The 114,239-nt window shown below is 71.9% G+C and carries 96 protein-coding genes, 2 pseudogenes and 1 riboswitch (1 of these 99 only partly in view); of the genes and pseudogenes, 52 read left to right on the top strand and 46 right to left on the bottom strand.

The genetic code is table 11. The annotated features are described in order from the left end of the window. Nucleotides 1-24 precede the first annotated feature (24 nt). Both ACFV2X_RS16485 and polX read right to left on the bottom strand, forming a co-directional pair. A complete protein-coding gene (locus ACFV2X_RS16485) occupies nt 25-822 on the bottom strand; it encodes a uracil-DNA glycosylase (RefSeq protein WP_385616744.1) in 798 nt (265 codons plus the stop codon). Next, on the bottom strand, nt 819-2,561 hold the full coding sequence (gene polX / locus ACFV2X_RS16480) for a DNA polymerase/3'-5' exonuclease PolX (RefSeq protein WP_385616703.1): 1,743 nt from the start codon (nt 2,559-2,561) through the stop codon (nt 819-821). The genes ACFV2X_RS16485 and polX overlap by 4 nt, the downstream gene beginning before the upstream one ends. 161 nt (nt 2,562-2,722) lie before the next feature. Here polX and ACFV2X_RS16475 point away from each other — a divergent pair, with 161 nt between their 5' ends. The 3 genes from ACFV2X_RS16475 (at nt 2,723) to ACFV2X_RS16465 (ending at nt 7,201) form a co-directional block, all read left to right on the top strand. Beyond that, nucleotides 2,723-3,877 (top strand): hypothetical protein, encoded by a 1,155-nt coding sequence (locus ACFV2X_RS16475; protein WP_385616701.1) that lies wholly within the window; start codon nt 2,723-2,725, stop codon nt 3,875-3,877. Between the two features lie 236 nt (nt 3,878-4,113). After that, a complete protein-coding gene (locus tag ACFV2X_RS16470; protein ID WP_385616699.1) occupies nt 4,114-6,882 on the top strand; it encodes an exo-beta-D-glucosaminidase in 2,769 nt (922 codons plus the stop codon). Nucleotides 6,883-7,042: 160 nt separating this feature from the next. After that, on the top strand, nt 7,043-7,201 hold the full coding sequence (locus ACFV2X_RS16465) for a hypothetical protein (RefSeq protein WP_014173534.1): 159 nt from the start codon (nt 7,043-7,045) through the stop codon (nt 7,199-7,201). A 59-nt stretch (nt 7,202-7,260) separates the two neighbouring features. Here ACFV2X_RS16465 and ACFV2X_RS16460 read toward each other — a convergent pair whose 3' ends face one another. Beyond that, nucleotides 7,261-8,607 carry an alpha-L-fucosidase gene (locus ACFV2X_RS16460; protein WP_385616697.1) on the bottom strand — a complete coding sequence of 449 codons (1,347 nt, stop codon included), beginning with the start codon at nt 8,605-8,607 and terminating at the stop codon, nt 7,261-7,263. A gap of 160 nt (nt 8,608-8,767) precedes the next feature. Beyond that, a complete protein-coding gene (locus tag ACFV2X_RS16455) occupies nt 8,768-9,577 on the bottom strand; it encodes a SigB/SigF/SigG family RNA polymerase sigma factor (protein WP_385616695.1) in 810 nt (269 codons plus the stop codon). A gap of 228 nt (nt 9,578-9,805) precedes the next feature. On the opposite strand from ACFV2X_RS16455, the gene ACFV2X_RS16450 reads away from it, so the two are divergent. Further along, nucleotides 9,806-11,419 carry an FGGY-family carbohydrate kinase gene (locus ACFV2X_RS16450; protein ID WP_385616693.1) on the top strand — a complete coding sequence of 538 codons (1,614 nt, stop codon included), beginning with the start codon at nt 9,806-9,808 and terminating at the stop codon, nt 11,417-11,419. Between the two features lie 27 nt (nt 11,420-11,446). On the opposite strand, the gene ACFV2X_RS16445 is transcribed toward ACFV2X_RS16450, so the two are convergent. The 6 genes from ACFV2X_RS16445 to ACFV2X_RS16420 all read right to left on the bottom strand — a co-directional run bounded on the left by ACFV2X_RS16445 (nt 11,447) and on the right by ACFV2X_RS16420 (nt 16,916). After that, nucleotides 11,447-12,127 carry a GntR family transcriptional regulator gene (locus tag ACFV2X_RS16445; protein WP_385616691.1) on the bottom strand — a complete coding sequence of 227 codons (681 nt, stop codon included), beginning with the start codon at nt 12,125-12,127 and terminating at the stop codon, nt 11,447-11,449. A gap of 84 nt (nt 12,128-12,211) precedes the next feature. After that, a complete protein-coding gene (locus ACFV2X_RS16440) occupies nt 12,212-13,699 on the bottom strand; it encodes an aldehyde dehydrogenase (protein ID WP_385616689.1) in 1,488 nt (495 codons plus the stop codon). Beyond that, nucleotides 13,696-14,475: an alpha/beta fold hydrolase gene (locus ACFV2X_RS16435; protein WP_385616687.1), complete on the bottom strand. Its 780-nt coding sequence runs from the start codon at nt 14,473-14,475 to the stop codon at nt 13,696-13,698. Before ACFV2X_RS16435 ends, ACFV2X_RS16440 begins: the two co-directional genes overlap by 4 nt. Before the next feature lie 11 nt (nt 14,476-14,486). Then, nucleotides 14,487-15,038 (bottom strand): amino acid synthesis family protein, encoded by a 552-nt coding sequence (locus ACFV2X_RS16430; protein ID WP_385616685.1) that lies wholly within the window; start codon nt 15,036-15,038, stop codon nt 14,487-14,489. Next, nucleotides 15,035-15,646 (bottom strand): amino acid synthesis family protein, encoded by a 612-nt coding sequence (locus ACFV2X_RS16425; RefSeq protein WP_385616683.1) that lies wholly within the window; start codon nt 15,644-15,646, stop codon nt 15,035-15,037. The genes ACFV2X_RS16430 and ACFV2X_RS16425 overlap by 4 nt, the downstream gene beginning before the upstream one ends. 115 nt (nt 15,647-15,761) lie before the next feature. Further along, a complete protein-coding gene (locus tag ACFV2X_RS16420) occupies nt 15,762-16,916 on the bottom strand; it encodes an LLM class flavin-dependent oxidoreductase (protein WP_385616681.1) in 1,155 nt (384 codons plus the stop codon). A gap of 179 nt (nt 16,917-17,095) precedes the next feature. On the opposite strand from ACFV2X_RS16420, the gene ACFV2X_RS16415 reads away from it, so the two are divergent. Together ACFV2X_RS16415 and ACFV2X_RS16410 are read left to right on the top strand one after the other, a co-directional pair. Beyond that, complete coding sequence (locus tag ACFV2X_RS16415; RefSeq protein WP_385616679.1) at nt 17,096-18,013, top strand: flavin reductase; 918 nt, start codon at nt 17,096-17,098, stop codon at nt 18,011-18,013. Nucleotides 18,014-18,095: 82 nt separating this feature from the next. Then, entirely contained in the window at nt 18,096-19,523 is a 1,428-nt protein-coding gene (locus tag ACFV2X_RS16410) for a purine-cytosine permease family protein (RefSeq protein WP_385616677.1), read from the top strand. 117 nt (nt 19,524-19,640) lie between these two features. On the opposite strand, the gene ACFV2X_RS16405 is transcribed toward ACFV2X_RS16410, so the two are convergent. After that, the gene (locus tag ACFV2X_RS16405; RefSeq protein WP_385616675.1) at nt 19,641-19,862 is read right to left on the bottom strand and encodes a hypothetical protein; all 222 of its coding nucleotides are present in this window, start codon (nt 19,860-19,862) and stop codon (nt 19,641-19,643) included. Between the two features lie 260 nt (nt 19,863-20,122). On the opposite strand from ACFV2X_RS16405, the pseudogene ACFV2X_RS16400 reads away from it, so the two are divergent. Continuing rightward, nucleotides 20,123-21,148 (top strand): annotated as a pseudogene (locus ACFV2X_RS16400) (PHP domain-containing protein); the annotation flags it as partial. A gap of 21 nt (nt 21,149-21,169) precedes the next feature. On the opposite strand, the gene ACFV2X_RS16395 reads toward ACFV2X_RS16400, so the two are convergent. The 4 genes from ACFV2X_RS16395 to ACFV2X_RS16380 form a co-directional block, all read right to left on the bottom strand. Continuing rightward, the gene (locus ACFV2X_RS16395) at nt 21,170-22,006 is read right to left on the bottom strand and encodes a carbohydrate ABC transporter permease (RefSeq protein ID WP_385616673.1); all 837 of its coding nucleotides are present in this window, start codon (nt 22,004-22,006) and stop codon (nt 21,170-21,172) included. Beyond that, nucleotides 22,003-22,983: a carbohydrate ABC transporter permease gene (locus tag ACFV2X_RS16390; RefSeq protein WP_385616671.1), complete on the bottom strand. Its 981-nt coding sequence runs from the start codon at nt 22,981-22,983 to the stop codon at nt 22,003-22,005. Before ACFV2X_RS16390 ends, ACFV2X_RS16395 begins: the two co-directional genes overlap by 4 nt. Further along, nucleotides 22,980-24,284, bottom strand: coding sequence for an ABC transporter substrate-binding protein (locus tag ACFV2X_RS16385; RefSeq protein WP_385616669.1), 1,305 nt, complete (start codon nt 24,282-24,284; stop codon nt 22,980-22,982). The genes ACFV2X_RS16390 and ACFV2X_RS16385 overlap by 4 nt, the downstream gene beginning before the upstream one ends. A 116-nt stretch (nt 24,285-24,400) precedes the next feature. Continuing rightward, complete coding sequence (locus tag ACFV2X_RS16380) at nt 24,401-25,633, bottom strand: aminotransferase class V-fold PLP-dependent enzyme (protein WP_385616667.1); 1,233 nt, start codon at nt 25,631-25,633, stop codon at nt 24,401-24,403. A gap of 274 nt (nt 25,634-25,907) precedes the next feature. Between ACFV2X_RS16380 and ACFV2X_RS16375 the strand changes: the two genes are divergently transcribed. The 6 genes from ACFV2X_RS16375 to ACFV2X_RS16350 all read left to right on the top strand — a co-directional run bounded on the left by ACFV2X_RS16375 (nt 25,908) and on the right by ACFV2X_RS16350 (nt 32,925). Further along, complete coding sequence (locus tag ACFV2X_RS16375) at nt 25,908-26,621, top strand: FadR/GntR family transcriptional regulator (RefSeq protein WP_385616665.1); 714 nt, start codon at nt 25,908-25,910, stop codon at nt 26,619-26,621. Between the two features lie 158 nt (nt 26,622-26,779). Further along, nucleotides 26,780-27,403, top strand: a complete 624-nt coding sequence (locus ACFV2X_RS16370) for an extensin (protein WP_385616663.1) — start codon at nt 26,780-26,782, stop codon at nt 27,401-27,403. A 133-nt stretch (nt 27,404-27,536) separates the two neighbouring features. Continuing rightward, entirely contained in the window at nt 27,537-28,217 is a 681-nt protein-coding gene (locus ACFV2X_RS16365; protein ID WP_385616661.1) for a class I SAM-dependent DNA methyltransferase, read from the top strand. A gap of 60 nt (nt 28,218-28,277) precedes the next feature. Beyond that, nucleotides 28,278-30,197 (top strand): SpoIIE family protein phosphatase, encoded by a 1,920-nt coding sequence (locus ACFV2X_RS16360; protein ID WP_385616659.1) that lies wholly within the window; start codon nt 28,278-28,280, stop codon nt 30,195-30,197. A 71-nt stretch (nt 30,198-30,268) separates the two neighbouring features. After that, nucleotides 30,269-32,164 carry a molecular chaperone DnaK gene (dnaK, locus tag ACFV2X_RS16355; protein WP_385616657.1) on the top strand — a complete coding sequence of 632 codons (1,896 nt, stop codon included), beginning with the start codon at nt 30,269-30,271 and terminating at the stop codon, nt 32,162-32,164. Further along, nucleotides 32,161-32,925 (top strand): YoaK family protein, encoded by a 765-nt coding sequence (locus tag ACFV2X_RS16350; RefSeq protein ID WP_385616655.1) that lies wholly within the window; start codon nt 32,161-32,163, stop codon nt 32,923-32,925. Before dnaK ends, ACFV2X_RS16350 begins: the two co-directional genes overlap by 4 nt. On the opposite strand, the gene ACFV2X_RS16345 is transcribed toward ACFV2X_RS16350, so the two are convergent. After that, entirely contained in the window at nt 32,916-34,106 is a 1,191-nt protein-coding gene (locus ACFV2X_RS16345) for a CdaR family transcriptional regulator (protein WP_385616653.1), read from the bottom strand. The two genes, ACFV2X_RS16350 and ACFV2X_RS16345, sit on opposite strands and share 10 nt — an antisense overlap. A 183-nt stretch (nt 34,107-34,289) precedes the next feature. On the opposite strand from ACFV2X_RS16345, the gene ACFV2X_RS16340 reads away from it, so the two are divergent. Both ACFV2X_RS16340 and ACFV2X_RS16335 read left to right on the top strand, forming a co-directional pair. Next, a complete protein-coding gene (locus ACFV2X_RS16340) occupies nt 34,290-35,561 on the top strand; it encodes a VWA domain-containing protein (RefSeq protein ID WP_385616651.1) in 1,272 nt (423 codons plus the stop codon). Then, nucleotides 35,561-36,409 (top strand): hypothetical protein, encoded by an 849-nt coding sequence (locus tag ACFV2X_RS16335; protein ID WP_385616649.1) that lies wholly within the window; start codon nt 35,561-35,563, stop codon nt 36,407-36,409. Before ACFV2X_RS16340 ends, ACFV2X_RS16335 begins: the two co-directional genes overlap by 1 nt. A 142-nt stretch (nt 36,410-36,551) precedes the next feature. On the opposite strand, the gene ACFV2X_RS16330 is transcribed toward ACFV2X_RS16335, so the two are convergent. Beyond that, on the bottom strand, nt 36,552-37,097 hold the full coding sequence (locus ACFV2X_RS16330; protein WP_385616647.1) for a DoxX family protein: 546 nt from the start codon (nt 37,095-37,097) through the stop codon (nt 36,552-36,554). A gap of 168 nt (nt 37,098-37,265) precedes the next feature. Further along, nucleotides 37,266-37,745, bottom strand: coding sequence for a macro domain-containing protein (locus tag ACFV2X_RS16325; RefSeq protein ID WP_385616645.1), 480 nt, complete (start codon nt 37,743-37,745; stop codon nt 37,266-37,268). 51 nt (nt 37,746-37,796) lie between these two features. On the opposite strand from ACFV2X_RS16325, the gene ACFV2X_RS16320 reads away from it, so the two are divergent. After that, nucleotides 37,797-38,225, top strand: coding sequence for a cytidine deaminase (locus ACFV2X_RS16320; RefSeq protein ID WP_385616643.1), 429 nt, complete (start codon nt 37,797-37,799; stop codon nt 38,223-38,225). 99 nt (nt 38,226-38,324) lie between these two features. Here the strand turns inward: ACFV2X_RS16320 and ACFV2X_RS16315 are convergent, their stop codons facing one another. The 5 genes from ACFV2X_RS16315 to ACFV2X_RS16295 all read right to left on the bottom strand — a co-directional run bounded on the left by ACFV2X_RS16315 (nt 38,325) and on the right by ACFV2X_RS16295 (nt 44,895). Then, nucleotides 38,325-39,512, bottom strand: a complete 1,188-nt coding sequence (locus tag ACFV2X_RS16315; protein WP_385616641.1) for an anhydro-N-acetylmuramic acid kinase — start codon at nt 39,510-39,512, stop codon at nt 38,325-38,327. Continuing rightward, nucleotides 39,503-40,900, bottom strand: a complete 1,398-nt coding sequence (locus ACFV2X_RS16310) for an MFS transporter (protein WP_385616639.1) — start codon at nt 40,898-40,900, stop codon at nt 39,503-39,505. Before ACFV2X_RS16310 ends, ACFV2X_RS16315 begins: the two co-directional genes overlap by 10 nt. A 119-nt stretch (nt 40,901-41,019) precedes the next feature. Next, nucleotides 41,020-42,477 carry an NADP-dependent phosphogluconate dehydrogenase gene (gndA, locus tag ACFV2X_RS16305; RefSeq protein WP_385616637.1) on the bottom strand — a complete coding sequence of 486 codons (1,458 nt, stop codon included), beginning with the start codon at nt 42,475-42,477 and terminating at the stop codon, nt 41,020-41,022. Nucleotides 42,478-42,640: 163 nt separating this feature from the next. Continuing rightward, nucleotides 42,641-43,561 (bottom strand): AEC family transporter, encoded by a 921-nt coding sequence (locus ACFV2X_RS16300; RefSeq protein ID WP_385616635.1) that lies wholly within the window; start codon nt 43,559-43,561, stop codon nt 42,641-42,643. Between the two features lie 119 nt (nt 43,562-43,680). After that, nucleotides 43,681-44,895, bottom strand: a complete 1,215-nt coding sequence (locus tag ACFV2X_RS16295; protein ID WP_385616633.1) for a pyridoxal phosphate-dependent aminotransferase — start codon at nt 44,893-44,895, stop codon at nt 43,681-43,683. A gap of 87 nt (nt 44,896-44,982) precedes the next feature. On the opposite strand from ACFV2X_RS16295, the gene ACFV2X_RS16290 reads away from it, so the two are divergent. The 4 genes from ACFV2X_RS16290 to ACFV2X_RS16275 all read left to right on the top strand — a co-directional run bounded on the left by ACFV2X_RS16290 (nt 44,983) and on the right by ACFV2X_RS16275 (nt 48,892). Beyond that, nucleotides 44,983-45,639 (top strand): winged helix-turn-helix transcriptional regulator, encoded by a 657-nt coding sequence (locus ACFV2X_RS16290; RefSeq protein ID WP_385616631.1) that lies wholly within the window; start codon nt 44,983-44,985, stop codon nt 45,637-45,639. A gap of 113 nt (nt 45,640-45,752) precedes the next feature. Beyond that, nucleotides 45,753-47,270 (top strand): PepSY-associated TM helix domain-containing protein, encoded by a 1,518-nt coding sequence (locus tag ACFV2X_RS16285; protein ID WP_385616629.1) that lies wholly within the window; start codon nt 45,753-45,755, stop codon nt 47,268-47,270. A gap of 106 nt (nt 47,271-47,376) precedes the next feature. Then, a complete protein-coding gene (locus tag ACFV2X_RS16280; RefSeq protein ID WP_385616627.1) occupies nt 47,377-47,847 on the top strand; it encodes a VOC family protein in 471 nt (156 codons plus the stop codon). Nucleotides 47,848-48,172: 325 nt separating this feature from the next. Then, nucleotides 48,173-48,892, top strand: coding sequence for a prephenate dehydrogenase (locus tag ACFV2X_RS16275; protein ID WP_385616625.1), 720 nt, complete (start codon nt 48,173-48,175; stop codon nt 48,890-48,892). Nucleotides 48,893-49,015: 123 nt separating this feature from the next. On the opposite strand, the gene ACFV2X_RS16270 is transcribed toward ACFV2X_RS16275, so the two are convergent. Further along, nucleotides 49,016-50,134: a galactosyldiacylglycerol synthase gene (locus tag ACFV2X_RS16270; protein ID WP_385616624.1), complete on the bottom strand. Its 1,119-nt coding sequence runs from the start codon at nt 50,132-50,134 to the stop codon at nt 49,016-49,018. A 248-nt stretch (nt 50,135-50,382) separates the two neighbouring features. On the opposite strand from ACFV2X_RS16270, the gene ACFV2X_RS16265 reads away from it, so the two are divergent. The 3 genes from ACFV2X_RS16265 to ACFV2X_RS16255 are packed head-to-tail and all read left to right on the top strand — an operon-like array spanning nt 50,383 to nt 52,896. Continuing rightward, nucleotides 50,383-51,201: an SDR family NAD(P)-dependent oxidoreductase gene (locus tag ACFV2X_RS16265; RefSeq protein WP_385616622.1), complete on the top strand. Its 819-nt coding sequence runs from the start codon at nt 50,383-50,385 to the stop codon at nt 51,199-51,201. 4 nt (nt 51,202-51,205) lie between these two features. After that, the gene (locus ACFV2X_RS16260; protein ID WP_385616620.1) at nt 51,206-52,186 is read left to right on the top strand and encodes a DMT family transporter; all 981 of its coding nucleotides are present in this window, start codon (nt 51,206-51,208) and stop codon (nt 52,184-52,186) included. Then, nucleotides 52,183-52,896 (top strand): polysaccharide deacetylase family protein, encoded by a 714-nt coding sequence (locus tag ACFV2X_RS16255; protein ID WP_385616618.1) that lies wholly within the window; start codon nt 52,183-52,185, stop codon nt 52,894-52,896. The genes ACFV2X_RS16260 and ACFV2X_RS16255 overlap by 4 nt, the downstream gene beginning before the upstream one ends. A gap of 36 nt (nt 52,897-52,932) precedes the next feature. Here ACFV2X_RS16255 and ACFV2X_RS16250 read toward each other — a convergent pair whose 3' ends face one another. Further along, nucleotides 52,933-53,793, bottom strand: a complete 861-nt coding sequence (locus ACFV2X_RS16250; RefSeq protein ID WP_385616616.1) for an SMI1/KNR4 family protein — start codon at nt 53,791-53,793, stop codon at nt 52,933-52,935. A gap of 52 nt (nt 53,794-53,845) precedes the next feature. On the opposite strand from ACFV2X_RS16250, the gene ACFV2X_RS16245 reads away from it, so the two are divergent. From ACFV2X_RS16245 to ACFV2X_RS16220, 6 genes are all read left to right on the top strand, one after another. Beyond that, nucleotides 53,846-56,053, top strand: coding sequence for a PQQ-binding-like beta-propeller repeat protein (locus tag ACFV2X_RS16245; protein WP_385616742.1), 2,208 nt, complete (start codon nt 53,846-53,848; stop codon nt 56,051-56,053). Between the two features lie 150 nt (nt 56,054-56,203). Then, nucleotides 56,204-58,624, top strand: a complete 2,421-nt coding sequence (locus ACFV2X_RS16240; protein WP_385616614.1) for a PQQ-binding-like beta-propeller repeat protein — start codon at nt 56,204-56,206, stop codon at nt 58,622-58,624. A gap of 4 nt (nt 58,625-58,628) precedes the next feature. Beyond that, nucleotides 58,629-60,962: a PQQ-binding-like beta-propeller repeat protein gene (locus tag ACFV2X_RS16235; RefSeq protein WP_385616612.1), complete on the top strand. Its 2,334-nt coding sequence runs from the start codon at nt 58,629-58,631 to the stop codon at nt 60,960-60,962. A 119-nt stretch (nt 60,963-61,081) separates the two neighbouring features. Beyond that, the gene (locus tag ACFV2X_RS16230) at nt 61,082-62,542 is read left to right on the top strand and encodes a DHA2 family efflux MFS transporter permease subunit (protein ID WP_385616610.1); all 1,461 of its coding nucleotides are present in this window, start codon (nt 61,082-61,084) and stop codon (nt 62,540-62,542) included. A gap of 134 nt (nt 62,543-62,676) precedes the next feature. Then, a complete protein-coding gene (locus tag ACFV2X_RS16225; protein ID WP_385616608.1) occupies nt 62,677-63,624 on the top strand; it encodes a TIGR03564 family F420-dependent LLM class oxidoreductase in 948 nt (315 codons plus the stop codon). Nucleotides 63,625-63,697: 73 nt separating this feature from the next. Further along, the gene (locus ACFV2X_RS16220) at nt 63,698-64,186 is read left to right on the top strand and encodes a GNAT family N-acetyltransferase (protein ID WP_385616606.1); all 489 of its coding nucleotides are present in this window, start codon (nt 63,698-63,700) and stop codon (nt 64,184-64,186) included. Between the two features lie 30 nt (nt 64,187-64,216). On the opposite strand, the gene ACFV2X_RS16215 is transcribed toward ACFV2X_RS16220, so the two are convergent. Continuing rightward, complete coding sequence (locus tag ACFV2X_RS16215) at nt 64,217-64,924, bottom strand: FadR/GntR family transcriptional regulator (protein WP_385616604.1); 708 nt, start codon at nt 64,922-64,924, stop codon at nt 64,217-64,219. Between the two features lie 303 nt (nt 64,925-65,227). Between ACFV2X_RS16215 and ACFV2X_RS16210 the strand changes: the two genes are divergently transcribed. The 7 genes from ACFV2X_RS16210 (at nt 65,228) to ACFV2X_RS16180 (ending at nt 73,128) form a co-directional block, all read left to right on the top strand. Next, the gene (locus tag ACFV2X_RS16210; protein WP_385616602.1) at nt 65,228-66,844 is read left to right on the top strand and encodes an ABC transporter substrate-binding protein; all 1,617 of its coding nucleotides are present in this window, start codon (nt 65,228-65,230) and stop codon (nt 66,842-66,844) included. Nucleotides 66,845-66,855: 11 nt separating this feature from the next. Continuing rightward, the gene (locus tag ACFV2X_RS16205; RefSeq protein ID WP_385616740.1) at nt 66,856-67,809 is read left to right on the top strand and encodes an ABC transporter permease; all 954 of its coding nucleotides are present in this window, start codon (nt 66,856-66,858) and stop codon (nt 67,807-67,809) included. Further along, nucleotides 67,806-68,708, top strand: coding sequence for an ABC transporter permease (locus tag ACFV2X_RS16200; RefSeq protein ID WP_385616600.1), 903 nt, complete (start codon nt 67,806-67,808; stop codon nt 68,706-68,708). Before ACFV2X_RS16205 ends, ACFV2X_RS16200 begins: the two co-directional genes overlap by 4 nt. Next, a complete protein-coding gene (locus ACFV2X_RS16195; protein ID WP_385616598.1) occupies nt 68,705-69,727 on the top strand; it encodes an ABC transporter ATP-binding protein in 1,023 nt (340 codons plus the stop codon). The genes ACFV2X_RS16200 and ACFV2X_RS16195 overlap by 4 nt, the downstream gene beginning before the upstream one ends. After that, a complete protein-coding gene (locus ACFV2X_RS16190; RefSeq protein ID WP_385616596.1) occupies nt 69,727-70,746 on the top strand; it encodes an ABC transporter ATP-binding protein in 1,020 nt (339 codons plus the stop codon). The genes ACFV2X_RS16195 and ACFV2X_RS16190 overlap by 1 nt, the downstream gene beginning before the upstream one ends. An 87-nt stretch (nt 70,747-70,833) precedes the next feature. Then, nucleotides 70,834-72,642 (top strand): gamma-glutamyltransferase family protein, encoded by a 1,809-nt coding sequence (locus tag ACFV2X_RS16185; RefSeq protein ID WP_385616594.1) that lies wholly within the window; start codon nt 70,834-70,836, stop codon nt 72,640-72,642. A 135-nt stretch (nt 72,643-72,777) separates the two neighbouring features. Further along, the gene (locus ACFV2X_RS16180) at nt 72,778-73,128 is read left to right on the top strand and encodes an MmcQ/YjbR family DNA-binding protein (protein ID WP_385616592.1); all 351 of its coding nucleotides are present in this window, start codon (nt 72,778-72,780) and stop codon (nt 73,126-73,128) included. An 18-nt stretch (nt 73,129-73,146) separates the two neighbouring features. On the opposite strand, the gene ACFV2X_RS16175 is transcribed toward ACFV2X_RS16180, so the two are convergent. The 6 genes from ACFV2X_RS16175 to ACFV2X_RS16150 form a co-directional block, all read right to left on the bottom strand. Beyond that, nucleotides 73,147-74,847: a phytoene desaturase family protein gene (locus tag ACFV2X_RS16175; protein ID WP_385616590.1), complete on the bottom strand. Its 1,701-nt coding sequence runs from the start codon at nt 74,845-74,847 to the stop codon at nt 73,147-73,149. A gap of 253 nt (nt 74,848-75,100) precedes the next feature. Then, on the bottom strand, nt 75,101-76,075 hold the full coding sequence (locus ACFV2X_RS16170) for a threonine/serine dehydratase (RefSeq protein ID WP_385616588.1): 975 nt from the start codon (nt 76,073-76,075) through the stop codon (nt 75,101-75,103). Nucleotides 76,076-76,134: 59 nt separating this feature from the next. Then, nucleotides 76,135-76,809, bottom strand: a complete 675-nt coding sequence (locus ACFV2X_RS16165) for an alpha-ketoglutarate-dependent dioxygenase AlkB family protein (protein WP_385616586.1) — start codon at nt 76,807-76,809, stop codon at nt 76,135-76,137. A gap of 100 nt (nt 76,810-76,909) precedes the next feature. Further along, on the bottom strand, nt 76,910-77,404 hold the full coding sequence (locus tag ACFV2X_RS16160; RefSeq protein ID WP_385616584.1) for a methylated-DNA--[protein]-cysteine S-methyltransferase: 495 nt from the start codon (nt 77,402-77,404) through the stop codon (nt 76,910-76,912). After that, a complete protein-coding gene (locus ACFV2X_RS16155) occupies nt 77,401-78,954 on the bottom strand; it encodes an AlkA N-terminal domain-containing protein (protein WP_385616738.1) in 1,554 nt (517 codons plus the stop codon). Before ACFV2X_RS16155 ends, ACFV2X_RS16160 begins: the two co-directional genes overlap by 4 nt. A gap of 109 nt (nt 78,955-79,063) precedes the next feature. Beyond that, a complete protein-coding gene (locus tag ACFV2X_RS16150; protein WP_385616582.1) occupies nt 79,064-80,059 on the bottom strand; it encodes a TauD/TfdA family dioxygenase in 996 nt (331 codons plus the stop codon). Nucleotides 80,060-80,292: 233 nt separating this feature from the next. Here ACFV2X_RS16150 and ACFV2X_RS16145 point away from each other — a divergent pair, with 233 nt between their 5' ends. From ACFV2X_RS16145 to ACFV2X_RS16120, 6 genes are all read left to right on the top strand, one after another. Then, entirely contained in the window at nt 80,293-83,658 is a 3,366-nt protein-coding gene (locus tag ACFV2X_RS16145) for a BTAD domain-containing putative transcriptional regulator (protein ID WP_385616580.1), read from the top strand. A 185-nt stretch (nt 83,659-83,843) separates the two neighbouring features. Further along, complete coding sequence (locus ACFV2X_RS16140) at nt 83,844-84,839, top strand: 3-oxoacyl-ACP synthase III family protein (protein ID WP_385616578.1); 996 nt, start codon at nt 83,844-83,846, stop codon at nt 84,837-84,839. A 9-nt stretch (nt 84,840-84,848) separates the two neighbouring features. After that, nucleotides 84,849-85,787, top strand: a complete 939-nt coding sequence (locus ACFV2X_RS16135) for an alpha/beta fold hydrolase (RefSeq protein WP_385616576.1) — start codon at nt 84,849-84,851, stop codon at nt 85,785-85,787. A 16-nt stretch (nt 85,788-85,803) separates the two neighbouring features. Continuing rightward, nucleotides 85,804-87,024 (top strand): cytochrome P450, encoded by a 1,221-nt coding sequence (locus tag ACFV2X_RS16130; protein WP_385616574.1) that lies wholly within the window; start codon nt 85,804-85,806, stop codon nt 87,022-87,024. Nucleotides 87,025-87,187: 163 nt separating this feature from the next. Then, a complete protein-coding gene (locus ACFV2X_RS16125; protein WP_385616572.1) occupies nt 87,188-88,516 on the top strand; it encodes an enolase C-terminal domain-like protein in 1,329 nt (442 codons plus the stop codon). Between the two features lie 110 nt (nt 88,517-88,626). Continuing rightward, the gene (locus tag ACFV2X_RS16120; RefSeq protein ID WP_385616570.1) at nt 88,627-88,938 is read left to right on the top strand and encodes a GNAT family N-acetyltransferase; all 312 of its coding nucleotides are present in this window, start codon (nt 88,627-88,629) and stop codon (nt 88,936-88,938) included. A 44-nt stretch (nt 88,939-88,982) separates the two neighbouring features. On the opposite strand, the gene gnd is transcribed toward ACFV2X_RS16120, so the two are convergent. The 5 genes from gnd to tal are packed head-to-tail and all read right to left on the bottom strand — an operon-like array spanning nt 88,983 to nt 95,166. Beyond that, complete coding sequence (gene gnd / locus ACFV2X_RS16115) at nt 88,983-89,864, bottom strand: phosphogluconate dehydrogenase (NAD(+)-dependent, decarboxylating) (RefSeq protein ID WP_385616568.1); 882 nt, start codon at nt 89,862-89,864, stop codon at nt 88,983-88,985. 1 nt (nt 89,865) lies between these two features. Then, nucleotides 89,866-91,533: a glucose-6-phosphate isomerase gene (pgi, locus tag ACFV2X_RS16110; RefSeq protein WP_385616566.1), complete on the bottom strand. Its 1,668-nt coding sequence runs from the start codon at nt 91,531-91,533 to the stop codon at nt 89,866-89,868. Further along, nucleotides 91,526-92,503, bottom strand: coding sequence for a glucose-6-phosphate dehydrogenase assembly protein OpcA (opcA, locus tag ACFV2X_RS16105; RefSeq protein ID WP_385616564.1), 978 nt, complete (start codon nt 92,501-92,503; stop codon nt 91,526-91,528). The genes pgi and opcA overlap by 8 nt, the downstream gene beginning before the upstream one ends. Then, nucleotides 92,500-94,041 (bottom strand): glucose-6-phosphate dehydrogenase, encoded by a 1,542-nt coding sequence (zwf, locus tag ACFV2X_RS16100; protein WP_385616562.1) that lies wholly within the window; start codon nt 94,039-94,041, stop codon nt 92,500-92,502. Before zwf ends, opcA begins: the two co-directional genes overlap by 4 nt. 6 nt (nt 94,042-94,047) lie before the next feature. Continuing rightward, nucleotides 94,048-95,166 carry a transaldolase gene (gene tal, locus ACFV2X_RS16095; RefSeq protein ID WP_385616560.1) on the bottom strand — a complete coding sequence of 373 codons (1,119 nt, stop codon included), beginning with the start codon at nt 95,164-95,166 and terminating at the stop codon, nt 94,048-94,050. 201 nt (nt 95,167-95,367) lie between these two features. Between tal and ACFV2X_RS16090 the strand changes: the two genes are divergently transcribed. Continuing rightward, nucleotides 95,368-96,588: a serpin family protein gene (locus tag ACFV2X_RS16090; RefSeq protein WP_385616558.1), complete on the top strand. Its 1,221-nt coding sequence runs from the start codon at nt 95,368-95,370 to the stop codon at nt 96,586-96,588. A gap of 58 nt (nt 96,589-96,646) precedes the next feature. Then, on the top strand, nt 96,647-97,345 hold the full coding sequence (locus tag ACFV2X_RS16085) for a ribonuclease H (protein ID WP_385616556.1): 699 nt from the start codon (nt 96,647-96,649) through the stop codon (nt 97,343-97,345). Between the two features lie 59 nt (nt 97,346-97,404). Here ACFV2X_RS16085 and ACFV2X_RS16080 read toward each other — a convergent pair whose 3' ends face one another. Next, nucleotides 97,405-97,845, bottom strand: coding sequence for an Lrp/AsnC family transcriptional regulator (locus tag ACFV2X_RS16080; RefSeq protein WP_385616554.1), 441 nt, complete (start codon nt 97,843-97,845; stop codon nt 97,405-97,407). A gap of 182 nt (nt 97,846-98,027) precedes the next feature. On the opposite strand from ACFV2X_RS16080, the gene ACFV2X_RS16075 reads away from it, so the two are divergent. The 3 genes from ACFV2X_RS16075 (at nt 98,028) to ACFV2X_RS16065 (ending at nt 102,243) form a co-directional block, all read left to right on the top strand. Beyond that, on the top strand, nt 98,028-99,167 hold the full coding sequence (locus ACFV2X_RS16075; RefSeq protein WP_385616552.1) for an acyl-CoA dehydrogenase family protein: 1,140 nt from the start codon (nt 98,028-98,030) through the stop codon (nt 99,165-99,167). A 70-nt stretch (nt 99,168-99,237) separates the two neighbouring features. Beyond that, complete coding sequence (locus ACFV2X_RS16070) at nt 99,238-100,296, top strand: NAD(+)/NADH kinase (protein WP_385616550.1); 1,059 nt, start codon at nt 99,238-99,240, stop codon at nt 100,294-100,296. 93 nt (nt 100,297-100,389) lie between these two features. Continuing rightward, the gene (locus ACFV2X_RS16065) at nt 100,390-102,243 is read left to right on the top strand and encodes a glycoside hydrolase family 15 protein (RefSeq protein ID WP_385616548.1); all 1,854 of its coding nucleotides are present in this window, start codon (nt 100,390-100,392) and stop codon (nt 102,241-102,243) included. A gap of 19 nt (nt 102,244-102,262) precedes the next feature. On the opposite strand, the gene ACFV2X_RS16060 is transcribed toward ACFV2X_RS16065, so the two are convergent. The 4 genes from ACFV2X_RS16060 to ACFV2X_RS16045 form a co-directional block, all read right to left on the bottom strand. Beyond that, complete coding sequence (locus tag ACFV2X_RS16060; RefSeq protein ID WP_385616546.1) at nt 102,263-102,556, bottom strand: hypothetical protein; 294 nt, start codon at nt 102,554-102,556, stop codon at nt 102,263-102,265. Beyond that, nucleotides 102,553-102,837 carry a hypothetical protein gene (locus ACFV2X_RS16055; protein ID WP_385616544.1) on the bottom strand — a complete coding sequence of 95 codons (285 nt, stop codon included), beginning with the start codon at nt 102,835-102,837 and terminating at the stop codon, nt 102,553-102,555. The genes ACFV2X_RS16060 and ACFV2X_RS16055 overlap by 4 nt, the downstream gene beginning before the upstream one ends. 113 nt (nt 102,838-102,950) lie before the next feature. Next, the gene (locus ACFV2X_RS16050) at nt 102,951-103,799 is read right to left on the bottom strand and encodes a S1 family peptidase (RefSeq protein WP_385616735.1); all 849 of its coding nucleotides are present in this window, start codon (nt 103,797-103,799) and stop codon (nt 102,951-102,953) included. 151 nt (nt 103,800-103,950) lie between these two features. After that, the gene (locus ACFV2X_RS16045; RefSeq protein ID WP_385616542.1) at nt 103,951-106,158 is read right to left on the bottom strand and encodes an NUDIX domain-containing protein; all 2,208 of its coding nucleotides are present in this window, start codon (nt 106,156-106,158) and stop codon (nt 103,951-103,953) included. Between the two features lie 211 nt (nt 106,159-106,369). On the opposite strand from ACFV2X_RS16045, the gene ACFV2X_RS16040 reads away from it, so the two are divergent. Next, nucleotides 106,370-106,906, top strand: coding sequence for a kinase (locus tag ACFV2X_RS16040; protein WP_385616540.1), 537 nt, complete (start codon nt 106,370-106,372; stop codon nt 106,904-106,906). Between the two features lie 28 nt (nt 106,907-106,934). Here ACFV2X_RS16040 and ACFV2X_RS16035 read toward each other — a convergent pair whose 3' ends face one another. Then, the gene (locus ACFV2X_RS16035) at nt 106,935-107,249 is read right to left on the bottom strand and encodes a DMT family transporter (RefSeq protein ID WP_385616538.1); all 315 of its coding nucleotides are present in this window, start codon (nt 107,247-107,249) and stop codon (nt 106,935-106,937) included. An 11-nt stretch (nt 107,250-107,260) separates the two neighbouring features. Beyond that, nucleotides 107,261-107,331: riboswitch (guanidine-III (ykkC-III) riboswitch) on the bottom strand. A gap of 155 nt (nt 107,332-107,486) precedes the next feature. On the opposite strand from ACFV2X_RS16035, the gene ACFV2X_RS16030 reads away from it, so the two are divergent. Together ACFV2X_RS16030 and ACFV2X_RS16025 are read left to right on the top strand one after the other, a co-directional pair. Then, nucleotides 107,487-108,461: an alpha/beta fold hydrolase gene (locus tag ACFV2X_RS16030; protein ID WP_385616536.1), complete on the top strand. Its 975-nt coding sequence runs from the start codon at nt 107,487-107,489 to the stop codon at nt 108,459-108,461. A 202-nt stretch (nt 108,462-108,663) separates the two neighbouring features. Further along, a pseudogene (locus ACFV2X_RS16025) lies at nt 108,664-109,788 on the top strand (SAV_915 family protein); the annotation flags it as partial. A 49-nt stretch (nt 109,789-109,837) separates the two neighbouring features. On the opposite strand, the gene ACFV2X_RS16020 reads toward ACFV2X_RS16025, so the two are convergent. The 3 genes from ACFV2X_RS16020 to ACFV2X_RS16010 all read right to left on the bottom strand — a co-directional run bounded on the left by ACFV2X_RS16020 (nt 109,838) and on the right by ACFV2X_RS16010 (nt 112,805). Further along, nucleotides 109,838-110,494, bottom strand: a complete 657-nt coding sequence (locus ACFV2X_RS16020; protein ID WP_385616534.1) for a maleylpyruvate isomerase N-terminal domain-containing protein — start codon at nt 110,492-110,494, stop codon at nt 109,838-109,840. A 42-nt stretch (nt 110,495-110,536) separates the two neighbouring features. After that, the gene (locus tag ACFV2X_RS16015) at nt 110,537-111,652 is read right to left on the bottom strand and encodes an SGNH/GDSL hydrolase family protein (protein ID WP_385616532.1); all 1,116 of its coding nucleotides are present in this window, start codon (nt 111,650-111,652) and stop codon (nt 110,537-110,539) included. Between the two features lie 103 nt (nt 111,653-111,755). After that, nucleotides 111,756-112,805, bottom strand: coding sequence for a LacI family DNA-binding transcriptional regulator (locus ACFV2X_RS16010; RefSeq protein ID WP_385616530.1), 1,050 nt, complete (start codon nt 112,803-112,805; stop codon nt 111,756-111,758). A 109-nt stretch (nt 112,806-112,914) separates the two neighbouring features. Here ACFV2X_RS16010 and ACFV2X_RS16005 point away from each other — a divergent pair, with 109 nt between their 5' ends. Both ACFV2X_RS16005 and ACFV2X_RS16000 read left to right on the top strand, forming a co-directional pair. Further along, complete coding sequence (locus tag ACFV2X_RS16005) at nt 112,915-114,093, top strand: phytanoyl-CoA dioxygenase family protein (protein ID WP_385616528.1); 1,179 nt, start codon at nt 112,915-112,917, stop codon at nt 114,091-114,093. Between the two features lie 36 nt (nt 114,094-114,129). Further along, nucleotides 114,130-114,239: the 5' portion of an SDR family oxidoreductase gene (locus ACFV2X_RS16000; RefSeq protein ID WP_385616526.1), read on the top strand. It continues 652 nt past the right edge of the window; only the first 110 of its 762 coding nucleotides appear in the window; it begins with the start codon at nt 114,130-114,132; its stop codon lies off the right edge, out of view.

The following is a 114,239-nucleotide window of genomic DNA, read 5'->3' as shown; positions in this document are numbered from 1 at the left end:
ACCCCCCACCGGGCCGCCGACGACTCAACGCGTCGGCGGTCCGTCTCCGTCGGCACGGAGGGGCCGCAACCCAGCCGCCTCCGCCGCCGATCGGAGCACGTCTTGCAGCATCGCCGGGGTGAGCCGCCCGGTGAAGGTGTTCTGCTGGCTGACGTGGTAGCAGCCGAACACCTGCAGCGGCGCCCCCGCCCCCTCCGCCCCCAGCGTGGTCCGCGCGCCGTGTGCGAACGACGGGCGCGGGCGGGGCACCTCCCAGCCGGCGGCGGCGAGTGCGGGCAGCGCCGCCTGCCAGCCGAACCCGCCCAGCACCACCACCGAGCGCAACGTCGGGCGCAGCAGCCGCAGTTCCTGGACCAGCCAGGGACGGCAGGTGTCGCGCTCGCCGATCGTGGGCCGGTTGGCCGGCGGGGCGCAGTGCACGGGCGCGGTGATCCTGACCCCGCGCAGTTCCAGGCCGTCGCCCCGATGGGTCGCATCGGGCTGGTTGGCCAGGCCGATCGCGTACAGCGCCGCGTACAGGAAGTCCCCGGCACGATCGCCGGTGAACATCCGGCCGGTGCGGTTGCCGCCGTGCGCGGCCGGGGCCAGACCGATGATGGCCAGCGCCGCGCCCTCCGGTCCGAACCCCGGCACCGGGCGGGCCCAGTAGTCCCACTCCCGATAGGCCGCGCGCTTGATACGGGCGGCCTCCTCCCGCCACCGCACCAGCCGCGGGCAGGCACGGCAGCCGCTCACCCGCTCGTCCAGCTCGCGCAGCGTGTCCGCGCCCGGCGCCTGATGCGCGGGGTGTGCGGGATGCTCGGGATCTTCTGTGGTGTTCAGCCGTGCCCGTCCCTGTGATCCTTGCGCAGAAAACGCCGCAGCCGGGTCAGCGGCCAGGTGTTGATCACATCGTCGGGGGTCAGCCAGCCGCGCTGCGCCGTCCCGACACCGTAGCGCAGGGCGTCGATGTCGAGGGTGGAGTGCGCGTCGCTGTCCACCGCGAACTTCGCGCCGTGTTCCCTGGCCCGCAGGATGTTCTCGTCCGACAGGTCCAGCCGGTCCGGGTGCGCGTTGATCTCCAGCGCGGTACCGGTGCGGGCACACGCCGCGAACACCTCGTCCAGATCGGCGTCGATGCCCGGCCGCTTCCCGATCAGCCGGGTCGTCGGATGGCCGATGATGTTGACGTTCGGGTTCTCGCAGGCCCGCAGCAGCCGCCGGGTCATCTCGTCCCGCGCCAGGCCGAACTGCGTGTGCACCGAGGCCACGCACAGGTCGAAGCCCTCGAGGAAGTCGTCGGGCCAGTCCACGTCCCCCTGGACGTCGATGTTCAGCTCCACGCCGTGCAGCAGCCGCATCCCGCCGCGCCCCCGCCCCCGGTCCAGATCCCGGATCCGCTCGCGCTGGGCCAGGATCTTCTCGTCGGTCATCTGCTGCATATACAGCTTCGGGGCGTGGTCGGTGACGGCGTAGTACGCGTAACCGCGCCGCCGGGCCGCCGCGATCATCTCCTCCAGCGGTTCGAGGCCGTCGGTGAGGTTCGTATGGGTGTGCAGATCGCCGCGCAGATCCGACTCCGTCAACAGTGGAGGCAGCCGCCCGTTCAAGGCCGCCTCGACCTCGCCGCGGTCCTCCCGCAGCGTCGGCGGGATCCAGTCCATGGCGAGCCTGGCGTACACGTCCTCCTCGCTGCGCGAGGCGATCCGCTCCCCGCTCTTGGCGTCGAAGAGCCCGTACTCGGAGAGCTTGAGGCCGTGGCGCATCGCGATCGCGCGGACGCGGATGTTGTGGGCCTTGGACCCGGTGAAGTACAGCAACCCCGCGCCCCAGGAGTCCAGGGGCAGCACCCGCAGGTCCACCTGGAGCCCCTTGGTGGTGCGGATCGAGGTCTTCTTCTCCCCGTGCGCGATGACCTCGGCGGTGTACGGCAGCCGGGTGAACGCATCCATGAACGGGATCGATTCGTCCGCCGCGACCAGGATGTCGATATCGCCGACGGTCTCCTTCATCCGCCGCAGGGACCCGGCGTACTCGCAGGCCTGGCAGCCGGTCACCCGGGACAGCTCGGCCACGATGTCATCGGCCACGCTCATGGCCGCATTCAGCGGGACCCGGTCCCCGGCGGCCTGCATGAGGGCGATGCCGTGGAGGATGTTCTCCTCCGTCTTGGGGCCGAAGCCCTTCAGATCGCGCAGCTTGTGGTCGTGGATCGCGTCGGAGAGCTGGTCGATGGACGCGATGTGCAGCTCCTCGTACAGCATCATGGCCTTCTTCGGCCCGAGGGCCGGGATGGCGGTCAGCTGTCGCACCCCGGCCGGGATCGCTGCGCGCACCTCGTCGACGGCGGGCACACTGCCGGTGCGCAGGTACTCCACGACCTTGTCGGCGATCGACTTGCCCACCCCGGGGATCTCCCGCAACCCCTTCGCGTCGAGCTCGGACACATCGCGTGGACAGCCGCCGATCGCGCGAGCGGCCTTCTCGTAGGCACGCGCCTTGAACGCGTCCCCGCCGGTGATCAGAAGGAGGTCCGCGTACTCCCGAAGCAGCGCCTCGACCTCCTCGTTGGAGCGAGTCACACCGTCAATTCTAGGCGGGACAGCTCGTCGATGGCGCGCCCGGACGTGCCTGGCGCTCGGGGACCGGTGGAGGGATCCTGGGGTTCAGGAACGGGGCGGGGGCTCCGGATTCCTCCGGGTGCGCCCCGGCTCTCGTGCGTTTCCCCGGGATGGGGGAGGTCATGGATGTTGGATTCCTGAAGCCGCTGTTCGACCGCCCGGGTCCCTGGGCCTGCGTCTATCTGGACACCTCGCGCGCGACCGAGGACGCGCCCACCCGGCGCAGGCTGCGTGAGCGGTTCGTCTGCGACCAGCTCACCCGGCGGGGCGCCGACGCCGCCACGCGCGAGGCGCTGGTGCAGCGGCTGGCGGGCGAGCGGACGGCACGGCCGTCCGCGGGGCGGGCGCTGTTCGCGGCGGGCGGGGAAGTGGTCCTCGACCTTCCGCTGGCCACTTCGCCACGCGATGTGGACACCTCCTGGTCGCTGCTTCCCCGGGTCGCGCCGCTGGCCTCGCTGCGCGGCGAGTGGCCCTCCTGCCTGGTGGCCCGCGTCGACCGCTCCGGAGCCGATCTCGAACTGCTCGACAACGCCGGTCCGCGCCCCGTAGGCCGGGCGAGTGGCGGACCGCCGCAGGGGCGCGGACACCGCTCCGTACCCGCCGACCGGTACGAGTGGCACTACCGGAACCGGGTCGAGAACACCTTGGACCAGACCGCGGACGTCGTGGCCGACGAGCTCGCGCGGCGGTGGCCGGAGAGCGACGCGCGGCTGCTGGTCCTGGCCGGTGACCCGCGTGAGCGCAGGGCCGTGCACGACCGGCTGCCCGAGCCGCTGCGCGCCAGCACGGTGCAGGCGCAGCACGGCAGCAGGGCCGCGGGCAGCTCCCGGGAACTGCTCGAAGCGGAGATCGAGCGCGCCCGCGAGGAATACGTCCGCACCCATCTGGAGGACGTCCTCGACCTCTTCCGCGCCGCCCGGGGCCGCCCGGGGGAGCCGGGGGTGGGCGGGGCCCATGACGGTTCGACGCCCGGTGGCGCGGCGGAGGGGATGCGGGCCGTGGTGGAGGCGGTACGCAGCCATCAGGCGGCCACGCTGCTGATCGGGCAGACGGGGTCGGACGCCCGCCGCGAGGTGTGGGTGGGCCCCGGTGTCGACCAGGTGGCTGTGCAGCGCGCCCAGGCCCGCGCGCTGGGGGTGGCCTCGCCGGAGCCGGCGCGCGCGGACGACGCGCTGGTGCGCGCGGCCGCGGCGGCGGACACCGAGGTGCTGATGGTGCCGGAGGGCATGACGGGACCGTCCGGAGGCCTCGGCGCGGTGCTGCGCTGGCACGGCTGAGCGGGGAGACGGGGGAGGGGAGGTACGGGGGCGATTCGGGTGCACGCCCGTGAGGTAGGGCGTGCTGTCACTGGTGATCCAGGCGTGCGCTCGCGCGGCGCGGCGGCGCTGTCCAGGGTGGTACGGGCCTGCGCTCGCGCGGCGCGGCGGTGTTGACATGTCGCATTCACGTCTCTAGCGTCCAAAGACTGTTAGGAAAGTTGCCTAACCAACGCCCGGCCCTCCAGGGAGACCCCGTGTTCCTCCGCCTGGCACCACCCCGGCGGCGGGCGACAGCCCGCGTGCGCCCCGTCCTGACCACCGCGCTCGCCGCCGGCGGGCTGCTGCTGGCGCTCTCCCTCCCGGCGGGGGCCGCCCCGCCGCCCCGTACGCCGACGGCCGCCGATCCGGCCCCGCCGCCGGTCACCCGGGTCGGGGCCGCCGCAGGCACGGCCACCGCGCTGGCCGGCTTCGCCGTGCAGTCCTCGGCGAAGGTCAGCGACAGCCCCGCCGCCGTCTCGACGCCCGGCTACCCCGCCACCGGCTGGTACTCCATGGCGCCCCGGTCGACGGTGCTCGCGGGTCTGCTGGCCAAGGGCACGTACGCGGATCCGTTCTACTCGACCAACCTCAAGAAGATCCCGGCCGGCGACTTCGCCGTCCCCTGGTGGTACCGCTCCGACTTCACCGTCACCGCCCCCGACGCCCGCACCTACCTGGACTTCAGCGGGGTCGTCTCCGCCGCCGACGTGTACGTCAACGGCAAGCAGATCGCCACCAAGGACCAGGTCGCCGGTGCGTACACCCGCCATGAGCTGGACATCACCGACCTGGTGAAGTCCGGCACCAACACGGTGGCCTTCAGGGTCCAGCCCAACGATCCGCGCAAGAACCTCACCATGGGCTGGATCGACTGGCTGCAGCCCCCGCCCGACGAGAACATGGGGCTGGTGCGCGACGTCCTCGTCCGCCGCGGCGGCCCGGTGGCCCTGCGCGGGGCGCATGTGACCACCGAACTGGCCATGCCCTCGCTGTCCTCCGCCGAACTGACCGTCAAGGCCGAGGCCCGCAACGACTCCGGCGCGCCCGTCACCGCCACCGTCTCCGGGACCGTCGGCTCGGTGTCCTTCAGCCAGTCCGTGGCGCTGGCCGCACACGAGAAGAAGACCGTCACCTTCACGCCCGCGGCCTATCCCCAACTGCGCCTGGACCAGCCCCGGGTGTGGTGGCCGGCCGGGATGGGCGGCCAGCCGCTGTACGACCTCGACCTGACCGCCACCGTCTCGGGCACCGTCTCCGACACCGCCCATGAGACCTTCGGGATCCGGGACGTCAAAGCCCCGCTGAACGCCGACGGCGCCCGCCAGTACTCCATCAACGGCCGCCCGCTGCTGATCAAGGCGGGCGGCTGGTCCCCTGACGTCTTTCTGCGCTGGGACGCCCGCTACGTCGAGGACCGGCTCAAGTACGCCCTCGACCTCGGCCTGAACACCATCCGCCTCGAAGGCCATATCGAGCCGGACGAGTTCTTCGACCTCACCGACCGGTACGGCATCCTCACCCTCCCCGGCTGGGAGTGCTGCGACAAGTGGGAGGGCCAGGTCAACGGCGACGAGACCGGCGACAAGTGGTCCGCCGCCGACTACGTGGTGGCCAAGGACTCCATGGCCGCCGAGGCCGCGCGGCTGCGCGACCACCCCAGCGTCATCTCCTTCCTCGTCGGCAGCGACTTGGCGCCCGACGCGACGATCGAGAAGAACTACCTCGACGCCCTGAAGGCCGCCGACTGGCCGAACCCGGTCGTCCCCGCCGCCTCCGCCAAGTCCTCACCGGTCCTCGGCAAGTCCGGGATGAAGATGACCGGCCCCTACGACTGGGTGCCCCCGAACTACTGGTACGCCAAGCGCGAGGGCGGCGCGACCGGATTCAACTCCGAGACCAGCGCCGGACCGGACATCCCGACCCTCGACACGCTCCGGCGGATGATGTCCCCGAGCGAGCTGGAGACGATGTGGAAGGACCCGAAGGCCAAGCAGTACCACCGCTCGCCGTCGGGCACCTTCGGCGATCTGAAGCTGTTCGGCAACGCGCTCAGCGGCCGCTACGGCCCGCCGACCGGCCTCGAGGACTATGTGCGCAAGGCGCAACTCGCGCAGTACGAGGCGGTGCGCGCCCAGTACGAGGCGTACGGCCGCAACTTCTCCGACACCTCCAAACCGGCCACCGGCGTCGTCTACTGGATGCTGGGCAGCGGCTGGACCTCCTTGCACTGGCAGCTCTTCGACCGCTATCTCGACCAGGGCGGGGCCTACTTCGGCGCCAAGAAGGCGAATGAGCCGCTGCACATCCAGTACTCGTACGACTCGCGGACGGTGGTCGTGGTCAACAACCGGCATGACGCGGCCACCGGACTGACCGCACGGGTGAGCCTCTACGACACCAAGGGCGCGCGGAAGTACGACAAGAGCGCCACCGGCCTGACCGCGCCGGCCGACGGCGGCAAGACCACCGCGCTGACCGTGCCCGCCAGTGTCAGCGGGCTGTCGGGCACCTACCTCGCCAAGCTCGTGCTCACCAATGGCGCCGGCAAGGAAGTCAGCCGCAACGTCTACTGGCTGTCCACCGAGCCGGACGTGCTCGACTGGGACAACACCGACTGGTACTACACCCCGACCACCTCCTACGCCGATCTGACCGGGCTCGGCAAGATGGACCAGGCACCGGTGTCCGCCACCGCGGACACCACCACCGCCCCCGACGGCACCGCGACCACGACCGTGACCCTGCGCAACACCTCGACCGGCCAGACTCCGGCCCTGCTGGTGGACGCCCATCTGGTGACCGGCGCGGGCGCGCCCGTCCTGCCCGTGCGGTGGACGGACAATCAGGTCAGCCTGTGGCCGGGGGAGTCCACGACGCTCACCGCCACCTACCGGGCGGCGGACCTGGGCGGCTCCGAGCCGTCCGTCCGGGTCTCGGGCTGGAACACCGAGACCCGGACGGTGGCGGCGAAGGGTATGCGCTAGAGCGAATTACCGGCGGGTCCTGCGGGTTTCACAAGATCACAATCTTGTATGCTATAGGCAGCGCAAAGGAGCCCGCAGCCAGCGGCCCGGTGACGCCCGGCGCCGACGGGCTCCCAGCGTGGACCCGCTGGTGTCCGTACGCTCACGAAAGGGGCTCCACATGCTGTCTACGCAGGATCGTCCCCCGGCGCCCAGTCGTTCCACCGGGCGGTGGCGCCGCTACGCCCGGCTCGCGGCGGCGAATTTCGTGCGCGGCGCCTCGTATGCGTGCGGCACCTCGTTCATCGGCCTGATGACCTGGTGGGTGCAGACCCACTAGCGCCACGCCGCTGGGGATCCTGACGCCCGGTCGGGCGCCGGGCGCCGGGATCCCCTGGTTCAGCGCGGGCCCGCCACGGCGTCCGGCTCCAGGAACAGCTCGATGACCGGGACGGACACATCGGGCTTGCGGACCGGGATCTCCAGGGTGAGGCTCCCCGCCGGAACGCCCTTGGGGGCGACGTTGCCGTTGTCCCAGGCCGGGTCGACGATCGGCCGGCGCACCTCGGACGCGTCGCCCAGCAGCTGTGCGTAGCGCACCTTGCCCGCCAGACCCGACAGGTGGAGGTGGCGGTAGGGCCAGTCGAGGACATGGAGGTAGAGCCGGTCGCCGCGCTGGGTGTAGCGGCAGCCGGTGGGCGCGGTGTACGGGGAGGGGCCGGCGCCGTGGATGGACCGGGAGTGCAGCCGCATCCAGGCGCCGATCTCGTGCAGGGTCTCCAGGGCCCGCGGCTCCAGTTCGCCGCGCCCGTTCGGGCCGACGTTGAGCAGCAGGTTGCCGTCCTTGGAGACGGTGTCGACGAGCAGCCGGATCAGCTGGTCGGGGGACTTCCAGTTGAGGTTGTCCCGGTCGTAGCCCCAGCTGCCGTTGAGGGTCTGGCAAGCCTCCCACACCACCGGCCGGCCGTCCTCGTCGGTCAGCGGCTCACCGGGCTGATGCTGCTCGGGCGTGGTGAAGTCGCCGGGCAGCTCCAGGCGGTTGTTGATGAGGATGTCCGGCTGGATCCGGCGGATCAGCGCCACCAGCTCCTCCGAGCGCCAGTCGGCCTTGCCCTTGCCGCCGGTGATCGGCTTGCCCGCGCGGACGCGGTTGGCGTACGAGAAGTCGAACCACAGCGTGTCCACGGGACCGTACCGAGTCAGCAGCTCCTCGACCTGCCCGTGCAGATAGCGGGCGTACGCCGCGATGTCACGGTCGCCCGGGTCCCCGCCGTCCGGCGCGTCCTCGTCCCACTGCGGATGGAGCCGGTCCAGCGGGAACTGGGGGTGGTGCCAGTCGAGCAGCGAGTGGTAGAAGCCCACCCCGAGACCCCGCTCCCGGAACGCCTCGCAGAACGGCCCGACCAGGTCCTTGCCGTACGGGGTGCCGGCCACGGTGTAGTCGGTGAGCGCCGAGTCCCACAGACAGAAGCCGTCATGGTGCTTGGTGGTGAGCACCGTGTAGCGCATTCCGGCGTGGTGTGCGGCGTCCGCCCAGGCGCCGGGGTCGTACAGATCCGGGTCGAAGTGGTCGTAGTACGCCTGGTACTGCTCGTCGGTCAGCCGCTCACGCTGCTTCACCCACTCATGGCGGGCGGCCAGGGAGTAGATCCCCCAGTGGACGAAGAGCCCGAAGCGCTGCTGTTGGAACTCGGCGAGGCGTCGCTGATGAGGCGTTGGGGACGGGGCGGACGTCGATTCGGTCATCGGTCATCCCTTCACTGCGAGAGACATCGGATGTCGTCAAGGGTGCGAGCAGGCCCTCGATGACTATCTCACGGCTCTCTCTCAGCATTTGCCCTGGAGGCGTCAACTCCTTGTGGTGAAGGCAAGGCCATAGATAGGACGTCTGCGTGGGTCCGGGGATTCAGCCCGAATCGGACGTGGCCTGCTCGCAGAGGTGCGAGCAGGTGCGGTTGAGCAGGCGGGAGACATGCATCTGGGAGATGCCCAGCTGCTCGGCGATGCGGCTCTGGGTCATATCGCAGAAGAAGCGCATGTAGAGGATCCGCCGCTCCCGCTCGGGCAGCCGGCACAGCCCCGACCGCACGGCCTCCCGGTCCACCACCCGGTCATAGGCGGGTTCCTGCTCGCCGAGCGTGTCCCGCAGCGCATAGCCGTCGTCGGCGCCGGTCAGCGGGGCGTCCAGGGAGAGCGGGGAGAAGCTGTCCAGGGCTCCCACTCCGGTGCGTACGTCCTCCTCGGAGAGGCCGGTGCGATCGGCGATCTCCTCGATGTCGGGCGCGCGGTCGTCCAGCGAGTGGGACAGCTCGCGATGGGCGGCCCGCACCCGGTTGCGCAACTCCTGGACCCTGCGGGGGACGTGCAGCGCCCACAGGTGGTCGCGGAAGTGGCGCTTGATCTCGCCGACCACGGTGGGCACCGCGAAGCTCTCGAACGCCGAGCCGCGCTCCGGGTCGTAGCGGTTGACGGCCTTCACCAGGCCCAGCGCGGCGACCTGGCGCAGATCCTCCATCGACTCGCCGCGGTTGCGGTACTGCCCGGCCAGCCGGTCGGCCATCGGTATCCAGGCCTCCACCACCTGCTGTCGCAGGGCCTCCTTCCGTGGTCCGTCGGGGAGTTCGGCGATCTTCTCGAACTCGGCAGAGGTGTCGGGGGCGTCGTCGTGCGGGTGGGCCGAGGAGCGGGCCTTGGGCTGCACTGCGGCGGTCGTCATGGGACACACACCTCCTGCGGGTCGGCTGACGGTCTGAGGGACCGTGGACACCGCGCAGGAGTCCGGGACCGAACCGGGGCGCACCCCGAGCGGTCACACTGCTCCCGCGGGGCGTGCCTCCGGTCCGAAGCACGAGTATCCGCCTGCCCGAGGTGTCCGGGCGGTAAACCGTTTCCGGGTGGCGGGGATTGACATCCGCGCCGTCGCCGTACGGGCGGCGGCTACCGTATGCAGCTGATACCGGGCACCTTTGCGACCTACGACGAGGAGACCGACGAGCGTATGACACGGGCCTCCACCTACGAATGGCCACACGCCTCCGCCAGGCCACAAGCCGAGGCGGGCGACGGCGGACCGGTGTGCGAACCGGTGTTTCTCGGGATCGACATCGGCACCGGATCCTCCAAGGGGGTGGCGGTCCGCGCCGATGGCCGGGTGCTCGCCCGCGCCACCCGCCCGCACCGCACCGCCACCCCCCGCCCCGGCTGGTTCGAACACGACGCGGAGACCGTGTGGTGGGCCGACTTCACCGGCATCGTCCGGGAACTCCTCGCCACCGAGGGCGTGGCCGCGCGGGCGGTGGCCGCGGTCGGAGTCTCCGGTATCGGCCCGTGTCTGCTGCCCGCCGACGCGGCGGGCCGCCCGCTGCGCCCGGCGATCCTGTACGGGGTCGACACCCGCGCCACCGCCGAGATCGCGGAGCTGACCGCCGAACTCGGCGCCCAGGAGATTCTGGCGCGCGGCGGCTCCCCGCTCACCAGCCAGGCGGTCGGCCCGAAGCTGCGCTGGCTCGCCCGCCATGAACCGGACGTATGGCGGGCGACCCGCCGGTTCTTCATGGCCTCCAGCCTGCTGGTGCACCGGCTGACGGGGGAGTACGTACTGGACCACCACTCGGCCGGCCAGTGCGATCCGCTCTACGACCTCGACGCCCGGCGCTGGAGCGACACCTGGGCGCAGCGAGTCGCCCCCGGCCTTGAACTCCCGGCCCTGGCCTGGCCCGGCGAGGTGGTGGGGACCGTGCACGCGGCTGCCGCGGCGGCCACCGGGCTGCCCGAGGGGGTGCCGGTCACCGCGGGCACCATCGACGCCTGGGCGGAGGCCGCGAGCGTGGACGCGCTGGCCCCCGGCGACACCATGGTGATGTACGGCTCGACCATGTTCCTCACCGTCATGGGCGAGCGGCCGATGCGCCACCCCGCACTGTGGGGCACCACCGGAGTGCGCCCGGACAGCTACTGCCTCGCGGCGGGCATGGCCACCTCCGGCAGCCTCACCGACTGGCTGCGCGAACTCACCGGTTCGGACTTCGCCACGCTGCTGGCCGAGGCCGAGCGGGTGCCGCCCGGTTCGCGGGGCCTGCTGATGCTGCCGTACTTCGCCGGGGAGCGCACCCCGCTGTTCGACCCCCGGGCGCGCGGCACCGTCATCGGGCTGACGCTGGGCCACGGGCGCGCGGAGCTGTACCGTGCGGTGCTCGAGGCCACCGCCTTCGGAGTGCGCCACAACCTCGAGGCGTTCGCCGACGCCGGGGCCCGTATTGACCGCCTGGTCGCGGTGGGCGGTGGCGCCCGGAGTCTGTGGACGGCCATCGTCTCCGCCGCGATCGGCCTGCCGCAGCAGATCCCCGCCGAAACCGTCGGCGCCTGCCTCGGCGACGCGGCGCTCGCGGCCGGGGCCCTCGGCGTCGACACCTCCGGCTGGAACCCGATCGTCGCGACCGTCGAACCGGACGAGGCATGGCGCGCGGTCTACGACCGCCGGTACCCGCTGTACCGGGAGCTCTACGACGCGACCCGCCGCATCAGCCACGCCCTGGCCGATGAGACGACCTTCGAGTGAGCCGCGGGAGGCTGTGGCCTCCCGCGGTCAGCTCTCCCGCTCGTCGATACCGGCCATCAGCGCCTGGTGGCTCATCCGCACATGCTCGCGCATCACGCGCTCCGCGCCGTCGCCGTCCTTGGCCAGGATCAGGTTGAGCACGCGGTGGTGCTCGCTGTCCGACTCGGTGAGCCGCCCCGGCCGCGACAGCGAGGTGCGCACCAGGCGTGCGTAGGCCAGCTGGTTCATCAGCGTGCGGTAGTGCGCCTCCAGCTTGCTGTTGTCGGCGCCCTTGACGATCAGATCGTGGAACTCATGGACCAGCGCCGCGTACCGCTCGGCGTCGCCCTCCCGGACCGCCTCGTCGGCCGCCCGCATATTGGCCTCGAGCAGTTCCACCTCATGGACGCCGCCGCGGAAGGCAAGCAGCCGGGCGGCGGCGCCCTCCAGCAGCTCCTTCATCTGGAACAGCTCGGTCAGCTCGCGCCGGGACGGCACGGCCACAAAGGTCCCGACCCGCGGCCGGACCTCCACCAACCCCTCGATCTGGAGCTGTTTGAGCGCTTCGCGGATCGGCGTACGGCTGACCCCGAAGGTCTCGGACAGCGCCATCTCGGACAGGCTGGAGCGGGGCGGCAGCTCTCCGCTGATGATCATCTGCCGCAGCTCTTCGGCGACCCTCGCCTGCATGCTGGTCTGCTGAAGCCGCTTCCCTGTGGGTTGTTGCATGGTACGTGACACTAGATGTGGCCCACGCTTCCCGTCAAAGCCCTGCTCACGACCTGTCGCTCTGCTCACGACCTGAGGCTCTGCTCATGATCTGAGGATGAAGGGGTCCCCCACGGGCTCCTCGCTCGTATTGATCCACACGCTCTTCAGCCGGGTGTACTCCCGGATGACCTCCGTGCCGTGCTCGGTCCCCATGCCGCTGCTCTTGAAGCCCGCCCGGGGCGACATCGGCGACATCGAGCGATAGGTGTTGACCCACACCGTGCCGGCCTCCAGCCGGGCTGCCATCCGGTGCGCGCGGTTGAGGTCCCGGGTCCACACGCCCGCCGCGAGCCCGAACGCGGAGTCGTTGGCGATCGCCAGCGCCTCCTCCTCGGACCCGAACGGCATGACCGTGGCGACCGGGCCGAAGATCTCCTCCTGGCAGACGCGCATGGAGTTGTCGGTGCCGGTGAAGACGGTGGGGGAGTAGAAGTACCCGTCGAGGGCCGGCTCGGGCCGCCGCCCGCCGCAGACCACCTTTCCGCCCTCGGCCTGCCCCAGCTCGACATACGACTCGACCTTCGCCAACTGGTCCGCGATGGCCAGCGGGCCCAGTTCGGTGGTTTCGTCCAGCGGGTCGCCGATCCGGATCGTGGCCGCCCGCGCCGTCACCCGCTCCAGGATCTCGTCGTACACCTCCCGGTGCACCAGCACCCGGCTGCCCGCCACACAGGTCTGGCCGGCGGCCGCGAAGATCCCGGCGATCACGCCCATGGCCGCCGAGCCGAGGTCGGCGTCCGGGAAGATGATGTTGGGCGACTTCCCGCCGAGCTCCAAGGTGGACCGGATGAGCCGGTCGGCGCAGGTGCGGGCGATACGGCGGCCGGTCTCGGTGGAACCGGTGAACGTCACCTTCGACACGTCCGGGTGCTCGGTCAGCGGCTCGCCCGCGCCCGCGCCGAAGCCAGTGACCACATTGACCACCCCGGGCGGGAAGCCCGCCCGCTCGAAGAGCGGGGCGAGCGCCAGCAGCGAGGCAGAGGTGTGCTCGGAGGGCTTGACGACCACCGTGTTCCCGGCGGCGAGGGCCGGGGCGAGCTTGGTGGCGGTGAGCAGCAGCGGGGAGTTCCACGGGGTGATGGCGCCGACCACGCCGACCGGTTCGCGCAGCGTGTAGTTGAGCAGGGCGCGGTCGGCGCCCGGGATCACCTCGCCGTGGATCTTGTCGGCCAGTCCGGCGTAGTAGTGGAAGTACTCCGGCAGTCCGGCCATCTGCGCCCGCATCTCGCGCAGCAGCTTGCCGTTGTCGAGGGATTCGGTACGGGCCAGCTCCTCGGAATGCTCGCCGATCAGCTCGGCCAGGGCGCGCAGCAGCCGCCCGCGCCGGGTCTGGCTCAGATCGCGCCAGCGCGGATCCTCGAAGGCGGTACGGGCCGCGGCGACCGCGCGGTCCACATCGGCGGCGGTGCCGTTCGCCGCTTCGTACCAGGGGGTCGCGTTGGCCGGGTTGACGCTGGGGAAGTAGCCGCCGTCGGCGGGGGCGGTCCACTCGCCCGCGATGTAGTGGTCATGGCGCGGCAGGCGGTTCATGAGCTGTGGCACTCCTGTCCGGTGTGGCTGAGGATCACGTCGGTGAGCTCCCGTGGATACTCCAGCGGCAGCAGATGGCGCGCTCCGGGCACGATCACCGCCCGGCCGCCGGGGATCCGCCCGGCCAGCCGGCGCGACATCTCGGGCGTCGAACCGGGGTCGTCCGACCCGGTCACCGCCAGGCTGGGGGCGCCGATCCGGGGCAGCAGCGGCCACAGCCCGGCGTCGGAGCTCGCGAACACGTCGTAGCAGGCGAGGTAGGAGGCCCGGTCGTTGGCGAGCAGGGTGTCGAGCACGTCCTGTGCCAGAGCGGGCTCCTGGGCCCGCCAGCCGGCCGAGAACCACCGGTCGACCGCCGCCCACGCGGACGCCCCGAAGTCGCGCGCGGCCAGCTCCCTGCGCCGCGCCACCGCCGCCCGCTCCTCCTCGGTGCGCCCGGCGACCGAGCTGACGAGGGTGAGCGAGGCGGCCAGCTCGGGCCGGACCAGCCCGAGCTGCTGGGCGACCAGGGCGCCGAGCGAGAAGCCGACGATATGCGTGGGGCCGTCCAGCAGCGCCGCGACATCCGCGGCCAGTTCGGCCAGGGACACCCCGGCGGCTGCCGCGGGGGAGGCGCCGTGGCCGCGCAGATCGACCAGGGTCACCCGGTGCCGCGCCGCGAGCCGGGGCAGACAGCGGTCCCACAGATGGCGGTCGAGCCCGACGCCGTGCAGCAGCATCAGGCCGGGGCCGTCGCCGTGTGTCTCATGGCTCAGCGCGACGGGGGTTTCGCTCACTGCTCCGTCGCTCACTGTTCCGTCGACAGAGGGGCCAGCCGGGCGTGCGGACGCCCCTGGGCGGCGGCCGCCAGACCGATGACGATCTCGTCGGCGCGCGGCCCGTCCGGCACCCGCACCTCGATGCTCTGGTGGTGCGAGCGTACGGTCGCGTCGGTGACGTGCTTGAGCGGTATGTCGAAGACGGTGCCCGCGGCGGCCCGCTTCTCCACCGCAGGCAGCAGGGTCGTCGCCTGTGCGGCCCGGCGGAAGTGGTCGCCGAACTTGAGCGTGTGGATCAGCCCGGAGCCGTGCTCGACCTCCCCGTCCAGGCCCACGATCGCGGCCTTCCCGTACGCCTCGACCGGCGCGCCCAGCGCCTCGACCACCCGGGGGGCGAGCAGCTCGCCGAGTTTCGGCGCGACCTCGTCGATCCCGGGCAGCAGATCCGCGACGTAGCCCTGCCCCGCCCAGGGGTTCTCGATGACGGCGACCACTACCGCGGTACGGGCCGGCGGGTCGACCGGGCGGCCGCCCTCGGTGTGGATGTCCTCGGTGAAGGTGATGATCTTGCGGATGTTCACTGGGCGGTCTCCAGATCGGCGAGGCGGACGAGGGGGTCGGTGGCGCGGTCCCCGATCCGCGCGTTCGGCCGGGGGCCGGCAGCGCCAGCCGCGACCACGACGATCTCGTCCGGCCGGGGCGCGTCGGGGACGCGGATATGGCAGGTCTGGTAGTGCGAGCGGGTCGCGGCCGCGGTCTTGTGCCACAGCGGTACGGTCAGCGGCTCGCCGGCCGGGAGCCGGTCGTCGCTGAAGACGATGATCGAGGTGCCCTCGGTCAGTTCGCGGAAGACATTGCCGAAGAACGGCGTGTGGATCAGCGCCCCGCCGTGCTCGATCTCCCCGTCGAGCCCCACGATCGCGGCCTTGCCGAAGGACTCGATACGCCCGACCCCGCCCAGCGCCTCGCTCACCCGGTCGGTGAGCAGCCGGGCGAGACCCGGCGCGATCGCCTCGACCTCGGGCCCCAGATCGGCGACGAAGCCACGGCCGGCCCAGGGGTTGCGGATCACCGCGGCCGCGGCGGCCCGGCGCACCGGTGTGGCCACCGGGCGGCCGAGCTCCAGCAGCAGCTCATCGGTCACGGTCACCACTTTCCGCAGCCCGGTCAGGCCGTTCGCGGCACTCACCGTTCCTCCCGCTCAGTCTTGGCGCGCTTCAACGCGCGGGCTTCCTTCGTCACTGCTCGCTCCTCCGTCGCTGCGCGGCTCCTCAGTCCAGCCCGCACAGCGCGCCAAGACACGCTCATGCGGCGAACTCCGGCATGACCTTCTCGGCGAACAGCTCCAGGCTGCGCATCGCCTTGAGGTGCTCAAGGCCGGGGTGGGTGGTCCACAGCAGCAGATGCTCGAGACCCACCTCGTCCCGCAGCTCGGCGATCTTCTCCGCGACGTACTCCGGGGTGCCGACCAGCAGATTGCGCCCGTGCAGAAAGTCGAAGGACAGCTCGTGGGCGTCGGTGAGCTCTTCGCCCGCCTCCATCAGATTGGCCAGGCCCCGCCAGTGCATGATCCACCGGTAGGTGGTCATCAGCGACTCCTCGAAGTCGGCGCGGGCCTGCTCCATGGTGTCGGCGACATAGACGTCGCGGACCAGGCCGATGCCCTCGCCGAGCGCGTACTCGCGCCCCGAGGCCCGACTCGCGGTGTCGCGGTAGAGCTCGAAGCGCTCCTTGAGCGCCGAGACCGGGGGCAGCCAGAACATGCCCTGGACGCCGTCGGCCGCGGCGGCCTGGATCGAGCGGGGGCTGTCGATGACCTGCCACAGCGGCGGGTGGGGACGCTGTAGCGGGAAGGGCGTGACCTGCATCTTGGTGATCACCCCGGCCTCGGTGTAGTCGGGGGTGGCAGGGGAGAGCGGATGGTTCCATTTCACCCCCGGGGCGGGAAACTCGTAAAACTGTCCCTTATGAGAGAAAAACTCTCCGCTCCACGCCTTGCGCAGGATCTCCACGGTTTCCTCGTACAGCGCGCGGTTGCGCTCCTGGTCGCGCGGGTCGGCCAGGGCGTTGAGGTTGAGCGCCTCCCGCCCGTACAGACCGCGTCCGAGGCCCACCTCGACCCGACCGCCGGAGAGCTGGTCGAGCATGGCGATGTCCTCGGCGAGCCGCAGCGGATGCCAGAAGGTGGCGATGCTCGCGGCCTGGCCGATCCTGATGCGCTCGGTGCGGGCGGCGATGTCCGCGCCCATGAGGACCGGGTTCGGGGTGATCTCGATCGCCTCGTGCCCGAAGTGGTGCTCGGTGTACCAGGTGGACCAGAAACCGGCCCGCTCCGCGGCGATCGCGAACTCACGCGCCTCGTCCATGACATGGGAGTAGGAGCCGAGCCGTCCAGGCGCTCCGAGGTTGTGAAATATCGAGAACCGCATCCGATGATCCTCCAGCTCGTGCTGTGCCATGGCAGTGAGGCTAGGAGTCCGGTTCTGGCTCGTCAAGGGATCGCTTCCAGGTAGCGACATTGACCTGTGCATTTCTTGTCCAGTAGCGCCTTCGGGGTTCTTTCTGCTCAAGGTGTTGACACTGGTCCGTGTCGTTCTTAGCGTCCTCTGCCATACAAGAGCTGAGTGAGGGAACCGTCATGACGCGAACTCTTGACCGCACCGCCCGCATCCGCTCCGCCTGGCAGGCCGCTTGGGATCAGGGCCGCCTCGGAGCGCTCGACGAACTGCTCAGCCCCGGCTATGTCCGGCGCCGCGGGCCTGCCGCCGCGCCACAGGACCGCGAGCAGTTCAAGGACTCCGTACGCGCCGTCCGACGGGCCTTCCCCGATCTGCGGACCGAGATCGAGGAGATCGTGGAGGACGGTGAACGGCTGGCGATCCGCTGGCGCTCCACCGGCCGCCACACCGGGGACTTCCTCGGTGTGCCGCCCACCGGCCGGCCGGTGGAAGTGTCCGGCGCGACCTTCTCCCGCTTCGACGGGGCCGCGGTGGCCGAGGAGTGGGTCACCTTCGACTCCCGTCAGCTGCTGGAGGCGCTGGGGATCGTCACCACCACCAAAGAAGCCGCGGTCGAAGCCGACCTGGTGCGCGCGGTGCACCGCAAGTTCATCACCGGGGTGACCGTCGTGACCTGCGACGACGACGGAAAGCCCAGGGGGCTGGCGGTCAACGCCTTCGCGAGCATCTCACTGGACCCGCCCATGGTCCTGGTATGCGTCCAGCGGAGCTCCACCACCCACCCCGCGCTCCACCGCGCCACCCACCTCGGCATCAACATCCTCGCCGCCGACCAGCTGGACGTGGCCAGGACCTTCGCCTCCAAGGCCGACGACAAATTCGCCCCGCACCCCTGGAGCCCCGGCGGCCATGGCTCGCCACTGCTCGACGGGTGCTGCGCCCAGCTGGAGGTGGAGATCGGCGAACGGCTGGAGGCCGGCAGCCACACCGTCTTCACCGGCCGGGTGGTCTCCGCCAGCCACGACGACCTGGCGCCGCTGGTCTACAGCGGCGGAGGGTTCTTCGACATCTCGCAGACGGCGCCCCTGCCGTGGTGAGCCGAGCCGGTCCGCGCCCGCACACCTCTTTGTGTCCCGCCACCCCCCGACGCCCCTCTCCTCCCGTCCCCAGGAGCACCCCATGACGCACGACGCCCCGGCGCCGGTGTACGGCAGCGCGGTCACCAAGGTCGAACCCTTCGGGGTCGACCACATCCCCGACAGCGAACGGCACGGCAAGCCCAGCTCGCAGTTCTTCGTCTGGTTCGCCGCCGGTCTGAACTTCCCCATCATCCTGCTCGGATTCAGCGCGGCCTGGTTCGGGCTGAGCTTCACCGCCGCCGTGGTCGCGATCGTCCTCGGCGCCGCTCTCGGCTCGCTGCTGATGGCCGTGATGTCCAAGATGGGCGTACGGCTCGGTGTGCCGCAGCAGATCCAGGCGCGCGGCCCGCTCGGCTTCTTCGGCAACTTCCTGCCCGTGGCCTACATCAATGTCTTCGCCGGGATCGGGTGGGCGGCGGTCACCGTGATCCTGGGCGGGAAGGCGTTCGCGGAACTGACCCGTCTGCCGTTCTGGCTCTGCGCCTTGGCACTGACCGCCGTCGAACTGGTGGTGTCCGTCTACGGCTACAACATGATCAATTACCTCCAGCGGGTGCTCACTTATGTCCTCACCCCGCTGTTCGCGATGATCACGGTGGTCGCCGTGGTCCGCGGCGGAGGCACCTTCGACGCCGACCCGCACGCCAAGGGGTACATCGGTGGCACGGGCGGCTGGATCACCTTCGGCGGCTGGTTCCTGTCGTTCCTGGTCGCCTGGGCGCCGTTCGCCTCCGACTACTCGCGCTATCTGCCCGACTCGCCCCAGGTGGTGAACCGCACCGCCTGGTACACCGGGCTCGGCAACTTCGTCACCATCTGCTGGCTCGGCATCCTGGGCGTGCTGGTCGGCGGCAGCGCCACCAGTACGGACTCCATCACCGCCCTGCACGAGCTGGCCGGGCCGTTCGCCGTCCCCGCGCTGATCGCCATCACCCTGTCCGCGCTCGCGCAGAACTTTCTCAACGTCTACGGCGGCGCGATCTCCGTCCAGACGCTGAAGGTGTCGGTCACCCGCACCCAGGCGGTCGTGGTGATCTGTCTGCTGGCGTACGGCATCAGCCTGTGGGGCGAGTCCGGGACCGAGGACAAGTTCAAGGTCTTCCTCAACCTCACCGCGTACTTCATCGCCCCCTTCGCGGCCGTGCTGCTGCTCGACTACCACCTCGGCGGGCGCTCCGACCGGGCCCGGATCCCCGAGCTGTACGACCGGAGCCGGGTGCTCGGCTGGGGCTTCGTCGCCTGGGCGGGCGGGGTGCTGGCCTCGGTGCCGTTCTGGCAGTCCACCTTCTACACCGGGCCCTTTTCGGCGGCGTACCCGGGCGCGGGCGACCTGAGCATGTTCGTGGCGGCCGGCGCGTCCGTGGTGCTGTACCTGCTGACCTACCGGCTGCGGCCGCTGTGGGTGCGCGAGGACGCCGCCGCGCCCGGCGCACGCGCGGAGGAACCCGCGGCGGTCACGGGCTCCTGACGGAGCAGCACGGAACAACACGGAGCAACGGAGTATCCGGTGGCGGGCGGCACTGCTACGGCGGTGCCGCCCGTTCGTGTCCGCGGAGGTGTTACGGCCCGGGGAGCCGGGCCCGCCTCAGCCGCTCGCCCGGTCCATGGTCTCGTGCAGGGCGGCGCGCAGCCGGTCGCGGGCGCCGACCAGATGTGCGCGCAGGGTGGTGAGCGCGAGCTCACGATCGCCCCGGCGGGTGGCGTCCAGCAGCATGGCGTGGTCCTCGGCGGGGGCGTGCAGATCGACGTCCTGGGCGTTGGTGATATCGAGGACGACCGCGAACGTGGGCCGGTACTGCTCCCACACCGCGATCAGCCGCCGATGCCCGAATGGCCAGGGTCAGGGCCAGGCTCTCCAGGGAGTCGCGCAGGGTGTAGAGCTCTTCGACGTCCTCGGCGCCCAGGCCGGTGACGTACACCCCGCGCCGCTGGGAGGCGACCAGACCGCAACTCGTGGGCGACGCGCTCGCCCAGAGAGTCCTCCCGCTTGACCGGGCGCCGGAAGCGGGAACACGCGACCCTGAAGAGGGGGACCGGGAGCCGGCGGAGGGAAAGGCAGGGCATGCCATGGAACCCGTGGAGGCGCTGGACCGGATCGCGTTCCTCCTGGAGCGCGCCCAGGCTCCGACATACCGCGTGCGCGCCTTCCGTGCGGCCGCCGAGGTGGTGTCCCGGCTGCCCGCCGAGGAGGTGGTGCGGCGGGCGGCCACCGGTGCGCTGCGGTCGCTCAAGGGAATCGGGCCTACGACCTTCCAGGTGGTCCGGGAGGCGCTGGCCGGAGAGGTGCCCGGCTATCTGGCGAAGCTGGAGGAGGAGTACCAGGGCGGAGTGTCGGCCGAGCGGCCCGGGGCCGCGCTGCGGGCGGCCCTGCACGGTGACTGCCATCTGCATTCGGACTGGTCGGACGGGGGCTCGCCGATCGATCTCATGGCCCGTACCGCGGCCAGCCTCGGCCACGACTGGGCCGTGCTCACGGACCACTCGCCCCGGCTGACCGTGGCCCGCGGACTGTCCGCGGACCGGCTGCGCGAACAGCTGGAGGTGATCGCGGAGCTGAACGGCCGGCTCGCGCCGTTCCGGCTGCTCACCGGGATCGAGGTCGACATCCTCCTCGACGGCTCCCTGGACCAGGAGCCGGAGCTGCTGGACCGGCTCGACGTGGTGGTGGCCTCGGTCCACTCCAAGCTGCGTATGGACCCCCGCCCCATGACCCGCCGGATGGTCGCGGCGGTCAGCAATCCGCTGGTCGACGTGTTGGGGCACTGCACCGGGCGGCTGCTCGACGGGCGCCGCCCGGAGTCGCGGTTCGACGCCGACGAGGTGTTCGGCGCCTGCGCCGCCGCGGGCACTGCCGTGGAGATCAACTGCCGCCCGGAGCGGCTGGACCCGCCGCGCCGACTGCTGCGCCAGGCCGTCCAGGCGGGCGTCTTCTTCTCGATCGACACCGATGCCCACGCCCCGGGCCAGCTCGACTGGCAGATCGACGGATGCGCCCGGGCCGAGGAGTGCGGCGTCCCCCAGGAGCGGGTCGTCAACACCTGGACGGCCGGCCAGCTGCTGACCTGGACCCGTATCCGTCGGCCCCCGCGCCGGGGGCGCTCAGCCCATCACCGCTTAGCCCTTCACCGCGCCCGAGGTCAGCCCCTGGACGATATGGCGGCTGGCGAAGGCGAACAGCACCATGGTCGGCACGATGGTGAGCACGGCCGCCGCGGACATCGAACCCCAGTCGATGTTGAAGCTGGAGATAAAGCCGTTCAGCGCCGTGGGGATGGTCTTGTTGGCGTCGCTGTTCATGAGGGTGACCGACAGGAAGAGCTCGTTCCAGCAGTTCACGAAGTTGAAGATGAACGCGGCCACGATGCCCGGCTTCATCACCGGCAGCAGCACCCGGAAGAGCGCCCCGAAGCGCGAACATCCGTCGATCATGGCCGCTTCCTCCAGCGCGTCCGGGACGTTCTCGAAGAACCCGCGGAGCATCACGGTGCTGAACGGAATGCACACCGCGATATAGACGAGGATCAGCCCGAGCCGGTTGTCGACCAGGTTCAGCTGGGTCATCATCGTGTACAGCGGGCCGAGCGCGATGAAGGACGGAATCATCTGGGTGACCAGGGCGGCCATCAGCAGCGCCGTCTTGGTGCGGAATTCGAACCGCGCCAGCACATAGGCCGAGAGCACGGAGATGGCCGTCGCCACCGTGCCCGCGACCGTCGCGACGAGCAGGCTGTTGGTGAGGTAGTCACCGAATTGGGCCTTGCTGAACAGCCCGCTGTAGTTCTCGAAGGAGAAGTCCTTGGGCCAGTAGGCGAGCGGGAAGGCGAAGATGTCGCCCGGGGCCTTGAACGAGGTGATGGTGATCCAGTACAGCGGGAAGACCGTGATGACCAGCCAGATCGTCAGAAACGTGATCCGGATTGCGCGTCCCGCGAAGGACTCCTTGCGTATCAAGACCTCGCTCCCTTCTTCTCGCGGGTGGCCATGAGGTAGAAGACGGAGAACACCAGGAGCAGCGCGACGACGATGAGCCCGAGCGCCGAGGCCTTTCCGTAGTCCCCCTGCTGGGTGATCGTGATCATCCAGGTGGTCACGATATGGGTCTCGTTGGACGGTCCGCCGCCGGTCATTCCGAAGATGATGTCGGGGAAGTTGAAGATCCAGATGACCCGGAGCAGCACGGTCAGCGCCAAGGTGGCGCGGATATACGGAATGGTGACCTGGAACAGCGTACGGACCTTGCCCGCGCCGTCGAGTTCGGCCGCCTCGTACAATTCGTCGGGGATGGATTGCAGCGCCGCCAGGATCATGATGGCGAAGAAGGTGACGCCGTACCAGACATTGGCGATGATGACGGCGGTCATGGCCGTTTTGGGCTCAGCCAGCCATGGAATCGGCTCGTCGATCAGCCCCACCTTTGACAGCAGGTCGTTGACGACGCCGAATTCGCTGTTGAACATCCAGCGGAAGAGAATGCCGATGAGAAATCCGGAGATGGCCCACGGGAAGAAGATCAGCGCCTGGTAGAGGCCCCGGAAGCGGAAGCGCCGGCGCAGCCACAGGGCGATCGCGAAGCCGATCACCAGCTGGGGGACGAGTGAGGCGACCACCCAGATCAGGGTGTTGTCGAGCACGGTGTAGAACACCGGGTCGTTGAAGATCGTCTGGAAGTTCTTGAACCCCACCCATGAGATGTCGGTGAGGTCGTTGAGGTTCCAGTTGCGGAACGCCATCTGACTGCCCGAGATCATCGGGTAGTAGATGAAGACCGCGACGAAGAGGGCGGCCGGGGCCATGAACCCGGCGATGCCCAGGCCCCGGCGGACGGTGAACACCGGTTTACGGGAGCGCGGGTCCGTCGTCTTGAGGGGCGCGGGCCGGGCGCCCCGCCGGGTGGGGCGCCCCGCCTGCTTGGAAGTCGACAGGCTCACGTCTGGCTCTTCCACTTCTTCGTCCAGTACGCGTCCCAGCCGGCCAGCAGCTCCTCGGGCGTCATCTTGCCCAGCAGCACCTTCTGCACCTCGGCGTCGGACTTCTGGACCCACTCGGTCCACCAGGACGCGTCACGCGGCTGGGTGACGGTGAGGTAGGTGTCCGGGTTCTCGGTCATCGTCACATAGCTCGCCCAGGGCCCGGTCCGGTAGAAGGAATCCTCGCCCGCGCCCTTGAGGATCGGCACCAGGCTGTTCTCCTTGGTGAAGGTGGTCGAGGCATCGCCCTGCGAAAGGAACTCGATCAGCTTGATGGCCTCCGCCTTGTGCTTGCTGCCGGCGGCTATGCCCCAGCCCGCGCTCGCCACCGGCTGGATGGCCTTACCGCTGGGGCCGGCCAGCAAGGGGGCTGTGGTCCACTGGTTCTCCTTGATCGACTTCGACTGGCGCACCGTGGCGATGACCTCGGGGTCCTGGAGCAGGAATGCCGTGGAGCCGTTGGAGAAGCCCTCCACCATCTCGGGGTAGCCCCAGGCGACGGACGAGGGCGGCGACGCCTTCTTGAACAGCTTGAGGTAGGTCTTCATGGCGTCGAGCGCCTCGGGCGCCGAGAAGATCGTCTTGCCGTTGGTGAGCTTGAACCCGTTCTCGCGGTCGATCTTGTCCGCGACATACGCCTCGATGACCGCGACCGCGTTGCTGTTGGCGTTGGCCCCGCCCCGGAACGCATAGCCGTACTGGCGCTTGGAGGGGTTCTGGATCTTGCTCGCCTGGTTCAGCAGCTCGTCCCAGCTGGCCGGGGGCTGCTTGAAGCCCGCCTCCTTGATCAGATCGGAGCGGTAGAACAGGCTCAGCCCGTAGAAGCCGTAGGGGATGTAGTACGTCCGGCCCTTGGCGTCCTTGGAGTACTTGACGGCGTTGTCGGTGAGGTCCTTCCAGCCGGACCAGCCCTTGAGGTCCTTGCTCATGTCGTAGAGCCAGCCGTTGGTCCCCCACGGCCCGGCGGTGATGTCCCGCACCTCGAGCGCGTCGACCCCGCTGCCGGACTGCAGCATCTGCTGGATCTTCTGGTCCGCCTGGTCGGTCGGCGGCGAGATGAGATCGACCTTGATCTTCGGATTCTTCTTCTCGAAGTCCGCGATGAGCTTCTTCAGGACCGCGGTGCGGCTGGGGTTGGTCAGGCTCTCCACCATCTTGAGGTGGACTGAGCCGTCGCTCACCCCGGAGGTGCAGCCCGTCATGGCCGTCATGACCGTGGCGGCGGCCAGGCCGAGGGCGATGACTGCCTTCCTTCTTCTCATCCCTGTCCTCATTCTGTGGAGTTCCGTGGTATTTCTGTGGGAGTTCCGCGGGCGTCGATATGCGCCACGGGCGACGTGGCGGGTCATGAAGGTGTGTCGCGTGTGTCACGCGTGGTTCACGGGGCGACGCCCGGTGTGCGGGCCCATTCGGCGAGCTGCGGGACACAGCGCTCGGCGAAGTACTCGAAGTCGGCCGCGGTGTTGTACACATGCGTCGACAGACGGAAGTAACCGACACCGCCGAAGCTGGTGAAGGCGGCTTCCACAGCAAGTTCGCGGGCCACCCGGTCGCGTAGTGCGTCGGCCTCCAGGCGGGTGGTGCCGAGCCCCGCCGGCAGCCGCACCAGGCGCATGGCGCCCACCGGCATGCCGACGTCCACGGCCGCGCTCTCGCCCATGACCTCGGCGAAGGCATCGCCGATGACGCGCTCCGCGTAGTCGGCCAGCTCGCTCATATACGTACGGGCGCGCTCCCAGCCCCAGGTGGTCTCGATGAAGTCCGTCGCGGCCGACGCCGCCAGATAGCTGGTGGCGTCCACCGTCCCCTGGGTGTCGAACCGGTCGGGGAAGGGATCGGCCGCGCCCCAGGAGTCGATCAGCGGATACAGCTCCTCGCGCAGCGGACCCCGGGCGACCAGGGCCGCGGTGCCGCGCGGCGCGCAGCCGAACTTGTGCAGATTGGCGATCCAGAAGTCGCAGTCGAGCCCCGCCATCGGATCGGCGAGCAGACCGGGCACATGCGCCCCGTCCACCAGCAGCGGAATGCCCCGCTCCCTGGCTACCTCGGCGATCCGCTCCACCGGCATCCGACGGGCGGTCGCCGAGGTGATGTGGTCCAGCACGATCAGCCCGGTGGCCTCGCTCAGCTCGGCCACCAAGGCCGCACAGGCCTGCTCCTCATCGGCGTCGAGCGGTACGTGCGCGGTACGGACCGTGGCGCCCCGGCGCCGGGCCAGCCGCTCGGCTCCCATGGTCACCGCCCCGTACCCGTGGTCGGTCACCAGGATCTCGGCGCCGGGCCGCAGCGGCACATTCGCGTAGACGACGCTCGCCCCACCACTCGCGTTCGGCACCAGCGCCAGATCCTCGGGCGCGACGCGCAGAAACCCGGCCACGGCGGTCCGGGCGGCCGCGACCTTGCCCGGAAGCGTCGCGAACCACAGCACGGGTGACCGGTCCATCTCCTCGCGCAGCCGCTGCTGCTCGCGCTGCGCCACCACCGGAACCGCCCCGAAGGAGCCGTGGTTGAGATGGCGCTCCCCAGGGTGCAGGGACCACGCCTCCGCGGCGGGGCGGCCGTCGGCGAGGAGCAGGGGGCGCGGCGCTGTGCTGACGTCGGTCTCGCTCACGTGACTGGACATCTCCCGGAAATCGGGCCGACACATCAGACGCTTATCGGCGATAGGTCTGATGACTTGGCTGGTGGCTTGGCCCGGGATCCTGGCACGGCAGCAAGGATGAAGGCAATAGGTGTACGTCCCCGATAAGTCATCTGATGACTTGCCGCTGGCTCGGGCGAGAGATCTGATGACTCGATAGAGTGAGAACCTGAGGCACGGCGCCGTTCGCCGAGCCGCACGGCCGTCGCCGAGCCACGGGGGCGGGCCACGGGGAAGGGAAGCGATGTCCGCAGTCGACAAGGCCTTTCATGGCCTACGGCATATGATCGCCACCGGCCGGCTGGTCGCCGGGCAGCGCATTCCGCCCGAGAACGAGCTGTGCGACGAGCTGGGAGTCTCTCGAGGATCCCTCCGTGAGGCGGTGCGCATGCTGGCCGCCCTGGGCGTCATCGAGCCGCGCCACGGCTCGGGGACGTACGTCTCCCAGCTGCGCCCGGAGGACATCGTCGGCAGCCTCTCGCTGACCGTCGACCTGCTGCCCCTCGAGGGGCTGCTGGAGATGTTCGAGATCAGGCGCGTCCTGGAGTCCCACGCCGCGGCGCAGGCGGCCGCGCGGATGACGCCCGAGACGATGGCCACGCTCTTCGAGCACATCGAGGCCATGGAGGCCACCGAGGACCCGACCGAGGTGTCCGAGCTCGACCACCGCTTCCACGCCGAGATCGCCCGGGTGGGCGGCAACCCCACGCTCGGCTCGCTGCTCGGGGTGTTCCGCGCGCGCTCCCGCGCCTATCAGGTGTTCACGCTGCCCGAGGGTCCCGGCATCAAGCGCGCCAGTGACGAGGATCACCGGGCGATCGCGGGAGCCATCGCCCGGCGCGACCCGGCGGCCGCCGGAAACGCGGCCGCGGCGCATGTCGCCCACACCGAGAAGTGGCTGCATGCGTTTCTGCCCGGTCGGCCCGATCCGGCCGACACCGAGGACGCGGACGCGTAGCCGGCTGCACACCGCCCCCGCCGCGCCGCTGACCAGGCATCGAGGGACGAATCGCCCTGCCGTGTAACAACTCCGTCTCGGAAATGCCGTGCGGTCGAAGGGGCAGGCTTTACTGGTCAGCCGTAGCGAGGACATGTCATACAGGAGACTCGAGCGAGATGGGCCGACACAGCCGCCCCACCCCTGCGCAGCAGGCACGTGCCAACACGATCAAGGCTGCCGCCGCCCTGGGGGTGGCGGGCACCATCGCCTTCGGTCTCCACTCGTCGGTCGGTGGCGACAAGACCGTGCAGGCGCGCTCCGACGTCAGCTCCCAGCCGGCCGGGACGCCCGAGACTGACGACCCCGCCGGCTCCGACCGGCCGAGCGGCGCGCACCGGTCCACCGACACCGACCGGCCCAGCGACGGGGGCCTCGCCCCCAGCGCCTCCGCCAAGCCGAAGCTCGTACAGGACGGCGGCGGCTCCTCCCGGGACGACACCTCGCGGACCCGCGAGCCGTCGCACACCCCGACGACCGCGCCCACGAGCGACCCCGGTTCCACGGCGCCCTCGACCTCCAAGCCGGACACCACGAAGCCGTCCTCGCCCAGCCAGGACCCCACCACCGACCCGGCCACCCCCGGCGGCGAGTCCGACGACCAGCAGCCCGGCGGACAGCATTCCGGCGGTCAGCAGGACACGGACACCGGGAAGGGCGAGGACCACGGGCTGGTGGGTGGTGTGATCGACGGCGTCGGCGACACGGTCGGCGGCGTGCTCGGCGGCCTCCTCGGCGGCTGAGGGTCCCCCGGGGCGGTCCAAGGGGCAGCCCACAGGGCCGGTCCAATGGGTGGTCCACGAGACCGCGCGGGCATGGTGCAAATCCGTACCAATGTGGAAATATGAGGTAACCGGGTCTGCGAGGGATGTCCGCGTGCACGACAGGATCAGCCGGACGGATTACGAGAACATACGGCTCGACCGCACGGGTCAGGCCGAGGCGTTCGATGCCATCGGCGACCGCTACGACGAGGCCTTCCCGTACAAGGAGGGGCAGCTCACCGCCGGGCGGTGGCTGATCGACGCCCTGCCGGCCGGCTCCCGGGTGCTCGACCTGGGCTGCGGCACCGGCCTGCCGACCGCCCGCCAACTGGTGGACGCCGGATTCGAGGTGGTCGGCGTCGACCTCTCGTACGGAATGGTGGAGCTCGCGCGACGCTATGTCCCGGAGGTCACGTTCCACCGGATGGACATCGCCGATCTACGGCCTGGCGGCCCCCGGGACCTCGGCCGCTTCGACGCGGTCACGGCCTTCTTCTCCCTGCTGATGCTGGGCCGCGACGAGATCCCGCTCGCCCTGCGGACCGTACGCCACGTCCTGGTGCCCGGCGGTCTGTTCGCCCTGTCGATGGTGGAGGCCGACGTGGACGACTTCTCGATCCCGTTCCTCCACAGCACCATCCGGGTGTCCGGCTATCTCCGGGAGGACCTGCACGCGGTCGTCAAGGCAGCCGGATTCGAGATCGCCCAGGAGACCTCGTACACCTACGCCCCGGAGGCATCGGACGTGCCGCCGGAGGAGCAGATCTTCCTCACTTGCAGGAGGTCCGACTGAGGGCGGCGCCTCATGCGGCCGCCGCGGCTTAACCACGACCCCGACCGAACCGACAAGCCCATGGTTCACCGCATCCCCTGTGAAGGCCCTGACCGGCCCGCCACCGGGGGCGAGCGGCCGACCGCTCCCCCCGGCCGGGTGGAGCGCGCGGCGCCGACGGACCGCGATGCTTGGTGCGAGGCGGCGCGCGGGACCGGGGCGCAGACCGAGCGGCTGCGCTACCTCGACGAGGCGACCCGCCGGATCGCCCGCGGCATGGACCCGGAGGAGACCCTGTGCGAACTGTCCCGGGCCGCCACTCCCGCCTTCGCCGACGCGGCGTTCATCCATCTGTGCGACCCCCTGCCGGCCGGGGACGGGAAGCCCGGCGGGCCCGTGGCGCTACGGCCGCACACCACCGGCCCCGGCCCCCCGGCCGCCCAGCCGTGCGCACCCGCCGCACCCCCGGACCCAACCGACACACAGGACTCCGCGCCGGCCGCCGAACCGGCCCTGGTGCCGGATGTGGCCCCCGGGCCCGAGTCCGCGCCGGTGACCGTCACCGGCCGGTTCGCCGACGTGCTGCTGGCCGGGCGGCCGGTGTTCGGCGACGCGCCGGGGATCGCGCCGACGGTGGGCCGGCTGCTGTGCGACACCGCGAGCGGCCACCGGCCCGTACCGTCGGCCCGACGGCTGATCGTCGCCCCGCTGCGCGGCCGCCACCACGTCATCGGCGCCGTCACGCTGCTGCGCGAGCCGGGCCGCCCCGCCTTCACCCCCGACGATCTGCTGGTCGCCTCCCAGCTCGCCACGCACGCCGCCCTCGGCATCGACAAGGCGGTGCGCTATGGACGCGAGGCGTCGGTCGCGGATGTGCTGCAGCGCGCCATGCTCCCCACCTCACTGCCCGAGGCCACCGGCGTCCGACTGGCCAGCCGCTATCTGCCCGCCTCTGAGACCGCCCGGGTCGGCGGCGACTGGTACGACGCCATCCCGCTGCCCGGCAACCGCGTCGCGCTGGTCATCGGCGACGTCATGGGCCACTCGATGACCTCCGCCGCGGTCATGGGCCAGCTGCGCACCACCGTGCAGACCCTCGCCGGGCTCGATCTGCCGCCCGAGGAGGTCCTGTACCACCTCGACGAACAGGCCCAGCGCCTGGGCAGCCAGCACATCGCCACCTGCCTGTACGCCATCTACGACCCGATCGCGCACCGGCTGCAAGTGGCCAACGCCGGCCATCCGCCCCCGCTGCTGCTGCACCCGGACGGCCGCGGGGAGGCGCTGCGGGTCCCGCCGGGGGCGCCGATCGGCGTCGGTGGCGTGGTCTTCGAATGCGTCGAGACCCACGCGCCCGCCGGAGCGACCCTGCTGCTGTACACCGACGGCCTGGTCGAGTCCCGTGAGACCGATGTGTGGACCGGGGTGGAGTCGCTGTGTGTCCGGCTGCGTGTCGCCGCGGCCCACGCCCGCGCCCCCATGCCGCCCGAGGACCTGTGCGATCTGGTCCTGGGCCCCCTCGACCCGAGGAACCAGGACGACGACGTGGCGCTGCTCGCCGCCTGCTTCGACGGCATCCCCTGGCACAACGTCGCCTACTGGTTCCTCGCCCCCCACCCGCAGACGCCGCGCCGGGCCCGCCGGCTGGCCCGCAGAACACTGCACCGCTGGAACCTTGACTCCTTGACCGAGTCCACCGAGTTCATGGTCGGCGAGGTGGTGACCAACGCGGTGCGCTACGCCACCCGTCCGCTGTCGCTGCGGCTGCTGCGTACGGATGTGCTCCGCTGCGAGGTGGGCGACGACTCGCCGCAGCTGCCCCGGATGCGCCACGCCCGGCTCGGCGACGAGGGCGGCCGCGGCCTGTTCCTGGTCAACCATCTGGCCGAGCGCTGGGGGGCGACGAGGCTGAGCACGGGCAAGGTGGTCTGGTTCGAGCAGCGCATCCCCCGCCGATCAATAGAGCCGGCCAATAAAACTCGCAAAGGTGTTGTTTTATAGCATTGAGCATGAATCGGATCACTCTGTGAAGGGCTCCCATCTCGTAGGACTCGCAGGAGAGGAGTGCGGAGATGACCCGCGCAGTCGGGATCGACCTGGGGACGACGAACTCCGTGGTGTGTGTTCTGGAGGGTGGTGAGCCGACCGTCATCACCAACACCGAGGGCACCCGGACGACCCCTTCCGTGGTGGCCTTCGCCAAGAACGGCGAGGTGCTGGTGGGCGAGGTGGCCAAGCGTCAGGCGGTGACCAACGTGGAGCGCACCGCGCGGTCGGTCAAGCGCCACATGGGGGAGGCGCAGTGGCGCTTCCCGGCCACCGGCGAGGTGGACGGCAAGCGCTACACCGCGCAGGAGATCTCCGCGCGTGTGCTGCAGAAGCTCAAGCGTGACGCGGAGGGCTACCTCGGCGAGGACGTCACGGACGCGGTGGTCACCGTCCCGGCGTACTTCAACGACACCCAGCGCACCGCCACCAAGGAGGCGGGCGAGATCGCCGGCCTGAAGGTGCTGCGGATCATCAACGAGCCGACGGCCGCCGCCCTGGCCTACGGCCTGGACAAGGAGAACGACCAGACCATCCTGGTCTTCGACCTCGGCGGTGGCACCTTCGATGTCTCGCTGCTGGAGATCGGCGAGGGGGTCGTCGAGGTCAAGGCCACCAACGGCGACACCCACCTCGGCGGCGACGACTGGGACCAGCGGATCGTCGACCACCTCGTCACCCGGTTCAAGAACGGGTACGGCGTCGACCTGTCCAAGGACAAGATGGCGCTCCAACGGCTGCGCGAGACGGCAGAGAAGGCGAAGATCGAGCTGTCCGCCGCGTCCGAGACCACCATCAACCTGCCCTACATCACGGCGTCCGACGAGGGCCCGCTGCATCTGGACGAGAAGCTGACCCGCGCCCAGTTCGAGCAGCTGACCGAGGATCTGCTGAACCGCTGCAAGGGGCCGTTCCACCAGGCGATCAAGGATGCCGGGATCGAGGTGTCCGATATCGACCATGTGATCATGGTCGGCGGCTCGACCCGGATGCCCGCCGTGACCGGGCTGGTCAGGGAGTTGACCGGCAAGGACCCACACCGGGGCGTCAACCCGGACGAGGTGGTCGCGGTCGGTGCCTCGCTCCAGGCCGGTGTCCTCAGGGGTGAGGTCAAGGACGTCCTGTTGCTGGATGTCACCCCGCTGTCCCTCGGTATCGAGACCAAGGGCGGCATCATGACCAAGCTGATCGAGCGCAACACGACCATTCCGACCAAGCGCTCGGAGATCTTCACCACGGCCGAGGACAACCAGCCGTCCGTGCAGATCCAGGTCTTCCAGGGCGAGCGCGAGATCGCGGCGTACAATAAGAAGCTCGGCATGTTCGAGCTGACCGGTCTGCCGCCGGCCCCGCGCGGCGTGCCGCAGATCGAGGTCGCGTTCGACATCGACGCCAACGGAATCATGCATGTGTCGGCGAAGGACCTCGGCACCGGCAGGGAACAGCGGATGACCGTCACCGGCGGCTCCGCGCTGCCGAAGGACGACATCGACCGGATGATGCGCGAGGCCGAGCGGTACGCGGAGGAGGACCGCCGCAAGCGCGAGGCGGCCGAGACCCGCAACCAGGCCGAATCCCTTGTCTACAACACCGAGAAGCTGCTCCGCGACCAGGCGGACAAGGTGCCGCAGGACGTGCGGCAGGAGACCGAGGCGGCCATCGCCGAGCTGAAGGAGACGCTGAAGGGCGAGGACTCCGGCCGGATCCGCGCGGCCACCGACAAGGCCGCCGCGGCCGCGCAGAAGATCGGTACGGCCATGTACGCCCGGGCTGGGGCTCAGGGCGAGACCGCCGGGCCGGCCGGTGGCGCGGGTGGCGACGGCGCGGGCCCGGAGCACGGGGCCGACGACGACGTCGTCGAGGCGGAGATCGTCGACGAGGACCGGCCCAAGGGGGACGGGTCCAAGGGGGACAGCGGATGAGCGACCCCCTGCCACCCCGGGACGGCGGCCCGGCGGGCCCGGCCGGCGGCTTATCGGGCCGGCGTGGCGGATGTGGCCGGCTCGAGCCGGGCGGCGGTGCCCTGACGGCCGCCGTGGCGCTGACCGTGGCCACCGGTTCGATGGACGCCATCGCCTTTCTCGCGCTCGGCGAAGTGTTCACCAGCGTGATGACCGCGAACCTCTCGCTGCTCGGCATGTCGGCGGGGACCCGCGACCCCGCGCTCGCCGGCCACGCCGCCGTCGCGGTCGGCGGCTATGTCCTCGGCTCGCTGGTCAGCGGGCGGATCGTCAGGGGGCCCGACAAGAGGCGGCTGGCGCGCCGGGCGCTCGGGGTGGAAGTGCTCGCGCTCGGTGTGCTGTGGGCGCTGTGGGCCGCCGCCGACGGCCACCTCGACGGAGGGTGGCGGCAGGGGCTGCTGGCGCTGGCCGCCGTGGCCATGGGAGGGCAGAGCGCGCTGGTGCGCGCCGTCGCGCCGCCCGGGGTCTCCACCACGTACTTCACCGGCATGCTGACCAGCCTTTTGGCCGACCTCGTCGCCACCGGCCGGGTGCGCGGGTTCAGCGTGGCGCTGCTGTCCGCCCTGGTCGCCGGGGCGATCGGGGGAGGGGTACTGCTGACCCTGGCGCCGTGGGCCGCGCCCGGGCTGCCGACCGGGCTGGTCGCCGCCGTCTGGCTGGGCTCCCTCGTGGGCCGAGCGCGCAGGGAGCGGAGAGCCGGGGGAGTGGCGCGTCAGCGCTGAGTGTCGAGCTGGTCGGCCAGACAGGCCAGGTACAGGGCGAGCGTGGTGCGATGGTCGCGCAGCGGGCGGCCGCTGATCTGCTCGATCTTGTTCATACGGTAGACGAGGGTGTTGCGGTGGATGTGCAGCGCCGAAGAGGCGCGGACCAAGTTGAAGCCGTTCTCGCACCAGGCCACCACGGTGTCCCGGAGCACCGGCCAGTCCGGCTGCTCGCGCAGGTCCGCGGCGGTGAGCGCCAGCAGCCGGGTGCGGGTGTGCTGGCCGGTGGCCGCGAGCAACTGGTGGGCGCGCAGATCGGAGACGAGGTGCACCGGTAACTCGGGCGTGACCCGGGACCCCAGGCGCAGTGCGTCGCACGCGTCCTGGTACGAGTCGTGCAGACCGCCGACCGAGGTGGCCGGCTCCCCGATCCCGACCCGGGCCTCGAGGCCGTGCTGGACACCTACGAGATCCGTCAGCCGCTGACAGGCCGTCATCACCCGGCTGGCCGACCGCTGTTCCGGCAGCCGGTGCAGCACCCCGATCCACCCCGGTGCCGCCCCCGCGACCACGTCCTGCGGATCGGCGAACACCTCCCGTACGGTGCGCAGCAGCTCCGAGCGGACCAGCGAGGTGTCCGGCACGGGTGGCCCGGCACGATGGCGGGCGCCGCTCGTCCCACCGGACGCGGACACCTCGACGACCACCGCGATCCGGCGCAGCCGCAGATCGAAGCCCACCTCGGCGGCGCGGAAGACGACGAAGTCCGGTTCGACGACCGCGGCGTCGTACGTGGCGACATCCGCGAGCAGATCCTCCAGTACCCGCTCCCTGACCACCCGTGAGCGCAGGACGGCCGATTCGCGCAGCAGTATCTCCGTCTGCCGTTTGACCACCAGACCGAAGCGCCGCACCTGGGCGGGCGTACCCGTGATGCCGACCGTGCCCACCGCGTGTCCGTCCATGACCAGCGGCAGTGTCACCCCGGCGCGCACCCCCTTGAGCTCCTGCGCCTGGGTGGCGGTGTGGATGGCGGCCTCCTGAGTGCGCATCACCTCCACGGAGGCCTCGTGGAAGGTGCCGATGCGGCTGCTGTCACCGCTGCCGATGACGACGCCCTCGCTGTCGGTGATGAGGACGTTCAAACCGATGACCGCAGAGGTGTCCCCGGCGATCTCCTGGGCGAGTGAGGGGCTGAGCACGAACTGGATCCTCCGGCCGGTGGGCTGGACGCACCGTACAGCGCCATGGCCCCGGTTCGCCACACATTCATACGGAGTGACCAATGACCGTGCGGTTCCGCCACTGTGACAGCTTTGCGGACGGGGAGCCGTCGGACACCACCCACTTTGGAGCGGTCATATGAAGCTCCATAAGATGCCGCGGTGATCATAAAGAAACGCCTGGCGACAGGCGCCTTCGGGCTGCTCGCGGCCGTGGTCTGCGGCGTGTTGTCCCCCGCCGTGGCCGTAGCCGACGACGAACCGGCCCGTGAGTCCCCCAAAGTCGAACTGGTCCTGGACGTCAGCGGCTCGATGCGCGCCCGCGATGTCGACGGCATGTCCCGCATGGCCGCTGCCAAGCAGGCGTTCAACGAGGTGATCGATGCCGTGCCCGACGAGGTGCGGCTCGGCATACGCACCCTCGGCGCCACATACCCCGGCCAGGACCGCAAGACCGGCTGCCTGGACAGCAAACAGCTCTACCCCGTCGGCCGGGTGGACCGCACCGAGGCCAAGACCGCCGTCGCCACGCTGCGCCCCACCGGCTGGACGCCCATCGGACTCGCCCTGCGCGGCGCGTCCAAGGACCTCGCGGGCGGCGACGCCACCCGCCGGATCGTGCTCATCACCGACGGCGAGGACTCCTGCGGCCAGCCCGACCCGTGCGACGTGGCCCGGGAACTGGCCGCCCAGGGCACCCACCTGGTCGTCGACACGCTCGGGCTGACCCTGGACAGCAAGGTCCGGGACCAGCTCAGCTGCATCGCCGAGGCCACCGGTGGCACCTACACCGCGGTCCAGCACACCGACCAGCTGTCCACCCGCATCAAGCAGCTGGTGCGGCGCGCCGCGGACACCCCGGTCCAGACCCCGACCGCGGTGGCGGGCGCCGCGGCGTGCGCCCAGGCCCCCGTTCTCGGCGCGGGCCTCTACAACGACCGCGAGGGCTTCGGCGAGCACCGCTGGTACCGGGTGAAGGTCGCCCCCGGCCAGGAGCTGCGGGCATCGGCGACCGTGGGCGCCGACCGCGCCGTCGACCCGGACTACGGCGTGATGGTGCGGGCGGTGACCGAGCACGGCCGTGAACTGGTACGCGGCAGCGAGGCGGGCAGCGGCCGCACCGATGTCCTCTCGACCGGGCTGCGCTATCCGGTGGCCGAGGGCCGCGAGGTGGAGGACAGTACGCCGCGCACGATCTGCCTCGAGGTGAGCCAGTCGTTCTCCGCGCCCGCCTCCGTCAAGCGCACCCCCGGCCTCCCCGTCGAACTGGCCGTGAACATCGTCGACGCCGGCGACCCGCCCGCCGACGCGGCCGCCTTCGGCCTCGGCCGCGGTTGGGTGCTGCTGGCCGTGCTCACCGTCACCGGGCTGCTGGTGGGACTGGTGTGGGGCTGGCTGGCCCGCTGGCGCGTCACCGTCTGGAGGACCAACTGATGCGTGCCCTACGTACCGCGGGCGCCGCGTTCGCACTCTGCGCCGCCCTGTTCGCCACCGCCCCCGTGGCGGCCGCCGACGCGTCCCCGAGCGCGAGTGCGGGCACGGACGACGGCGACGAACCCACCGAGGCGGGCACCGGCTTCCGGACCGCCACGGCGATCGAACAGGGACAGACCGCCACCGCCTCGGCTTCGGTCGGCGACTACCTGTACTGGGTGTTCCCCGCGGCGGCCGGGCAGGTCCCCACCGTCAAGGCCACCGTCAAGCTCCCCGAGGCACAGACCCGGCACGGCAGGACCACCTGGCAGCTCGATGTCTACGACGGGCTGCGCCGCCGCCAGGCCTGCACCTCGGGCAGCCAGACCGTGACCGCGGCCCAGCAGGACGCCTCCGTCGACCTCAGCTGTCAGCTGCGCCGGGTGCGGCCCTGGTCGGAGAAATGGGCCAACGATCCGCTGCCGGGGTCGTACTACGTCCGTCTGACGGTCGTGAACCTGCCGGAAGCGGACCTCGGCCTGCCCTTCACCACCGAGATCACCGCCTCCACGCGGGACGTCGGCGGCAAGCACGCGGAGGGCGGCGAACTCTCCCCGCTGACCCCGGCCGTGCGGGCCGGGGCGACTCAGGCGCCGGATGCCGAGCCGAGCCCGGACGCGTCCGAGGCATCCGCCGAGGACACCTCGTCGCACACCGCGGCCGAGCCGAACGGCGGCTGGGGGTCGGGCTGGTGGTCGGACCGCTGGGTGTGGACCGTGATCGGTGGCGCCCTGGGTGCGCTCGCGGGCGTGGGCGGCTACACGCTCACCCGCGGCCGCGGCTTCCGCCGCCCACCGGCCGCCGAGTGAGCAGCGCTGATTCGGCCACCGCCACGGGTGAAACGACCACCGGCTGAACGGCACGCACCGCCCCTCGCCCCGGCGAGCGGGCGGTGCGCGCTCACCGGGCCGCGCCGTGGGCGTACGTCGCCATGAGCGCATGGGACGGGCGTCAGTCGCGGATCCCGATCGTGATCGCCGCAAGGACGGCCGCGATCAGCAGCGTCACCACCCCGTAAATCACATGGTGGGACCGCACCCCAGGGATGACGGCGTCCACGGCGATCCGGCCCGGCCCGCTCAGCGCGAGCCCCGCCGCCCCCACACCGATGAGCAGGGGAAACCCAAAGCCGCCGAAGAACCCCAACGGCCATACGACATGCACCGCGTTGGCCATCGTGCCCGCCACGGCGGCGCCCGCGAGCGGTGTGAGCAGGCCCGCGGCCAGCCCCAGGCCGCCGAACGTCTCGATGACACCGGCCACCCACGCCATGAACGTGGGCACGGGATAGCCGAACTTCTCAAAGGCCCGACTCGTGTTCTCGATCCCCGGGCCGCCCCACCAGCCGAACAGATGCTGGGCGCCCCACGCGGCGATGGTCAACCCGACCCCCAGGCGTATCACCAGCAGCCCCACGTCGTGGGCGACCAGCACATGTCCCCGGGTGCGCGGTGAGGACGCGTGGTGTTGGGCAGGGGTGGGATCGTAGGCAGACATGGCGGCCTCGTCTGATCGAATGCGAAACGCAGATCACTCAGACCACTCAGCCCGAGCGGACAGGCGAACCGGATCCGGCAACGCGCCTCAGTTCAAATATGCCCCCGATGGGGGAAGCCCTCAACTCGGAGGATGTCAGTGGCCGCGGCCGGTCAGCCGCTGTGTCCGTCAGTCGCCGTGGTCATAGACGGTGACCGGGATTCCGCGCGCCACCAACTGCTCGGATATCAGCGGCTCGATCCGCCCCCAGCGCCCACCGGCCAGCCCACAGCCGATGCGCGGCATATGGACCGAGGCCCCCAACTCGGCGGCCTTCGCCGCGACCTCGCCCAGCGCCGAGCCGATCGCCTCGTACCGCACCGGCACCCCCTTGCTGCCCGGGCGCATCCCGCGCTGGCCGACCATATTGGCCACCCACACATACCGGCTCACCTGCACGAACTGGACCGCGCCCAGCCCGAAGTCATTGCGCGCCCGCTCGCGGTGCCAGCGGCGGTAGGCCGCCTCCGGCTCCGGCCAGCGCCGGGAGACGGCCAGCACAAAACCCTTGCCCCAGCCGCCCAGGTCATTGCAGACATGGGCGATGATCTTCTTCCCTTTCCCCTGCGGCGCGGTGGCGTCCCCGCGCACATACTCGATCGCTGCCATAATCCGCACCCTACGGTCCGGCACCGACAGTCCCTTGCGAGAGCGGAGAAGATGACCACGCAGCCCGCCACCGCCGACGAGGAGCTCATCCAGGCCGCGGCCCATGTCGCGCGGACGTACTGCCGGGGCGACGACCACACCATGGCCGCCGCCGCGCGCGCCGCCGACGGCCGCATCGTCACGGCGGTCAACGCCTACCACTTCACCGGCGGTCCCTGCGCGGAGCTGGTGGCCGTCGGGGCCGCGGCGGCCCAGGGCGCCTATGAGCTGGTCAGGATGGTGGCGGTCGGCGACCGGGAGCGCGGGGTGGTCCCGCCGTGCGGCCGCTGCCGCCAGTTCCTGTTCGACTACTTCCCCACGCTCGAAGTCATCGTCGGGACAGTGGACCACCCGCGCACCGTCCCCGTCGCCGAGCTGCTTCCCGTCGCCTACGTCTGGGCGGACCACCAGGCCGACGAGGAAGCCGGCGGCCGGGAATGAGCCGCGGTGGGGGAGCTGCGGCGGGAGGAAGATCAGCTGTGGTTTCTGAGGCCGTTCGCGTGGCGGCCACGCACGGAACAATCCCGGCGCGGCCTGTGCTCATGGCGGTGAGATCTCCAGCCGGGACGGTACGGCTCGGCCTGCGCCAGTGGCTTCCGGTGGCAGGCGCAGGCCGTGGCGGCCCGGGGTGATCGAACCGAGCACGCTGGGGTGGCGGGCGCCCGTGCAGGCCGACACCGTGCCGGCCAGCCCATGGGCGGTCAGAAAGCCGAGAACGGCGAAGGCGTACGCCTCCTTGGCGGCCGAGGGGAGGCCCAGTTCGTCCGAGGTGCGCAGCGGGACGTCCCCCAGGGCCCGGCGCAGGGCGGCCAGCAGGGTGGGGTTGCGGGTGCCGCCCCCCGAGGCGATCACCTCGCCGGCCCCGGTGGAGCGCACCGCGTCCGCCACGGTGGCGGCGGTGAGCTCGGTGACGGTGGCGACCACGTCCTCGGCCGGCACCGGGCCCAAGCCCGTGAGCGCGGCCTGGAGATAGGGCAGATGGAAGAGCTCCTTCCCGGTCGTCTTGGGGGCACGCCGCGCGTAGTACGGCTCGGCCAGCAGCCGGCCCAGCAGCGGGCCGTGCACCGTGCCGCGCGCCGCCATCGCGCCGTCCTCGTCGTAGCCGAGCCGGCCGCCCGTCAGATGGCGTACCGCCGCGTCGATGAGCGCGTTGCCCGGCCCGGTGTCGTACGCGAGGGGTTCCCCGCCGCCGTCCGGCACCACGGTGACATTGGCGATGCCACCGAGGTTCAGCGCCACGCACCCGCCGGGCCGTCCGCGTAGCCACAGCGTGTCGACGACGCTCACCAAGGGCGCCCCCTGTCCGCCGGCCGCGATATCGCGGCCGCGCAGATCGGAGACGACGGGGCGGCCGGTGGCCTCGGCGATCCACGCGGGCTGCCCCAGCTGCAGCGTGCCGTACGCCCGGCCGTCCGCCACCCAGTGGTAGACGGTCTGCCCATGCGAGCTGATGAGCTCGGCGCGCCCGTCGCACAGCTCCCGGTCGGCCCGGACGGCGAGGGCGGCGAACGCCTGGCCGATACCGGTGTCGAGCTCGCACACGGCCGCCATGGTCGTCGGCGCCGGTGGCAGCGCGGCGCTCAGCGCCTCGCGCAACTCCTCCTCGTACGGGGCACTGACCATGCCCAGCGGGGTCAGCACCAGCCGGTCGCCGTCGAGGGTCAGATCGGCGGCCGCGGCGTCGATGGCGTCGTACGAGGTGCCCGACATCAGCCCGATCACCCGCATCGGCCGACCCCCCGCTCGTCACCCCGGCCGTCCCCGTGGCTGTCCCCGCGCCCCTCGCTCAGCGGGCCGCGGTGGTCGTCCCCGCGCAGGGTGAGCAGCGCCAGAAGGCTGATGGCACAGGTCACCGTGGTGTAGTACGCGGGGATGTCCACCTCGCCCGTCCGCTCGATGGTCTTGGTGATGATGAGCCCGGCGCAGCCGGAGAACACGGCGTTCGACAGCGCGTACGCCAGGCCGAGCCCGGTGTAGCGGACCCGGGTCGGGAACATCTCGGCCAGCATGGCCGGGCCGGGGCCGGCCATCAGCCCGACCGCGGCCCCGGCGGCGAACACCGCCATTCCCTTGACGAGGTTCGAACGGTCCGTGTCCTGCAACAGGTTCAGCAGCGGGATCGCCGAGACGGTCACCAGCGCGGCCCCGGACAGCATCACCGGCCGTCTGCCGATCCGGTCGCTGAGCCACCCGGCCGGGATGATGGAGGCGGCGAAGCCCAGATTGGCCACCACGGTCGCGATCAGCGCCTGCCGGAAGCTGGCGCCCAATGTGCTCTGCAGATACGACGGCAGGACGACGAGGAAGGTGTAACCGGCCGCGGCCCAGCCCATGATGCGCCCGGCGCCCAGGACGATGGCCCACGCCACCTCGGCCGCGGGCGGTGTAGGCAATGGCGCCACCGCGCCACCGACCCGCTTGTCGGTGCCCCCGGCGCCCCGGAAGGCGGGGGTCTCCTCGAGCCGCAGCCGCAGCCACAGAGCGCCCAGGCCCATCGGCAGCGTCAGTACGAAGGGCAGCCGCCAGCCCCAGTCGTTCAGCGCCTGCTCGCTCAACACCGTGGCCAGCAGCGCGGCCACCCCTGCCCCGCCCAGCAGGCCCAGCGCCACGGTGAAGGACTGCCACGCCCCGTACAGCCCGCGCCGACCGTCGGGAGCGAACTCCGTCATGATCGAGACCGCCCCGCCGAACTCACCGCCCGCGGACAGGCCCTGCAGCACCCGCAGAAAGGTGAGCAGCCACGGCGCGGCCGCGCCCACCGTGTCGTACGTGGGGAGCAGCCCGATCAGCGTGGTGGCCGCGGTCATCAGCAGCACCACGAGGATCAGGACGGGGCGGCGGCCGATCCGGTCCCCGAGCCGGCCGAAGACGGCTGCGCCGATCGGCCGGAAGAAGAAGGCAAGCGCAAAGGACGCATAGGTCTTGACCAGGCCCTCGAGGTCGTTTCCTCCTTCGGGGGTGAAGAAGTTCGCGGCGATGACCGTCGCGAAGTAGCCGTAGACGCCGAACTCGTACCACTCGATGAAGTTGCCCACCGACCCCGCCACCAGGGCGCGGCGCGTCGGGCGGACGGCCTCCCCGGTGGACCGGGGCGGATCCGGTATGGATACGGTCACCTGTGTTCCCTCCAGCCGTCGCGGTCCTCGCACGGTCAGAAGCCGGTTTCCGTTCCTGATTCCCCGTTTCCCGGTTCTCCACCGGGGCGCTGCCGATCACATCGCGCCCTGGCGCGGCCTCACTTCTGGGTTTCGCTCCGGCCGCCGGACCACTCGGTGTGGAAGACGCCCTCGCGGTCGGTGCGCAGGTAGGTGTGGGCGCCGAAGAAGTCCCGCAGCCCCTGGATGAGGGCGGCGGGCAGCCGGTCGGCGCGCAGCGCGTCGTAGTAGGCGAGCGCGGAGGAGAAGCCGGGCGTGGGAATCCCCTGCTGGGCGGCGGTGGTCACCACGGCCCGCCATGCGTCCTGCGCCTCGCCGAGCTGACGGGCGAACCGCTCGTCGGCGAGCAGCGTGGGCAGCGCGGGGTCGGCCGCGTACGCGCTGCGGATCTCGTCCAGGAACCCGGCCCGGATGATGCAGCCGCCGCGCCAGATCTTGGCCACCGAGCCCAGGTCGATGTCCCAGCCGAACTGGTCCGCCGCTGCCTGGATCATGTTCCAGCCCTGGGCGTACGAGACGATCTTCGACGCGTACAGGGCCTGCTCGACCCGGTCGACCAGCCCGTCGGCGCCCGCCCCGGTCAGGGCGGGCCCCTGCGGTCCCGACAACTGCCGGGCGGCGGCGCGCAGTTCGGTGTGGCCGGACAGCGAGCGTGCGAAGACGGCCTCGGCGATACCGGGGACCGGCGCGCCCACGTCGAGCGCGATCTGCACGGTCCAGCGGCCGGTGCCCTTCTGCTCGGCGGCGTCGGCGACGATGTCGACGAACGGCTTGCCGGTCGCCTGGTCGGTGTGGGCAAGGACCTCGGCGGTGATCTCGATGAGGTAGGAGTTCAGCATGCCGGTGTTCCAGCGGCGGAAGATCTCCGCGAGCTGCGCGGGGGTCTGTCCCGCCGCACGCCGCAGCAGGTCGTACGCCTCGGCGATCAGCTGCATATCGGCGTACTCGATGCCGTTGTGCACCATCTTGACGAAGTGTCCGGCGCCGTCCGCGCCGATGTGGGTGCAGCACGGCTCGCCGTCGACATGTGCGCTGATCTTCTCCAGCATCGGACCGAGCGCGGCATAAGCCTCCGCCGACCCGCCGGGCATGATGGAGGGCCCGTGCAGCGCGCCCTCCTCGCCGCCGGAGATGCCCGTCCCGACGAAGTGGATGCCGCGCTCGCGCAGCGCGCCTTCGCGGCGGCGGGTGTCCTGGAAGTGGGCGTTGCCGCCGTCGATGACGATGTCTCCGGGGTCCAGCAGCGGCACGAACTCGTCGATCACCGCGTCCGTCGGCTCACCCGCCTTCACCATCACCACCAGCCGCCGGGGCCGCTCCAGCGAGGCCACGAAGTCCTCGGGCTTCTCGGCCGGCACGAACGAGCCCTCGTGCCCGAACTCCTCGATCAGGGAGCGGGTGCGGGTGGGGGTGCGGTTGTGCACCGCGACGGTGTAGCCGTTCCGGGCGAAGTTGCGGGCGAGGTTGCTGCCCATGACGGCGAGCCCGGTGACTCCGATGGAGGCAGACGCTGACGAGGCTGACGCGGAGGGTGCCATTGCTGTTCCTCGATTCCTGGCGGGGGTCCGAGCGACATCGACGGTAGCCGGGCCGCCGGGTGTGCGCAGTGCGACACTCACATCCGGCACGTCTCGCCGCGCCCGCGGGGCCGCCGGTGTCCGCCGGCCGGGCCCGCGCCTCCCGCTGAGGAACGGGCACCGCTCAGCCGAGCAGGGCCGCCACCGTGAGCAGCACCGGGGCCGCCAGTAACGTCGACAGCAGGATCGACTCGCGCGCCAGCCTCGTCGCGGTCTGGTACCGCACGGCGTACGTGAAGAGGTTCTGCGCCGACGGGAGTGCCGAGGTGACGACGGCGGCGAACAGCGCGGCGCCGCCGAGACCGAACACCCCGGCCGCGATGGCCCACGCCACCACCGGCTGCGCGAAGGACTTGAGCGCCACCGACAGCAGCACCGGGCCGCGGTCCTCGCCGCGCCCGGGCAGCGCGCTGCCGGGCAGCGAGAGGCCGAACGCCAGCAGCACACCGGGCACCGCCATCCCGCCCAGCATCGAGACCGGCTCCATGACCGGTCCGGGGATCCGCCAGCCGGCCGCGGCCACCACCACACCGGACAGGGAGCCGACGACGATGGGATTGCGCACCGGCGTGGTGAGCTGCCGCAGCAGCGACGTCCGGCCCTCGCTGCGGCTCAGGTCGATGACCGTCAGGGCGATCGGGGACACGACGAGTTGCTGGAAGAGCAGGACCGGCGCGATCAGGGAGGCGTCCCCGAGGACGTACATGGCGACGGGGATGCCCAGGTTTCCGGCGTTCACATAGCTGGCGCACAGCGCGCCGATCGTCGTCCGGCCGACGCTCCAGCGGCGTACGGCGCCGACGGCGATGAACGTCCCCGCGACGACGAAGGTGCTCAAGCCGGTGACGAGCATCGGGACCGACAGCAGGACGGAGAGGTTGGCCCGGGAGAGCGTGGAGAACAGCAGCGCGGGGCTGGCGACCTGGAAGGCGACCGCGGTGAGCACATCGCGCCCGTGCTCGCCCAGCGAGCCGCGGCGCCCCAGGACGTAACCGGTGACGACGATGCTCGCGATGACACCGAAACCCGAGATCACCCCGCCCATAAGCATGCACCTTACAAGCGGTTGCCCGCCGGTGGTACACGACTTCCGTGCGAAGGCGCGGTCAGGGGTCTGCGGTCATGAGCTGTCGCGGTCAGGCCCTCGTGGTCAGGCACCCGCGGTCACGACTGCCGGTATCCGCCGAGGAACCGTCCGATCCTGCTGATGGCCGACTCGAGGTCGTCGACGTGCGGGAGGGTGAGGATACGGAAGTGGTCGGGGCGCGGCCAGTTGAAGCCGGTGCCCTGCACCACCTGGATCTTCTCGCGCAACAGCAGGTCCAGAACGAACCGCTCGTCGTCGTGGATCCGGTGGACACCGAGGTCGATGCGCGGAAACGCGTACAGCGCGCCCTTGGGCTTGACGCAGGACACTCCGGGGATCTCGTTGAGCTTCTCCCATGCGCGGTCGCGCTGTTCGTGCAGCCGTCCGCCGGGCAGTACGAGGTCTTCGATGGACTGCCGGCCGCCGAGGGCCGCCTGGATGGCGAACTGTGCGGGGGTGTTGGGGCACAGCCGCATCGAGGCCAGCATGGTCAGCCCCTCCAGGTAGTTCCTGGCGTGCTGCCGGGGGCCGGACACGACCACCCAGCCGGACCGGAACCCGGCCACCCGGTAAGCCTTGGACAGGCCGCTGAAGGTCAGGCACACCAGGTCGGGGGCGAGGACGGCGGGGCTGTGGTGGACCTCCCCGTCGTAGAGGATCTTGTCGTAGATCTCGTCGGAGAAGACCATCAGATGGTGGCGGCGCGCCAGGTCGAGGATGCCCTCCATGATCTCGCGCGGATAGACGGCGCCGGTGGGGTTGTTCGGGCTGATGATCACCACGGCCTTCGTACGGTCGGTGATCTTCGACGCCATGTCGTCGAGGTCCGGGTACCAGTCGGCGGACTCGTCGCACACATAGTGCACGGGTTTGCCGCCCGCCAGGGCGGTGACCGCCGTCCACAGCGGGAAGTCGGGGGCCGGGATGAGGATTTCGTCCCCGTCCTCGACCAGGGCCTGGACGGCCATGGACACCAGCTCGGACACGCCGTTGCCCAGGAAGACGTCGTCCACGCCGAGGTCGTCCAGGCCGCGCTGCTGGTAGTGCTGGACCACGGCCCGGCGGGCGGGGAGGATGCCGCGCGAATCGCTGTAGCCATGGGCCTGCGGCAGCATCCGGATCATGTCCTGAAGGATTTCCTCCGGGGCCTCGAACCCGAACGCCGCCGGATTGCCCGTGTTGAGGCGCAGCACGCTGTGTCCGGCCTCCTCCAGCGCGTTGGCGTGCTCGATCACCGGCCCCCGGATCTCGTAACAGACCTCGCTGAGCTTGTTCGACTGCCGGAACTCCATGTGGTGCCCTCCCGGTTCTCATCCGCCTCATCAGCCGACGACGGCTTACTTTGTTCTACCAAGGCGCCACTTGGAAAGTCCAACTAAATGGCTAGACTGGGGCGCATGCCACGCCGAAGCTATGACCAGTACTGCGCGATCGCGCGGGCCCTCGATGCCGTCGGTGACCGGTGGACGCTGCTGATCGCGCGGGAGTTGCTGGCCGGCCCCCGCAGATACACCGACCTCCACACCGACCTGCCCGGGGTCAGCACGGACATGCTCGCCACCCGGCTGAAGGACATGGAGCGTTACGGCGTACTCGCCCGCCGGAAGCTGCCGCCGCCGGCGTCGGTCTCCGTCTACGAACTCACCCCCCACGGACGCGCGCTGCTGCCCGTCCTCACCGCCCTCGCCGCCTGGGGCGCGCCCGCGCTGGCCGAACGGCAGCCCACCGACGCCATCCGGGCCCACTGGTTCGCCCTGCCGCTGCTCCATCGGCTCGGGCACCTCGCGGCGGGACATGAAGGGGTCGTCGATGTGGTGCTGGAGGAGGGCGGCTTCCATCTGGTGTTCGGCGCGGCCGAGCCGTCGTACGGGGACGGGCCCGCCGAGCGCGCGGACATCCGGCTCGTCGTGGACGCCGACACCTGCGTCGCCCTCGCCCAGGGCACGCTCACGGTCGCCGACGGCATCGCCGCCGGAGCCATCGAACTGACCGGAGCGGGCCCGCTCGCCGACGCGCTGCGCGGCGCCGGTTCCTGACGGCGTATGACGCGCATCACACACCCGGCCCGGAACTCGACGGCACCCCGATCCGACGACTGATGCGGTGCGGCCACCGCCGTACCGCGTAGTCCAGCGAACGGGAGCCGTCCATGCCCGACCGAACGACCGCCGTCACCACGGACGACGGCTCGCCGACCACGGCCGCGGAGGCCGCGGAGGCCGCGGGGCCGCCACTCGCGGCCGACGCCCGTCCCCCGGGGTGGTCGGGGCGCAAGTGGTGGACGGGACTGCGTCCGCTGGTGCTGCGGCTGCACTTCTACGCGGGCGTGGTCGTCGCCCCGTTCCTGCTGGTCGCGGCGGTGACCGGGCTGCTGTACGCGGCGTCCTTCGAGGCCGAGAAGATCGTCTACGACCATGAGCTGCGCGTCCCCGTCGGCGAGCGCGAACTCCCCGTCTCCCGGCAGATCGACGCGGCCCGCGCGGCCCACCCCGAGGGCACCATCAGCGCGGTGCGGCCCTCCCCGGAGGCGGGTGCCACGACCCGGGTGCTGCTCTCCGGCGTCAAGGGTGTCGATCCGGATCACACCCTCGCCGTCTTCGTCGACCCGTACACCGGGAAGGTGCGCGGCGCACTGGAGCAGTACGGCTCCACCGGCGCACTGCCCCTGCGCACCTGGATCGACGAGCTCCACAGGGATCTGCACCTCGGTGAGACCGGCCGTCTCTACAGCGAGTTCGCCGCCAGCTGGCTGTGGGTGATCACCGGTGGCGGGCTGGTGCTGTGGCTCGCCCGCCGGCGCACCAAGCGCCGGCTGCGCGCCATCGCCCTGCCCGACCGCGCCGCCACCGGCCGCAGGCGGACCATGTCCTTCCACGGGGCGGTCGGTGTCTGGGCCGCGGTGGGCCTGTTCTTCCTGTCGGCGACGGGCCTGACCTGGTCCACCTATGCCGGCGCGAGCATCGAGGACCTGCGCTCCGCGATCGGCCAGACCACCCCGTCGGTCTCGGCCACGCTGGACGGGCGGGAGCGGGCCGGTGGCGAGCAGGCCGGTGGAGAGCACGCCGGCCACGGCTCCATGCCGGGTATGGACATGGGCGGTGAAGACCCGTCGTCCGCCCGCGATGTGGGCATCGACGCCGTACTGAAGGCCGCCCGGGCCGAGGGGCTGAGCAACCCGGTGGAGATCGTGCCGCCCGCCGACGCTGACACGGCCTATGTGGTCCAGCAGATCCAGCGCAGCTGGCCGGAGAAACAGGACTCCGTCGCCGTCGACCCGGCCACCGGCGAGGTCACCGACGTACTGCGGTTCGAGGACTACCCGGTGCTGGCCAAACTCACCCGATGGGGCATCGACGCGCACACCGGAAACCTCTTCGGCCTGGTCAACCAGATCGCGCTGGGCGCCCTCGCGCTCGCGTTGATCTTCCTCATTCTGTGGGGCTACCGCATGTGGTGGCAGCGCGGCAGCGCCTCCGCGTTCGGCCGCCCCGTACCGCGCGGCGGCTGGCAACAGGTGCCGCCGTACGTCCTGGTGCCGCTGGCGGCGGCCGTCGCCGTGCTCGGCTACTTCGTCCCGCTGCTCGGCATCCCGCTCGCCGCCTTCTGGGCCCTGGACATCGTCCTGGGCGAGCTCGCCTACCGGCGTGGCCTGCGCACCTACCGATGAGGTCCGCCATTTTTGCTCCTGTTTCCTCCTGACCGATGAGTTCTCGCGGCCCGGCCGGTCTCAACACACACAGGTACCGGACCCCAGTCGGCAAGGAGAGCCCACCATGCAAAAGATCACGACGTTCCTGTGGTTCGACGACCAGGCCGAGGAGGCGGCCCGCCACTACACGTCCATCTTCGACGACTCCCGGGTGGTGGACATCCAGCGCTACGGGGAGGCGGGGCCGGGGGAGCCGGGCTCGGTCATGACCGTCACCTTCGAGCTCGCCGGGCAGAGGTTCATCGCACTCAACGGCGGCCCCCACTTCACCTTCACCGAGGCCATCTCGCTCTCCGTCGACTGCGCGACGCAGGACGAGGTGGACGAGCTGTGGGCGCGGCTCGGCGACGGCGGGGAAGAGGGGCCCTGTGGCTGGCTGAAGGACAAGTACGGGCTGTCGTGGCAGATCGTGCCGAGCAAGCTGACCGAGCTGATGAGCGACCCCGACCCGGCCAAGTCGGCGCGTGTCACCAAGGCCATGCTCGGCATGAAGAAGATCGACATCCAGGGCTTGGTGGACGCCTACGAGCAGTGATCCGAACAGTATTCCGCCACGTGGGCCGCCACGTGGATATGGCCGCCGTCTCACGGCGGCCATATCCATGTGGCGGCCACATCCGCGTGGCAGCCACATTCGTATCGCCAACCGGTGTTCCATTGGGCCCGGTTGCACCTCTACGCTCGGCCTTGAGGGGATTCTGACACCCAGTCGGACATTCACACGCGTGGAAACGCATGTGTTCGAAGTGGTGCGCAAGTGGATTCGATGGTGTTGTGTGGCGGTGTGGAGGGCACCGTACACATCTGAACACCAGGCATAATCGCAGCTGCGATGGGCGTAGAAAGGGTATGAAGTGGTGGTGAACGCATTGAGTGCGGACAACAGTGTGGGATCGACGATCGAGGCGCTGGAGGCAGAGCGCCCGCGACTTGAGGAACAGCAGGAGGCTCTCAAGAAGGATTTGGAATCCGTCACCAAGCGACTGGAGGCGGTCAGCGGTGCGCTGAACAGCCTTCAAGCGCTCTCCAGCCTGCCGGTACCGCAGCAGGCGCCGGAGGAGCCGGTGGCCGAAACCGCGCCGCCGGCCGCGGAGCCGGTGGCCGAAGAAACCGAGGCCACGGCGGCCGAGCCCGCCCCCGAGGCGGCATCGGAACCGGCCGCTGAGCCGGCCCCTGCCGCCGGGGCCACCGCCACCGCCACGCGGAAGGCCGCCATCGGCCGTCAGCGCAGCAAGGGCAAGGCCAAGGCCCCCGCCACCGCGCGGACTTCGAAGACCGCGGCGAAGAAGGCCACGGCCACCAAGAAGACGGCCAAGAAGGCCGCCGCGGCGCCCAAGGCTGCGGCGCCCAAGGCCGCGGCGCCCAAGACCGAGCCGGCGGCTGAGCGCTCCGGCGGGCTCTCGGACAACGTGCTGGCCGCACTGCGCAAGGCGGGCCGCCCGCTGCGGGCCGCTGAGGTCAACGAGGCCCTGGGGCGCGACGAGACGCGGACGAACGTCAACTCCGTGCGTAACACTTTGGAGCGACTCCGTAAGGCGGACCGGGCCAAGAGCGCCGGGCGCGGCCTGTACGAGGCCTGACCGAGGCCCAGGAGGTCGGCGCCTGACGGGCGGACACCGCCCATCCACCGCCCGACAGGCGCCTCCTCGAAGCACCGCTGAGAACACCGGCCCGCTCCTCGGCACGCGCCTGAGGAAGCCGGCCTAATCGCCCGCCGTACCGTGGGCCGCTCCGGCCACCCGGCCGACCTCGGCCAGACAGGCCGCCGCGTCGCCGGTGAACAGGCGGCGCCCCGCGGCGATACGGCGGTCGCGCGCCGCACCGGGCGCGGTGAGCGTGTCGAGCAGCCGTACGAGTTCGCCCGCGTCCCGCGCGTGGTCGCTCACGCCCAGCGCCGCCATGTGGCGGACACCCTCCAGTCCATGGCCCGGGATGGGGCGATAGCCGACCACGGGCACCCCGGCTGCCAGCGCCTCCAGGGCGGTCTGCCCGGCGGCGTTGTCCACCACGGCCCGCGACGCGGCCAACAGACCGGGCAGGTCCGGCTCCCAGCCGATGGCCCACACCTCCGGCGACCGCGACAGCTCGCGGCGCAGCCGCTCGTTACGGCCGCACAGCACCGCCGGCAGATACCCCGCCGAGGCCAGCAGCCGCGACGTGGCGGCCAGGCGGCTGCCGGTCCCCCACGCACCCGCCGTCAGCGCCACCGGAAGCTTCCCGGACGCGCGGGCCGCGAAGCGGCACCGCCAGTCGGCCGCCCCCGGGGCAGGGGCGAAGAAGCGCCCGGCCACCACCGGACCAGTGGCCACCGCGGGCCGGCCCAGGGCCCGCCGCACGGTGCCGGCCGCCTCGGCGGTGACGCACAGATGCAGATCGTTGCCCGGGTGCAGCCACTGCCGGTGCACCGCGAAGTCGGTGATGACGACGGCGCTGGGCACCGGCAGCGCCCCGCCCGCGCGGAGTCGGCCGGTGAGCTGGGCGGCGAGATGGAAGACGGGGACGACCACATCCGGCCGCCACCGCTCGACCAGGTCCAGCAGCCGGCGTTCGGCCAGTGCCGCCAGCGGGGCGCTGCCCGGCCGCGGGCCGGGGCCCGGGCGGAAGAACGCGGCGTAGATGCCCGCGTAGAGGACGGGGACGTGGCGGATCGCCGCGCGGTATCCGGAGCGCAGCCCCGGGCCGATCCCGGCGGGCAGCAGCGCGAGGACATCGGTCCGGTCCACCCGGTGTCCCAGGGCCGTGAGGCGCCGCGCCAGCTCCCCGGCCACCGCGTCGTGACCGGAGCCCATGCTGGCGCTCACCACGAGGAAACGCCGGCTCACCGGCGCTCCCGGGGAGTGCGCCCGGGGCGCTGGGCATTGGGTGGCGGATACGCGGGAAACATCGTCACCTCCGCTGGTGTGCACGGCTGACGTGCGGCGGACGCGTGTGGTGCGGCGTCGCGCGTGTGCGTGCGTGGCGTGTGTGGTGCATGGTGGAGCTGGACGTGGCTAACTGGAGGTAACCGTTCCGCGTGTCGCCAAACCGTACGGCGGCCGCGTGCCCCGGTCGGCCGTCACAGGGAGTCGCCATGACCCGCCCCCTCCCGGACACAGGAACCCACCGTGGCCCGGCCTGGGACGCGGAGAGTCCCGCTGCCGCGTGGCGCGGCGTCGCACTGGTGACCGGTGCGTCCTCGGGCATCGGCGCCGCCGTCGCGGACCGGTTGGCCGCCGAGGGCGGCTGGCGGCTGCTGATCAGCGGCCGCCACCAGGAGCGGCTGGACCGCGTGGCGGCCCGGACCTCGGCCACCGCCCTCCCCGCCGACCTGGCCACCGAGGAGGGAAGCGGCCACCTGGTCCGGGAAGCGTTCCACGTGGCCGGGCGGATCGACCTGCTCGTCGCAGGGGCGGGGGTCGGCTGGGCCGGGCCGTTCGGCTCGATGCCGCCCACGGCCATCGACCAGGTGATCTCCGTCGACCTGCTCGCCGCCATGCACCTCGCGCGCCTGGTGCTGCCGCACATGCTGGCCGAACGGCGTGGCCATATCGTGCTCATCGGATCGGTCGCGGGCAGCGTGGGCGTCAAGGGCGAGGCGGTCTACTCCGCCGCCAAGGCGGCGCTCGGCACCTTCGCCGACGCCCTCCGGTACGAGCTCCTCGGGTCCGGCGTACGGGTCACCCACGTCGTCCCCGGCGTGGTGGACACCCCGTTCTTCGCCCGCCGCGGCACCCCGTACACCCGCCGCCGGCCCCGCCCACTGCCCCCGGCCACGGTCGCCGACGTGGTCTGGGACGCCGTCGCGCGAGGCCGCGACGAGGTCTACGTACCCGCCTGGCTACGCCTGCCCGCGCTGGTCCGCAGCGCGGCCCCGGCGCTGTACCGCCGACTGGCGTCCCGTTTCGGGTGACGCGGTGCACGACGCGCTGACGGTCCTGCTGGCGTTGTTGTCCGCCCTGGCCAACGGCGCGGCGTCGGTGCTGCAGCGACGCGCCGCGATGGAACAGGAACAGGAACAGGAACAGGAACAGGAACAGGAGCGGGAACCGGAACGGCGAGCCGGCCGGCGGGCCGGGCAGGCCCTGCTCCGGCTGGCCCGGCTGCTGCGACGCCCGTTCTGGCTGGCCGGCGGGGCGGCGATGGTGGTGTCGGCGGTGGCCCAGGTGGGCGCGCTCGCGGTCGGGCGGCTCTCCGTCGTGCAGCCACTGCTGGTGACCGAGCTGCTGTTCACCCTGGTGGTCGGCAGCCTGGTCTTCCGCCACCGCCCGGACGGCCGGACATGGCTGGCGTTTGTGACGCTCGCCGCCGGGCTGGCGATCTTCCTCGTGGCCGCCGACCCCTCGCACGGCCAGGGCACCGCGAAGAACGGCCGCTGGCTCCCGGTGGGGCTGCTGGCGGCGCTCGCCGTGGGTGTCCTGATCGCGGCGGCCCGCGTACTGCGCGGGCCCGCCCGCGCCGCCGTCCTGGGCTGCGCCACCGCGGCGTGTTTCGCCTGCACCGCGGCGCTGATCAAGGAGTTCACGGGCCGGTTCGCCGGCGGCGCGGCCGCCGTGTTCACCAGCTGGCCGCTCTACGCGGTGTGCGGCGTCGGGCTGCTGAGCTTCCTGCTGCTGCAGAGCACCCTGCGAGCCGGCACCCTCGCGGCGTCGCAACCCGCGCTCACCCTCGGCGACGCGCTGATGAGCATCGTGCTGGGCTGGGTGCTGTTCGGCGAGCGCATCGCCCTCGGGCCGCGCATCGTGCCCGAGGCGATCGGAGTCGCCCTGATGGCGGCCGGGATCGTCGGCCTGTCTCACTCACCGGCCGTCGCCGACGGCTGGGACACGGCCACCCGATCGCCTCCTGAGCACCCTGCCCGCACGGTACGCCGGACCGAAAGCGGCGGCGCGTCGTGACCCTGCCCACGGCCACGGCGGCCCTGGCGGTGGCCGCGCACATCGGCCCCGCCGGCACCTGGCTGCCGGGGGCGCGGCGGGCCCTCTTCCCTGCCCTGGCCGGTCGCGGGCGGCCCGATCACATCGCACTCACCTTCGACGACGGGCCCGACCCCGGGTCCACCCCGCAGTTCCTCGACGCCCTCGACGGGCTCGCCGTACGGGCCACGTTCTTCGTCCTCGGCGACAGCGTTCTGCGCCATCCGCGGACCGCGTACGAAATCTCCCGCCGAGGCCATGAGCTCGCCGTCCACGGCTGGGCGCACAGCCGCCCATGGCTGCCCACGGTCGCCCGGGACCTGCGCGAGGTCGAGGGCGCCGCCCGCGTCGTGCGGCGGGCCACGGGCGCGGTGCCGCGGTGGTACCGGCCGCCGTACGGGGTGCTGACCGGTGGCCGGGTGCTGGCCGCCGCGCGGGCCGGGCTCAGGCCCGTGCTGTGGACGGCGTGGGGCCGCGACTGGACCGCACGGGCGACGCCGGCCTCGGTGCTCGCCACCGTATGCCGCGATCTGCGTGGTGGCGGCACGGTGCTCCTTCACGACTCCGACCGGGCGGCCGAGCCCGGCTGCTGGCGGGCGACACTCGGCGCGCTGCCCGCCCTCGTCCGCGTATGCCGGGACGAGGGCTGGACGGTGGGCCCGCTCGCCGACCACGGGATCGGGGGCGACTGAGCGGCGCCCTGGCCACCGGACGCGCCGGACAGGGGCTCACGGCATGGGCTGCCATAGGACCGTGCCGTGCACGGTCGACAACCCCAGTACCTCGCACCCCATCAACCTCGCCGCGGCCAGCACGGCCAGCCGCGCCCGCTCACTGTCCTCGGGCGGGAACGCCACCCGGATCTGATGGCCGTACGCCGTCTCGTACGTCACCTCCCAGCCTCCTTCGACGGTGGCGAAATGATCCTGTCGCAGGCCGTCGTACTCGGACACGAAGCCGCCCCGGTCGGCGGTCGGTGCCAGCGCCTCGCGCAGCAGACGCAGCCGCTCCGGGTATGGCCGCTCGCCCTCTGCCAGCCTGATGTACACATGGGCCAGCTCGCGCGCGGAGTCGAACCACGGAGTCAGGTCAAGGTGGCCGCCGGGCATGGCCTCCGAGACGATCCGCCCGGTGATCCACCCCTCCAGGAAGTCGGCGGCGCCGGGCCCGTACTCCTCGTAGTCGTCGTCACGCGACCACACCACGACCGGCCATTCGTCCGGCGGCCCCGCGGTGCGCCAGCACAGATGGTGTCCGCTGCCCGTCACCGCCCACGCGATCAGCCCGCCGGGCTCGGGGAAGAGCGGATAGGGGAAGTTCCCGGGGAACATCTCCCGCATGCCGCCGTAGTCCTCGAGCAGATCCGCCGCGAGCCGGACCGGATTGTCCTCGCCGAACGGTGTGCGCAGGCAGATGTGGTCGCAGAACTCGCCCCGCCCGTACGTCTCGACGAGCGCCTTGAAGTCCGTGGGCAGCCGCACGCCCAGCGCGGCCTCGGCCGCCTCCCAGTCGCCGTGGCCGTCCACGGCCTCGGCCGGGGGCGGTACGCGGCGGACGAGTTCGGACAGCGGGGCGTGCGGAAAGTTCACGGGCACAGCGTAGACGCCGGTCCGGGGCCGTCTACGATCGCGCTTCGTGGCCATGACCGAGAACCCGATAGTCGCCCCGCTCGCTGACGACGACCCGATGCGGCTGGGGCCCTACCGGCTGCTCGGCGTGGTCGGCGCGGGCGGCATGGGAAGGGTCTACCTGGGGGTGGACGCGGCGGGCCGCACCGCTGCCGTGAAGGCGCTGCGGGCCACGGATGACGTGGATCCCGGGATGCTGGACCGCTTCCGGCGTGAGGCCGAGGTGGCGCGGTCGGTGCGCGGGCCCGGGGTGGCGGCGGTCCTCGGCCACGGGATGTGGGGTGAACGGCCCTGGCTCGCCTCGGAATTCCTGCCGGGGCTGACACTGACCCGCGCCGTGGACCGGTTCGGGCCGTTCGCGGAGGCGGACGTACGGGCGCTGGGCGCGGCGCTGGCCGGAACACTGGCGGAGATCCACGCGGCCGGGCTGGTGCATCGGGACCTGAAGCCGTCGAACGTGGTGCTCACCCGTGGTGGCCCGTACATCATCGACTTCGGCATCGCCCGGCCCGAGCACGGAATGACCCTCACCGGGGCCGGTTCGGCCCCCGCCACGCCCGGCTTCTCCGCCCCCGAGCAGGCGCTCGGCCGGCGTACCGGGCCACCCGGCGATGTCTTCGCGCTGGGCGCCGTGCTCGCGTTCGCCGCCATCGGGCGTCTGCCGTTCGGCGACGGTCACCCGGCGGCCGTCCAGTTCCGCACCGTTCATGAGGAGCCGGACCTGGAGGGCGTACCGCGGGCCCTGCTGGGGGTGGTGACCGACTGTCTGGCCAAGGAGCCGGCACAGCGCCCCGAGCCGCGCGAGGTGGCGCGGCGGTTGCGCACGGAACGGGGCACTGAGCGGGGCACACAGCACGCCACAGAACGGGACACGGGACGGCGCGGAGAGCCGGGCAGGGCGCACCGTACGGGATGGCTCGCGGCGCACCGGCCGCGCCTGGCCCAGCCCCTGCGCCCGCTTCTGCGCCCGCCCCTGCGTCCGCGCCGCCCCGCCTGGCGCTCCGGGCCGCTCGCCGCCGAACTCGCCCGCTGCGCGGCGGCCGTCGACGATACGGTCCGCTCCGCCGCCCTCGAGGCGGCCCCGTCCCGGCGCCGGGTGACGGCCGCGGCCGCCTCCGCTGCCGCGGTCACCGTCTGCGCCGTGGGCGGCGGGGCGGGGTGGTGGCTGTTGCGCGGCGACGGCAGTGGCCCCGGAGTCCCCGCCGCCACCCCGCTGGCGCGGTACACGACGGGCACCGCGCCCGCCCCGCTGTGGACCCGGGACGGCCTCGCCACCAACGGCGTCGGCCCGCTCGCGGCCGGCGGGGTCGTGGTGGCCGGAACGCCCAAGGGCCTGACTGCCTGGGCCGTGGACACCGGGCAGCGGGCGTGGACCTGGACCGACCGGGGCACGCCGCTGCCCGCCGCGGGCCTGCTGGCGGCGGGCGGTGTCGTGCTCGCCGTCACCGCGGGCGGACGGCTCACCGCCGTGGATGCCCGCGACGGACGGGAACGCTGGTCCCGGGCGGTCGGCGCGACACGGCTCCTGGCCGCCGACGCCGACACGGCGTACGTACTGGACGGCGAACGACGGCTGAGCGGACTGCCACTGACGGGCGCTCGGGCCCGCTGGACGAGATCGGCGGCGACCGGTACGGCGAAGGGAGCCGCGGCGGCAGTGGCCAGGGGGCGGCTCGTCGTCGCCGGAGCCGACGGGACGGTGACCGCGTACCGCACCGACGACCACGGCTCGGTCGCCTGGCATCAGGACACCGCCGCCGAGATGGCCCTCGCGCCCGCCGTCGCGGGCGACACCGTGTACCTGGGCGGCGCCTCGCTGCGGGCGCTCACCCTCGCGGACGGCACACGGCGCTGGGCCAAGCCCGCCGCCGACGGCGGCATCTGGGGCTCACCCACCCCGGCCCAGGGCTCCCTGTACGTCGCCTGGCAGGACCAGTTGATCGCGGTCGACGCCCGCAGCGGCGAGCAGACCTGGTCCCTCCTCCCCGGTACGCACGCCCTGCCCACGACCGCGCCCGTGGTCCAGGGGCGGTCCCTCTACCACCCGCTCGGCGCGGACCGGTTCGGCCCGGACGACGGAGTCGTGACCGTCGACCTGCGGAAGGCCGCGGTGGCGTGGTCGCTCGGCGGCGGGGGCGACCAGCCCTGGCGTCTGACCGGCGCGGCCAACCGGGTCTTCCTGACCCACGCCGGCACCCTGCACGCCATGCCGGTCCTGTGACCCGCGAAGGCCGCCCCGCCGGCCGCTCCGCAGCCGACGCCCCGCCCGTGGACGTTCGGCCGCGTGAAACCTCCATGCTTGGACACCCTTAGGCTGCGGTACGTATCGATAGCGGGGCGTGGCACATCGTGCCGGGAGGGCTGCCGACACATGCACACCTTGCACAACGCGGATCCGCGTCACCTCGGGCCGTTTCGGATGCTGGCCCGGCTGGGGGAGACGGAGAGCGGCGTGCGGCTGCTGGGGCGGCGCGTCGGCGCGGGGCCGACCGTGGAGGTCACGCTGGTGCGCGCCGCACTCGCCGACGACCAGCGGCTGCGCGCCCGGCTGCGCCGCGACGTGGCGGCGTCACGGGCCGCCGCAGGGCGCTGGGTACGGCCCGTCGAGGAGGCCGAACTCGACGCGTCGGCCCCATGGGTGGCCTACCCGTACGTCCCCGCCGTACCGCTCGCCGAAGCCGTCCGCGCCGCGCCCCGAGGGCTCGCGGAGGACGACGTACGTGTTCTGGGCGCCGCGCTCGCCGAGGCGCTGGAGCGGGTCCACGCGGCCGGAATGGTCCATGGCGGCATCTCGGCCGACGCGGTCCTGGTCGCCGGGGACGGCCCCCGGCTGACCGGGTTTCACCACGCCCGCCTGCCGCGGCAGGGAGCCCGCGGCGGGAGGGAGGCCGGCGGGAGAGAGAACGGCAGGGGAGAGGGAGCCGGGGGAGCGGACGCGTACGACAGCGACACCGGCCGGTTCGCCGGGCCGGCCCCCTTCCTGTCACCCGAACAGGCGAGGGGCCGGGCCCCCGTCCCAGCCTCCGACGTGTTCTCGCTGGGCGCGGTCCTCGCCTACGCCGCTTCCGGCCGCCCCCCGTTCGGCGACGACGCGCCGCCGCAGGTGCTGTACCGGATCGCCGCGCAACCGCCGGCCCTCGGCCGGCTGTCCGACTCGCTCGCCCGGATCCTGACGAGCTGTCTGGAGAAGGACCCCGCCGGCCGTCCGGAAGCCGCCGAGCTGCGCGCGGCCCTCGGCGGCCCCCACCCGGGCGCGCCACCGCCGCCACCGAGACTGCCGAGCGCCGTGGTCGCCCGGCTGGCCCGCGAGGCCGCGCGGGCGCTGGTGCTGGAGGAGCCCGGGACCGCCCTAGCCTTCGGGCCGGCGGCCGAGGCCCCGCCCGGCGCCCGCGATGAACCGGCCACCGAGGACGAGGCGTTCCCGGACGACGACGTGTTCACGGCGCCCACGCGCGGCGAGGGCCGCAACCGCGCGCATCCGGTCGCCGATCCGCCACTCTTCCGTACCGCGGCCACCTCCCGCCGCGCCGTGCTCACCACCGCCGCCGCGGGGGCCGCCGGGCTGCTGGCCGGGGGCGCGGCGGTGGCCGGGTGGGTCTCGGGCCGTGGCGGGCTGTCCGCGCTGACCGACCCCGGTCCGGCCCGGCGCCCCGCCACGAGCCCGGCGCCGCGCCCCCCTTCCGGCACGGCCCCTCCCGCCCGGTGGCGCTTCGACCTGACCGACGCCACCTCCGTACCGCCCCTGGTGTGGCGCGGCAAACTCGCCATCATCACCAACACCCAGGAGGCGGTCGCCCTGGACCTGCGCACCGGCCGCCCGACCTGGCGCCGCGACGACCTGGGCACCGACGCCACCCCCGAACCCATCAGCCGCGAACTCGCCCTCGTCACCACCAACGGCAGACTCGTCGCCTTCAACGCCCGCGACGGCCACCAGCGCTGGGTGGAGTCCAAGTACTCCGGCACCGGCCTCACCTTCGACAAGATGCTCTCCGTCGACGCGGACGGCCGCCACGCCTACTTCACCGCGACCGGAACCGCGACCGGCTCGGGAAGCAGTAACGGAAGGCGTGGCTCCAAGCCCCCCGCCTACGTGGTCGCGTACGACACCCGAACCCGCCGCGAGCGGTGGCGGAGCCGGCTGCCCGCCGTGTACGGCGATGACATCGGGGCGTTCCCCACCCGCCGCTCGCTGGTCGGCCTGGGATATCCGGGCGACGAGGTGGAACTCATCTCGCTGCGGCTGTCCGATGGACACCAGGAGTGGCGCAGGCGCTTCGACGGCGTCAGCGCGGGGGACAAGGTCGGCATCTCGGCCGGCCGTGGCCTGCTCTACGCCGCGCGCGGGGCCACGCTGCGCGCCGTGGACATCGACTCGGGCAAACAGCGGTGGTCCCTGGACATCAACAGCTACGCGACGACGAAGTCCCCGCTGGGCCACCCGGTGATCCGTCAGGGGCCGGGCGGAAAGGGCGATGTGCTGTACGTGTCCGACGGCACCAAACTGGTCTACGCGGTCGACCCGGACCGCGGCACCGAACTGTGGCGGTCCGCGCTGCCCGACGACACCGTGTGGAAGGCGACCCCCACCCTCTCGGTCACCGACTCCGGCCGTACGGTGCTGGCCGCCGCGGCGGCGGGCGTGTTCGCGCTCGACGCCCGGACGGGCGGGGTGCGGTGGCGGTTCCAGGAGAGCAGCGGCGAACTCCTGGACGAGTACCAGGTCTATCCGGCGAGATCGTCGGCCGTCGTCGCCCACGGCGCCGCCGTGTTCATGCTTCCGGTGGAGTGAAGGGATGACCGTGAACGTGACGGCGGACGAGCCCGCCCTGCCCGTGCGGCCGCTGCTCGGCCACGACCCGGAGTCGTTCGGCCGCTACCGCCTGCTGGCCCGCCTCGGGTCCGGCGGGATGGGAACCGTCTTCCTGGCCCGCTCCGACGGCGGACGGACCGTGGCGCTCAAGGCCATCCACCGCGACCTGGCCGAGGAGAGGGAGTTCCGCGAGCGGTTCCGGCAGGAGCTCCAGGCGGCCCGTTCCCTCGGCGGGGCCGACTTCTTCCCGGCCGTCGTGGACGCCGACACCGACGGACCGCGTCCGTGGCTTGCCTCCGAATACCTGCTGGGCCCCTCCCTGACCCAGGCAGTGGAGGCCCACGGCCCTTGGCCGTACGCCGCGTTGCGCGCCCTGGGAGTCGCGCTCGCCCGGGGGCTGGCCACGGTGCACGGCCAGGGCCTGGTGCACCGCGATCTCAAGCCCTCCAACGTGCTGATCACCGCCGACGGCCCCAAGCTGATCGACTTCGGGCTCGCCCGTGCCGTGGGCGCCGAGCGGCTGACCCGTACCGGCCGCCAGATGGGCACCCCCGCCTACATATCGCCCGAACAGGCGCGCCCCGTCGGCGGACAGAGCGTCGGACCGCCCGCCGACGTGTTCGCGCTGGGCGGCCTGCTGGTGTACGCGGCCACCGGAAGGGCGCCGTTCGGCGAGGGCGGGGCCAACGACGTGCTGTACCGCGTGGCGTACGCGGAGCCGGACCTCGCCGGGGTGCCGGAGGAGCTGTGGCCGCTGGTCGTCGGGTGTCTGGCCAAGGACCCCGCGGACCGGCCCGCGGCCGACCGGATCGCACGCGCCCTGACGGGCACGGGCACGGGCGACGACGGCGAGCGAGAGCGGGACCGGGACCGGCCATGGGACGGCGAACGGCAACGGGACGGCGAACGCGAACGGTTCGCCGGTCTGCTCCCGGCGGGCGTCCTGCACGACATCGCGCTGCGCACCGCGACCGTGTGGGATGTGGCGGTACGGCGGCCCGAAGAGCCCCAGGCCCCGCCGTCCGCCACCGCCACCGCTCCTGAGGTGCCACCGTCCCAGGACGCCCCGCGCCCGGCCCGCCGCAGGCTGGTGCTGGGCGGGCTGGGCGCCTTGGCCGCCGCCGGAGTGGCGGGTGGTGTGTGGTGGGCGGTGGCCGGCCCCGGTGACGACGACACCCGCGGCGAACCCCGGCCCGGCCCCGGCGCCTCCGGCACGGACACCGCGCCGCAGCCGCTGTGGGAGTACCGCGGCCCCCTCGGGGACCTCGGCACGCCGCTGTACCACCGCGGAGTCATCGCCGTACAGGCCGACCCGGGGGCCGGCATCCTCGGTGTGGACGCCCGCCGTGGCACGCTGCGCTGGACCGCACCCGCGGTGTCCGGGTACTCGCCGGTGGCCTGCGGCGATCTGATCGTCATGAAGGCCACCTTCGCCGACGGGGACGACCGGCTGGCGATGGTCGACCCAGCCGACGGCAGGACCTGGTACTCCGACCCGCTGGGGGTGACCTTCCGCTTCACGGACCACCCGATCAGCGCCGGGGACGCCCGTACCGCGTATGTGTTCGGCCACTCGGGCGCGCACCGCGACGGTACGCCGGACAGCCGCCGCCGGTATCTGCTCGCGTACGACATGGTGGCCCGGAAGGTGCGCTGGCGCCGGGAGCTCGAGCGCGGCTCGGCCACCCACCTCCCGGGCGTGGTGGCGGAGGGCCGGCTGGTGCTCGTCGACGACGGTTCGGTGACCGCGTACGACACGGCCGACGGCCGGCGGCGGTGGCGGGTGGCGCTGCCCGGGGACGGTCTGGTCGCGGGTGACGGCAGCGACGAGGTGCCGCGGTGGACGGTGGCGGTGGCACGCGGCACCGTGCTGATGAGCGGGCCCGGGCTGCGCACGATCGATCTGCGCACCGGCCGCGCGGGCTGGCGGCTGGACCCCGGCCGACTGCCCTCCGGCACGGGCGACGAGGCGGCGTTCGGCGTTCCCGCCGTGGCGGACGGCGTCGCCTACCTCACGGTCCTGGGCACGCATGTGTTCGCCATCGATCTGGCGTCCCATCATGTGCGGTGGAGGTGGAAGGCGGACACCGACCTCGCCGCGCCGCCGGCCCGCACCGCGGTGGCCGGCGGGCTGGTCTTCCCGCCGTCCTCCGACAGCCGCGCCGCCGCGGTCGCGGTGGACCGCCGCACCGGACGGACGCGGTGGACCCTGCGCGACTCGTCCGGCTCCGTACTCGGCACCACGGAGCCGCTGGTGGGCCAGGGCCGGCTCTACGTCGTACGCGGCAAGTCGATCCGGGCGCTGCCGCTGACCTGAAGCCGAACAACATGCCGGAGCCGGTCCACGGGTTGACTTGAACCTTGGTTGATATCGGAGTCTCGGAACGCGGGCGGGCGATCCACCCGCCCCGCCGATCACGAGGACAAGGCTCCGTCATGTCACATACACAGCAAGCTCCCGGTGACGCCCCGCCCACCTCACCCCGGCTGGCGGTCCTCGCCGCCGTGGTCACGCTCGGCTCCATCATGTCGGTGCTGGACACCACCGTGGTGAATGTCGCCATCCATCCGCTGGCCCAGCGGTTCGACGCACCGCTCCCCACGGTCCAGTGGGTGTCCTCCGGCTACTCCCTGGCCCTGGCCGCGGTGATCCCGGTGACGGCCTGGGCGATCCGGCGGTTCGGCACCAAGCGCGTCTACATGACGGCCATCGCGCTGTTCACCCTGGGCTCCCTGCTGGCCGGGACAGCGTGGTCGATCGAGTCGCTGGTGGCCTTCCGGATGGTGCAGGGGCTGGGCGGCGGCATGATCGTGCCGACCGGGATGACGATCATGATGCAGGCGGCCACCCCGGAGACCATGGGCCGCATCATGAGCATCATGGGGATTCCCATCCTCATCGGCCCCGTCAGCGGACCGGTGCTGGGTGGCTGGCTGGTGGACTCCTTCTCCTGGCGCTGGATGTTCACCATCAATGTGCCCGTCGGCGTCACCGCCCTGGTCGTCGCCGCCCGCGCGCTGCCACGCGCCGTGGGAGCCCCCGGCCAGCGGCTGGACGTCCCGGGCCTGCTGATGCTCTCCCCGGGCCTGGCCGCGCTGATCTACGGCCTGTCCACCGGCGCGGAGCACCGGGACTTCGGCGGGGTCGGTGTGGTGCTCCCGGCGGTCGTGGGGGCGGCGCTGGTCGTGGGCTTCGTCGTACGGGCCCGGGTCTCCCCGCATCCGCTGATCGATCTGCGGCTGTACCGCGACCGGGCCTTCGCCGCCGGCGCGGGGACGCTGGGCCTGTTCGTCGTCGGCTACTTCGGCAGCATGCTGCTGTTGCCCATGTACTTCCAGGTGGTGCGGGGCGAGAGCGCCACGGCCTCCGGTCTGCTGGGCGCCCCGCTGGGGCTGGCGGCCGGGGTGACCATGCAGTTCTCCGGGCGGCTCGCGGACAAGGTCGCGCCGCGGTGGCTGGTGGCCGGCGGTGTCACCACGGCGGTGCTCGGCATGGGGCTGTTGACCCTGCAGCTGTCCGACACCCTCGCGTACTGGCGGGTGGCCGTTCCGCTCCTGGTGCTGGGCATCGGCGTCGGGATGACCATGATGCCGACGATGGCCGCCGCCACCCGCGGGCTCTCGGCGGACGACGCCCCTTCGGCCTCGACGGCCCTTCAGATCACCTCCCAGGTGGCCGCCGCGACCGGTGTGGCCTTCTTCTCCGTCACGCTCTCCATCAACGGCGGCGGGACCACCACCCCCACCCACGCCGGGCCGTTCGCCGACACCTACCTCTGGGCCGTGGCCCTGATGCTGGCCGCCGTCCTCCCCGCCCTGCTCCTCCCGCGCCGCCGCCCGACGGCCTCGGACCCGGCGAACGCCCCCGCTGAGGAGCGCGCTCCGCAACGCACCTGACGCCGTGTCGGTGCGCCCGCGACTTCCGGCAGCGAATCTTGACCCGGTAAATTTCGTTACCGAGTTAAGATATGCTCCCGATTCCCGCCCACGGCGGGTTCCGCCCTCCATCGATCGTCGATTCGGAGCACGTCATGCGCATCGGTGTCGCCCTGCCCACCGACTTCACCCGGCTGTCACAAGAGGCCAACTCCGTCGACACCCTGATCGGCCAAGTGAAGGAGCTGGCCGACGCCGGGCTGTCCGCCGCCTGGTTCACCCAGCGGTTCGACCACGACGCCATCACGGTGGCCGCCCTGGCGGCCCGCGAGGTCCCCGGCATCGACGTCGGCACCGCGGTCGTACCCATCTACCCGCGCCACCCCATCGCGCTGTCCATGCAGGCCCAGACCGCGCAGGCGGCCTCCCATGGGCGCTTCACGCTGGGCGTCGGGCTCTCGACCAAGTCGTTCGTCGAGCAGACCTACGGGCTCGCACCGCACTCCAGGGTCCGCCATCTGCGCGAACACCTGGAGGCGCTGCGCTCCTTGCTGGAGACCGGCTCGGTGGACTTCAACGGCGAGACACTGGTGGCCAAGACCTCGCTGTCGACCACCGTGCCGGGCGCCCGGCCGCGGGTGCCGGTGCTGGTCGCGGCCGCGGCGGGGGAGCATGCCCTGCGCGCCGCCGGCGAACTCGCCGACGGCGCGCTGCCGATCATGTCCGGCCCGCGCACCCTGGCCGAGTACACCGTCCCCACCCTCACGCGCCATGCCGAGGCCGCCGGCCGCCCGGCGCCCCGGGTGGCCGTGATCGTCTCCGGTGTCGTGACCGCCGACGTGGCAGGCGCCCGCGCCCGCGCCGAGCAGAACATGGCCCCCTACAAGAACCTCCCCGCCTACCGCGCCGCCCTGGACCACGAGGGCATCGACAACCCCGTCGACCTCGTCGCGATCGGCGACGAGGAGCTGCTGGCGGCCCAAGTGACCGCGTACTTCGAGGCGGGCGCCACCGAACTCGTCTACACCCAGACCGCGATCGGCTCCCCCGAGGACGAGCGCCGCACCTGGAAACTCCTCGGCGAGCTGGCGGCGCGGGGCTGACCCCGGCCGCCGCCCGGAGGTGGCGGGCAGAAAACGCTGGCGGACCCGCGCAACCCCTCGGCATCATGTCCGGATGCTGATCAGGGAAGCCACGCCGCGGGACTGGCCCGCCATCTGGCCCTTCTTCCACGAGATCGTCGCCGCGGGGGAGACCTTCACCTATCCGCTCGACCTCAGCGAGGAACAGGGCCGCGACTGGTGGCTCCTCGAGCCGCCGAACCGTACGGTCGTCGCCGTGGACGAGGCGGGCACGGTCCTCGGCACGGCGAAGATGAACAACAACCACATGGGAAACGGCGCGCACATCGCGAGCGCCAGCTACATGGTCGACCCGGCCCACTCCGGACAGGGCGTGGGCCGGGCGCTGTGCGCGTACTCACTGGACTGGGCCCGTGCGGCGGGCTTCCGCCGGATGCAGTTCAACGCGGTCGTGGAGACCAATGTGCACGCGGTGCGGCTCTACCGGTCGCTCGGCTTCGAGGTGCTGGGCACGCTCCCGGAAGGCTTCCGCCACCCGACGAACGGATACGTGGGGCTGCACATCATGCACCGCGCGCTGTGAGGCGCGGGCCTTGGCCCGACGCCGTGCCGGTCAGCCGGCGTCTCGCCGCTGCTGGGCCTCGATCCGGCGCAGTACGGACTCCAGATGTGCCTCGGAGGCGGCCCGGGCCGCCTCCGGATCGCGGGCCTCGACGGCCCGCAGGATGGCCTGGTGTTCCTCGATGGTCGACCGCCGGCGGGCGGCGGACAGCGGAGAGGAGCGCCGCCCCGGCTCGCCGATCTCGTACACCCGGTCGAGCAGGCGCAGCAGCAGGGGATTGCGGGTGTACTGTGCGATGGCGCGGTGGAAGGTGCGGTCCAGGTCGGTGAACTCCTGTCGTGACGGCTCGCGCCGCATCGCGTCGAGGAGGGCGTGGAGCTGGACGATGTCGGCGGGCGTCGCGCGCGTCGCCGCCCGTGCGGTCACCGACGGTTCGATGCATGCGCGCACCTCCATGACCTGGAGGAGTTCGGCCGTGGCGTCGAGGCCCGCGGCCAGGACATCGCCGCGCGGGGTGGCTCCCGGGTCGAGGACGACGGTGCCCGCGCCGGGACGGCGGGCGACCAGCCCGCGGGAGGCGAGCGCGCGCAGCGCCTCGCGGACCGAGCCGCGGGAGACCCCGAGGCTCTCCGCGAGCTCCCGCTCGGGGGGAACCCGCGAGCCGGGCGGCAGCTCGCCGCTGAGGATCAGCCGCTCCAGACCGACGGCCAGCGCGTCCGGCCTCGACAGGGTGGAGTGCCGCAGTTGCCGCCAGTCCATTTTTTGGTTCTCAGCCTTCTGACGATCCGGTCGGTGGTTCAGGCTCTCATATCGCGAAGAAGCCGGAGCAAGGCGATTTAACCAGGTGGTGACGGTGCGGAAACCAGGCGCCCGGGGCCGCCGCACTAGCGTCACCTGACATCAACTTGGTCCTACCAATGGACCAATCCACGTTTCTGCGCCATGCTGGGCCGCACCGCGCGGCCCGTCTCACCCTCGCCTCGTCTCCCCCCTCGGTCCCCCCCTCAGTAAGGCAAGACAGCCATGCGCCCACGCCGCCTGCCCCTGTCTCTTCCACACCGGGTGTCTCTTCCACACCGGGCCGTCACCGCCCTCCTCAGCTGCGCGGTGCTCGGCGCCGCCACCGGCTGCGCCTCCCTGGCCACTCCCGCGACCGAGACCGGGCCGGACCGGATGGCCGACACCAGGCCCGTCCGCGACGGCGGCACGCTCACCGTCGCGCTCAAGTCCGACCCAGACAAACTCGACCCGACCCTGGCCAGTACCGCCGTCGGCCGGACCGTGTTCTCCGCCATGTGCGAGAAGCTGTACGACGTCGACCAGGACAACCAGGTCGTACCGCAACTCGCCGCCGAGCTGCCGAAGACCACCGGCCACGGACGCACCGTCACCATCCGGCTCCGCAAGGGCATCCGGTTCGCCGACGGCACACGCCTGGACGCACAGGCCGTCAAAACCTCCCTCGAACGGCACAAAACACTGACCGGCTCCACCCGCGCGGGCGAGCTGAAGCCCGTGACCGGTGTGAGCGCCATCGGGGACGACACGGTCCGGCTGCGGCTGAGCGAGCCGTACGTCCCCCTGCTCTCGCTACTCGCCGACCGCTCGGGGATGGTGATGTCCCCCAAGGCGCTGAAGACCTACGGCGACCGGTTCGCGAGCCACCCCACCTGCGTCGGCCCGTTCCGCTACGCGGAGCGGGTCGTGGGCGACCGGATCGTGCTGCGGAAGGACCCGTACTACTACGACGCGAAGAAGGTCCACCTCGACCGGGTCGTCTACCGGACCATCACCGACGGCAACGTCCGGATGGCGAATCTGCTCTCCGGCGATATCCAGGTCGGCGACCAGATGGACCCGGTCCAGGTCGGCCGGGCGCTCACCGAGCCGGGGCTGCAACTGTTCCACTCGCCCTCGCTCGGCTACTACGGGCTCACCCTCAACATCGGCAACACCAAGGGCGCCGGGGAGCCCCGGGGCCGTATCGACACCCCGATCGCCCGCGACGTACGGGTGCGCGAGGCGTTCGATCTGTCCCTGGACCGGGCGCTGATCAACAAGATCGTCTTCCAGGGGATGTACCGGCCCACCTGCGGCCCGCTCCCCGAGGGCACCCCCTACGCGGCCGCGGCCGACTGCCCCGCAGCCGATCCCGCGAGGGCCAGACGGCTGCTGAAACAGGCCGGGGTGTCCACCCCGCTCAAGGTGCAACTGCAGGTCAGCACCACACCGGAGGACAGCCGACTCGGCCAGGTCGTCCAGGCCATGGCCAAGGAAGCGGGCTTCGAGGTGACCCTGCGGCCGACCGAGTTCGCCACCGGACTGCAACACGCCCGCTCCGGCGACTTCCAGGCGGCCACCACCAACTGGTCCGGCCGGCTCGACCCGGCCGGAAACATCGACGCGTTCGCCGGCACGGGCGGCGCCCAGAACTACGGCGGCCTGTCCGACCCCGCCATCGACAAGCTCATCGCTGACGGACACTCCACCGCCGAGGTGACCGACCGAAAGAAGATCTACGAACGGCTCGTGGCAGCCGTCAGGGACCGGCACACCGTGCTCTATCTCATCCAGCCCAACAACTACGTCTCGGCCACCAAGGACATCGCCGGTCTGCGCGTCCTCGGCGACGGCCTGATCCGCGTCAAGGAAGCGGGCTACACGAAGGGGGACGGCTGATGTCCCGACCGATGCCCCGCTATCTGCTGCGCCGCGCCGGCGAGTCGCTGATCACCCTCTTCCTGGTCAGCATCGTGGTCTTCGCCGGCGTACGGGCCCTGCCCGGCGACACGGCCACCGCCCTGGCCGGGGAGGAGGCCACCCCCGAGGCGATCGCCGAGATCCGCCGCGCCTACGGACTCGACGACAACGTCGTGGTCCAGTACTTGCGCTATGTGCGCCACGCCCTCACCGGCGACCTGGGGACCTCCTCCCGTACCGGCCTCCCGGTGCTGGACTCCGTCCTGGACGCACTGCCCGTCACCCTGGAACTCTCCGCGCTGGCCCTGCTGCTCGCCGTCCTCGTCGGCGTCAGCGGCGGGGTCGTTGCGGCGGTGCGGCGCGGCAGGCCCGAGGAGTGGCTGGTGAACGCCCTGGCGCTGCTCGGGCTTTCGATCCCCGCCTTCTGGCTGGGCATCGTGCTCATCCTCACCTTCGCCATCGCCGTCCCCGTGTTCTCCGCCTCCGGCTTCGTCCCCTTCGGCGTCGACCCGGTGGAAAATCTGCGGCACATGGTGCTCCCGGCCATCGTCCTCGGCTCCGGCCTCGCGGCGGTCGTCATGCGGCAGACCCGCGCCGCCATGCTCGGCTCGCTGTCCGCCGACTACATCCGCACCGCACGCGCCAAGGGCCTCACCCGGCGCCAGGTGATCGGCTCGCACGCACTGCGCAACAGCCTGGTCACCGTCGTCACCGTCCTCGGCCTGCAACTCGGCCATCTCATCTCGGGCGCCGTGGTCACCGAGCAGATCTTCGTCCTGCCCGGCTTCGGCAAGCTCACCATCGACGCGGTGTTCTCCCGGGACTACGCGATGGTCCAAGGCGTCGTGCTGTTCACCTCCGCCGCCTACATCCTGGTCAACCTGCTGGTCGACCTGGCCTATTCGCTGATCGACCCCCGCATCCGGCTCGGAGGTGCCCGGTGACCGTCGTGGACAACCCGGCCCCCACCGCCCCCGCCACCGGCGAACCCGCCACCGCGCCCGGTGCGCCGCCCTCCCCGCTCCGGCCGCTGCTCCGCAATCCGCTCGCCCTCACCGGCGCCGTCGCCGCCGCGATCCTGGTGCTGATCGCCCTGTTCGCGCCGCTCATCGCGCCGTACGACCCCACCCGGCCCGACTTCGCCACCGCTCTCGACCCGCCGAGCTGGGCACACTGGCTCGGCACCGACGACCTCGGCCGCGACCAGCTCTCCCGGGTCATTTACGGGGTGCGGGCCTCGCTCCAGATCGGGCTGCTCGCGGTGGCGCTGGCCTTCGCCGTCGGCGTGCCCCTCGGCCTCGCCGCGGGCTACTACGGACGCCTCGCCGACTCCGCGGTCTCCCGGCTCACCGACACTCTCCTCGCCTTCCCGTTCCTGGTGCTGGCGGTCGGCCTCGCCACCATCCTCGGACCCTCACTGCTCAACGCCACGATCGCCATCGGGGTGTCCCAGATCCCCGCCGTCATCCGCATCACCCGGGCGGAGACGCTGCGCCTCAAACACCTCGACTACGTCGCCGCGGCCGTCGCCAACGGCGGTGGCGACCGGACCGTGCTCTTCCGGCACATCCTGCCGAACTCCCTGTCGGCGCTCACCGTCCAGGCCACCGTCGGCATCCCCAGCGCCATCATCGGCGAGGCGCTGCTGAGCTTCCTCGGCCTCGGCGTCCAGCCCCCGTCGCCCTCGCTCGGCGTGATGCTCTCCAGCGCCCAGGCGTATATCGCCGCCGCCCCCTGGATGGCCGTCTTCCCGGGCCTGGCGATCGTCGCCGCGACCCTCGCGTTCAACCTGCTCGGCGACGGGCTGCGCGACATCCTCGACCCCCGCGGAGACAGCCGATGACCACGCACCCCGCCCCCGCGCTCAGCGTCCGGGACCTGTCCGTCGTCTTCCGTACCCCCGACCGCCCGGTGCACGCGGTCGACGGTCTTTCGTACGACGTGGCCGCCGGCGAAGTCCTGGCCGTCGTCGGCGAGTCCGGCTGCGGCAAGTCCGTGACCTCCACCGCCGTCATGGGTCTGCTGCCGCCCACCGCCGAGGTCACCGGTTCGGTACGGCTCGGCGGCCGGGAACTGGTCGGGGCCACCGACAGGGAACTGCGGGACGTCCGCGGCAAGGAGATCGCGATGATCTTCCAGGAGCCGATGACCTCGCTCAACCCCGTTCTCACCATCGGCCGCCAGGTACGCGAAGTCCTCAGCCGCCACCGGGGGATGAGCCGCCGGGAGGCCCGTGACCACGCCGTCGAACTGCTCGACCTCGTCGGCATCCCCGCCCCCGGCAGCCGCGCCCGCGACTACCCCCACCAGCTCAGCGGCGGTATGCGCCAGCGGGTGATGATCGCCATTGCCATCGCCTGCGACCCCGCCGTCCTGATCGCCGATGAACCCACCACCGCCCTCGACGTCACCGTCCAGGCGGGCATCCTGGAGGTCCTGCGGTCCCTGCGGGAGCGGCTCGGCACCGCGATCGTCCTGATCACCCATGACCTGGGCGTGGTCGCCGACATCGCCGACCGGGTGCTGGTGATGTACGCGGGGCGCGCCGTCGAACAGGCCCCCGTGGACGACCTGTTCGCCGATCCGCGCCACCCCTACACCCGCGGCCTCCTGGGCGCCGTGCCCGTCCGCGACCGCCCGGCCGCCGGCGGGGGCAGACCACGGCTCCAGGAGATCCCCGGACTCGTCCCGAGCCTCGCCGAACAGCCCGACCGGTGCACCTTCCAGCCCCGCTGCGCGGCCGCCGACCAGCAGTGCGCCACCGCCCGGCCCGCCCTGCGGCCGCTGCGGGACGGACACGACGCCGCCTGCTGGCACCCCGTACAGACGCCCACGCCCCACCGGCCCAAGGAGGCCGCCTAGTGAACACCGCAGCCGGCCTCATAACTCACCCCCCTGCTCTCGATATCCAGGGCCTCACCCGCCACTTCACCGGCGGCACCGGCACCGTCAGGGCCGTCGACGGCGTCAGCCTCACCATCGGCCGGGGCGAGATCGTCGGCCTGGTCGGCGAGTCGGGCAGCGGCAAGTCCACCGTGGGACGGTGCGCCGTACGGCTCGACCGGCCCACCGGCGGCACCGTACGGATCAACGGCCGCGACATCACCCGCCTGTCCCGGCGCGCGCTGCGCCCGCTGCGCAAGGACTTCCACCTGGTCTTCCAGGATCCGTCCTCCTCGCTCGACCCCCGGATGACCGTGGGCGCCATCGTCGCCGAACCCCTGCGGCTGCACCGCATCGCGTCCGGCGACGCCCTGCGCGAGCGGGTCGCCGCGCTGCTCGCGCAGGTGGGGCTGCGCCCCGAACACGCCCGGCGGCGCCCGCACGAGCTCTCCGGCGGCCAGCGGCAGCGCGTCTCCATCGCCCGTGCCCTGTCCGTGGACCCGCAGCTGCTGGTGGCCGACGAGCCGACCTCGGCGCTCGACGTCTCCGTCCAGGCATCCGTGCTCAACCTGCTGGCGGACCTCCAGCGGGACCGGCAGTTCGGGTGTCTGTTCATCACCCACGACCTGGCCGCGGTCGAATACCTCGCCGACCGGATCGCCGTCATGTACCTCGGACAGCTGGTGGAGCAGGCCCCGGCCGCCGAGCTGTTCGCCGACCCCAAGCACCCCTACACCCAGGCGCTGCTGTCCGCCGCCCCTGTGCCCGACCCGCCCCGGCAGCGGACCCGCGCCCGGATCCTGCTCAGCGGGGAGCTGCCCAGCCCGCTGGACCCGCCGACGGGCTGCCGTTTCCACACGCGTTGCCCGCTCGCCACCGACCGGTGCCGCACCGAGCCCCCCGCCCTCCGGGAGCTGCCCGGCGGTGCGCGGCAGGTCTCCTGCCATCTGGTGGCCGACGACGGCACCGCCCCGGACGCCTCGGCCCCTGCCCGCTGACCAGGGCCCGCCGACGCAAGCCCGCCTCGCCCGCACCCGCACCCGCGTGGAACGATCAAGCCGTACCGAGACCAGGAGAGCCCCGTCATGTTCACCACCCGCCCCACCCTCCAGGGCACCCACGGCATGGTGTCCTCCACCCACTGGCTGGCGTCCCAGTCCGCCATGGCCGTCCTGGAGGACGGCGGCAACGCCTTCGACGCGGCCGTGGCCGCCGGGTTCGTGCTGCATGTCGTCGAACCGCATCTGAACGGACCGGCCGGCGAGGTGCCGATCATCCTCGCCCCGGCGGGCTCCGCCCCCACCGTGCTGTGCGGGCAGGGCCCCGCCCCCGCCGGGGCCACCATCGACCACTACACCTCGCTCGGCCTCGGCCTGGTGCCGGGCACCGGCCCGCTCGCCGCGGCCGTGCCCGGCGCGTTCGACGCCTGGATGCTGCTGCTGCGCGACCACGGCACCAAGCAGCTCGCCGAGGTTCTGAAGTACGCGATCGGCTACGCCGAAGGCGGCCATCCCGCGGTCGAACGCGTCGGCGAGACCGTCGAGACCGTACGGGAGCTCTTCGAGACCGAGTGGACCACCTCGGCCGAACTGTATCTGCCCGGCGGCAAGGCCCCGGCCCCCGGGCGGCTGCTGAAGAACCCCGCCCTCGCCGCCACCTGGCGGCGGCTGCTCGCCGAGGCCGAAGCCGCAGGTCCCGGCCGTGAGACCCGGATCGACGCGGCCCGCAGGATCTGGCGCGAGGGCTTCATCGCCGAGGCACTGGCCGAGGCCGCCGCCCGGCCCACCATGGACTCGTCCGGGGAACGCCACGCCGGCACCCTCACCCGCGACGACCTCGCCGCCTTCTCGGCCACGTACGAGCCCCCCGCAACCTACGACTGGAACGGCTGGACGGTGTGCAAGGCGGGACCGTGGAGCCAGGGCCCGGTGTTCCTTCAGCAACTGGCCCTGCTGCCGCCCGGCCTGACCGCCGACGACTACGGAACCCCCGACTATCTGCACACCCTCATCGAGGGCGGCAAACTGGCCATGGCCGACCGCGAGGCCTGGTACGGCGACGCCGCCGACGTCCCGCTCGACGACCTGCTGTCCGCCCCGTACAACGACGAGCGCCGGGCGCTCATCGGCGAGCGCGCCAGCCACGAGCTGCGGCCGGGGCGGCCCGGCGGGCGCGAGCCGCGGCTGAGCAAGCAGGCCCTGGCCGCGGTCGCGCGCGCGGCGTCGCACGCCCCCGGGCCCGCCACCGCGCCCGGCGCGGGGGAGCCCACCGTCGGCCCCGACGGCACCACCCGCGGCGACACCTGTCACCTCGATGTCGTCGACCGCTGGGGGAACATGGTCGCGGCCACCCCCAGCGGCGGCTGGCTGCAGTCCAACCCCGTGATCCCGGCGCTCGGCTTTCCGCTCGGCACCCGCTTGCAGATGACCTGGCTGGACCCCGGGTTGCCGGCCTCCCTCACCCCCGGCCGCCGCCCCCGCACCACCCTCACCCCCTCCCTCGCCCTGCGCGACGGCACCCCCGTGATGGCCTTCGGCACACCGGGCGGCGATCAGCAGGACCAGTGGAGCACCCACTTCTTCCTCGCCGTCGCCCTGCGTCCGCCCGTCCGTTCCGGGCTCGATCTGCAGGGCGCCGTCGACGCGCCCAACTGGCACCAGGAGAGCTTCCCCAGCTCGTTCCACCCGCGAGCGATGGCGGCGGGGAAGGTCGTGATCGAGTCCCGGATCGGCGAGCCGGCCATCGCCCAGCTCCGCCGCCGGGGCCATGACGTCACGGTCGGCGGCGCCTGGACCGAGGGGCGGCTGTGCGCGGTCGCCCGCGACCCCGACACCGGTGTCCTCCTCGCGGCGGCCAACCCGCGCGGCGCCCAGGGGTACGCCGTGGGCCGCTGACCGCGGCCCCGGGCCGGGTGAGCAGTGGCCCGGCCCGGGACAGGAATCCGTCCCGGGCCGGGCGAGGAGTGGCCTGGTCGGGGCCGGGAGCGTGCTGGCCGGGCGGGTGTCGGTGGCGTGCCTTACGGTCGTCCCATGACCACGTCCGACGATGTCCGTGCAATCGCGCTGTCGCTCCCCGAGACGACGGAGAAGACCGCCTGGTCCATGCCCACGTTCCGAGTCGCCGGGAAGATGTTCGCCACGCTCCCCGAGGACGAGACCTCGATGGCCGTCAGATGCCCCAAGGAGGAGCGCGACGAGCTGGTCCTCGCCGAGCCGGAGAAGTTCTGGATCGCCTCCCACGAGGCGAGCTTCGCCTGGGTGCGGGTGCGGCTCGCCGCGCTGGACGACAAGGACGAACTGCGCGACATCCTCGTGGACTCCTGGCAGCAGGCCGCACCGCCCAGGCTCCTGGAGGAGCGGGCCGGGAAGGCGCGGCGATGAGCCCTCGGCGGCGGGCCGTCAGCCGATGCGGGCCAGGCCCTTCGCGGTCTGCCGGGCCCGGCCGCGGGAGACCCTGAGCGGATCCCAGTCCGGCCCGCGGTCGGGGAGCCGCGACGGGTCTCCCACGACGGCGCCCTGGTGCACCTCTCCCAGCAGCGGGCGGTCCAGTACTTGGGAGGCACATACCATGCCGCCGGTGGCGGTGCCGCCCACCCCGCTGCCGTAGCGGGTGGACTGACCGACCACATACAGCCCTTCGATACCGGTGCGCACATCGGGGCGCTTGCCCACGCCGCCCCAGTTGCCAATGCCGTACGGGGTGCCCCCGCTGGCCAGGATGTATCGCTCGTTGGTCAGCGGAGTGGCGGTCTCCAGATGGGTGATGCGGTCCCGGAAGGGGCCGATGACCTGCTCGGCGGTGGCCAGCATCGTGTCGGTGAGCTGCTTCTTCCGCGCCAGATAGGCGGTGTTGCGACGGTAGCGCTCGCCATCGGCCGGGCCCTTGCCCACACCCCAGAACTCAGGGCCGGGCGGGCAGACCGTCATGATCTGGAAGTTGCTGTGGCCCGGCGGGCACACATTGGGCGCGCCGGCGTCCTTGACCGAGGCGAAGGAGAAGATCAGCTGAGGAACCTCCCTCATCTGTTCCTCGATCATCCTCGCGTGCGCCCGCTCCAGATCGTCGCTGTTGTGCCACCAGATGTTGGCGTTGGGGATGTCGGGCAGCTCGGTGTCCAGCGCGACGTACAGCGCGGTCAGCGGACACCGCATGGTCGCTTCCCGGGTCTGTCTGACCAGATGGGCGGGGAAGGCCGCCTCCCCGCCGCACAGATCGAGGACGGTCCGGCGGTAGTCGGCGTTGGAGATCACCACGGGCGCCAAGATGCGCTCCCCGCCGGTCAGTTCGACCCCCACCGCCGTGTCGTTCTCGATGAGGATACGAGCCACCGCGGTCCGGGTACGCAGCTCCCCGCCGTGCCCCTCCAGCGCCTCGACCAGGGTGGCCACCAGCACCTGGCCGCCGCCCTCGGGGTAGTAGGCGCCGCGCATGTAGTGGTCCATCAGCCCGGCGTGCACGGCGAAGCCGACGTCGTCGGGCAGCGCCCCGTAGTTTCCGTACTGTGCGGCCAGCAGGGTCCTGGCCTTGGGGGAGAATCCGCAGTGGTCGAAGACCTTGCCGAGGGACCGCCGACTCCAGTACGTCATCTCGGGGTTGGCGCGGTAGCGGTCCACGACGGGCTCGCCGAGCACACCCGCCCGACTCAGCGCGGTCGTGCTCTTGGAGAGATCGATGAACGTGTCGATCCCGGCGGCCTCGCCGGGCAGCGCGCGCTTGAGCCTGTCGCGGTAGTTGTCCCAACCCGAGGGGACGTCCAGTGTGGTGGTGGGGGTGATCACCCGGTCGAAGCCGCGCTCGTTGTCCATCGGCCGGAAGCGCACCCGGTCGCCGACGCCGAGTCCGGAGAGGATGGCCGGAATGATCCCGTCCGCCCCGCAGTCGCCCAGATAGTGCGTGCCGACGTCGAACTCGTATCTGCGCCGTCTGCGGAAGACATGTGCGTTTCCGCCCGCCACGTCGTGCTGTTCCAGGACCAGCACCCGGCGGCCGTCGGCGGCGAGATAACCGCCGCACACCAGGCCGCCGATACCGCTGCCGACGATGATCGCGTCATAGCGATCCGGCCGCGCGGTCTGGTGTGAGGTCACATCGGTGGTCATCCCAGTCCCCCTGTACGATGCCGCCTGGGCCTCAAGACCAACAGGGGCATATTGGTCCGGTCCAGGACTTAGCGACAAGAACCACCTGTTCGTGGGTCAAGTTTGACTGCAATATAGGGCGGGAAGCGCGGGCCAATCGCGGAATCCATAGAAGTGTGGGCGGTTGGCCAGTCCGAAGAGCCGTCAGTCCAGGTGCCGCCTCAGCGGGGTTGGGCGCTCGCTGTCCAGCATGTGGGCCAGGCCGCCGACCGGTTCAGCGCAGGCCGAAGCGGTCCGCCCAGGACATGACGTCCCACGTCGTCACATTGCCGCCGCAGACCACCAGCCCCAGCCGGGCGCCGTCGCCCACCCGCTCCAACACCCGCCGCGCGGCCGGGAGGAGGCAGCCGGCCGCGGGCTCGGCCCAGACCTTCGCGTGCTCGGCGAGGTCGAGCGTGCCCTGCACCGCCTCCGCGTCCGACACCACCAGGACCTCGGTGACCAACGCGGACACATGGTCGTAGGTGAGCTGGGAGACGGAGGGCGCGCTGAGCGTGGAGATGATCGAGGAGAGCGCGACCGGCATCGGGCCGCCCGCGGCCAGCGCCTGGGACATGGCCTCGGCCCCTTGTGTCTCCACCCCCCAGATCCGCACTCCGGGCCGCCGCGCGCGCAGCGCCGCCGCGACCCCGGCGATCAGCCCGCCGCCGCCGATGCTGACCAGCACATCGGTCAGCTCGTCGGCGTCGCCGGCGTCGTCGGCCAGTTCAAGGCCGACGGTGCCCTGCGCGGCGACCACCACGGGGTCGTCGTAGGGGTGCACCAGCGTCAGGCCCTCGGCCTGCAGCTGCGACATCAACGCGAACGCGCCGCCCATGTCGTCCGTCAGCCGCACCACGGCCCCCGCCTCCTCCGCGATCCGGACGGCGCGTGCGGGGGCCGACCGCGGCATCACGACGGTCGCCTTCACATGCAGGGCGCCGGCCATGACCGCGACCGCGATCCCGTGGTTGCCACCGCTCACCGCCACCACCCCCGCCGCGCGGTCGGCCTCGCTCAGCGACAGGAGCTTCGCCGTCGCCCCGCGCGCCTTGAAGGACCCGGTGCGCTGCAGCAACTCCAGCTTGGCGGTGACCGGCGCACCGAGCAGACCGGTGAGGCCCGGGCTCGGCACGGTCGGGGTGCGTACGACATGTCCGGCGATCAGTTCCGCGGCCGACTCGATCGCCTCGATGTCCACGATGCCCATGACGGCAACCACCTTTCCGTGACAGTGCGATCAACACCCTAACCACCCCGCCCGGGCCGTCACGGCGCGTCGCGCAACCCGGTCACCCGCATGGTGATGTTCAGCCGCCCGGTACGCAGCCCGGTGGCCGGGTCGCCGGTGCCCTCGTGGACCTTGGGCACCCCGTGATACATGTACCGCGAGGGGCCGCCGAAGACGAACAGATCGCCGGACGCCAGCTCGATGTCCGTGTACGGCTTGGTGCGGGTCGCGATGTTGCCGACCCGGAAGACACAGGTGTCGCCGATGCTCAGCGAGACGACCGGGGCGGAGGACTTCTCGTCCTTGTCCTGGTGCATACCGAGTTTGGCCTGGCCGTCATAGAAGTTGATCAGCGCCGTATCGGGGGTGTAGTCGGCCGCGGCCATCTCCTCCCCCTGGTTCGGGTACGCCTCCGTCAGCGCGCGGCGGCCCAGCCCCACCATCCAGCCGGGGAATTCCGCGGCCCGGGCGCCATTCACATCGTCGGCGGTACGGCTGTACCGGTACGGCAGCCAGTGCCAGCCGACGCACACGGTCTGTACGGACATGACGCCTCCGCTGGGCAGCCTGGTGCGCCGGATCGGGACGGGCCCCTGGGCCCAGGCCCGGCAGGCCGCGACCAGCTCACGCTGCTGTTCCGGCGTGAGCCAGTCGGGCACATGCACCGCGCCCGGTGCGACCTCCCTGCGGGGGCGTGGGATCAAAGCGTTCATGCCCCTCCCTCCCGCTCAGTCCTGGCGCGCTTCCACGCGCGGGCTTCCTTCGTCGCTGCGCGGCTCCTCAGTCCAGCCCGCGCAGCGCGCCAGGACACGCTCATGCGGCCTCGTGGGCCAGCAACTGCTGCTTGCGCTCCAGTCCGCCGGCGTAGCCGGTCAGCGAGCCGTTCGCGCCGATCACGCGGTGGCAGGGGCGCACCACCAGCACCGGGTTCGCGCCGAGCGCCGTGCCCAGGGCGCGCACCGCCGAGCGCGGGGCCCCGATCTGCTCGGCGAGCCGGCCGTAGGTGGTCGTGGTGCCGTACGGGACGGCGTCCAGGGCCTGCCACACCCGCTGCTGGAATGCGGTGCCTCGGGTCACGTACTCGATGTCGAACCGGGTCCGGCCGCCGTCGAAGTACGCGCGCAGCTGGGAGACGATCTCGGCGAACGCCTCCGGGGACCGCCGCCAGCCGTCCTGGACGACCGCGCCGCCCTTCTGGCCGGGCACGGACAGGGAGGCGAGCGCGGTGCCGCCCTTGGCGGTCTTCGACTCCTCGCCCACCAGCAGCAGTTCGCCCAGCGGGCTGTCGACCGTCGTGTAGACCGTCATCGGTCTTTCCTTCCGTGTTCGTGTTCGTTGTGCTCGTCGTGCTTGCCGTACGTCTTGTGCGTATCGCGTTTGGTGAAGTCGCCGCGGTCCTTGGCGGCGTTCCAGAAGTGGTGCATGGCGTAGCTGCGCCAGGGCCGCCAGCCCTCGGAGTCGACCGCCGCGGCGCCGGTCGCCCGCATTCCGGCCCGTACGGCCACATCCGCGGTCAGCAGCACGTCCGGGTCGCTCAGCGCCCGCATACGGATGTAACCGGCCGTCCAGGGGCCGACGCCGCGCAGGCCCAGGAGCGCCTTTTCGGCCTCGTCCCGGTCGGCGCCGAGGTCGAGGCGGACCGCGCCGTCGGCGAGCGCCGCGCTGACGGCGCGCACGGTGTCGCGGCGCGAGTCCGGCATCCCGAGCTCGCCCAGCGCCGCCTCGGCCAGCCGCTCCGCGCTCGGGAAGAGCCGGGTCAGCCCGCCGCTCGGCGTGCGCAGCGGCTCGCCGTACGCCGCGAGCAGCGCCTCGCCGAGCCTGCGGCCGGCGGCCACCGAGACCTGCTGGCCCAGCACCGCGCGGACCGCCAGCTCATGCGGATCGGCCGCGCCGGGCGCGCGGAGCCCCGGCCGCAGGGCGACCAGCGGGGCGAGCGCGGGGTCCGCGCCCAGCCGCTCGCCGACCGCGTACGGGTCGGCGTCCAGGTCGAACAGGCGGCGCACCCGCTGGGTGGCGGTGGTCAGATCGCGTAGATCGCCCAGGTGCAGCCGGCACTCCAGCCAGCCGCCCACGCCGGGTGCCTCGCCGACCTCCGCGATCCCGGCGCCGTTCGGCAGCCGCAGGGCGCGCCGGTAGACGCGGGCGCCGCGCTCGCCGGTGATCTCCTCGACGCCCGCGAGGGCGCGGGCGCCCAGGTAGTCGAAGACCTCGGCGGAGGCGTACGGACCGCGGAAGGCGAGCCGCAGCGGTATCCCGGCCGCGCCGTCCTGGGAGCCGACCGGACCGAAGCGCGCGCCCTGCCCGGGGCGGGCGGCGCGCAGCTCGCTGGGCGTGGCGGCGTAGATCTCGCGGATGGTGTCGTTGAACTGCCGCACACTGGCGAACCCGGCCGCGAAGGCGATCTCGGCGGCCTGCATGGAGGTGGTCTGGAGCAGGATCCGCGCGGTGTGACCGCGCTGGGCCCGCGCGAGCGCGAGCGGGCCCGCGCCCAGCTCGGCGTTGAGCTGGCGCTGCACCTGCCGGGAGCTGTAGCCCAGCCGCCCGGCGAGCCCGGCCACCCCTTCGCGGTCGACGACGCCGTCGCCGATCAGCCGCATCGCCCGGCCGACCACATCGGCCCGGGTGTTCCACTCCGCGGACCCGGGCACCGCGTCCGGGCGGCAGCGACGGCAGGCCCGGAAGCCGGCGCCCTGGGCCGCGGCCGCGGTCGTGAAGAAGCGGACGTTCTTGCGCTTGGGCGTGTTCGCGGGGCAGCTCGGCCGGCAGTAGATGCCGGTCGTGGAGACGGCGAGGAAGAACTCGCCGTCGAACCGGGAGTCGCGGCTGCACACCGCCTCGTACTTGCTGTCGTCGGTCATCACCCCTCTACTGTGCGGCAGGGGAGCGGTGGGGTGCTGGCGGGAATCGGACATGGCTCTCACCGCGTGTGGCTGCCGGGAGACGGCGTCGGGGCGAGGCAGCGCGGTCTCAGCCGACCGGTGCGAGCCCGGCCGTCGGCCGGTAGGCGTAGCAGCGCCGCAGCCAGCGGGCCCGGTCCTCGGGGAGCGGCTGGAACGGCACCCGGCGGTGCAGCACGCGGCGGTTGTCGAAGATGTGGAACCCGCCCTCCTCGACCAGCACCGGGGTCCCCGGCAGGGCGGCCGCGTGGTGCTCGAGGTCCGCCAGCGCCTCGTGCGCCTCGTCGGTGAGGCCGGTGAGCCTGCCGGGGCCGTAGCGCAGGGCGGGGCTGCCGTCCGGGAGGGTCCAGAGCATGGGGACACCGCTGCGGCTCAGCGGCCTGCCGTCGTCGTCGGTGGTGTACGACTCGGGCGCGGTCACCGTGAAGTCGGGGCGCCGCAGCGCCTCGGCCGTCCGGGCCGGCAGCGTCTCGAGGAGGGTGTCGACGGGCAGCAGATCCGTGGGCACCTGCTCGTCGTTGCGCATGCCGATGAAGGACAGGTAGTGGGGGATGGCCTTGGCGGGGTGCGCGTCCGGCCGGTGGTCGAGTACCGAGTCGTCGGTGTGCCAGTCCAGCGGCTGTGCGTAGCCCCAGGAGGTGAGGGTGCGGGCCGATGCCGTGCGCGGCGCCACGTTTCTGATCAGGCGGCCGTCGTTCTCCCACGGGTAGGCGATCGGCGTGAGCCCGAGCAGGCGCAGGATGCCGAAGTGCACCAGGTTGGGCGTCCTCAGGAGCGATTCGTCGCAGAAGCCCTCCCGGGGTGTGGGCACGGGTTCGTGGGGGCCGGGCAGATTGGCCAGGGTGAGCCATGCGGTGGGGGAGTGCCGCCACTGCGCGAGCGCGTCCAGGATCCGCGCGGGCAGATGGTTGCGCAACTGCTTGGCGCCGTACTCCAGATACAGGTCGACGCCGGTGTCGGGCACGGCGTCGCCGAGTTCGGTGACCGCGTCCAGGGCGGCCCCCGCCGCGGACTTGGACGAGTCCGGGATGTGCAGGGTGTGGCTACGGCTACGGCTCTTGGTCATGATCTTGACCCTACGAACGCCTCGGTCTCACGTTCGTCTTATGTGGAAGATTTGAGCGGATTCTGAGGATGCCGCTCCCCACGGCCGCCGGAGCTTCCCCACGGCCGTCGAAGCCTGCCCACGGCCGTCCGGGCGCGGCGGGGCGGGCGATGTCAGCCCCGTGAACTAACGTGAATCACGGGCGGCTTGCGGGGGGCGGCTCATATGACACCGGGTCTGCGAGCATAGGGGGAATGGTGAACGCGGCTGCTGGGGCAGGGGCGCGCTCGGCGCCGGACGGGGCGGTGCGGGTGCGCATTCTGGGCCCGGTCTCCCTGGAGGCGGACGGGCGCAGAATCGGGCTCGGCCCGCAACAGCGCGTGCTGCTGGCCGCGTTGGTGCTGGCGGGCGGACAGGCCGTCAGCAAGAGCCGGCTCATCGAGATGATGTGGACGGGCGAGACGCCGGAAGGTGCCGCCGCGACCTTGCGCACCCATGTGCTGAATCTGCGGCGGCTGCTGGAGCCGACGCGGCGGGCGGGGCTCGGCTTCGAGGTGCTGGTCAGCGCGGGCGGCAGAAGCGAGGCGAGCTATGCGTTACGCCTGGGCGACGGCCAGCTCGACGCGACGCGGTTCGTCGGTCTCACCCGGGACGCGCGGCGCGCCATGGCCCACGGGGACGCGCACCGGGCCCTGGCGGAGCTGGACCGGGCGCTCGCCCTGTGGGACGGCACGGCGCTGGGTGAGGTGAGCGAGCAGGACTTCGCCAGACCGGAGGCGACGCGCCTGGAGGAGCTGCGGCTGACGGCCAAGGAGGAGCGGATCGACGCGCTTCTGACGCTGGGCCGGCACGACGAGGCGATCGGCGAGCTCACGGTGCTGATCGGTGAGCACCGGATGCGGGAGCGGCTGTGGTCCCAGCTGATCCTCGCGCTCTACCGGTCGGGCAGACAGGCCGAGGCGCTTGCCGCGTACCGTGAGATCTACCGGATCCTCGACGAGGAGCTGGGGGTGGAGCCGGGGCGGTCGCTGCGCGATCTGCACCAGCGGGTCCTGCTGGCCGACCCGGGTATCGAGCGACGTGCGGAGCCCGCTGCGGCCATGCCCGTGCCGAGGCAGATCCCGGCGGACGTGGCCAGCTTCACCGGCCGCGCGGCGTATCTGCGGCTGCTGGACGCGACGTTGCCCGCGGGGGACCCGGATCCGGCCCAGACCCTGGTGATCTCCTCGGTCACCGGTACGGCGGGCGTCGGCAAGACCACGCTGGCGGTGCACTGGATGCACCGGGTGGCCGGGCGGTTCCCGGACGGCCAGCTCTATGTGAACCTGCGCGGCTATGCCTCCGGATCGCCGGTCACCGCCGACGACGCGCTGAGCCACTTCCTGCGGGCGCTGGGCGTGGCCGCCGTCCGCGTCCCGGAGGACTGCGACGCGAAGGGCGCGCTGTACCGTTCGCTGCTGGCCGGCAAGCGCATGCTGGTGCTGCTGGACAACGCGGCCGAGCTGGAGCAGGTGCGACCGCTGCTGCCGGGCTCCCCGACCTGTCTGGTGGTCGTCACCAGCCGCAACGACCTGCGCGGACTGACCGCCTTCCACGACGCCCAGCACGTGGACCTCGACGTCTTCAGCGAGGAGGAGGCCATCACCCTGCTGACCCGCACGGTGGGCGAGGAACGGGTGCGGGCCGAGCCCGAGGCGGCCGCCGAACTGGTCGGGCTGTGCGGCTATCTGCCGCTGGCCCTGCGGGTCTGCGCGGCCAACCTCATCGGCAGCCGGCACCGGCGGATCGCCGGCCTGACGCGGGAGTTGCGGGAGGGCAACCGCCTGGCCGCGCTGAACATCGCGGGGGAGCGGCGCCCGGCGGTGCAGGGCGCCTTCGACCTGTCGTACACCGCGCTCCCCGAGGCCGAGCGCAGACTGTTCCGTCTGCTCGGCCTGGTGCCCGGCCCGGATGTGACCGCCGCGGCCGCCGGCGCGCTGATCGGCGCCGAGGAGAAGGAGGCCGAGCGGCTGCTCGACCATCTGGCCGCGCGCCACCTCGTCTCGGCCCATCAGCCGGGCCGCTACCGCCAGCACGACCTGTTGCGGGTCTACGCCCGCGACCGGGCCGACCAGGAGGACGGCGCCGAGGACCGGGACGCCGCCCTGCGCAGGCTGCTGGTGTGGTACCTGTCCACCACCGCCAGGGCGGGGCGCCGGCTGTTCGGGCAGTTCTACTCCGGCTTCGTCCCCGACGAGGACGTGCTGAGCGACCCCGTGGTGCGCCCGGTCGAATTCGCCGATCTGCACGAGACCATGACATGGCTGGGCGCCGAGCGCAGCAATCTGCTGTCGGCCATGGACCACGCCGTCGAGTTCGGCCCGTCCACCTTCACCTGGCAGCTCGCCGACGCCCTGCACGGCCATCTGATGCTCAGCGGGGAGCGCCCGGACTGGGCGCGGGCCGCGCGGGCGGGACTGCGCGCCGCGGAGCGGGGCGGCAGCCGTTACGGCAGGGCGGCCATGCATGACAGCCTGGGCAATCTCCGCTGGGAGGAGGCCGACTTCGCGGAGGCCGTCGACCACGGCAGCGCGGCCGTGGCCCTGTACGAGGAGATCGGCTACGAGGAGAGCGGGATCGCCAGCGAATGCTGTATCGCCCTGACCATCCTCGGCGCCGCCCAGCGTGAGCTGGGCCGCCTCGACCACAGCGAGCGCTCCCTGACCCGGGCGGTGCGGGTGATCGAAGGCGGGGTGATCGAGGGCGGAGGGAAGCGCCCCCAGGCATCCCCGCTGGCCTACCTGGGCTATGTGCAGGCCGACCGGGGCCGGTTCGACGAGGCCCGTGAGAGGTTCGGCGCGGCCCTCAGCCTCGACCGGGAGACCGGCAGCTTCCTCGCCACGACCCTCGCGCTGCGCGGCCTCGGGCTGGTCCACCGCGTCCGGGGAAGGGCCGGTGAGGCCCGAGCGCACCTGATGGAGACCGTGGACGTCACGGGCACCTGGCCGCGGTTCTCCTACGCCCGGGAGACCGCGCTGGCCGAGTTCGCGGCCCTCTGCCGGGACACCGGCGACTATCAGCAGGCCCTGGAGTACGCGGAGCAGGCGCTGCACATCATCCAGCGGACCAAGCGCAGCACCTTCGAGGCCGAGGTGCGCAATGTCCTCGCCACGGTGGTGCGCCGGCTCGGCGACCTCCCGGCGGCGGAGGACCACCACCGCGGAGCGCTGGAGGAGGCGCTGCGCACCGGCTGCCGAAGGGAGCAGGCGGCGGCGCACACGGGGCTGGCGGCCGTCCACCGCGAGCTGGGGCGTGACGACGAGGCCCGCGCCGAGGCCGAGGCGGCGGCCCGGATCGCCGTCGAGTCCGGCTTCCGGCTCCACGAGGGCGAGGCGCTGACCGTGCTCGGCGCCCTGCATCTGGGCGGCGGCGCGCCCGACGAGGCGCGGCGGTTCGCGGAGGGCGCCCTCGCGATCCACCGGGACATCGGATACCGCCTCGGCGCGGCCCGCGCCCTGCGGATACTGGGCGACGCGCCGGCCGAGGGCCGACCGCAGGACGCCCACCGGCACCGCGCGGAGGCCGAGCGCATCTGCGCGGACATCGGCGCACCGCCGGGGGAGCGGCTGTGCCCCGTATGACGCCGGCGTTCGCTCCGACGCGGGCCCACCCCCGTGGAGCCCGCGCCGACGCGGTGGTCGTTCCCCCCGTGGGCGACCGTTCCCAGTGTTGTCGCGGGGCGTGAAAGATGCGTTGAGGCCGCATGGTCCGCACCGGAGCGGGAAGGTTTGGCATGCACATGGCCATCCACGCGGAGGGGCATGGAATGAAGACTGCACTGGAGCTGTCGGGGACCGGACACGCCATCGGCTCGCGGATCATACGCAACGCCGATGTGGCCACGTCTCTCGGGCTGCCGCAGGACTGGTTCCAGCGGCGCACCGGGATCGTCGAAAGACGCGCCACCGACGCCCACGAGACCGTGGTGACCCTCGCCGGCGAGGCCGTCACCACGGCGCTGAAGGAAGCGCGGCTTGGCCCGGACGACATCGGGCACGAAACCGTACTCCTGCACATCCAGAACGGCCCCACCCATCTGACCCCCTCCGCGGGCGCCGTCCTCAGTGGCCACCTGGGCCTCAAGCGCGTCCGAGTGCTGGGCATCGACGGCGCCTGCGCCGAGCCGGTGGCCGCCCTCGAGATCGCCGAGACCCTGCTCGCCATGGGCCGCTGCCGCCGCGTCATCCTGTCCGCCGCCGCGGACTTCCTGTGGGCCGTCGACCCCAACGACCTCGGCACCGCAGGGCTGTTCGGGGCCGGCGCCGGGGCCGCGATCCTCTCGGCGGAATCCACCCAGGGCACGCCCCTGGCGATCCGCGCCATCCACTGGGAAACCCACTCCGACCAGTGGCAACTGGGCGTGGCGCCGATCCACGCCAAACACCCGGAGGACTCCGCGGTGAGACTCGAGGTCGGCTACTACACCATGCAGGGCATGGCGCTGGCCCGGTTCGGCAAGAGCACCGTCCCCGGAGTCATCCGCGCCACCATGAAGGAAGCGGGCTGGCAGCCGCAGGACGTCGATCTCGTGCTCGCCCACCAGCCCAACGTCCGGCTGCTGACGATGGTCTCCCGCGAGCTGGGCTTCCCGGCCTCCGCCGTCCCCACCCCCGTCAGCCACCTCGGCAACATGGGCCCGGCCAGCCTGCTGGTCAACCTCTCCCTGGCCCGGCACGAAGGCAGAATGCCCCCCGGCACCAAGGCCCTGCTCACCACCTTCGGCGTCGGCTTCGCCTGCGGCGCCGCCGCCATCGAGACCTGAGGGGCGGCCATGCCCACGCCACGCCGCGCGGTGGACATCAGCCAGGAGGCGGTGTCCGACCGGGAGGCCCTGAAGCGGTTGATGCGGCCGCTGCGTCTGTCCGGCGGCTCCCAAGTGCCCTGCGCCCGCATCGGCTCGGGGACCCCGGTCATCTGCCTCCCGATGGTCGCCGAGACCAACTTCGTCTACGCGAGGCAGATTCAGGCCCTCGCGTGCGACCATGAGTTCATCGTCTACGAGCCGAGACTGAGCCGCACCTCACGGGTGGCGGTGGCCGACCGGGCCGAGGAAGTCCAGCTGGTGCTGGACGCCTTGGAGATCGACAGCGCCCATGTGTACGCCTGGAGCGACACCGGGTCCGCGGCCTACCACCTGGCCAAGTCCCGCCCGGACCGCTGCCGTTCCCTGTGCCTGGTCGGCCTGGCCGACCGCTACACCTTCCCCGCGCCGGTGCGGTATCTGGCCAACGCCGCCTACCGCAACCCCGGCGAACGCCTCATCCCGCCGCTGCTCCTGAATCTGCTGCTCGGCTACTACCTCAGCGGCGAGCGCACCCCCGCGGGCTGGGTCCGCCGGGAAGCGCGAGCCATCCCCGGGTTCCTGCGGCTGTTCAAACACAGCGTGCTGCCGAACCTCATCGAACACCGGCCCGCCGAGGGCGAGATCGCCGTACCCACCCTCGCCCTCTGCGGCGACCGGGACCGACTGCTGACCGTCGACCAGGCCCGCCGTATGGCCGGGCTCATCGGCCCGCACTGCGACTTCAAGGTCGTCCCGGGCGGTGAACACTTCCTTCCCTACGCCACCCCGGAGCCGGTGAACAGCGCCCTCCGCGACTTCTATGCCTCGCTGGACGGCATGGCGGGCCCGGGAGACATGGAAGGAGTGGAAGGTGCGGGCGGTGTCGACAGCGCGGGCGGTGGGCGGGCGGCCCTTCCGGATACCTGAGAGAGGTGACTTCGCCATGCCGGGCACACCGGACGCGGACCTGCTCGACGAGCTGTACCACCCGTCGAACCGGCCGGACCCGTATCCGGTGCTGCACCGGATACGGGAAGCCTCGCCGTTCCGCTTCGCGGGCGGGAGGGGCGTCGTGGTCGCACGGCACCGCGACTGCGCCAGGCTGCTGCACGACCCCCGGCTCAGCGCGGACCGGATCAGCCGGGGCGCGGACGTCATCAGCCGCCGCCCGGTCGTACCGTCCTTCCTGTCGATGGATCCCCCCGACCACACCCGACTGCGCCGGCTGGTGTCCCGGGCCTTCACCCGCAAGGCGGTGACCGCCCTGGCACCGCGCATCCGGCAGATCGCCGAGGAACTGGCCGCGGACCTCGCCGGACCGGACCGGTTCGATCTGATCTCGCGATTCGCCCACCCCCTGCCGTCCCGCGTCATCGGCGAACTGCTGGGCGTGCCCGCCGAGGACCGGGAGAAGATCCAGGACTGGGTGGACCGGCTGACCCGGGTGGCGTTCGACCCGCCGCCCCAGCAGTCCGCGGACCCGGACAACGACCGGCTGGTGCGGGCCACCGCGACCGAGTTCAACCGCTACTTCCACGCCTGGTTCGAGGAGTGCCGCCGTGCCCCGCGCCCGGGCCTGCTCTCCGAGCTCGTACATCTGGAGCACCAGGGCGACCAGCTCACCACCGACGAACTGGTCTCCACCTGCACGCTGCTCCTGACGGCCGGCTACGAGACGACGGTGAGCCTCATCGCCCACTGCTATCTGGCCCTGCTGCGCGACCCCGAGCAGATGGCCGAGGTGCGGGCGGACCCCGCCCTCGCCGCGGCGGCCGTCGAGGAGACGCTGCGCTACGACCCCCCGGTCCAGCTCACCAACAGATTCCTGCTGGAACCCATGCGCATCGGTGATGTCGATCTGCCCGCGGGGAGCGAGGTGTGCTTCCAGCTGGGGGCGGCGGGCCGTGATCCGGAGGTGTTCCCGGACCCGGACCGCTTCGACATCCACCGCGGAGCCGACCAGCACCTGGCCTTCGGCGCCGGCCCGCACTTCTGCCTGGGTGCGCCGCTGGCCCGGCTGGAGGCCACCACAGCCCTGGAGACACTGGTCTCCCGGCTCCCCGGGGCGCGGCTGGAGGAAGACGCGCTCCGCTACAAACAGCACATCACCCTCCGTGGGCCCCGGACCATGATCATCTTGCCGGGCCGGCCCCCCTCCTCGTGAGCGGCGCGACTGATCGTCATCCGTGACCGTCCGTAATCCATGAGCGCTCGTAATCCATGAGCGTGGACCCATTGACCCATCGCGTTCGCGAGCCTAGCCTCCATCTTCATATGTAGATGTCGTGCGCATGCGTGAAGCTATTTCGGAGGCAAGGAACCCGTCCATGAGCCAGCCAACCATCACCGCCTTCTCCGTCTACCCGGTCGCCGGCCGGGACTGCATGGAGCTCAACCTCTCCGGGGCGCACGGCCCCTACTTCACCCGCAACGTGGTCGTCCTCGAGGACTCCGAAGGGCGCACGGGCCTGGGCGAGGTGCCGGGCGGCGAGAAGATCACACAGACGCTGCGGGACGCCGCCTCCCTCGTCGTCGGCGCGCGCGTGGGCGACTACAAGCGCGTGCTGCGCGAGATCGGGGCCACGTTCGCCGACCGCGACTCCGGAGGGCGGGGGCTGCAGACCTTCGATCTGCGCACCACCGTCCACGCCGTCACCGCGGTCGAATCGGCGCTGCTCGACCTGCTGGGACAGCACCTCGACGTCCCCGTCGCGGCGCTCCTGGGCGACGGACAGCAGCGTGACTCCGTCCGGGTCCTCGGCTATCTGTTCTACGTCGGCGACCCCGACCGCACCGACCTGGAGTACGTCCGCGAGCCGGACGCCGACGAGGAGTGGTACCGCATCCGGCACGAGGAGGCCCTGACCCCCGAGGCGATCGTCCGGCAGGCCGAGGCCACCTACGACCTGTACGGCTTCCGCGACTTCAAGCTCAAGGGCGGGGTCCTGGAGGGCCATGAGGAGGTCAGGGCCATCCGGGCGCTCAAGGAGCGCTTCCCCGAGGCCCGGATCACCCTCGACCCCAACGGCGCCTGGTCACTGCGCGAGGCCATCGAGCTGTGCCGGCCCCTGCTGGGCACCCTCGCCTACGCCGAGGACCCGTGCGGAGCCGAGGGGGGCTACTCGGGCCGCGAGATCCTGGCGGAGTTCCGCCGCGCCACCGGCCTCCCCACGGCGACGAACATGATCGCTACCGACTGGCGGCAGATGACCCACACCCTGGCGCTGCAGTCCGTGTCCATCCCGCTGGCCGATCCGCACTTCTGGACCATGCAGGGCTCGGTACGGGTCGCCCAGCTGTGCCATGAGATGGGGCTGACCTGGGGCTGCCACTCGAACAACCACTTCGACATCTCCCTGGCGATGGTGGCCCACTGCGGTGCGGCCGCGCCGGGTGAGTACAACGCCCTGGACACGCACTGGATCTGGCAGGAAGGGCTGGAACGGCTCACCGTCGAGCCGCCCCGGATCGCCGATGGCCGGGTCGCCATCTCCGACCTCCCCGGCCTCGGCGTCCGGCTCGACATGGACCGGCTCCTCGCCGCCCACGAGCTCTACCAGGAGAAGGCGCTCGGGGCCCGCGACGACGCGGCCGCGATGCGGTACCTCGTCCCGGACTGGACGTTCGACAACAAGCGCCCCTGCCTCGTGCGCTAGCCTCCCTCACGCGCACCGGCCGCCCTCGGCCTTACGGTGAGAGTCGGACCGTACCTGTGTACGGTCCGATCACCCGTACCGCAGGAGGAACCCGTACCGCAGGAGGAACAGTGGAACCACGCGTCACGGACAACCCGGGGCAGTCGCGCTTTGAGATCTTCGACGGCGAGAGCGGGGAGCTCGCGGGCTTCGCGGCGTATGAGCGCTCCGACGACCGGATCGCGTTCACTCACACCGAGATCGACCCCCGCTTCGAGGGCAGGGGCCTCGGCGGGCGGCTGGTGCACGCGGCGCTCGACTCGGCGCGGGAGCAAAGCCTCGCGGTGCTGCCGTACTGCACCTTCGTACGGGGCTGGATCGGCAAGCACCCCGAGTACATCGCCCTGGTGCCCGAGGACCGGCGCCCGCGCTTCCACCTCTGAGTGGAGGTCCCGGCCCGCCGTGGCGGACCGGGACCGGGACGGGCTCAGCCCTCGCTGGCCTCGACCGCGTGGCCGCCGAACTGGTTGCGCAGTGCGGCGATCATCTTCATCTGCGGGGAGTCGTCCTGGCGGGACGCGAACCGGGCGAAGAGCGAGGCCGTGATGGCGGGCAGCGGCACGGCGTTGTCGATGGCCGCCTCGACGGTCCAGCGGCCCTCGCCGGAGTCCTCCGCGTAGCCCCGCAGCTTCTCCAGGTGCTCGTCGTCGTCCAGGGCGCCCACCGCGAGGTCCAGCAGCCAGGAACGGATGACAGTGCCCTCGCGCCAGGAGCGGAAGACCTCACGGACATCGGTGACCGAGTCCACGGCCTCCAGCAGCTCCCAGCCCTCGGCGTAGGCCTGCATCATCGCGTACTCGATACCGTTGTGGACCATCTTCGCGAAATGCCCGGCGCCGACCTTCCCGGCGTGGACGTAGCCGAAGTCGCCCTCGGGCTTGAGCGCGTCGAAGACGGGCTTGACGACGGCGATGTGCTCGGGGTCGCCGCCCACCATCAGGGCGTAACCGTTCTGCAGGCCCCAGACGCCGCCGGATACTCCGACGTCGACGAAGCCTATGCCGCGCGCGGCCAGCTGCTCCGCGTGCTTCTCGTCGTCGGTCCAGCGGGAGTTGCCGCCGTCGACCACGATGTCGCCGGGGGAGAGAAGGCCGGCCAGTTCGTCGATGACGGCCTGGGTGGGGCCGCCGGCGGGGACCATGACCCACACCACGCGCGGCTTGTCGAGCGCGCCGACGAGCTCGGCGAGGCCGGCGACGTCGGAGAGGCCGGGGTCGCGGTCATAGCCGATGACGGTGTGGCCCGCGCGGCGGATGCGCTCGCGCATATTGCCGCCCATCTTGCCCAGGCCGATGAGTCCAAGCTGCATCTCAGATCTTCCTTTGCTGTTCGTGGCGCAGCGAGCGGTAGGCGGCGACCAGGGCGGTGGTGGAGGCGTCCAGACCCGGTACGGCGGCGCCCTCGGTGAGCGCCGGCTCGACCCGCTTGGCCAGGACCTTGCCGAGCTCCACGCCCCACTGGTCGAACGAGTCGATGTTCCAGATCGCGCCCTGGACGAACACCTTGTGCTCGTACAGCGCGATCAGCTGACCCAGCACCGAGGGGGTCAGCTCGGCGGCCAGGATCGTGGTGGTGGGCTTGTTGCCGCGGAAGGTGCGGTGCGCGACCTGCTCCTCGGCGATGCCCTCGGCGCGCACCTCCTCCGCCGTCTTGCCGAACGCCAGCGCCTGGCCCTGGGCGAAGAGATTGGCCATCAGCAGATCGTGCTGGGCGGCCAGTTCGGGGCCGAGCTCCGCCACCGGCCGGGCGAAGCCGATCAGATCGGCCGGGATGAGCTTGGTGCCCTGGTGGAGCAACTGGTAGTAGGCGTGCTGGCCGTTGGTGCCGGGGGTGCCCCAGACCACCGGGCCGGTCTGCCAGTCGACCGGATTGCCCTCGCGGTCCACCGACTTGCCGTTGGACTCCATGTCCAGCTGCTGCAGATACGCGGTGAACTTCGACAGATAGTGGCTGTACGGCAGCACCGCATGCGCCTGGGCGTCGAAGAACCCGCCGTACCACACGCCCAGCAGCCCCAGCAGCAGCGGCGCGTTGGCCTCCGCGGGGGCGGTGCGGAAGTGCTCGTCGACCAGATGGAAGCCGTCCAGCAGCTCGCGGAACCGCTCCGGGCCGATGGCGATCATCAGCGACAGGCCGATGGCGGAGTCGAACGAGTAGCGCCCGCCGACCCAGTCCCAGAACTCGAACATGTTGGCCGGGTCGATGCCGAACTCCGCCACCTTCTCCGCGTTGGTGGACAGCGCCACGAAGTGACTGGCCACCGCCTCCTCGCCGGCGTCGGCGCCGAGACCGGCCAGCAGCCAGCCGCGTGCGGAGGTGGCGTTGGTGATGGTCTCGATCGTGGTGAAGGTCTTCGACGCGACGATGAACAACGTCTCGGCCGGGTCCAGGTCCCGTACGGCCTCGTGCAGATCGGCGCCGTCCACATTGGACACGAAGCGGACGTCCAACTCCCGCGCGCTGTACGGGCGCAGCGCCTCGTACGCCATCGCGGGGCCCAGGTCCGAGCCGCCGATGCCGATGTTCACGACGGTCCGGATGCGCTTGCCGGTGGCGCCGGTCCACTCGCCCGAGCGGACCCGCCGTGCGAAGGCCGCCATCTTGTCCAGCACCGCGTGCACGGCCGGGACCACGTTCTCGCCGTCGACCTCGATCACCGCGTCGCGCGGGGCGCGCAGCGCGGTGTGCAGCACCGCCCGCTTCTCGGTGACATTGATCTTCTCGCCACGGAACATCGCGTCCCGCAGGTCAGCGACGCCGCGCGGCTTCGCCAGCTCCCTCAGCAGCCGCAGCGTGTCGTCGGTCACCAGGTGCTTGGAGTAGTCGATATGCAGATCCCCGACCCGCACCACATAGCGGTCGGCGCGCCCGGCGTCGGCGGCGAACAGATCGCGCAGATGGACTCCCGCGAGCTGCTCGCGGTGCCCCGCGAGCGCGGCCCACTCGGGAAGCCGGTCGAGACGGGCGGGGTCAGACATCCTTCTGCTCCTTCTCCTCGGAAGCGGCGGGAGCCGGTGCGGGCGCCGGCGCCGGGGCGGTGACCCGGGCGCGCAGGGCGGCGGCGTACGCCTCGTCGGGGTCGAGCCGGCGCAGCTCCTCGGCGATCAGCTCGGCCGTGCTGCGCACCTTCAGCGCGAGGGTACGGTCGGGCTGACCCGGAATGGACAGCGTGGCCACCGGGCCGTCCGGCCGGTCGATGTGGATGTCCCCGGCAGCGGTGCGCAGCCGGACCCCGGTGACCACCGGGCCGTCGGTGACCACCTGCTCCACGGGCACCTTCAACCGGTTGGCGAACCAGCGGGCCAGCAGCTCGGCGCTCGGGTTGTCCGCCTCGCTCTCCACCACCGCCGAGATGACCTCCGTACGGGCCTGGTCCAGCGCCGCCGCGAGCATGGCCCGCCACGGGGTGAGCCGGGTCCAGGCCAGGTCGGTGTCGCCGGGCGCGTACGAGGCGGCGCGGGCGGCCAGCTGCTCCAGCGGCTCCTCGACGGCGTACGCGTCGGTGATCCGTCGCTGTGCGAGCGCGCCCAGCGGGTCCTGCGCGGGCCGGGCCGGGGCGTCGACCGGCCACCAGACCACGACCGGGGCGTCCGGCAGCAGCAGCGGCAGCACCACCGAGTCCGCGTAGTCCGCGAGTTCGCCGTGCAGCCGCAGCACGACGGTCTCGCCGCCCCCGGCGTCGCCGCCGACGCGCACCTCGGCGTCGAGGCGGGCGGTGCGCCGCTCACGCGGGGAGCGGCCGGGCCGCTTGATGACCGCCAGGATCCGCGAGGGGTGTTCCCGGGAGGCGTCGGCGGCGGCCTTGAGCGCGTCGTAGTGGTTGCCCTCGTCGGTGACGACGACCAGGGTGAGCACCATGCCGACGGCGGGGCTGCCCGCCGCCCGGCGGGCCTCCACCAGGGCCGCGTTGATCTTGCTCGATGTGGTGTTGGTCAGATCGATGTTCATGGCCGCCGCCAGTTCCGTCCGTCTCGTGCGAGCATGTCGTCCGCGGCCTTGGGGCCCCAGGTGCCGGCGGTGTACTGCTCGGGCCGGCCGTGGGTGTCCCAGTAGTCCTCCACGGGATCGAGGATCTTCCAGGACTCCTCGACCTCCTCCGTGCGCGGGAACAGGTTGGCGTCGCCGAGCAGGACGTCGAGGATCAGCCGCTCGTACGCCTCCGGGCTCTCCTCCGTGAACGACTCGCCGTACGCGAAGTCCATCGTCACGTCCCGGATCTCCATGGAGGTGCCGGGCACCTTGGAGCCGAACCTGACCGTGATGCCCTCGTCCGGCTGCACCCGGATGACCAGGGCGTTCTGCCCCAGCTCCTGGGTGTCGGTGGCGTCGAAGGGGGAGTGCGGGGCGCGCTGGAAGACCACCGCGATCTCGGTCACCCGCCGCCCGAGCCGCTTACCGGTCCGCAGATAGAAGGGCACACCGGCCCAGCGGCGGTTGTCGACCTCCAGCTTGAGGGCCGCGTAGGTGTCGGTCCCGGAGTCCGAGGCGATGCCCTCTTCCTCCAGATAGCCCCGCACCAGCTCGCCGCCCTGCCAGCCGGCCGCGTACTGGCCGCGCACCGAGTGCGCACCGAGGTCGGCGGGGAGCTTGACCGCCTTGAGGACCTTCAGCTTCTCGGCGACCAGCGACTCGGCGTCGAATCCGGCCGGCTCCTCCATCGCGGTCAGCGCGAGGAGCTGGAGGAGGTGGTTCTGGATGACGTCCCGGGCCGCGCCGATGCCGTCGTAGTAGCCGGCGCGCCCGCCGATGCCGATGTCCTCGGCCATGGTGATCTGCACATGGTCGACATACGACCGGTTCCAGATCGGCTCGAACATCTGGTTGGCGAAGCGCAGCGCCAGGATGTTCTGGACGGTCTCCTTGCCCAGGTAGTGGTCGATGCGGAAGACCTGGTCGGGTGCGAACACCTCGTGGACGACCTGGTTCAGCTCCTCGGCGGAGGCCAGGTCGTGTCCGAAGGGCTTCTCGATGACCGCGCGCCGCCAGGACGCCTCGGGGGCGTCGGACAGCCCGTGCCGCTTGAGCTGCCGCACGACGGTGGGGAAGAACTTCGGCGGTACGGAGAGGTAGAAGGCGAAGTTGCCGCTGGTGCCGCGCGCCGCGTCGAGCTCGTCGACGGTCTCGCGGAGCTGCTTGAACGCCTTGTCGTCGTCGAACTCACCGGGGACGAAGCGCATGCCCTCGGCGAGCTGCCGCCAGACCTCCTCGCGGAACGGGGTCCGGGCGTGTTCCCTGACCGCGTCGTGGACGACCTGGGCGAAGTCCTGGTGTTCCCAGTCGCGGCGGGCGAAGCCCACGAGGGAGAAGCCCGGGGGCAGCAGACCGCGGTTGGCCAGGTCGTACACGGCGGGCATCAGCTTCTTGCGCGACAGGTCGCCGGTGACGCCGAAGATGACCAGCCCGGAGGGGCCCGCGGTGCGCGGCAGGCGGCGGTCCGCCGGGTCGAGCAGCGGGTTGACCCACTGGCCGGCTGTGGTTGCCGACATGGTTGTTCACGCCTCCTTGGGCGCCAGGCGCCGGAGTTCGGCTTCGGTGGAGGTGAGCAGGTCCAGCCAGGCCTGCTCGAACTTCTGGACGCCCTCGTCCTCCAGCAGCCGGACCACCTCGTCGTACGAGACGCCCAGCGCGGCCAGTTCGTCGAGGACTGCCTGGGCGTCCTGGTAGCTGCCGCGGACGGTGTCGCCGGTGATCTCGCCGTGGTCGGCGGTGGCCGCCAGGGTGGCCTCGGGCATGGTGTTGACCGTGTCGGGGGCGACCAGTTCGGTGACGTACAGGGTGTCGGGGAGGGCGGGGTCCTTGACGCCGGTCGAGGCCCACAGCGGCCGCTGCCTACTCGCGCCCGCCTCCTCCAGGGACCGCCACCGCTCGCCGCCGAAGGCCTCTTCGTACGCCTGGTAGGCGAGGCGGGCGTTGGCCAGGGCGGCCCGGCTCTTGAGGGCCCTCGCGGCCTCGGTGCCGAGCTTGTCGAGGCGCTTGTCGATCTCGGTGTCCACACGGGAGACGAAGAAGGACGCCACCGAGTGGATCTCCGACAGGTCCAGGCCCGCCGCCCGGGCCTGCTCCAGACCGGCCAGATAGGCGTCGATCACGGCCTTGTAGCGGTCGAGCGAGAAGATCAGCGTGACATTCACGCTGATGCCCGCGCCGATGACCTCGGTGATCGCGGGGAGCCCGGCCTCGGTGGCCGGGATCTTGATCAGGGTGTTGGGGCGGTCGACGAGCCAGGCGAGCTGCTTGGCCTCGGCGACGGTGGCGGCGGTGCGGTGGGCGAGCCGCGGGTCGACCTCGATGGACACCCGGCCGTCCCGGCCGCCGGTGGAGTCGAACACCGGGCGCAGGACGTCCGCGGCGTCCCGTACATCGGCGGTGGTGACCATGCGGATGGCCTCGTCCACGGTCACCCCGCGGGTGGCCAGGTCGCGGAGCTGGTCCTCATAGCCGTCGCCGCCGGAGATCGCCTTCTGGAAGATCGACGGATTGGTGGTGACCCCGACCACATGGCTTCGGTCGATCAGCTCGGCCAGGTTGCCGGAGGCGATGCGCCCCCGCGAAAGGTCGTCGAGCCAGATCGCGACGCCTTCGTCGGCCAGGCGCTTGAGTGCATCAGTCATTGTTCACCGGTCCGCTTCTCCCGCTGGATCGCATGCGCATGGGCCCGATCCCTTTATGTTTAGCTATGAAACATTCAACAGAACGAGAGGCCCGCCGCCCCTATTCCGGAGGCCCGTGTGATCTGACGCACTGGAGATCGTTAAGGTGATTCGCGGGACACAGGGTCGCAGGACACGTGGTCGCAGGACACGGGGGAGAAGATGGTCACCGAGGACGCCACGGCGGCGCGTGCCGTCAACGCGATGACGGCGAACTGGGCGCGGGAAGCGGTGCACGGGCGCGGCACGGTCCTCACCGCGGCCGGCGTCTGGCCGGCCCTCGCCCTGCTCGCCGACGGCGCCGACGGCCCGGCCCGGCGGGAGCTGGAAGAGGCCCTGGGGATCGGCGCGGAAACCGCCCTCGCCCAGGGCCGGAATCTGCTCGCCGCGCTGGGCGAGCTGCCGGGTGTCGACGCGGCCCTCGGGCTGTGGACCCGTGAGGAGCTGCCGCTGCGCCCCGAGTGGCTGAGCCGGCTGCCCCTGGAGACCCACGGTGCCCTCACCGGCGATGTGGAGGCCGACCTCGAGCGGATGAACGCCTGGGCGGCGCGCCATACCGACGGCATGATCGACAAGATGCCCCCCGTGGTCGACCCGAACACGCTGCTGGTGCTGGCCACGGCCCTGGTCGTACGGACGACCTGGCGACGGCCGTTCGACCCCTCCGTGACGGTCCCGCGCCACGGCCCCTGGGCCGGGCGCACACTGGCCGGTCTGTTCCGCACCGGCCATCTGTCGGACGAGATCGCCGTCGCGCACACCCCCGACGGCCCGCTGACCGTGCTGCGGGTCGAGGGGGACAGCGGCCTGGACGTACATCTGCTCCTCGGTGCGGAGGGCGACGCGGGCGGGCAGGTGCTGTCGGCGGGCGTGGCGTCGCTCGGCGGGGCGTATCCGACGACCGAGGGCGAGGCGCTTTCGCTCGGTGCCCCCGGACCCGGCCTGACCGTCGAGACCGTGGCGAGCTGGGACGGGACGCCCGTGCTGCGCGTCGAATCGGTGCCCTTCACCGTGGACGGTGACCACGATCTGCTCGACCACGCGCCGCTGTTCGGGCTCAGCTCCGCGCAGAACGCCTCGCAAGGCCACTTCCCGGGGATCAGTGCCGCGCCGCTGGCGATCTCGGCGGCGAAGCAGAGCGCGACGGCGACCTTCGGCGCCCTCGGCTTCCGGGCCGCCGCGGTGACCGCGATGGCCGCGGCGCCCGGCGGTGTGCCGTCGACGCCCCCGCACCGGGCGCAACTGGTCCACGCCCACTTCGACCGGCCCTTCGGCTTTCTCGCCGTGCACCGGGCCTCCGGCCTGGTGCTGATGGCCGGCTGGGTCGGCGAACCGGAAGAGTACCGGGACCGGCTCCTGCCGGGGATGCACATCAGCCGCTGAGCGCCCGCCGAGGTCGCTCGGGTGCGGGAGGGGTCCGCGCAGGTGGCAGTATCGGGGGATGACGACACGGATCATTGCCGCGTGCGACGGGGCGTCGAAGGGCAACCCCGGGCCCGCTGCCTGGGCATGGGTCTTGGCGGGCGCCGACGGCGCGGTGGCGCGGTGGGAGGCCGGGCCATTGGGCACCGCCACCAATAACGTGGCCGAACTGACCGCGCTCATGCGCCTGTTGGAGGCCACCGACCCGGCGGTGCCGCTCGAGGTGCGGATGGACTCGCAGTACGCGATGAAGGCGGTCACCACCTGGCTGCCGGGATGGCGCAGAAAGGGCTGGAAGACCGCCTCGGGCAGCCCGGTGGCCAACCGCGATCTCGTGGTGCGCATCGACGAGCTGCTGGGCGGCCGGGACGTGGAGTTCGTGTACGTGGCGGCCCACCAGGTGGGCGGCGACCCGTTCAACGCGGCCGCGGACCAGGCGGCCAGCGACACGGCCCGCTCCCAGCAGGCCATCGGCAGCTCCCTCGGCTCGGCCCTGCCCGAGCCCCAGGCCCCGGCCGGAAACGGCGGCAAGCAGGCGAGCAAGGCGAGCAAGGGGACCGCGGCGCGGCGGGGGAGCGGCGCCCGCTCGGGTGGCTCCATCACGGCGAAGTTCCCCGGCCGGTGCCGCTGCGGAGCCCCGTACGCGAAGGGCGAGACCATCAAGAAGAACCCCGACGGCTGGGGCCATCCCGCCTGCGCCATCGCCGCCGCGGACTGACCTGCGGCCATCCCCTCCGCGGCCCGCGGGGCCGGTCGCGACTCCTCAGGCGTCCCCTGTCAGGCGTCTCTCGTCCAGGAGCCCAGCACCATCAGCGTCTTGGTGCCGGTGACCTGCCCCGCGCGCCGCAGCCCGTCGATCACCTGCTGCAGATGCTCGATGTCCCGCACCCGGACATGCACCAGCGCGTCGGGATCGCCCGCGATCGTGAAGACCGCCTGGACCTCGGGCACCTCGTACGCGGTGCGGACGATCTCCCCGACAGGAGTGGTCCCCGTATACGACAGCTCCACGAACGCCTCGATGCCCCGGCCCAGTTTGGCGTGATCGACCTGCACCGTGAAGCCCGTGATCACACCGCTGTCCCGCAGCCGGTCCACCCGGCGCTTGACCGCGGCCACCGACAGCCCGACCGCGGGCGCCATCTCGGAGAAGGTGCGCCGCCCGTCCTCCCGGAGCATCCGCAGCAACTGGCGGTCCACATCGTCGATCTCGGTCATCCAGGCCCCCGCTTCGGCTCGATAAAACAGCGCCCCCACGCGCAACAAAACTGTCTGAACAGCCTGCTTGTGGAAATATTTTGCGTCTCGGACCCGACTTCTCGCAAGGTCCTTGTGGCGCACGGCCTCGTATTGCTGTCCTGAGCGCGCCCGTCCACCCGTACGCGCCCAGGAGCATCGTCATGACCGTCGACCGCCTGCTGCCCACCCGGGAGGCCGAGGACCTGCTGGACCTCGTCCGCGACATCGCCGACAAGGAACTCTCCCCCCGCGTCGACGGACATGAACGCGCCGAGACCTATCCCGAGGGCCTGTTCGCCCTGCTCGGCGAAGCGGGCCTGCTGGGTCTGCCCTACCCGGAGCAGTACGGCGGGGGCGAGCAGCCCTATGAGGTCTATCTCCAGGCCCTGGAGGAACTGGCCGCGCGCTGGGCGGCCGTCGCCGTCGCGGTGAGCGTCCACACCCTCGCAGCCTTCCCCCTTCTCACCTTCGGCACCGACGCCCAGCGCGGCCGCTGGGCGGACGACATCCTCAGCGGCCGACTCATCGGCGGATACAGCCTCTCCGAACCGCAGGCCGGCTCGGACGCCGCGGCTCTGACCTGCCGGGCCGACAAGGGCGCCGACGGCTACCGGATCAACGGCGCCAAGGCCTGGATCACCCACGGCGGCGAAGCCGGGTTCTATGCCCTCTTCGCCCGCACCTCCCCTGGCAGCGACGGCATCTCCTGCTTCCTCGCCCCCGGCCACACCGACGGCCTCACCTTCGGCCGGCCCGAAGAGAAGATGGGCCTGCACGCCATCCCCACCACGGCCGCCTTCTGGGACAACGCCCTGCTCGATTCCGACCGGCTCATCGGACGGGAAGGGCAAGGGCTGCAGATCGCCTTCAGCGCCCTGGACTCCGGCCGGCTCGGCATCGCCGCCTGCGCCACCGGACTGGCCCAGGCCGCCCTGGACGCCGCCGTCGCCTACGCCCATGAACGCACCGCGTTCGGCCGGAAGATCATCGACCACCAGGGGCTCGGCTTCCTGCTGGCGGACATGGCCGCCGCCGTCGACTCCGCACGCGCCACCTACCTCGACGCCGCCCGCCGCCGCGACGCGGGACGCCCGTACAGCCGGCAGGCCAGCGTGGCCAAGCTCATCGCCACCGACGCCGCCATGAAGGTCACCACCGACGCGGTCCAGGTCTTCGGCGGCTACGGATACACCCGTGACTATCCCGTCGAGCGCTATATGCGCGAGGCCAAGATCATGCAGATATTCGAGGGCACCAACCAGATCCAGCGCCTGGTCATCAGCCGCCGGCTCGCCGACTGACCCGCGCCCTCGGCGCCGGGAGGGCTGACGCGATCTGCGGGACGGACCGGCGCGGACTACCGTGGAGGCGATGCCTCTGACCCGGCTCGGCCTCGTCGTTCACCAGGGCCGTCCGGTCGCCGTCGCGGCGGCGCGGACCGCGCGGGAGTGGTGTGCCGCGCACGGTGTCGTCTGCACCGACCTCGACGTATGGCAGGCGGGGGTGCCCAGGCGCGGCGGCCAGGAAGAGGCCGTGGCCGCGGGCCACCCGGGGGTGGTCATGACCTTCGGCGGCGACGGCACGTTTCTGCGCGGGGCGCGGATCGCCGCCAAGGACGGGGCGTCGGTGCTGGGGGTGAACGTGGGCCGGGTCGGCTTCCTCACCGAGATCACCACCGACCAGGTGGAGGGCGCGCTGGACGCCCTCCACCGGGACCAGACGGTCATCGAGGAGCGGATGGTGCTCACCCTCCGGGCGTCGCGCCCGCTGGATACGCCCACCGGCCTGGAGGAGCCGCTGTGCTACGGGCGCGGCCCCGCGCTGCCCGCGCCGGCCGTGCGCCCCGGCGCCACGGACAAGGCCAGCTGGGGCATTCCCCTGGACGTCACCGCGGTCAACGATGTGGTCTTCGAAAAGCTCGCCCGGAACCGGCAGGTGAACCTGGCCGTGTATCTGGCCGAGCAGCTGCTGGCCTGCTACTCGGCCGACGCCCTCATCGTCGCGACCCCCACCGGCTCCACCGCCTACAGCTTCGCCGCCGGAGGCCCCGTGCTGGCCCCCGAGGCCGATGCGATCGTCTTCACCCCGGTCGCCCCGCATATGGCCTTCGACCGCACCGTGATCGCCGACGCCGACGAGATCGTCGCGGTCCGCGTACTGCCCCACTCCGGGCGCGTCGCCGTCAGCATCGACGGGGAGCTGCGCGGGGTGCTGGAACCGGGGGACTGGATGGCGGCCTACCGGGCCCCGTACTGCCTGCGCCTGGCGCGGCTGACCCCCCTGCAGTTCTACCGGCGCCTGCGCGGCCGCTTCCAGCTGGCCGACGCCCCGGCGGCCGCCATCGACCAGGCCCCGCCCATCTACCACCCCGCCACCCCGCCGCCCGACGACCTGGCCCATCTACACCGACCCTGGCCGATTACGGGGTGATTTACCCTGTTATAGGAATATCTGCCGCGATGGGAGTACGCGCCGCCGAGTAAGCGGCCGTGCGGCGGAGCCGCGACGGCAGGGAGGCCTGACATGGTGTTCGACGACGCCGGATACGGGCAGGAGACGCTCTTCCCGACGGCCTCCTCGCGCTATCTGCCGATCGCGGACCACGGACTGATCGGCGATCTGCGCACCGTCGCCCTCGTGGGGACGAACGGCACGATCGACTGGTACTGCTGCCCGCGCTTCGACGCGCCCAGCGTGTTCGGCTCGATCCTGGACGCGGAACGGGGCGGCTCCTTCGAACTGGCCACCGACGTCCCCGCGCGGACCCGCCAGTTCTACTTCCCCGACACCAATGTGCTGATCACCCGCTTCTCCGCCGCCGACGGCGCGGGGGAGATCCAGGACTTCATGCCCGTCGTCGACGACTCCCGCGACTCCGGGCGGCACCGGCTGATCAGGCGGGTGCGCTGCGTACGCGGCACCCTCCCCTTCACCGCACAGGTGGCGCCCCGCTTCGGCTACGGAGCCGAGCCGCACACCGCGCGGATGCAGGGCAACAGGGTGCTCTTCGAATCCCCCTCCCTGTCCCTGGCGCTGACCGCCACCGCGCCCCTGGAGTGCGACGGCCGGGACGTACGGTCGCGCTTCAAACTGCTCGAGGGCGAGTCCGCGGTCTTCGCCCTCGACCGGGTCGACGACGAGGTCGCCCTCCTCGGCTGCGCCCGGCGCGAGGCCGGGGCCGACTTCGAGGCCACGGTCCGCTTCTGGCGCAAGTGGCTCAGCGCCTCCCGCTACCACGGGCGCTGGCGGGAGATGGTCCAGCGCTCCCTGCTGACCCTGAAACTGCTCACCTACGCCCCGACCGGCGCCATCGTGGCCGCCCCGACCACCAGCCTGCCGGAGGCCATCGGCCGCGAGCGCAACTGGGACTACCGCTATATGTGGGTCCGGGACGCCGCCTTCTGCGTCTACGCCCTGCTCCGCCTGGGCTTCACCTCGGAGGCCGAGGCTTTCATGGGCTTTCTCTCCGAGCACTGCATCAGCTGCGACGGCGACCAGGCCACCGGACCGCTGCAGATCATGTACGGCATCGACGGCAGCCGTGACCTCCCCGAGCTCCAGCTTTCCCACCTGGAAGGCTACTTGGGATCCGCCCCGGTCCGAGTGGGCAACGGCGCCGCGGCCCAGCTCCAGCTGGACATCTACGGAGCGCTCATCGACTCCGTCTACCTGTACGACAAGTGGGGACAGCCCATCAGCAGCGACCACTGGGACGAGGTGGGCTACCTGGTGAACTGGGTCTGCGACCACTGGGACCAGCCCGACGAGGGCATCTGGGAGAGCCGCGCGGGACGGCAGAACTTCCTGTACTCACGCCTCATGTGCTGGGTGGCCATCGAGCGGGCCATCCGCCTGGCCACCCGCCGTGGACTGCCCGCCGACCTTCCCCGCTGGCGGATCAGCCGCGACGCCATCTACCGGCAGATCATGACACGGGGCTGGTCCGCCCGGCGCGGAGCCTTCGCCCAGCGCCTGGACCAGGACATCCTGGACGCCGCGGTGCTGATGATGCCGATGGCCAAGTTCATCTCCCCGGTCGACCCCAAGTGGCTCGCGACCCTCGACGCCCTGTCGCAGGAGCTCGTATCCGACTCCCTGGTCTACCGCTACGACCCGTACCTCAGCCCGGACGGCCTGCCCGGCACCGAGGGCACCTTCTCGATCTGCTCCTTCTGGTACGTCGAGGCGCTCACCCGCGCCGGCCGGCTGGAGGAGGCCCGGCTGGCGTTCGAGAAGATGCTCACCTACTCCAACCACCTGGGCCTGTACGCCGAGGAGATCGGCCCGACCGGCGAACAACTCGGCAACTTCCCCCAGGCATTCACCCACCTCTCCCTCATCAGCGCCGCCTTCAACCTGGACCGCGCCCTCGGCTGATCCCGCCGCTTCGCAAAGATCAGCCGATCCAGACCACGACCGGAATCCGTATCGCCCGGACGTCGTGGTGGACGCTGTACTCGATGATCACGGGCTCGCCCGCGACCTGGATGCTGAAGCGCGTGTCGCGGTCGTCCATCGGGTCGCCGGGGGGCGGCTTGCCCTTGTCCAGGGCACCGCCCGCTTCGAGGGCGAGGGCGGCGATGTAGTTGGCGACCTTCTTGGCCAGATCCGGAGGCATCGCCACGATGGCCTCGGCCGGGGTCTCTTCGATATGCGCGGCCCAGCCCGGCCGGGGACGCTCATGGTTCACCCGCCCGCTCCCTCGAGCCGGGTCATGAGGTCGTCGATGCCGACCAGGTTCCGCCCGGCGGCGGCGTTCGCTCGGCTGCGCTCCGCCAACGGCGCCTTGGCCAGCATCGCGATCTTCCACCACGAGCGCATCACCGCGGGAACGACGGACTCCTCGGCGGCCAGGACCTCCCCGTAGAAGCGGGCTCGCTGCTCACCGCTCAAGGCTTCACCGATGGCGTTGATGGTGTGCGGGATGGCGGTGACCTTGCGGTCGACGGAGTGGTCGGGCTGTGCGCTCATGCGCACCTCCTCGCGGTCGGGGCCAGGGCCTGCTGATGACAGTACCCGCGGGCGCGCCGTTCGTGAGCCGTTGCCCGGACGCCGTTTCCGTGTGGTCGGCCGTGTGGTCGGCGTCAGTAGACGGTGAGGCCGTAGGCGCTCAGCACCTCCTGGATGGGCTGGTAGTAGGTGGTGCCGCCGGTGGCGCAGTCCCCGGTGCCGCCGGAGAGAATGCCGATGATCTTGTCGCCCGCGTAGAGCGGACCGCCGCTGTCACCCGGCTCGGCGCAGATATTGGTCTGGATCAGCCCGTAGACGATCTCGCCGTTGCCGTAGTTGATGGTGGCGTTGAGCCCGGTGACCCGGCCGCAGTGGACACCGGTCGTGGCCCCCCGGCGGCAGACCTCCTGGCCGACGTAGGCGGTGGCGGTTCCGGTGACGTCGACGGTGCCGACCGTACCGGGGTGCGGGACGGACGCGTTGGCGTATCGGACGACGCCGTAGTCGTCGCCGGGGAAGCTGGTGCCCGTCGTCGGGCCGACCGCGGTGGTCAGATCGGAGCCGGTGTACCAAGTCGGCAGGCCGTCAGTGCAGTGGCCGGCGGTGATGAAGTAGTACGTGGCGCCACTTTGCACATTGACCCCGACGGAACAGCGCCGGCCCGCGGAGGCGTATGCGCCGTCGCCGCCCGAGAGGAGGGTCCGCAGCGGTCCGCCGAGCCGTTCGACGGTCACGGCGCCGCCTGAGCGCGCGGCGATACGGTCGAGCCTGGCCAGCTCGTCGCCCCCGGCCGCCGGGCCGACGGACACGCGCAGCGTCCCGGTGCGTTCATCCACGGTCCAGGCGGTCCCCGGGACGTTCAGCGACTCGATGGCCGAGGCCGCCTCGGATACGGAGGCGGGGGACACCTCGGCGGCAGCGGCCGCACTCGTACCGGCTGTCGCGAGGGCAGCCGCGGTGAACAAGCTCGATAACGCGGCCATCAGCCGGGATCTTCTCCAGGTACGGCGTGCCGTCTTCACCCGAACCTCCTTGAGAGGACTGTCGGTCAGGCTTGGATTGTGCCCTCGGTCCGGCCGCCGCGTAACCCAACTGCCCAGTCGTTCATGGGGAAAAGGGGCAAGGGGAGGCGCGCTACGAGGCGACGGCGGCCGGGGCCAAGCGGCGGGGCAGCCGCCACGTCAGCGGGTGTGCGCCGGCGCCGCCGTCCACCCGCTGGACGGCGGGATCGGTGAGGTCGAGGCGGTAATGGCCGGGTCGGCCCGCCCGGATCCAGCGGGCGTGGACGCTTTCCACCTCGGCCCAGATGTTCCGGGGGCCGATGCGTTCGACGACGCGGGAGCCGCCGTCGGAGCGGACGATGGCGCACGACTCCTCGGCCGGGGCGTACAGGGACAGCCGCCCGGCGTCGGCGACCCGTACCAGACCGGGCAGCAGATGGCCGACCGCCAGCCAGAACCCGGCCTCCTCGGGTGGGGCGAGTCGGCTTGGCCGGACGGTGACCGGACCGCCTGGCATCCGGTCGGGCGCGGTGACCAGGTCCACGCCCAGGCCCGGCCGGTGCCCCGAGGCGACCGGCCGCAGCACGGCGTCCAGCGTGTCGCCGGTACGGCGGACCATCGCCTGGGCGGGCCAGCCGACCGCGCCGGTCGTGATCGGCGCCAACAGCCGCCCGCCGTCGGCCAGCTGCTCCAGCAGGGCGGGCGGCAGGCCGCGGACCGCGAACGACAGCAGGACCGCGTCGAAGCGCTCGCCGGGGCGGCCGGCCAGGCCATCACCCCGTACGATCCGGGGCCGGTGCCCGAGGCGCGCCAGGCGCTCGCGGGCGGCCTCGGCCAGATGCGGGTCGGCCTCGATGGTGGTGACCGCGGTGTCCCCGAGGATTTCGCACAGCGCGGCCGTCACGAGCCCCGGGCCGGTGCCCGACTCCAGCACCCGGTCCCCGGCCGTCAGGCCCAGCGCCTGCAGCGCCTCGACCGCGGTGGTCATGCCGGTGGACATCCCGGTGAACCCGCCGCCGATGACGATCTGCCCGCGCTCAGCGGCGTCAAGCGGCTCACCGCGGTGCTGGATCAGCACCGAGTCCCCGTCGTGGACCCAGGCCAGCCACTCGTCCCGGTCACGGGGGTCCGCGCCGTCCAGGAGCTGCCAGGCCCTCGGCTGCCCGGCGGCCGTGGGGCGGCGGATATAGCAGCGGGGGAGCAGGACTTCACGCCGGACCGCGAGCAGGGCCCGCCGCAGGTCCGGGTCGGTCAGTACGCCGTCGGCCGTCAGCCGGTCGACCATCGCCGCCCGGGCCTGGGCTGCCCGCTCCCGTACGGTCAGCTCGGCCGGCGGGGCGGTCGGCTCGCCCCGCTCCAGGTGGATGACGCCGCCCGTGGCGAGGGCGTCCAGACCGGCCGCCACCCGGGCCGCCAGCCGGGCGGGCAGCCGCCGCGCGGCCTCGTCGCGGCTCAGCCAGTACGCGGCGCGGATCTCCCCGTCGGGGAAGGTCAGTTGTCCGGCCTGGGCCGGGGCCAGCGGTGGTGCGGCGAAGATCATGCAGGTCACGGCGCGGCCATGCCGGGCGGCAGCCGCCGACGAGGTGTCCACCGCCAGCAGCCGCCCGACCGGAACCGTCAGCCCCAGCTCCTCCGCCAGCTCGCGCGCGGCGGCCTGCGCGGGCGACTCGTCGGCCTCGACCATGCCCCCGGGCAAGTCCAGATGGTCCTTGTAGCTCGGATCGAGCACCAGGACGCGCCCGGAGGTGTCGGTGACCAGCACGGTGGCCGCCATCATCGGCGCCGGCAGCAGTGCGTAGTAGTCGCGGCGGTGCGGCGGCGGACGGTGTCCGTCGCGCAGCACCGCGGTGTGCGAACCGCGCTCGGCGGCGAGCGCGGCGGCCACGCGACGGCGCAGCGGCGGCGGCAGCAGCTCCAGGGCCTCGCGCTCGGGGAGGAAACGGGCGCTGCGGATCTCACCGTCCTGGGGGACCAGGGCCGACGGGGTGTGACCGCCGGGCAGATGGCCGGCGTAGACGAAGGCCAGGATGGTGCGCCCGTACACGGTGGCGGGCACGCTGTCGACGGCCAGCAGCCGCCCGACTTCCACGGTGAGACCCAGCTCCTCGGCCAGCTCCCGGACGAGCGCGGAGGCCGGTTCCTCGTCCTCGGCCATGCCGCCGGGCAGGTCCCAGCCGTCCTTGTAGACCGGGTCGACCAGCAGGATCCGCCCCTGGCCGTCGCGGATCAGCGCGTCGGCGGCCGCGGCCGGGGCCGGATGCTCGGCCAGATAGCGCGCGAGCTGAGGATCCACGAGCGGGGCCCGGCCATCGCGGGAGGGTGCTGAGGCGGGATCGGACACGGACGACCTCCTGGATCTGGCCGAAGCGGCCCGCCCATTGTGGGATGAGCAAAAGGGCCGCGACAGGGCGCGTGGGTGTGCGCCGCCCGCTCCTCGCCACCGTCCCGCGCTCAGCCGTCGTCCTGCGCTCAGCCGTCGTCGGTGCCGTACGCCGTGGTGTGCCGTGGTGTGCCGTGGTGTGCCTGCCACCGGCCCCGGTAGCGTGGCGCGGATGACGGTGGGCACCACGGCGACCCGGCTGGTCGTCCTGCGAGGCAATAGCGCCTCCGGCAAATCGAGCGTCGCGGCCGGCCTCCGCGACGGCTTCGGCCGCGGCCTGGCCCTGGTCGGCCAGGACCATCTCCGCCGCGTCGTCCTGCGCGAACACGACCGCCCCGGGGCGGCCAACATCGGGCTGATCGACACCGTCGCCCGCTACGCCCTGGACGCGGGCTACCACGTCGTGGTCGAAGGCATCCTCTACGCCGACCACTACGGCGATATGCTCGCCCGGCTGCGCGCCGACCACCGCGGCCCGACGTACGGCTTCTACCTGGACGTACCGCTCGAGGAAACCCTGGCCCGCCACGCCACCAAGCCCCAGGCGGAGGAGTACGGCGAGGCGGAGATGCGCTCCTGGTACCGGGAGCGCGACCTCCTGCCGGGCGGCATCGAGACGGTCATCGGCGCCCACAGCACCCTCGCCGACACCGTCGAGCGCATCATGCTCGACACCGGCCTGGCGGGCCTTTCCGAACCGGAGCGCTGACCGTACTGGAGCAGCGACCGTACGACTCTCAGTGCGCGAGCTTCAGCCCGGCCACGCAGCCGACGATGCCCAGGAGCAACAGAAGTTTCAGCCAGCCGGCGGGCTCGCCGCCGAAGACCATGGCGTAGGTGGCGGTGAGTACCGCGCCGAGGCCCACCCAGACCGCGTACCCGGTGCCCACATGCACGGTCCGCAACGCGAAGGACAGGCCCGCCATGCTCAGCACCAGACCGATACCGAAGACGACGGTCGGCAGTGGCCGGCTGAGCCCTTCCGACTTGCTCAGCGCCGTGGCCCACACGGCTTCCAGCACCCCGGAGATCACAAGAACGACCCACGCCATGACAGACACTCCCCGCGTCGTCTTGTCATGTCTGGGTACGGCGCACCTCGTCCAGGAGCCGGTCGGGCTCTGCCGGCCATTCTCGCACAGCGGCCCCGACGCGCCCGGTCCGCAAAGACACCGGGCAGGACCAGCGGTTTTTCCGGCACCGGTTTGCCGAACCGGCAACGGGACTCGCATTGATGCGGTACGCAACGCACCATCGCGGTACGAGTCGATCAGCAACCCGGAGGAGCCATGTCGCAACCGGACGTCACACATCGCCTGGTCCCCACCCCCGCAGGCAGGATCCACCTGGTGGAGCAGGGGAGCGGACCGCTGGTCCTGCTGGTGCACGGCTTCCCCGAGTCCTGGTACTCATGGCGCCACCAACTGCCGGTGCTGGCCGCCGCCGGATACCGCGCGGTCGCCATCGACGTCCGCGGCTACGGGCGTTCCTCCAAGCCGGAGAGCGTGGCCGCCTACCGGATGCTCGACCTCATCGAGGACAACACCGCCGTGGTGCACGCGCTCGGCGAGCAGACGGCCGTGATCGTCGGCCATGACTGGGGATCGCCCATCGCCGCGAACTCCGCCCTGGTCAGGCCCGATGTCTTCCGCGCGGTCGGGCTGCTGAGCGTCCCCTACGCCCCGCGCGGAGGACCGAGGCCCAGCGAGATCTTCGCCCGGATGGGCGGGGATGACGAGTTGTACGTCTCGTACTTCCAGGCCCCCGGCCGGGCCGAGGCCGAGATCGAGCCCGATGTACGCGGCTGGCTCGCCGGTCTCTACGCCGCCCTGTCCGGGGACACCATGCCCGCGCCCGGCTCCCCCGACCCACACTTCATCAGCCCCGGCGGGACGATGCGCGACAGGTTTCCCGAAGGCCGTCTGCCCGCCTGGCTCAGCGAGCACGACCTCGACAGCTACGCCGCCGAGTTCGAACGGACCGGTCTCACCGGACCCCTGAACCGCTACCGCAACATGGACCGGGACTGGGAAGACCTCGCCGACTTCGACGGCGCCCCCCTCACTCAACCGTCGCTGTTCCTCGGCGGCGCCCTGGACGCCTCCACCACCTGGCTGGCCGACGCGATCAAGGCGTACCCCACCACCCTGCCCGGCCTGCGCTCCTGCCACATCCTCGACGGCTGCGGCCACTGGATCCAGCAGGAACGCCATGAGGAGGTCAACCAGCACTTGACCGACTGGCTCGGCTCCCTCCCCGCCTGAACACGGCGGACCGTTCGCAGCGCGCGTCAGCATCGCGTCAGTAGTGCGTCAGCGTCGTCCGGTTCGCCGTCAGCATCGCGTCAGGACCCGTCCGGGAGCCGGGTGCGGCGGGCGTAGCGTGAACGGCGAGCCGGGCAGCCCCCTGAACCGGAGGCGCCCGGCGCAGCCCCCGCACCACCTTGGATCCTCCAGGAGGCATCCCATGGCAGAGCTCCCGTACGACGAAGACCCCGAACCCTGTGAACGGTTCCCGGCCGGGCCCTTGTACGTCCCGGTCCGGCCGGGCCCCTCACGGTGTGCCGCCAGGCTCTTCCGTACGCCACTCGGCGACCGTACGGCCGTCGGCTTCACGTCCGAGCGCCGGCTGACCGCGACCCTCGGCCCCGACCAGGCGTGGATCAGGCTCGCCGAGCCCGCGCTGCGCGCGCTCACCGAACCGCTCGGCGTCACCACCCTCACGGTCGACCCGCAGTTCACCGCCCCCGCGCCGACGCCCGGCGGGCCCACGATGACCCCTGTTCACGCATCCGCTCACGCCACCGCGACCACCGACGTCCTCGACGAGGCCGAGGTCCGCGACCGCTGCCGCACCTACCGGGACGCCTTCCCCGACGCCGAGATCCTGTACGCGGCCAAGGCGTTCTTGTGCCGGGCCCTGGTCCACTGGGTGGACGAGGAGGGCCTGGGCCTCGACGTCTGCTCCGCCGGTGAACTCGAACTCGCCGTCAACACCGGCTTCCCGCCCGAACGGATCGTGCTGCACGGCAACGCCAAGTCCCCGAGGGACCTGGAGACCGCGCTGCGCCTGGGCGTCGGCCGCATCGTCATCGACAGCCCGTCGGAGATCGCGCGGCTCGCCGCCGCCGTCGGGCCCGATGGCCATCAGAAGGCGATGGTCCGCGTGGTGCCCGGCATCAGCGCGGGCAGCCACGAGAAGATCCGCACCGGGACGGACGACCAGAAGTTCGGCCTGTCCATATCCGACGGCTACGCCCAGCACGCCATCGCCCGGATACTGGACCAGCCCCAGCTCGAACTGACCCGTCTGCACTGCCACTTGGGGCGGCAGATCACCAGCGTCAAACCGTATCTGTCCGCCGTACGGCGCATGGTGGGGCTCATGGCCCGGCTGCACCAACAACACGGCCTCGTCCTGCCCGAGCTGGACCTGGGCGGCGGCCACGGGATCGCCTACCGGGCCGGGGAGGAAGCCCTCGACCTCACCACGCCGGCCAGAAAGGTGCGCATGGAACTCGTCGGCCGTCCGGCCCACCACGGTGACCCGGGTCGGCGCGGCGGTGCTGAGCCGGCCGACCACTACGCCGGGAGTCCTTCGAGGACATCCGCCGTCGCGACGTGGGTGTCTAGCTAGCCGGTCACCCGATGACGAGCGGGAGTTTCGCGGCCAGTTCGCCCAGTTCGGCCTTCTCCTCGCCGGTCGGGGCGCGCCGCCCGGTGCCGACCAGCAGCGCGTCCTTGTCGGACCACGACGCGGGAAACGCCGCCCCGGCGATCTTCTCCAGCATTTCGCGTGACCGGGCCAGGCCCTCGGTGGGCGGTTCCGCCATGTTCGGGAGGTGCGCGATCAGGTCGAGGTGGTGCAGGGTCCACTCCAGGACGTACGCCACGAGGTAGTCGCCCGCGGTCAGCACCATGTCCTGGGTGCTGACCCGCAGGGTCGGGTCGGCGAGTTCGGCCGCGCGCCCGGCGGCCGAGCCGACGTCGTCGAGGTGGAACGTGAGCAGCCCCGGCTCCTCGTACGCGGCGGCCAGCCGGACGGTCAGCGCGTCCAGCGGATCGTCACCGGTCGGCGGCGTGTCGCTGACCGCCCAGTAGGTCACCGAGTCGCGCGTCGGCTCCGCTTCGGTGGGCGTCACCAGGGTGATCAGGACGTCCTGAGCGTCGATCACCAGATGGCACACCAGATCCCGCACGAGCCAGCCGGCACAGCCGGACGGCTGTGCGAAGTCCTCGTCCGCGAGTTCCGCGACCGCCGTGCGTAACGCTGCCCAAGAACGTGAGAAGGGGTCCACGGCCGCAAGCTAGCAGCGCCCGGCCCGCCCCGCGACCGATTTCTACCAGCGCAGCGGAAGGGCGGCGAGGTAGTCGTCGAGCTGACCGGAGATGATCCGGTGGTCATGGGCCGAGGGGTGCCAGTCGCAGCCGAGGCGGTCCAGGGCGGAGCCGTCGTAGTGCCAGGAGCGGACCCGGGTGTCGCCCCGGCGGTTGCGCTCCTGGACGATCCGTAGGGCGGTCTCGGCGAACGCGGTGGTGTTGGCGAGGTCGGTGGCGCTGACCACGAGGAATGTCTCGGGGCCGTAGCGGGCGCGCAGCTTGTCGAGGAAGCCGTGGTAGGCGCTCTCGTAGGCGGCGATCAGCTGGTCCTGGGTGGTCCAGCGCTCGCCCGGGTTGAGCGGGGTCGAGAAGTCGTTGATGCCCAGGCCGAGCACGACGACCCGCGGCCGCCAGGTGTGCGGTTTCTGCCAGACGTCGCCGTCGACGTTCAGCAGGGCCCGGTCGTAGTACGTGCGGAAGTCGGTGTCGGGGCTGCTGCCGTTGTAGTTGCGGACCATGCCGCGGCCGGAGTACGCGTTGAGCTGGTAGTCGGCGTCGAGGCGTTGGGCGGTCAGGGCGCCGAAGGCGAGGTCGGCGTTGGTGTTCCGGTTGACTCCGCCGTTGCTCGAACAGTCGCGTGTGCCGGCGACATCGCCGTAGCCGGCGGTGAAGGAGTCACCGATGAACTCGATCTGTCTGCTCCGGGCCCGGGGTGCGGCCAGGACCGCGCCCCCGGGAGCGGCGACGAATCCGCCGAACCGGCCCACGGCCCAGGGGCTTTCCGTGCGTTTGACGAGGCGTACGCGGTGCTCGGTGTCGGGAAGGCCGCCGATCCACGAGGTGGTCCGGCCCGGGGTCACCAGAGTGGCGGTGGTCGTTCCGTCGATCTGGACGTCGTAGTCGTTGTCGGAGTCGTCGAGGACGACGCCGACACCGGTACCCCGGAATCGTCCCTCGAAGTAGATGCCGGGCCAGGTGTACTGCACCAATCCGTCGGCGGTGTTCTTGACCCGGCCCGCCGTGTGGAACCGGGCCCGGGCTCCGGCCGCCCGCGCGGGGGAGCCGGCGGCGGTGACGAGGCCCGCGGCTGCGGCCGTGACCAGCGTTCTTCGGGGGATGTGACGGGGCGTCCGCATGTGGCCATCCTTTGACGGTGGGGCGAGCACATGATGGTGGGACACAGCACAGAGCCGCACCACTGTATGCGTGGGACCGGGAATGCGACAGATCGCCGAGGGTTCACACGCCCCCGTGCTCGGGGCCCGGGTCCCCGGGCGGCATGTTGTACGGCGTGACCACCTGGATCGCCGAGGGCAGCAAGGGCCCGTCGCCCGGCAGGGCCTGGTGGGCCCGCATGATGGTCTGGCAGGCGCGGCGCATGTCCTGGCGCAGATCGTGGTGGAGGACCGCGGACAGCCGGCGCTCGCGCAGCAGCCGGGTGTTGTCGTGGTCCAGGTCGTGGGCGATGAACACGGCGCACTTCCGGCCCAGGGCGTCGAAGGCGTCGAGGGTGGCGAGGTTGCCGCCCCCCATGGAGTAGACCGCGACGATGTCCTCGTCGCGTTCGAGCGCCGCGAGGGCGAGTTCGCGCTGAGTGGCGTCCAGGCCGTCGCTGTCGGTGACCTCCACCAGGGAGCGGGTGGGCTGGGTGAGGCGCATGGCGCTGCGGAAGCCCATCTCGCGCTCCTCCTCGCCGCGGAAGGAGCCCCGGCTGATGGTGGTGAGCACATGGCCGGGGCGGTCGCCGAGCCACTGCCCGATGAGGTACGCGGCGGTGGCCCCGGCCGCGCGGTTGTCGATGCCGACGTACGCCGTGCGGGCGCTGTGGGGCAGATCGGTCACCAGGGTGACGACGGGAATGCCGGCCGCGGCCAGCCGGCCGACGGCGGCAGCGATCTCCGGAACGTCCGGGGCCTTGAGGAGCACGCCTCGGGACCCCCGCTTGGCGATCTTGTCCAGGGTTCCGATCAGCTCGGCGGGGGGACACGTCTCGCGGAAGTGGAAGCGCGAGCGGACGACCGCGGGGTGCAGGGAGGGGAGCTCCGCTTCGAGTGCGTCGCGTACGGCGCTGGAGAACCGCTCCGGCGCCTGCATCACGATGTCGATCATGAAGGTGCGGCCCCCGATACGGATCTGGCCGCGCTGCCGGTCCAGGTCCTTGACCGCCTCATACACCTCCCTGACCGTGCTCTCCCGTACACCGCCGCGGCCGTTGAGGACCCGGTCGACCGTGGCCGTGCTCAGCCCGGCCTGACGGGCGATTTCCCTGATCGGATAGGGGTGCCCCATGAGTGTTTCCCCAAGTGGATGATGGATTTTTGATGTACTGCTGAGGATTGAATGATGGGTTCGGATTCACAAGACTGACAGAGAGGCACGGACTGCGAAAGGACCCGGGATGTCCCCTGTACCTGCGGGATCACGGACTTGGCTCACCGAGGAAGACTGCGATCCGAGCGCCTTCCGTTCGCTCGTCGAGCAGCGGACCGATGCGGGCGACTACCCCTCGGCCGAGCGGGTCGAACGGAACGTTCTGCTCTACGACAGCGGTCGGCTGCGCGCCCTCGCGGACACGCCGGAAGGACGTCGGGCCGTCCAGGGCGAACTGGTCCGGGCCCTGCTGGACGGCCCCGGCATCGTGGTCCTGAAGGGCGCGTTCCCCGACGCGGCCGTCGTGGACCGGGCGTCCGAGGCGTTCCAGGCGCTCATCGAGGAGGAACGCGCCACGGGCGGGGCCCGCGGCGACCACTTCGCCAAGCCGGGCGCCAACGACCGGGTGTGGAACGCCCTGGACAAGGTGGCGGTGCGCGCACCGGAGACGTTCGCCGACTACTACGCCAACGACATGCTGGAGCTGGTCTCCGAGGCCTGGCTCGGCCCCGCCTACCAGGTGACCTCCCAGGTCAACGTGGTCAACCCGGGCGGCGCCGCGCAGCGCGTGCACCGCGACTACCACCTGGGCTTCCTCAGCCAGGAGCGGGCCGCCGGCTACCCGGCGCACGTCCACCGGCTGTCGCCCGTGCTGACCCTCCAGGGCGCGGTGGCCCACTGCGACATGCCCGTCGAGTCCGGCCCGACGATGTATCTGCCGCATTCACAGAAGTACGAGCCCGGCTACCTCGCCTGGCGGCTCCCGTGGTTCGCCGAATACTTCGAGGCCCACCACGTCCAACTCCCGCTGGACAAGGGGGACGCAGTTTTCTTCAACCCCGCGCTCTTCCACGCCGCCGGGCACAACCGCTCCGCCGACATCAGGCGCATGGCCAATCTGCTGCAGGTGTCCTCCGCCTTCGGCCGCGCCATGGAGACGGTCGACCGCGAGGCGATGGCGGGCGCGCTCTTCCCGGTGCTGCTGCGCCGCAAGGCCGAGGGCGCCTCCGAGGAGTGGCTGCGCTGGGTGGTCGCCGCCACTGCCGAGGGATATCCCTTCCCCACCAACCTCGACCTCGACCCGCCGGTCGACGGTCTCGCACCGCCCTCGCAGGCGGACATCGTCTGGCAGGCCGTCACCGAGGGCTGGGCCCCCGACCGGCTGCGCCAGGAACTGCACGCGGGCGCCAAGCGCCGCCAGGGCTGAACAGGGCTGAACAGGGCTGAAGGGAACACCACACTCATGGGACTGCTCGACGACAAGGTCGTCCTCGTCAACGGCGGCAGCCAGGGCGTCGGCGCCGGCATCGTACGGGCCGCCGTACGGGAGGGCGCGACCGTCGCCTTCACCGG

The organism is Streptomyces sp. NPDC059679, assembly GCF_042734105.1.
Lineage (GTDB): Bacteria > Actinomycetota > Actinomycetes > Streptomycetales > Streptomycetaceae > Streptomyces.
The sequence above is the reverse complement of the archived record's forward strand: the minus strand, read 5'-3'. Positions and strand labels throughout refer to the sequence as shown.

Coding starts and splice junctions, on each gene's coding strand:
- ACFV2X_RS16155 (WP_385616738.1), bottom strand. CDS start 78,954: ATGACCGACGACAGCAAGTACGAGGCGGTGTGCAGCCGCGACTCCCGG.
- dnaK (WP_385616657.1), top strand. CDS start 30,269: ATGACCCGCGCAGTCGGGATCGACCTGGGGACGACGAACTCCGTGGTG.
- ACFV2X_RS16465 (WP_014173534.1), top strand. CDS start 7,043: ATGCTGTCTACGCAGGATCGTCCCCCGGCGCCCAGTCGTTCCACCGGG.
- ACFV2X_RS16205 (WP_385616740.1), top strand. CDS start 66,856: ATGCCCCGCTATCTGCTGCGCCGCGCCGGCGAGTCGCTGATCACCCTC.
- ACFV2X_RS16245 (WP_385616742.1), top strand. CDS start 53,846: ATGACCGAGAACCCGATAGTCGCCCCGCTCGCTGACGACGACCCGATG.
- ACFV2X_RS16215 (WP_385616604.1), bottom strand. CDS start 64,924: ATGGACTGGCGGCAACTGCGGCACTCCACCCTGTCGAGGCCGGACGCG.
- ACFV2X_RS16265 (WP_385616622.1), top strand. CDS start 50,383: ATGACCCGCCCCCTCCCGGACACAGGAACCCACCGTGGCCCGGCCTGG.
- ACFV2X_RS16240 (WP_385616614.1), top strand. CDS start 56,204: ATGCACACCTTGCACAACGCGGATCCGCGTCACCTCGGGCCGTTTCGG.
- ACFV2X_RS16385 (WP_385616669.1), bottom strand. CDS start 24,284: ATGAGAAGAAGGAAGGCAGTCATCGCCCTCGGCCTGGCCGCCGCCACG.
- tal (WP_385616560.1), bottom strand. CDS start 95,166: ATGACTGATGCACTCAAGCGCCTGGCCGACGAAGGCGTCGCGATCTGG.
- ACFV2X_RS16450 (WP_385616693.1), top strand. CDS start 9,806: ATGCAGCTGATACCGGGCACCTTTGCGACCTACGACGAGGAGACCGAC.
- ACFV2X_RS16320 (WP_385616643.1), top strand. CDS start 37,797: ATGACCACGCAGCCCGCCACCGCCGACGAGGAGCTCATCCAGGCCGCG.
- ACFV2X_RS16455 (WP_385616695.1), bottom strand. CDS start 9,577: ATGACGACCGCCGCAGTGCAGCCCAAGGCCCGCTCCTCGGCCCACCCG.
- ACFV2X_RS16050 (WP_385616735.1), bottom strand. CDS start 103,799: ATGGCCGCGTTATCGAGCTTGTTCACCGCGGCTGCCCTCGCGACAGCC.
- ACFV2X_RS16280 (WP_385616627.1), top strand. CDS start 47,377: ATGCAAAAGATCACGACGTTCCTGTGGTTCGACGACCAGGCCGAGGAG.
- ACFV2X_RS16055 (WP_385616544.1), bottom strand. CDS start 102,837: ATGAGCGCACAGCCCGACCACTCCGTCGACCGCAAGGTCACCGCCATC.
- ACFV2X_RS16290 (WP_385616631.1), top strand. CDS start 44,983: ATGGCTAGACTGGGGCGCATGCCACGCCGAAGCTATGACCAGTACTGC.
- ACFV2X_RS16150 (WP_385616582.1), bottom strand. CDS start 80,059: ATGACCAAGAGCCGTAGCCGTAGCCACACCCTGCACATCCCGGACTCG.
- ACFV2X_RS16160 (WP_385616584.1), bottom strand. CDS start 77,404: ATGACGGTCTACACGACGGTCGACAGCCCGCTGGGCGAACTGCTGCTG.
- ACFV2X_RS16375 (WP_385616665.1), top strand. CDS start 25,908: ATGTCCGCAGTCGACAAGGCCTTTCATGGCCTACGGCATATGATCGCC.
- ACFV2X_RS16285 (WP_385616629.1), top strand. CDS start 45,753: ATGCCCGACCGAACGACCGCCGTCACCACGGACGACGGCTCGCCGACC.
- ACFV2X_RS16180 (WP_385616592.1), top strand. CDS start 72,778: ATGACCACGTCCGACGATGTCCGTGCAATCGCGCTGTCGCTCCCCGAG.
- ACFV2X_RS16370 (WP_385616663.1), top strand. CDS start 26,780: ATGGGCCGACACAGCCGCCCCACCCCTGCGCAGCAGGCACGTGCCAAC.
- ACFV2X_RS16080 (WP_385616554.1), bottom strand. CDS start 97,845: ATGACCGAGATCGACGATGTGGACCGCCAGTTGCTGCGGATGCTCCGG.
- ACFV2X_RS16065 (WP_385616548.1), top strand. CDS start 100,390: ATGGTGTTCGACGACGCCGGATACGGGCAGGAGACGCTCTTCCCGACG.
- ACFV2X_RS16420 (WP_385616681.1), bottom strand. CDS start 16,916: ATGGCACAGCACGAGCTGGAGGATCATCGGATGCGGTTCTCGATATTT.
- ACFV2X_RS16170 (WP_385616588.1), bottom strand. CDS start 76,075: ATGGGCATCGTGGACATCGAGGCGATCGAGTCGGCCGCGGAACTGATC.
- ACFV2X_RS16040 (WP_385616540.1), top strand. CDS start 106,370: ATGACGGTGGGCACCACGGCGACCCGGCTGGTCGTCCTGCGAGGCAAT.
- ACFV2X_RS16075 (WP_385616552.1), top strand. CDS start 98,028: ATGACCGTCGACCGCCTGCTGCCCACCCGGGAGGCCGAGGACCTGCTG.
- ACFV2X_RS16085 (WP_385616556.1), top strand. CDS start 96,647: ATGACGACACGGATCATTGCCGCGTGCGACGGGGCGTCGAAGGGCAAC.
- ACFV2X_RS16165 (WP_385616586.1), bottom strand. CDS start 76,809: ATGAACGCTTTGATCCCACGCCCCCGCAGGGAGGTCGCACCGGGCGCG.
- ACFV2X_RS16220 (WP_385616606.1), top strand. CDS start 63,698: ATGCTGATCAGGGAAGCCACGCCGCGGGACTGGCCCGCCATCTGGCCC.
- ACFV2X_RS16475 (WP_385616701.1), top strand. CDS start 2,723: ATGGATGTTGGATTCCTGAAGCCGCTGTTCGACCGCCCGGGTCCCTGG.
- opcA (WP_385616564.1), bottom strand. CDS start 92,503: ATGAACATCGATCTGACCAACACCACATCGAGCAAGATCAACGCGGCC.
- ACFV2X_RS16135 (WP_385616576.1), top strand. CDS start 84,849: ATGCCCACGCCACGCCGCGCGGTGGACATCAGCCAGGAGGCGGTGTCC.
- ACFV2X_RS16175 (WP_385616590.1), bottom strand. CDS start 74,847: ATGACCACCGATGTGACCTCACACCAGACCGCGCGGCCGGATCGCTAT.
- ACFV2X_RS16460 (WP_385616697.1), bottom strand. CDS start 8,607: ATGACCGAATCGACGTCCGCCCCGTCCCCAACGCCTCATCAGCGACGC.
- ACFV2X_RS16360 (WP_385616659.1), top strand. CDS start 28,278: ATGGTTCACCGCATCCCCTGTGAAGGCCCTGACCGGCCCGCCACCGGG.
- ACFV2X_RS16145 (WP_385616580.1), top strand. CDS start 80,293: ATGGTGAACGCGGCTGCTGGGGCAGGGGCGCGCTCGGCGCCGGACGGG.
- ACFV2X_RS16185 (WP_385616594.1), top strand. CDS start 70,834: ATGTTCACCACCCGCCCCACCCTCCAGGGCACCCACGGCATGGTGTCC.
- ACFV2X_RS16035 (WP_385616538.1), bottom strand. CDS start 107,249: ATGGCGTGGGTCGTTCTTGTGATCTCCGGGGTGCTGGAAGCCGTGTGG.
- ACFV2X_RS16415 (WP_385616679.1), top strand. CDS start 17,096: ATGACGCGAACTCTTGACCGCACCGCCCGCATCCGCTCCGCCTGGCAG.
- gnd (WP_385616568.1), bottom strand. CDS start 89,864: ATGCAGCTTGGACTCATCGGCCTGGGCAAGATGGGCGGCAATATGCGC.
- gndA (WP_385616637.1), bottom strand. CDS start 42,477: ATGGCACCCTCCGCGTCAGCCTCGTCAGCGTCTGCCTCCATCGGAGTC.
- ACFV2X_RS16445 (WP_385616691.1), bottom strand. CDS start 12,127: ATGCAACAACCCACAGGGAAGCGGCTTCAGCAGACCAGCATGCAGGCG.
- ACFV2X_RS16090 (WP_385616558.1), top strand. CDS start 95,368: ATGGTCACCGAGGACGCCACGGCGGCGCGTGCCGTCAACGCGATGACG.
- ACFV2X_RS16330 (WP_385616647.1), bottom strand. CDS start 37,097: ATGTCTGCCTACGATCCCACCCCTGCCCAACACCACGCGTCCTCACCG.
- ACFV2X_RS16010 (WP_385616530.1), bottom strand. CDS start 112,805: ATGGGGCACCCCTATCCGATCAGGGAAATCGCCCGTCAGGCCGGGCTG.
- ACFV2X_RS16410 (WP_385616677.1), top strand. CDS start 18,096: ATGACGCACGACGCCCCGGCGCCGGTGTACGGCAGCGCGGTCACCAAG.
- ACFV2X_RS16325 (WP_385616645.1), bottom strand. CDS start 37,745: ATGGCAGCGATCGAGTATGTGCGCGGGGACGCCACCGCGCCGCAGGGG.
- ACFV2X_RS16070 (WP_385616550.1), top strand. CDS start 99,238: ATGCCTCTGACCCGGCTCGGCCTCGTCGTTCACCAGGGCCGTCCGGTC.
- ACFV2X_RS16030 (WP_385616536.1), top strand. CDS start 107,487: ATGTCGCAACCGGACGTCACACATCGCCTGGTCCCCACCCCCGCAGGC.
- pgi (WP_385616566.1), bottom strand. CDS start 91,533: ATGTCTGACCCCGCCCGTCTCGACCGGCTTCCCGAGTGGGCCGCGCTC.
- ACFV2X_RS16295 (WP_385616633.1), bottom strand. CDS start 44,895: ATGGAGTTCCGGCAGTCGAACAAGCTCAGCGAGGTCTGTTACGAGATC.
- ACFV2X_RS16140 (WP_385616578.1), top strand. CDS start 83,844: ATGAAGACTGCACTGGAGCTGTCGGGGACCGGACACGCCATCGGCTCG.
- ACFV2X_RS16015 (WP_385616532.1), bottom strand. CDS start 111,652: ATGCGGACGCCCCGTCACATCCCCCGAAGAACGCTGGTCACGGCCGCA.
- ACFV2X_RS16125 (WP_385616572.1), top strand. CDS start 87,188: ATGAGCCAGCCAACCATCACCGCCTTCTCCGTCTACCCGGTCGCCGGC.
- ACFV2X_RS16235 (WP_385616612.1), top strand. CDS start 58,629: ATGACCGTGAACGTGACGGCGGACGAGCCCGCCCTGCCCGTGCGGCCG.
- ACFV2X_RS16225 (WP_385616608.1), top strand. CDS start 62,677: ATGCGCATCGGTGTCGCCCTGCCCACCGACTTCACCCGGCTGTCACAA.
- zwf (WP_385616562.1), bottom strand. CDS start 94,041: ATGTCGGCAACCACAGCCGGCCAGTGGGTCAACCCGCTGCTCGACCCG.
- ACFV2X_RS16130 (WP_385616574.1), top strand. CDS start 85,804: ATGCCGGGCACACCGGACGCGGACCTGCTCGACGAGCTGTACCACCCG.
- ACFV2X_RS16300 (WP_385616635.1), bottom strand. CDS start 43,561: ATGGGCGGGGTGATCTCGGGTTTCGGTGTCATCGCGAGCATCGTCGTC.
- ACFV2X_RS16440 (WP_385616689.1), bottom strand. CDS start 13,699: ATGAACCGCCTGCCGCGCCATGACCACTACATCGCGGGCGAGTGGACC.
- ACFV2X_RS16335 (WP_385616649.1), top strand. CDS start 35,561: ATGCGTGCCCTACGTACCGCGGGCGCCGCGTTCGCACTCTGCGCCGCC.
- ACFV2X_RS16350 (WP_385616655.1), top strand. CDS start 32,161: ATGAGCGACCCCCTGCCACCCCGGGACGGCGGCCCGGCGGGCCCGGCC.
- ACFV2X_RS16315 (WP_385616641.1), bottom strand. CDS start 39,512: ATGCGGGTGATCGGGCTGATGTCGGGCACCTCGTACGACGCCATCGAC.
- ACFV2X_RS16195 (WP_385616598.1), top strand. CDS start 68,705: ATGACCACGCACCCCGCCCCCGCGCTCAGCGTCCGGGACCTGTCCGTC.
- ACFV2X_RS16005 (WP_385616528.1), top strand. CDS start 112,915: ATGTCCCCTGTACCTGCGGGATCACGGACTTGGCTCACCGAGGAAGAC.
- ACFV2X_RS16230 (WP_385616610.1), top strand. CDS start 61,082: ATGTCACATACACAGCAAGCTCCCGGTGACGCCCCGCCCACCTCACCC.